Origin of the sequence: Rothia sp. HC945, from assembly GCF_051370785.1 — a bacterium.
Lineage (GTDB): Bacteria > Actinomycetota > Actinomycetes > Actinomycetales > Micrococcaceae > Rothia.
The window spans coordinates 115,344-230,686 of record NZ_JBFCSN010000001.1; the positions used below are offsets into that span (position 1 = coordinate 115,344).

The 115,343-nt window shown below is 64.1% G+C and carries 96 protein-coding genes, 5 tRNA genes and 1 riboswitch (2 of these 102 cut by a window edge); of the genes, 61 read left to right on the forward strand and 40 right to left on the reverse strand.

Features of this window, described 5'->3' with window-relative positions:
• Window positions 1-504: the 3' portion of a bifunctional [glutamine synthetase] adenylyltransferase/[glutamine synthetase]-adenylyl-L-tyrosine phosphorylase gene (locus AB0Y14_RS00490; RefSeq protein ID WP_436587347.1), read on the forward strand. Its footprint begins 2,583 nt before the window's first position; 504 of the gene's 3,087 nt are visible here — the last part of the coding sequence; the start codon falls outside the window, past its left edge; the stop codon is at window positions 502-504.
• 57 nt (window positions 505-561) lie between these two features.
• Here AB0Y14_RS00490 and AB0Y14_RS00495 read toward each other — a convergent pair whose 3' ends face one another.
• Window positions 562-879: a hypothetical protein gene (locus AB0Y14_RS00495; RefSeq protein WP_436587348.1), complete on the reverse strand. Its 318-nt coding sequence runs from the start codon at window positions 877-879 to the stop codon at window positions 562-564.
• Window positions 880-1,063: 184 nt separating this feature from the next.
• Complete coding sequence (gene glnA, locus AB0Y14_RS00500; protein ID WP_436587349.1) at window positions 1,064-2,488, reverse strand: type I glutamate--ammonia ligase; 1,425 nt, start codon at window positions 2,486-2,488, stop codon at window positions 1,064-1,066.
• Window positions 2,489-2,717: 229 nt separating this feature from the next.
• Here glnA and AB0Y14_RS00505 point away from each other — a divergent pair, with 229 nt between their 5' ends.
• The gene (locus AB0Y14_RS00505; protein ID WP_436587350.1) at window positions 2,718-3,194 is read left to right on the forward strand and encodes an RDD family protein; all 477 of its coding nucleotides are present in this window, start codon (window positions 2,718-2,720) and stop codon (window positions 3,192-3,194) included.
• A gap of 83 nt (window positions 3,195-3,277) precedes the next feature.
• Here the strand turns inward: AB0Y14_RS00505 and AB0Y14_RS00510 are convergent, their stop codons facing one another.
• The 3 genes from AB0Y14_RS00510 to lipB form a co-directional block, all read right to left on the reverse strand.
• On the reverse strand, window positions 3,278-4,024 hold the full coding sequence (locus AB0Y14_RS00510) for a DUF4191 domain-containing protein (protein WP_436588785.1): 747 nt from the start codon (window positions 4,022-4,024) through the stop codon (window positions 3,278-3,280).
• Between the two features lie 164 nt (window positions 4,025-4,188).
• Window positions 4,189-5,196, reverse strand: a complete 1,008-nt coding sequence (gene lipA / locus AB0Y14_RS00515) for a lipoyl synthase (RefSeq protein ID WP_436587351.1) — start codon at window positions 5,194-5,196, stop codon at window positions 4,189-4,191.
• Window positions 5,197-5,249: 53 nt separating this feature from the next.
• Complete coding sequence (gene lipB, locus AB0Y14_RS00520) at window positions 5,250-5,930, reverse strand: lipoyl(octanoyl) transferase LipB (RefSeq protein WP_436587352.1); 681 nt, start codon at window positions 5,928-5,930, stop codon at window positions 5,250-5,252.
• 132 nt (window positions 5,931-6,062) lie between these two features.
• Between lipB and AB0Y14_RS00525 the strand changes: the two genes are divergently transcribed.
• Entirely contained in the window at window positions 6,063-7,667 is a 1,605-nt protein-coding gene (locus tag AB0Y14_RS00525) for a protein kinase domain-containing protein (RefSeq protein WP_436587353.1), read from the forward strand.
• Between the two features lie 3 nt (window positions 7,668-7,670).
• Here the strand turns inward: AB0Y14_RS00525 and AB0Y14_RS00530 are convergent, their stop codons facing one another.
• The 4 genes from AB0Y14_RS00530 to AB0Y14_RS00545 form a co-directional block, all read right to left on the reverse strand.
• On the reverse strand, window positions 7,671-8,021 hold the full coding sequence (locus tag AB0Y14_RS00530; protein WP_436587354.1) for a hypothetical protein: 351 nt from the start codon (window positions 8,019-8,021) through the stop codon (window positions 7,671-7,673).
• A 142-nt stretch (window positions 8,022-8,163) separates the two neighbouring features.
• Window positions 8,164-9,963, reverse strand: a complete 1,800-nt coding sequence (gene sucB, locus AB0Y14_RS00535; RefSeq protein WP_436587355.1) for a 2-oxoglutarate dehydrogenase, E2 component, dihydrolipoamide succinyltransferase — start codon at window positions 9,961-9,963, stop codon at window positions 8,164-8,166.
• A 68-nt stretch (window positions 9,964-10,031) separates the two neighbouring features.
• Window positions 10,032-11,405, reverse strand: a complete 1,374-nt coding sequence (lpdA, locus tag AB0Y14_RS00540; RefSeq protein WP_436587356.1) for a dihydrolipoyl dehydrogenase — start codon at window positions 11,403-11,405, stop codon at window positions 10,032-10,034.
• Window positions 11,406-11,592: 187 nt separating this feature from the next.
• Entirely contained in the window at window positions 11,593-13,113 is a 1,521-nt protein-coding gene (locus tag AB0Y14_RS00545; protein ID WP_436587357.1) for a leucyl aminopeptidase, read from the reverse strand.
• A 255-nt stretch (window positions 13,114-13,368) separates the two neighbouring features.
• Here AB0Y14_RS00545 and AB0Y14_RS00550 point away from each other — a divergent pair, with 255 nt between their 5' ends.
• The 3 genes from AB0Y14_RS00550 to AB0Y14_RS00560 all read left to right on the forward strand — a co-directional run bounded on the left by AB0Y14_RS00550 (window position 13,369) and on the right by AB0Y14_RS00560 (window position 17,431).
• A complete protein-coding gene (locus tag AB0Y14_RS00550; RefSeq protein WP_436587358.1) occupies window positions 13,369-14,298 on the forward strand; it encodes a proteasome assembly chaperone family protein in 930 nt (309 codons plus the stop codon).
• Window positions 14,299-14,438: 140 nt separating this feature from the next.
• A complete protein-coding gene (locus AB0Y14_RS00555; protein WP_436587359.1) occupies window positions 14,439-15,785 on the forward strand; it encodes a hypothetical protein in 1,347 nt (448 codons plus the stop codon).
• A gap of 248 nt (window positions 15,786-16,033) precedes the next feature.
• Window positions 16,034-17,431 (forward strand): RNA polymerase sigma factor, encoded by a 1,398-nt coding sequence (locus AB0Y14_RS00560; protein WP_436587360.1) that lies wholly within the window; start codon window positions 16,034-16,036, stop codon window positions 17,429-17,431.
• Between the two features lie 144 nt (window positions 17,432-17,575).
• On the opposite strand, the gene AB0Y14_RS00565 is transcribed toward AB0Y14_RS00560, so the two are convergent.
• On the reverse strand, window positions 17,576-17,788 hold the full coding sequence (locus tag AB0Y14_RS00565) for a DUF7455 domain-containing protein (RefSeq protein WP_436587361.1): 213 nt from the start codon (window positions 17,786-17,788) through the stop codon (window positions 17,576-17,578).
• A gap of 255 nt (window positions 17,789-18,043) precedes the next feature.
• Here AB0Y14_RS00565 and AB0Y14_RS00570 point away from each other — a divergent pair, with 255 nt between their 5' ends.
• From AB0Y14_RS00570 to AB0Y14_RS00595, 6 genes are all read left to right on the forward strand, one after another.
• Window positions 18,044-20,152 carry a DNA gyrase/topoisomerase IV subunit B gene (locus tag AB0Y14_RS00570; RefSeq protein WP_436587362.1) on the forward strand — a complete coding sequence of 703 codons (2,109 nt, stop codon included), beginning with the start codon at window positions 18,044-18,046 and terminating at the stop codon, window positions 20,150-20,152.
• Between the two features lie 99 nt (window positions 20,153-20,251).
• Window positions 20,252-21,289 carry a malate dehydrogenase gene (locus AB0Y14_RS00575; protein WP_436587363.1) on the forward strand — a complete coding sequence of 346 codons (1,038 nt, stop codon included), beginning with the start codon at window positions 20,252-20,254 and terminating at the stop codon, window positions 21,287-21,289.
• A gap of 173 nt (window positions 21,290-21,462) precedes the next feature.
• Entirely contained in the window at window positions 21,463-23,046 is a 1,584-nt protein-coding gene (locus AB0Y14_RS00580) for a cytochrome ubiquinol oxidase subunit I (RefSeq protein WP_436587364.1), read from the forward strand.
• A 12-nt stretch (window positions 23,047-23,058) separates the two neighbouring features.
• On the forward strand, window positions 23,059-24,123 hold the full coding sequence (gene cydB / locus AB0Y14_RS00585) for a cytochrome d ubiquinol oxidase subunit II (protein WP_436587365.1): 1,065 nt from the start codon (window positions 23,059-23,061) through the stop codon (window positions 24,121-24,123).
• Window positions 24,124-24,132: 9 nt separating this feature from the next.
• Window positions 24,133-27,876, forward strand: coding sequence for a thiol reductant ABC exporter subunit CydC (gene cydC / locus AB0Y14_RS00590; protein WP_436587366.1), 3,744 nt, complete (start codon window positions 24,133-24,135; stop codon window positions 27,874-27,876).
• 66 nt (window positions 27,877-27,942) lie between these two features.
• Window positions 27,943-28,974 carry an endonuclease/exonuclease/phosphatase family protein gene (locus tag AB0Y14_RS00595; RefSeq protein WP_436587367.1) on the forward strand — a complete coding sequence of 344 codons (1,032 nt, stop codon included), beginning with the start codon at window positions 27,943-27,945 and terminating at the stop codon, window positions 28,972-28,974.
• 27 nt (window positions 28,975-29,001) lie between these two features.
• Here the strand turns inward: AB0Y14_RS00595 and AB0Y14_RS00600 are convergent, their stop codons facing one another.
• Window positions 29,002-31,560 carry a DNA gyrase/topoisomerase IV subunit A gene (locus tag AB0Y14_RS00600; protein ID WP_436587368.1) on the reverse strand — a complete coding sequence of 853 codons (2,559 nt, stop codon included), beginning with the start codon at window positions 31,558-31,560 and terminating at the stop codon, window positions 29,002-29,004.
• An 85-nt stretch (window positions 31,561-31,645) separates the two neighbouring features.
• Between AB0Y14_RS00600 and AB0Y14_RS00605 the strand changes: the two genes are divergently transcribed.
• The 3 genes from AB0Y14_RS00605 to AB0Y14_RS00615 all read left to right on the forward strand — a co-directional run bounded on the left by AB0Y14_RS00605 (window position 31,646) and on the right by AB0Y14_RS00615 (window position 36,333).
• Window positions 31,646-34,363 carry a bifunctional acetate--CoA ligase family protein/GNAT family N-acetyltransferase gene (locus AB0Y14_RS00605; RefSeq protein WP_436587369.1) on the forward strand — a complete coding sequence of 906 codons (2,718 nt, stop codon included), beginning with the start codon at window positions 31,646-31,648 and terminating at the stop codon, window positions 34,361-34,363.
• A 129-nt stretch (window positions 34,364-34,492) separates the two neighbouring features.
• Window positions 34,493-35,092 (forward strand): DUF5998 family protein, encoded by a 600-nt coding sequence (locus AB0Y14_RS00610; RefSeq protein ID WP_436587370.1) that lies wholly within the window; start codon window positions 34,493-34,495, stop codon window positions 35,090-35,092.
• Between the two features lie 5 nt (window positions 35,093-35,097).
• Window positions 35,098-36,333, forward strand: a complete 1,236-nt coding sequence (locus AB0Y14_RS00615) for an alkaline phosphatase family protein (RefSeq protein ID WP_436587371.1) — start codon at window positions 35,098-35,100, stop codon at window positions 36,331-36,333.
• A 36-nt stretch (window positions 36,334-36,369) separates the two neighbouring features.
• Here AB0Y14_RS00615 and AB0Y14_RS00620 read toward each other — a convergent pair whose 3' ends face one another.
• Together AB0Y14_RS00620 and sepH are read right to left on the reverse strand one after the other, a co-directional pair.
• Window positions 36,370-37,743: a hypothetical protein gene (locus AB0Y14_RS00620; RefSeq protein ID WP_436587372.1), complete on the reverse strand. Its 1,374-nt coding sequence runs from the start codon at window positions 37,741-37,743 to the stop codon at window positions 36,370-36,372.
• 106 nt (window positions 37,744-37,849) lie between these two features.
• The gene (gene sepH, locus AB0Y14_RS00625; RefSeq protein WP_436587373.1) at window positions 37,850-39,004 is read right to left on the reverse strand and encodes a septation protein SepH; all 1,155 of its coding nucleotides are present in this window, start codon (window positions 39,002-39,004) and stop codon (window positions 37,850-37,852) included.
• Between the two features lie 309 nt (window positions 39,005-39,313).
• Here sepH and AB0Y14_RS00630 point away from each other — a divergent pair, with 309 nt between their 5' ends.
• A complete protein-coding gene (locus tag AB0Y14_RS00630; protein WP_129315806.1) occupies window positions 39,314-39,613 on the forward strand; it encodes a DUF4193 domain-containing protein in 300 nt (99 codons plus the stop codon).
• A gap of 76 nt (window positions 39,614-39,689) precedes the next feature.
• On the opposite strand, the gene AB0Y14_RS00635 is transcribed toward AB0Y14_RS00630, so the two are convergent.
• Entirely contained in the window at window positions 39,690-40,253 is a 564-nt protein-coding gene (locus tag AB0Y14_RS00635) for a DUF3093 domain-containing protein (protein WP_436587374.1), read from the reverse strand.
• Window positions 40,254-40,426: 173 nt separating this feature from the next.
• On the opposite strand from AB0Y14_RS00635, the gene dut reads away from it, so the two are divergent.
• From dut to AB0Y14_RS00655, 4 genes are read left to right on the forward strand one after another with little or no spacing between them, the layout of a single operon-like run.
• Entirely contained in the window at window positions 40,427-40,882 is a 456-nt protein-coding gene (dut, locus tag AB0Y14_RS00640) for a dUTP diphosphatase (protein ID WP_436587375.1), read from the forward strand.
• A gap of 11 nt (window positions 40,883-40,893) precedes the next feature.
• Window positions 40,894-41,739 carry a DUF3710 domain-containing protein gene (locus AB0Y14_RS00645; protein WP_436587376.1) on the forward strand — a complete coding sequence of 282 codons (846 nt, stop codon included), beginning with the start codon at window positions 40,894-40,896 and terminating at the stop codon, window positions 41,737-41,739.
• Window positions 41,732-42,166, forward strand: a complete 435-nt coding sequence (locus AB0Y14_RS00650) for a hypothetical protein (protein WP_436587377.1) — start codon at window positions 41,732-41,734, stop codon at window positions 42,164-42,166. The genes AB0Y14_RS00645 and AB0Y14_RS00650 overlap by 8 nt, the downstream gene beginning before the upstream one ends.
• A 20-nt stretch (window positions 42,167-42,186) precedes the next feature.
• Window positions 42,187-42,924, forward strand: coding sequence for a DUF3159 domain-containing protein (locus tag AB0Y14_RS00655; RefSeq protein WP_436587378.1), 738 nt, complete (start codon window positions 42,187-42,189; stop codon window positions 42,922-42,924).
• A 34-nt stretch (window positions 42,925-42,958) separates the two neighbouring features.
• Here AB0Y14_RS00655 and AB0Y14_RS00660 read toward each other — a convergent pair whose 3' ends face one another.
• Together AB0Y14_RS00660 and AB0Y14_RS00665 are read right to left on the reverse strand one after the other, a co-directional pair.
• Window positions 42,959-43,702 (reverse strand): potassium channel family protein, encoded by a 744-nt coding sequence (locus tag AB0Y14_RS00660; protein WP_436587379.1) that lies wholly within the window; start codon window positions 43,700-43,702, stop codon window positions 42,959-42,961.
• Window position 43,703: 1 nt separating this feature from the next.
• On the reverse strand, window positions 43,704-44,507 hold the full coding sequence (locus AB0Y14_RS00665) for a potassium channel family protein (protein ID WP_436587380.1): 804 nt from the start codon (window positions 44,505-44,507) through the stop codon (window positions 43,704-43,706).
• A 122-nt stretch (window positions 44,508-44,629) separates the two neighbouring features.
• On the opposite strand from AB0Y14_RS00665, the gene AB0Y14_RS00670 reads away from it, so the two are divergent.
• From AB0Y14_RS00670 to AB0Y14_RS00680, 3 genes are all read left to right on the forward strand, one after another.
• A complete protein-coding gene (locus tag AB0Y14_RS00670; RefSeq protein WP_436587381.1) occupies window positions 44,630-46,588 on the forward strand; it encodes an APC family permease in 1,959 nt (652 codons plus the stop codon).
• Window positions 46,585-48,051: a class I SAM-dependent RNA methyltransferase gene (locus AB0Y14_RS00675; protein WP_436587382.1), complete on the forward strand. Its 1,467-nt coding sequence runs from the start codon at window positions 46,585-46,587 to the stop codon at window positions 48,049-48,051. The genes AB0Y14_RS00670 and AB0Y14_RS00675 overlap by 4 nt, the downstream gene beginning before the upstream one ends.
• Before the next feature lie 216 nt (window positions 48,052-48,267).
• Entirely contained in the window at window positions 48,268-51,072 is a 2,805-nt protein-coding gene (locus AB0Y14_RS00680) for an aconitate hydratase (RefSeq protein ID WP_436587383.1), read from the forward strand.
• Between the two features lie 187 nt (window positions 51,073-51,259).
• Here AB0Y14_RS00680 and AB0Y14_RS00685 read toward each other — a convergent pair whose 3' ends face one another.
• The 7 genes from AB0Y14_RS00685 to AB0Y14_RS00715 form a co-directional block, all read right to left on the reverse strand.
• Window positions 51,260-51,610: a DUF488 domain-containing protein gene (locus AB0Y14_RS00685; protein ID WP_436587384.1), complete on the reverse strand. Its 351-nt coding sequence runs from the start codon at window positions 51,608-51,610 to the stop codon at window positions 51,260-51,262.
• A gap of 246 nt (window positions 51,611-51,856) precedes the next feature.
• Window positions 51,857-52,336 carry a Rieske (2Fe-2S) protein gene (locus AB0Y14_RS00690; RefSeq protein WP_436587385.1) on the reverse strand — a complete coding sequence of 160 codons (480 nt, stop codon included), beginning with the start codon at window positions 52,334-52,336 and terminating at the stop codon, window positions 51,857-51,859.
• 94 nt (window positions 52,337-52,430) lie between these two features.
• A complete protein-coding gene (locus AB0Y14_RS00695) occupies window positions 52,431-54,569 on the reverse strand; it encodes a 3-hydroxyacyl-CoA dehydrogenase NAD-binding domain-containing protein (RefSeq protein ID WP_436587386.1) in 2,139 nt (712 codons plus the stop codon).
• Window positions 54,570-54,626: 57 nt separating this feature from the next.
• The gene (locus AB0Y14_RS00700; RefSeq protein WP_436587387.1) at window positions 54,627-56,000 is read right to left on the reverse strand and encodes an HRDC domain-containing protein; all 1,374 of its coding nucleotides are present in this window, start codon (window positions 55,998-56,000) and stop codon (window positions 54,627-54,629) included.
• A 128-nt stretch (window positions 56,001-56,128) separates the two neighbouring features.
• Window positions 56,129-56,713 carry a DUF3000 domain-containing protein gene (locus AB0Y14_RS00705; RefSeq protein ID WP_436587388.1) on the reverse strand — a complete coding sequence of 195 codons (585 nt, stop codon included), beginning with the start codon at window positions 56,711-56,713 and terminating at the stop codon, window positions 56,129-56,131.
• Window positions 56,714-56,793: 80 nt separating this feature from the next.
• A complete protein-coding gene (msrB, locus tag AB0Y14_RS00710) occupies window positions 56,794-57,264 on the reverse strand; it encodes a peptide-methionine (R)-S-oxide reductase MsrB (protein ID WP_436587389.1) in 471 nt (156 codons plus the stop codon).
• Entirely contained in the window at window positions 57,257-57,751 is a 495-nt protein-coding gene (locus tag AB0Y14_RS00715) for a hypothetical protein (RefSeq protein WP_436587390.1), read from the reverse strand. The genes msrB and AB0Y14_RS00715 overlap by 8 nt, the downstream gene beginning before the upstream one ends.
• Window positions 57,752-57,857: 106 nt before the next feature.
• Here AB0Y14_RS00715 and AB0Y14_RS00720 point away from each other — a divergent pair, with 106 nt between their 5' ends.
• Entirely contained in the window at window positions 57,858-59,213 is a 1,356-nt protein-coding gene (locus AB0Y14_RS00720) for an alpha/beta hydrolase family protein (protein WP_436587391.1), read from the forward strand.
• Between the two features lie 3 nt (window positions 59,214-59,216).
• Here the strand turns inward: AB0Y14_RS00720 and ybaK are convergent, their stop codons facing one another.
• Entirely contained in the window at window positions 59,217-59,723 is a 507-nt protein-coding gene (gene ybaK, locus AB0Y14_RS00725) for a Cys-tRNA(Pro) deacylase (RefSeq protein WP_436588786.1), read from the reverse strand.
• Between the two features lie 180 nt (window positions 59,724-59,903).
• Here ybaK and zapE point away from each other — a divergent pair, with 180 nt between their 5' ends.
• Together zapE and AB0Y14_RS00735 are read left to right on the forward strand one after the other, a co-directional pair.
• Complete coding sequence (zapE, locus tag AB0Y14_RS00730) at window positions 59,904-60,971, forward strand: cell division protein ZapE (protein ID WP_436587392.1); 1,068 nt, start codon at window positions 59,904-59,906, stop codon at window positions 60,969-60,971.
• Window positions 60,972-60,999: 28 nt separating this feature from the next.
• On the forward strand, window positions 61,000-61,851 hold the full coding sequence (locus AB0Y14_RS00735) for a TSUP family transporter (RefSeq protein ID WP_436587393.1): 852 nt from the start codon (window positions 61,000-61,002) through the stop codon (window positions 61,849-61,851).
• A 229-nt stretch (window positions 61,852-62,080) separates the two neighbouring features.
• Here AB0Y14_RS00735 and AB0Y14_RS00740 read toward each other — a convergent pair.
• The 3 genes from AB0Y14_RS00740 to AB0Y14_RS00750 form a co-directional block, all read right to left on the reverse strand.
• Window positions 62,081-62,152: transfer RNA gene (locus tag AB0Y14_RS00740), tRNA-Val, on the reverse strand.
• Window positions 62,153-62,179: 27 nt separating this feature from the next.
• A tRNA-Cys gene (locus AB0Y14_RS00745) sits at window positions 62,180-62,250 on the reverse strand.
• A gap of 54 nt (window positions 62,251-62,304) precedes the next feature.
• Window positions 62,305-62,377 (reverse strand) — tRNA-Gly (locus tag AB0Y14_RS00750).
• Between the two features lie 274 nt (window positions 62,378-62,651).
• Here AB0Y14_RS00750 and AB0Y14_RS00755 point away from each other — a divergent pair.
• The 14 genes from AB0Y14_RS00755 to hisF all read left to right on the forward strand — a co-directional run bounded on the left by AB0Y14_RS00755 (window position 62,652) and on the right by hisF (window position 74,509).
• Window positions 62,652-62,723, forward strand: a tRNA-Val gene (locus AB0Y14_RS00755).
• A gap of 380 nt (window positions 62,724-63,103) precedes the next feature.
• Window positions 63,104-63,991, forward strand: a complete 888-nt coding sequence (locus AB0Y14_RS00760; protein ID WP_436588787.1) for a PD-(D/E)XK nuclease family protein — start codon at window positions 63,104-63,106, stop codon at window positions 63,989-63,991.
• A gap of 19 nt (window positions 63,992-64,010) precedes the next feature.
• Window positions 64,011-64,631 (forward strand): peptide deformylase, encoded by a 621-nt coding sequence (def, locus tag AB0Y14_RS00765; RefSeq protein ID WP_436587394.1) that lies wholly within the window; start codon window positions 64,011-64,013, stop codon window positions 64,629-64,631.
• Window positions 64,631-65,566 carry a methionyl-tRNA formyltransferase gene (fmt, locus tag AB0Y14_RS00770; protein WP_436587395.1) on the forward strand — a complete coding sequence of 312 codons (936 nt, stop codon included), beginning with the start codon at window positions 64,631-64,633 and terminating at the stop codon, window positions 65,564-65,566. Before def ends, fmt begins: the two co-directional genes overlap by 1 nt.
• Window positions 65,563-67,188, forward strand: coding sequence for a transcription antitermination factor NusB (locus AB0Y14_RS00775; protein WP_436587396.1), 1,626 nt, complete (start codon window positions 65,563-65,565; stop codon window positions 67,186-67,188). Before fmt ends, AB0Y14_RS00775 begins: the two co-directional genes overlap by 4 nt.
• 87 nt (window positions 67,189-67,275) lie before the next feature.
• The gene (gene rpe, locus AB0Y14_RS00780; protein ID WP_436587397.1) at window positions 67,276-67,968 is read left to right on the forward strand and encodes a ribulose-phosphate 3-epimerase; all 693 of its coding nucleotides are present in this window, start codon (window positions 67,276-67,278) and stop codon (window positions 67,966-67,968) included.
• Window positions 67,969-67,981: 13 nt separating this feature from the next.
• Window positions 67,982-68,121, forward strand: a riboswitch (FMN riboswitch).
• A 110-nt stretch (window positions 68,122-68,231) separates the two neighbouring features.
• On the forward strand, window positions 68,232-68,939 hold the full coding sequence (gene pnuC / locus AB0Y14_RS00785; protein ID WP_436587398.1) for a nicotinamide riboside transporter PnuC: 708 nt from the start codon (window positions 68,232-68,234) through the stop codon (window positions 68,937-68,939).
• Window positions 68,936-70,015 (forward strand): bifunctional diaminohydroxyphosphoribosylaminopyrimidine deaminase/5-amino-6-(5-phosphoribosylamino)uracil reductase RibD, encoded by a 1,080-nt coding sequence (gene ribD / locus AB0Y14_RS00790; RefSeq protein WP_436587399.1) that lies wholly within the window; start codon window positions 68,936-68,938, stop codon window positions 70,013-70,015. Before pnuC ends, ribD begins: the two co-directional genes overlap by 4 nt.
• Before the next feature lie 5 nt (window positions 70,016-70,020).
• On the forward strand, window positions 70,021-71,316 hold the full coding sequence (locus AB0Y14_RS00795) for a riboflavin synthase (protein ID WP_436587400.1): 1,296 nt from the start codon (window positions 70,021-70,023) through the stop codon (window positions 71,314-71,316).
• On the forward strand, window positions 71,313-72,041 hold the full coding sequence (locus AB0Y14_RS00800) for a GTP cyclohydrolase II (protein WP_436587401.1): 729 nt from the start codon (window positions 71,313-71,315) through the stop codon (window positions 72,039-72,041). The genes AB0Y14_RS00795 and AB0Y14_RS00800 overlap by 4 nt, the downstream gene beginning before the upstream one ends.
• Window positions 72,042-72,050: 9 nt before the next feature.
• Window positions 72,051-72,554 (forward strand): 6,7-dimethyl-8-ribityllumazine synthase, encoded by a 504-nt coding sequence (gene ribH, locus AB0Y14_RS00805; protein WP_436587402.1) that lies wholly within the window; start codon window positions 72,051-72,053, stop codon window positions 72,552-72,554.
• A complete protein-coding gene (locus AB0Y14_RS00810; protein ID WP_436587403.1) occupies window positions 72,551-72,814 on the forward strand; it encodes a phosphoribosyl-ATP diphosphatase in 264 nt (87 codons plus the stop codon). The genes ribH and AB0Y14_RS00810 overlap by 4 nt, the downstream gene beginning before the upstream one ends.
• A 53-nt stretch (window positions 72,815-72,867) precedes the next feature.
• Window positions 72,868-73,713, forward strand: coding sequence for an ATP phosphoribosyltransferase (gene hisG, locus AB0Y14_RS00815; protein ID WP_436587404.1), 846 nt, complete (start codon window positions 72,868-72,870; stop codon window positions 73,711-73,713).
• Between the two features lie 31 nt (window positions 73,714-73,744).
• Window positions 73,745-74,509, forward strand: a complete 765-nt coding sequence (gene hisF, locus AB0Y14_RS00820) for an imidazole glycerol phosphate synthase subunit HisF (RefSeq protein ID WP_436587405.1) — start codon at window positions 73,745-73,747, stop codon at window positions 74,507-74,509.
• A 97-nt stretch (window positions 74,510-74,606) separates the two neighbouring features.
• Here hisF and AB0Y14_RS00825 read toward each other — a convergent pair whose 3' ends face one another.
• Window positions 74,607-75,287: a hypothetical protein gene (locus AB0Y14_RS00825; protein ID WP_436587406.1), complete on the reverse strand. Its 681-nt coding sequence runs from the start codon at window positions 75,285-75,287 to the stop codon at window positions 74,607-74,609.
• A gap of 673 nt (window positions 75,288-75,960) precedes the next feature.
• Here AB0Y14_RS00825 and hisI point away from each other — a divergent pair.
• From hisI to AB0Y14_RS00875, 10 genes are all read left to right on the forward strand, one after another.
• The gene (hisI, locus tag AB0Y14_RS00830; protein ID WP_436587407.1) at window positions 75,961-76,347 is read left to right on the forward strand and encodes a phosphoribosyl-AMP cyclohydrolase; all 387 of its coding nucleotides are present in this window, start codon (window positions 75,961-75,963) and stop codon (window positions 76,345-76,347) included.
• A 30-nt stretch (window positions 76,348-76,377) separates the two neighbouring features.
• Window positions 76,378-77,958: an anthranilate synthase component I gene (locus AB0Y14_RS00835; protein WP_436587408.1), complete on the forward strand. Its 1,581-nt coding sequence runs from the start codon at window positions 76,378-76,380 to the stop codon at window positions 77,956-77,958.
• A 2-nt stretch (window positions 77,959-77,960) separates the two neighbouring features.
• On the forward strand, window positions 77,961-78,602 hold the full coding sequence (locus AB0Y14_RS00840) for a Trp biosynthesis-associated membrane protein (protein WP_436587409.1): 642 nt from the start codon (window positions 77,961-77,963) through the stop codon (window positions 78,600-78,602).
• A 98-nt stretch (window positions 78,603-78,700) separates the two neighbouring features.
• Complete coding sequence (locus AB0Y14_RS00845) at window positions 78,701-78,949, forward strand: HGxxPAAW family protein (RefSeq protein WP_436587410.1); 249 nt, start codon at window positions 78,701-78,703, stop codon at window positions 78,947-78,949.
• A gap of 115 nt (window positions 78,950-79,064) precedes the next feature.
• Window positions 79,065-79,904, forward strand: a complete 840-nt coding sequence (gene trpC, locus AB0Y14_RS00850) for an indole-3-glycerol phosphate synthase TrpC (protein ID WP_436587411.1) — start codon at window positions 79,065-79,067, stop codon at window positions 79,902-79,904.
• Entirely contained in the window at window positions 79,894-81,279 is a 1,386-nt protein-coding gene (trpB, locus tag AB0Y14_RS00855) for a tryptophan synthase subunit beta (protein ID WP_436587412.1), read from the forward strand. The genes trpC and trpB overlap by 11 nt, the downstream gene beginning before the upstream one ends.
• Window positions 81,276-82,133: a tryptophan synthase subunit alpha gene (trpA, locus tag AB0Y14_RS00860; protein ID WP_436587413.1), complete on the forward strand. Its 858-nt coding sequence runs from the start codon at window positions 81,276-81,278 to the stop codon at window positions 82,131-82,133. The genes trpB and trpA overlap by 4 nt, the downstream gene beginning before the upstream one ends.
• Before the next feature lie 14 nt (window positions 82,134-82,147).
• On the forward strand, window positions 82,148-82,984 hold the full coding sequence (gene lgt, locus AB0Y14_RS00865) for a prolipoprotein diacylglyceryl transferase (RefSeq protein WP_436587414.1): 837 nt from the start codon (window positions 82,148-82,150) through the stop codon (window positions 82,982-82,984).
• Between the two features lie 419 nt (window positions 82,985-83,403).
• The gene (gene gltB / locus AB0Y14_RS00870; protein ID WP_436587415.1) at window positions 83,404-88,065 is read left to right on the forward strand and encodes a glutamate synthase large subunit; all 4,662 of its coding nucleotides are present in this window, start codon (window positions 83,404-83,406) and stop codon (window positions 88,063-88,065) included.
• Complete coding sequence (locus AB0Y14_RS00875; protein WP_436587416.1) at window positions 88,058-89,518, forward strand: glutamate synthase subunit beta; 1,461 nt, start codon at window positions 88,058-88,060, stop codon at window positions 89,516-89,518. The genes gltB and AB0Y14_RS00875 overlap by 8 nt, the downstream gene beginning before the upstream one ends.
• A gap of 287 nt (window positions 89,519-89,805) precedes the next feature.
• Here AB0Y14_RS00875 and AB0Y14_RS00880 read toward each other — a convergent pair.
• Both AB0Y14_RS00880 and pyk read right to left on the reverse strand, forming a co-directional pair.
• Window positions 89,806-89,890 (reverse strand) — tRNA-Leu (locus AB0Y14_RS00880).
• A gap of 159 nt (window positions 89,891-90,049) precedes the next feature.
• Window positions 90,050-91,519: a pyruvate kinase gene (gene pyk, locus AB0Y14_RS00885; protein WP_436587417.1), complete on the reverse strand. Its 1,470-nt coding sequence runs from the start codon at window positions 91,517-91,519 to the stop codon at window positions 90,050-90,052.
• Window positions 91,520-91,898: 379 nt separating this feature from the next.
• On the opposite strand from pyk, the gene AB0Y14_RS00890 reads away from it, so the two are divergent.
• The gene (locus AB0Y14_RS00890; RefSeq protein ID WP_436587418.1) at window positions 91,899-92,435 is read left to right on the forward strand and encodes a flavodoxin domain-containing protein; all 537 of its coding nucleotides are present in this window, start codon (window positions 91,899-91,901) and stop codon (window positions 92,433-92,435) included.
• A 149-nt stretch (window positions 92,436-92,584) separates the two neighbouring features.
• On the opposite strand, the gene AB0Y14_RS00895 is transcribed toward AB0Y14_RS00890, so the two are convergent.
• The gene (locus tag AB0Y14_RS00895) at window positions 92,585-93,562 is read right to left on the reverse strand and encodes a glycosyltransferase family 2 protein (RefSeq protein WP_436587419.1); all 978 of its coding nucleotides are present in this window, start codon (window positions 93,560-93,562) and stop codon (window positions 92,585-92,587) included.
• Between the two features lie 90 nt (window positions 93,563-93,652).
• Between AB0Y14_RS00895 and AB0Y14_RS00900 the strand changes: the two genes are divergently transcribed.
• Window positions 93,653-93,958, forward strand: coding sequence for an ASCH domain-containing protein (locus AB0Y14_RS00900; protein WP_436587420.1), 306 nt, complete (start codon window positions 93,653-93,655; stop codon window positions 93,956-93,958).
• 34 nt (window positions 93,959-93,992) lie between these two features.
• Here AB0Y14_RS00900 and AB0Y14_RS00905 read toward each other — a convergent pair whose 3' ends face one another.
• The 4 genes from AB0Y14_RS00905 to AB0Y14_RS00920 form a co-directional block, all read right to left on the reverse strand.
• Window positions 93,993-95,609, reverse strand: coding sequence for an amidohydrolase (locus tag AB0Y14_RS00905; RefSeq protein ID WP_436587421.1), 1,617 nt, complete (start codon window positions 95,607-95,609; stop codon window positions 93,993-93,995).
• Complete coding sequence (locus AB0Y14_RS00910; RefSeq protein ID WP_436587422.1) at window positions 95,610-97,070, reverse strand: sodium:solute symporter family protein; 1,461 nt, start codon at window positions 97,068-97,070, stop codon at window positions 95,610-95,612. It lies immediately after the preceding gene.
• Complete coding sequence (locus tag AB0Y14_RS00915) at window positions 97,067-97,312, reverse strand: hypothetical protein (protein WP_436587423.1); 246 nt, start codon at window positions 97,310-97,312, stop codon at window positions 97,067-97,069. The genes AB0Y14_RS00910 and AB0Y14_RS00915 overlap by 4 nt, the downstream gene beginning before the upstream one ends.
• A 182-nt stretch (window positions 97,313-97,494) precedes the next feature.
• A complete protein-coding gene (locus AB0Y14_RS00920; RefSeq protein WP_436587424.1) occupies window positions 97,495-98,514 on the reverse strand; it encodes an LCP family protein in 1,020 nt (339 codons plus the stop codon).
• Between the two features lie 248 nt (window positions 98,515-98,762).
• Here AB0Y14_RS00920 and AB0Y14_RS00925 point away from each other — a divergent pair, with 248 nt between their 5' ends.
• The 3 genes from AB0Y14_RS00925 (at window position 98,763) to AB0Y14_RS00935 (ending at window position 102,279) form a co-directional block, all read left to right on the forward strand.
• Window positions 98,763-99,500 (forward strand): ZIP family metal transporter, encoded by a 738-nt coding sequence (locus AB0Y14_RS00925; protein ID WP_436587425.1) that lies wholly within the window; start codon window positions 98,763-98,765, stop codon window positions 99,498-99,500.
• Between the two features lie 496 nt (window positions 99,501-99,996).
• Entirely contained in the window at window positions 99,997-101,070 is a 1,074-nt protein-coding gene (locus tag AB0Y14_RS00930) for a DUF418 domain-containing protein (RefSeq protein ID WP_436587426.1), read from the forward strand.
• A gap of 309 nt (window positions 101,071-101,379) precedes the next feature.
• Window positions 101,380-102,279 carry a macrolide 2'-phosphotransferase gene (locus tag AB0Y14_RS00935; protein WP_436587427.1) on the forward strand — a complete coding sequence of 300 codons (900 nt, stop codon included), beginning with the start codon at window positions 101,380-101,382 and terminating at the stop codon, window positions 102,277-102,279.
• Between the two features lie 140 nt (window positions 102,280-102,419).
• Here AB0Y14_RS00935 and AB0Y14_RS00940 read toward each other — a convergent pair whose 3' ends face one another.
• The 4 genes from AB0Y14_RS00940 to AB0Y14_RS00955 all read right to left on the reverse strand — a co-directional run bounded on the left by AB0Y14_RS00940 (window position 102,420) and on the right by AB0Y14_RS00955 (window position 106,589).
• Complete coding sequence (locus AB0Y14_RS00940) at window positions 102,420-103,004, reverse strand: hypothetical protein (RefSeq protein ID WP_436587428.1); 585 nt, start codon at window positions 103,002-103,004, stop codon at window positions 102,420-102,422.
• Between the two features lie 985 nt (window positions 103,005-103,989).
• Window positions 103,990-104,571 (reverse strand): hypothetical protein, encoded by a 582-nt coding sequence (locus AB0Y14_RS00945; protein WP_436587429.1) that lies wholly within the window; start codon window positions 104,569-104,571, stop codon window positions 103,990-103,992.
• Window positions 104,568-105,035 (reverse strand): hypothetical protein, encoded by a 468-nt coding sequence (locus AB0Y14_RS00950; protein ID WP_436587430.1) that lies wholly within the window; start codon window positions 105,033-105,035, stop codon window positions 104,568-104,570. Before AB0Y14_RS00950 ends, AB0Y14_RS00945 begins: the two co-directional genes overlap by 4 nt.
• 519 nt (window positions 105,036-105,554) lie before the next feature.
• Window positions 105,555-106,589, reverse strand: a complete 1,035-nt coding sequence (locus AB0Y14_RS00955) for a GmrSD restriction endonuclease domain-containing protein (protein WP_436587431.1) — start codon at window positions 106,587-106,589, stop codon at window positions 105,555-105,557.
• Window positions 106,590-106,839: 250 nt separating this feature from the next.
• On the opposite strand from AB0Y14_RS00955, the gene AB0Y14_RS00960 reads away from it, so the two are divergent.
• The 6 genes from AB0Y14_RS00960 (at window position 106,840) to rpsA (ending at window position 114,780) form a co-directional block, all read left to right on the forward strand.
• Window positions 106,840-107,304, forward strand: coding sequence for a polyketide cyclase (locus AB0Y14_RS00960; RefSeq protein WP_436587432.1), 465 nt, complete (start codon window positions 106,840-106,842; stop codon window positions 107,302-107,304).
• A 94-nt stretch (window positions 107,305-107,398) separates the two neighbouring features.
• Window positions 107,399-107,614, forward strand: a complete 216-nt coding sequence (locus tag AB0Y14_RS00965) for a hypothetical protein (protein WP_436587433.1) — start codon at window positions 107,399-107,401, stop codon at window positions 107,612-107,614.
• 529 nt (window positions 107,615-108,143) lie between these two features.
• Window positions 108,144-108,785 carry an ANTAR domain-containing response regulator gene (locus AB0Y14_RS00970; RefSeq protein WP_436587434.1) on the forward strand — a complete coding sequence of 214 codons (642 nt, stop codon included), beginning with the start codon at window positions 108,144-108,146 and terminating at the stop codon, window positions 108,783-108,785.
• 101 nt (window positions 108,786-108,886) lie between these two features.
• Window positions 108,887-111,661 (forward strand): DNA polymerase I, encoded by a 2,775-nt coding sequence (gene polA, locus AB0Y14_RS00975; RefSeq protein WP_436587435.1) that lies wholly within the window; start codon window positions 108,887-108,889, stop codon window positions 111,659-111,661.
• Between the two features lie 31 nt (window positions 111,662-111,692).
• On the forward strand, window positions 111,693-113,039 hold the full coding sequence (locus tag AB0Y14_RS00980) for a GNAT family N-acetyltransferase (protein WP_436587436.1): 1,347 nt from the start codon (window positions 111,693-111,695) through the stop codon (window positions 113,037-113,039).
• Between the two features lie 244 nt (window positions 113,040-113,283).
• The gene (rpsA, locus tag AB0Y14_RS00985; RefSeq protein WP_436587437.1) at window positions 113,284-114,780 is read left to right on the forward strand and encodes a 30S ribosomal protein S1; all 1,497 of its coding nucleotides are present in this window, start codon (window positions 113,284-113,286) and stop codon (window positions 114,778-114,780) included.
• Between the two features lie 233 nt (window positions 114,781-115,013).
• Here rpsA and AB0Y14_RS00990 read toward each other — a convergent pair whose 3' ends face one another.
• On the reverse strand, window positions 115,014-115,343 hold the final stretch of the coding sequence (locus tag AB0Y14_RS00990) for an IMPACT family protein (protein ID WP_436587438.1). Its footprint extends 357 nt past the window's final position; 330 of the gene's 687 nt are visible here — the last part of the coding sequence; its start codon lies beyond the right edge, outside the window — the gene reads right to left on this strand; the stop codon is at window positions 115,014-115,016.

Consider the following 115,343-nt stretch of genomic DNA (forward strand, 5'->3'; position numbering starts at 1 on the left):
ATCGATCCGTACAGGTATCCAGCGAACTTTTCCGAGGACCAGCTCCGACAGATCAGGCGCATGAAAGCTCGTGTCGAGGCGGAGCGTATGCCTCGGGGAGCCGATCCCGACCGGCAGGTCAAGCTCGGGCGCGGTGGCCTCAGCGACGTCGAGTGGCTGGTCCAGCTGATTCAACTGGAACACGCCCACGAGCATCCCGACCTCAAGACGACCAGCACGCTCCGTGGGCTCCAGGCCGCGGTGGACATCGGCGTCGTCGACGCCGAGGACGCCGCCATTCTGGAAGCCGCATGGAGACTTGCGACTCGTATTCGCGGGGCCAACGTGCTGCGGCACGGCCGCGCCTCGGATTCGCTTCCGTCTTCCCGCAAGGATTTGGAGGCTACGGCCCGCTGGAGTGGATACGCGTCCGGCAATGCGGCGAATCTTGAGGAGGACTACCTCAGACTCACTCGGCGGGCCCGGTCCGTCTTCGAGAAGCTGTTCTACGGCCACATGGAGTAACGATCGGGGCCCAGAAATCACGTGGCTCCGGCGACGTTCCTCCCGGCGGTAGCCTGCCTATTTGTTGATAGCTCCAAAGATGATGGCCGCAAGCATGATGAGGCCCAGCACGATCCACACTGTCAGGCATGCTCCGTTGAGAATGATGCCCCAGAGTGACCTGCCCCGCGCCAGGGGCTCCCGATGCCGAGATTTCATGCCCAGAACCAGACCGATCAACGGTGCCACCACCAGCCATCCGGCCGCGATCGAGCAGATGCCGAGCACCAGACTTGCCGTGCCGAGGCCGGTGCCTCCGTGGACGGCGACGGGGCGGTGCCCTGCGTCGTCGATGTCGTGAGGGTTGTGGTCCAAGCCTTCGTGGTATGTCGTCATGATGCCCACGATATGGTGCGGCGCGGAGGGAAGGCAGTAAACCATGCTCTACCTTTCGGACTCAGAGCTGGAACCACCCTGATCGGTCTGACCGGACTCGCCCTCTAGGTCAAAGGGCAGAAATCAGGGGCAGAGCGCAAAGCTCTGCCCCTGATGTGTGCGGGCGAATCAGCCCATTTAGGGGTTACACCCCGTAGTACAGCTGGAACTCCAACGGGTGCGGAACCAGCGAGAGGGGCTCGAGCTCGTTGTCACGCTTGTACTCGATCCACGTCTGGATCAGGTCCTCGGTGAAGACATCCCCGGCCAGAAGGAATTCGTGGTCCTCCTCGAGTGCTCGCAGGGCCTCTTCGAGGCTAGCGGGCGCCGTCTTGATGTCCTTGGCCTCCTCCGGCGGGAGCTCGTACAAGTCCTTGTCGATCGGCTCCGGCGGCTCGATGCGGTTGCGGATGCCGTCCAGGCCGGCCATGAGCTGTGCAGAGAAGGCGAGATACGGGTTGCAGGACGGGTCCGGGGCGCGGAACTCGAGGCGCTTTGCCTTCGGGTTGGACCCAGTGATCGGAATACGGATACCCGCCGAGCGATTGCCCTGGGAGTACACCATGTTGACCGGGGCTTCATACCCTTTGACCAGGCGCTTGTAAGAGTTCACGGTCGGGTTGGTGAAGGCAAGAACCGAGGAGGAGTGCTCCAGCAGCCCACCGATGTACCAGCGAGCGAGGTCGGAGAGATTGGCGTAGCCACGCTCGTCGAAGAACAAGGGCTCGCTGCCCTTCCAGAGCGACTGGTGGCAGTGCATGCCCGAGCCGTTGTCACCGAATACGGGTTTCGGCATGAACGTCGCCGATTTCCCGTAGGCATCCGCGACGTTCTTGACGATGTACTTGAACTTCAGCAAGTCATCGGCGGCCAGGGTCATGGTGTTGTACTTGTAATTGATTTCAGCCTGACCGGCGGCCCCGACCTCGTGGTGGGCGCGCTCGACCTCGAGACCAACCTCGTCCAGGGTGACCGAGATGGCGTCTCGCAGATCCGCCTGCTTGTCCTGTGGCGCGACCGGGAAGTAACCACCCTTGACGGGAGTCTTGTTGCCCTGGTTGCCGCCTTCTTCCTTGCGGCCGGAGTTCCACGGGGCCTCATCGGAGTCGACACGGTAGAACGTGTGCTCGGGGGAGACCTGGTAGCGGACGTCCTCAAAGATGAAGAACTCGGCCTCGGACGCGAAATTGGCGATGTCCGCGATGCCCGTGGAGTTCAGGTAGGCCTCGGCTCGTTCTGCCACGCCGCGGGGATCGCGGTGGTACGGGTCCCCGGTTCGGGGATTCACGATCGAACACGTGAGAACAATGGTCTTCTCGAGGCGGAAAGGATCCACGAAGGCCGATTTGGGGTCCGGTATGAGCTGCATATCGGACTCTGCGATTCCCTGGAAGCCCCGGATCGACGACCCGTCGAAGAGCTGCCCGTTGACGAAGAAATCATCGTCGATGGACTTGGCCGGAAGATTGAAGTGCTGCTGGACACCGGGAAGATCGGTGAACCGGATGTCGATGAAGACGACGTCCTCGTTCTCGATGTAGTCCAGCACTTCCTGGGCATTTTCGAACATGGTCGGAGTACTCCTCTAGATTTGCTCAATGCGATCACGCCGGACGCCTCAATGACTGTGACGCCCTCGCGCTTTCTGTTGCTCACGGTAGGTATGCGACATTGCTCGGCTGTATCCGAATTGTTTCGGACGTGTAAATTCGGACGACGTCGTACGGTCCACCGCAACGGCGTGAACGCTGTCTCAACCATAACCCGTGTGGCTGAACCACCTTGGATATCCTGGGTCTATGGCATCTTCCCGACCCCCTTCCGAACCCAGCGGTCCGCAGGGCCAGCAATCATCGAACCAGGCCTCCGGAGAACGCTCGGAGTACCCGGGCCAGCGTTTCGGGAGGCCGGAGCGCGGCCGGGGTTCCTTGGCCACCGTGCCGTGGAGATTTCTTGCACTGGTCATCGATTGGCTGATTTGTCTGGGACTCTCGTCGATCCTCATCGGGTCGGGAGACTCTCTGATCCACTCCTTGGCCACGTCCGGGATCTTCTGGGTGTACCAGGGACTATTGGTCGGTTTCATGGGCCACACGCTCGGTCATTTTGTCTGCGGGATGCAGGTTCAGACCGTTGACGGCAAGCCGGCAGGATTCGGCAAGGGCTTCATCCGTGGCCTCCTGGTCACGGTGATCATCCCGATTTTGGTGGTGGACGAGGACGGTCGTGGGCTGCAGGACCGGTCCATCGGCACGCTCCTCGTACGCATCCGCTGACTGACCCATGGTTCCTCGCGCGTCGACGAAAAAGGGCCCCGACCGTCATCGGTCGGGGCCCTGCCACGGTGAGGAAAGCCGTCTTATCGTCCGCGGAGTCCCTTGCGGTCCGGACGCGCCTTCATGGGATCAACGCCCTTCGGCATCGGCATGCCCTTGTTCAGCGAAGCCAAACGGTTGCTCACCGCGTGGACCTCCTGCTGAGTAAGGTTCTTGGGGTACTTCTTCATGACCTTGGTGATCTTCTTCAGCGGCGTCTGGTCTTCGCCATTGCCCGCCTTGATCACGTGAATCGGGACGTTGGGGGCGACCCGGTTCAACTTCTTCTTTTCCTGCGTAATTAAGGAATTCACCCGTCCCGCAGGCCCCTCCGTGACGAGGACGACGCCCGGTCGGCCCAACGCCCGGAAAATAAGGTCCTGGGTTCGTGGGTTGACCGCCACCGGTTGCTCCTCGACGATCCAGCCACGGCGCAACGTGGACAGTGCAGCGCCGGCCGCGCCCGTTTGGCCTTCGATCTGGCCGAAGGCGGCCTTCTCGGCTCTCCGGGAAAGGATCATCACGCAGACCAGGACGGCGACGGGGACGCCGATGATCAGCCAGGTGATCCAGTTGTGGAACAAGACGCCCACGAGCAAAAACACCAGGAGGGTCACCAGACCGGCGAGAAGAAGGATCCAGGTGATATTCGGATCCGACTTCCGCGTCATGGTGAAGACCTGCTTCATCTGAGCGAAATAGCCCGGCTTGGACCCCTTCTTCTTTCGCTTCTCCTCGCGCTTTTCCTCACGCGTAAGCTTGCCGTTCTTGGCAGACTGGGACGACACGATTTTTCCTCAATGCAGTCGGGTACGGGCGGCGCCGGTGTGCCCGGCATTCGCGACCATTCTACGGGAGTGTCCGAGACTCGCGAACTCGATCCAACGACGACGCGGCCCCGGGCGGAAGAGCCCGGGGCCGCGTCGTCGTCTTCATGATGTGGGACGACCGAAGGTCAGAGTCCGGCCGCCACCAGGGAGGAAGCTTCCTGGCGAGCCGAGCCGGTGTCCTGAATGTGCTCCAGGTGCTCGGGGATCGGCCGTCCCATCTTGTCCATGGCACGGGCCCAGAGGCGACCGGCCCGGTAGGACGAACGAACCATCGGGCCCGCCATGACCCCGAGGAAACCGATCTCCTCTGCGGCTTCGGACAGCGCCACGAATTCCTCGGGCTTGACCCACCGGTCGATCGGGTGGAAGAGCGGGGAGGGGCGCAGGTATTGGGTCAGCGTGATGATGTCGGTCCCGGCATCGTGCAGGTCGCAGAGGGCCTCGTAGACCTCCTCGTTGGTCTCGCCCATGCCCAGAATCAGGTTCGACTTGGTGATCATCCCGCGATCCTTGCCGTGAGAGATGGTGTCCAACGACCGCTCATACGTAAATGCCGGGCGGATCTTTTTGAAGATGCGCGGAACGGTTTCGACGTTGTGCGCGTAGACCTCCGGTCCGGCATCCACGATCATGTCCAGGCGATCCGGCTTGCCCTGGAAATCCGGAATCAGAATCTCGACACCGGTATTGGGGTTCTGCTCGTGGATCGCTTCGATGGTCTTCGCATAGTGCATGGCCGAGCCGTCCGGAAGATCGTCGCGGGCGACGCCCGTGACGGTCGCGTACCGCAGGTCCATCTGCTGAATGGAGCGGGCGACCTTGACGGGTTCCAGGGGATCCAGGGGAGCGGGACGCCCCGTCGCGATGTCGCAGAAGTCGCACCGGCGCGTGCAGGTGTCTCCGGCAATCAGGAACGTGGCTTCCCGGTCCTCCCAGCACTCATAAATATTGGGACAGCCGGCTTCTTCGCACACGGTGTGCAGCCCTTGGCTCCGGGCCATCTTTTTGAGCTCTTGGTACTCGGGCCCCATCTTGGCGGTGTTCTTGAGCCACGAAGGCTTCTTCTCGATGGGAACCTCGGCATTCCGCGCTTCCACGCGGAGGAGCTTGCGTCCTTCTGGGGCGATGGTCATGGTCTCTCCTTCGATGTCCACGGCTCGCCGCAAAGCGGCTGGCGAATCATTGATCAGGCCGTAGCCTCTTCGCCACGCTGAACGAATTGCGCTGCCAAGCGGTCTGCATTGGCCAATAATTCCTGTTCAACTCGGTCAACAACGTCGCTCGGCGATATGTTCCGCTGGAGCTGCTCGCTGATGGTGGTGACCGAAGCGTCGGTGATCCCGCACGGGATGAAATTGGAGAACGACCCGAGGTCGTTGTTGCAGTTCAGCGCGAACCCGTGCATGGTCGTGTTGCGCGACACCCGGATCCCGATCGCCGCGATCTTCTTGTCTGGCTCGATGCCTTCTCCAAGGACCCAGACGCCGGAACGTCCCTCGACGCGTTGTCCGTCGATGCCGAGATCACGAACGACTTTCATGAGAATTTCTTCCAGGATCCGGACGTAACGAACGACGTCGATCGGCTCGGGAAGCTTGAGGATAGGGTAGCCCACCAGCATCCCAGGCCCGTGCCAGGTGAGTTTCCCGCCCCGGTCGATGGGGACCACATCTGTGCCGTCGTTCGGATATTCGTGCTTCTCCGTGCGTTTCCCCGCCGTGTAGACCGGCTGGTGCTCGAGGAGCAGGACGGTATTGTCCTGTTCCTCATTGCTGACGCGGTGGTGGATCTCCTCCTGGAGTGCGAGGGCCTCACGATAGTCCACGTACTCGGGTGCGAGACCGACCCGATTCATGACCAATGACATGTGACCAGCCTACAACTGGGGTTCGGGCGCTCTAAATCGCATGTCGACGAAATGCGCGAAGATGCGGGATGCCTGTGGATAACGTGATCATTCTCATGATCGAGGGTGTATTTCTGAAGCATGGATCGAATCATGGTGGAAACGCCCGAGGCCGCTGACCTCGCGGCAGCGGATCTGGACAGGTACCGACTCATCAAAAAGGTGGGAGAGTGCTCAGGGTCGTCCCTCTGGTACGCACGGCTTCGGGAGGCAGAAGCGGACGGCACCCTCCTCACCGCCGGAATCACGTCTCGGCACGAATTCGAGCGTGCGGCCCGGCACCGAGCCAGTACCGAACGGTTGATCACGATCCATCCGCGCCCCGGCGGAAAAGCAGCAGCCTTCGAGAATGCACCCACGGTGTGGGCCTCTGAAGTCAATACGCACCGGAGTTCGATGCGGCACCCGCATATCCTGCACACCTACGAAGCCTCCGCGAGCGATCCGATCTTGCCCTTCCTCGTCCTGGAATTCCCGGAAGGCGGTTGCCTCGACAAAGTGCTGCGGAGTCGCCGGGGACTCGAGCCGGAAGAATGCGCCGGAGTGGTGGCGCACGTCGGTCGGGCCCTGTCCTGGTTGCACAGTCAGGGCTTGGTCCACGGAGGAGTGGATGCTTCCAACATCTTTCTGACCAGGGGAGCGGCATCCGTGGTGATGCCTCCGTGGCCCGAACCGTGGTCGGGCAGAGGCGGCGCCCCGGGAGTCGAGGGAACGCCTGCTGATGACGTCCTCCGTTTCGCGGAGCTCACCTGGACGATGCTGACCGGCCGAAGCCCAGGTCCTTGGGAACATCGGATTCCGTTGCCGATGAGCTGTCCCAGCGCGACCAAGAACGTGGTTCAGGTCTTGGAAGCGGCGTTGGATCCCCATTCGTCGGCCCGCCCCGATGCACAGGAGCTTGCGCTGGTGGTGCGAGGAGCATGGGACGCCGTTCCCATCGACCTGCACTCCACGGCCGACGCCGACTTCGCCTCCCGCCTCCCAGCGAGGCCGGATCCGTCCAAGGGTCGTTTTGCGAGGCGCGGCGGGGTGCAGGTCAGGAAACCGGATGTGGCCCCAACGGCGTCCCGAGGCCGGGCTCAGGTCGCCGTGAGGTTTCGCGCGCTGTCCAACGTCCGGCGTCTCGCGGCCTTGGCGCACCCAGCCCGACGGCGGTGGAAGGCCACGGTGATGGGGCTCTTACTGGTCGCCGCGGTGGTTCACGCTGCTTCTCGCCCTCTCCTCACCTCGGACAAGGCGCCTCCCACGAGCGATGTCCAGGAGGTCTCGCCGATATTCGCGGCTTCGACCGTCAATGGTGGTGTTCCAACCGACACGCCGGAGCCGACCGGAGCCGTCGAGGCAGTCGAGCACCTGGTTGCGGCCAGGGGCAGGGCACTCAGGGAAAGGGACCCCTCTTTGATCGGAGCATATGCCGCGGCGGACAGCGAGGTTGAGAAGGCGGACGGGGCGTGCATCGATGCCCTTCGCTCCAGATCGGTGGTCTGGGGCGACCTCAGGACCAGGGTTGAGGACATCGTGGTTGAGGAGGAAAACGACAGCCTGGCTCGGGTCAGGGCCAAACTGTTCGTATCCGGGTGGAAAAAGACCACCCCCGGCACGCAAGAAGCCGATGACACGATCCAAAGCATTCGTCTGCATCTGGACCGGGCCACCGGCTCCTGGAGAATCAAGGCCGTGGAAGCTGTTCCGGACTGAGCCCTAGTTCCACAGGGTTGCGACCGCGATATTGATCAGGCTCAAACCGCCGACCGTGTGCGCAATTCCGGTGGGAACCTCTTCGCCACGCTTGTACTTGCGCTGACCGATGAAGGCGACCACGGCGATCACAATGCCGATGACCAGCTTGACCCCCAGCTTCGCGTGGTTCACCGCGCCACCTTGCATTTCGAGCATTCCGAACATGATCAGGCCGGTAATTACCTGAAGGAGTGCTGCATAGAACTGTGCCGGCACCACTCGGGGAGGCTTGAAGTAAGCCACCCACAGGCCGAAGACCAAGGCCGCTCCTACGATGTGCAGAAAGAGGAGAACTGACATGAGAAAAGACATGCCTTCATTCTAGTCTCGCAGGACGATTTTGCTGACGCAGTGACACCAAAATGTGCGCGGGGTCGCACCAGGGGCCGGGGCAGACGAAAGCGGCCGCTCCCAGGAAGGGAGCGGCCGCTCAGGGGTTCTGCCGATGCGACGTCTAGAGTCCGACCTCGGACTCGAAGTTGCCGTCCTCCAGACGCTTCTTGAGGGTCTGGAGGAAACGGCCGGCGTCTGCACCGTCCACCAGTCGGTGATCATAGGTCAGCGACAGGTAGCACATCTGGCGGACAGCGATCGTGTCATTGCCCTCGGCGTCGGTGACGACGACGGGCCGCTTGACGATCGAACCGGTCCCGAGGATGCCGACCTGGGGCTGATTGATGATCGGGGTGTCGAACAGGGCACCGAAGGAGCCGATATTCGTGATGGTGAAGGTACCTCCGGAGAGCTCGTCCGGACCGATCTGCCCCGACTTGGTCCGCTCTCCGACATCTGCCAGCTTCTTGGCCAGACCGGCCAAGTTCAGGTCTCCCGCATTGGAGACCACGGGGACCAGCAGACCGCGCTCCGTGTCCACCGCGATCGCGATGTCCTCGGAATCGTGGTAGGTGATTTCCTTGGCCTCGGCGTCGTAGGAGGCATTCAGCTTCGGGTGCTGCTGGAGCGCCTCGGCCACAGCCTTGGCGAAGAACGGGAGGAACGTCAGCTTGGCGCCCTCGCGACTCTGGAAGGATTTCTTCGCACGATCGCGCAACTTGGACACGCGGGTCATGTCGACCTCGGTGACCTGCGTCAGCTGGGCCGAAACGTCGAGGGATTCCTTCATCCTCTTGGCGATCGTCTGCCGGATGCGCGGGGCCTTTTCCTTTTTGCCTCGCTTCTCCGTGTCCACGGCGGGTGCCGGAGCCGGAGCGGAGGACTGGGAGGATGCGGCGGGTGCCTCGGAAGCCGGTGCCGGCTTCTCCGAGGGCGCGGCCGCCTTCTTGGCGTCGATCGCGGCCTGAACATCCTGCTTGCGAATGCGTCCGCCGACACCGGAGCCCTCGATGGTCGAGAGATCGATGTCTTCCTGCTTGGCCAGTTTCCGAACCAGCGGGGTCACGTAGATCTCGCCCGAGTTCTTGGAGGAGTCCGAACCCTGGGATGCCTGGTCCGACGCATTGTCCTCGGCCTTGGGCGTCGCGGTCGGCTGTTCTTCCTTGGCCTTTTCCTGGGCGGGTTCCGGGGTCTCCTGCTTGGGCTCCGGCTCAGCCTGCGGAGCGGATTCCTGCTGGGGCGCCTCGTCCTGACCGGAGGAGTCGGAGGAGCCCGAGGACGTCGACGCTCCCTGGTCGCCGACGATGGCCAGGACCTGACCGACCTCGGCCTCTTCGTCTTCGTCGACCTTGACCTCGAGCAAGGTGCCGGCCACGGGGGAGGGAATCTCGGTGTCGACCTTGTCGGTCGAGACCTCGACCAGCGGCTCGTCGACCTCGACGGTGTCGCCCACGGACTTGAGCCAACGGGTCACGGTTCCTTCCGTGACGGACTCTCCGAGGGCAGGCAGGGTCACCTCCTGGCCTTCCCCGCCGGCGGAACCGGAGGATTCCTGAGTGTCCTCAGCCGGTGCCGAAGGCGTCTCTGCGGCGGCCTCTTCCTGCTCTGGCTGCTCGGCCGGTGCTTCTTCGGGCTGTTCCTCGGCCGCCGGTTCTGATGAATCGGAGGACCCGGAGGCTCCCGATCCGTCGCCGATACGCACCAGAGGGGCGCCGACCTCGACCTCTTCGTCCTCGTCGACGAGGATCTCTTCGATCGTGCCCGCGACCGGGGACGGGATCTCGGTGTCGACCTTGTCGGTCGAGACCTCGACCAGCGGCTCATCGACCTCGACGGTGTCGCCGACGGACTTCAGCCAGCGGGTAACGGTTCCTTCGGTTACGGATTCGCCCAGTGCGGGCAGTTCTACGGTTTCAGACATCGTCTCTTCCCGTTCTCCTTGTGAATAGTGCCTGTGTAAGTTCTGGCGATCTGCGGACGAGCCCGGTGCTAACCGTGCAGGGGGTGACCGGCCAGGGCCATGGCCGCTTCACCCAATGCCTCGTTCTGGGTCGGGTGCGCGTGGATGAGCTTGGCGACGTCCTCCGGATATGCCTCCCAGTTGACGATCAACTGGGCCTCGCCGATCTGCTCGCCGATGCGCTTGCCGATGGCATGGACACCCACTATGGGGCCTTCCTTCTCGCGCACGAACTTGATGATGCCGCTGGTTCCGAGGATCGAGCTCTTGCCGTTTCCTGCCAAGTTATATTCTGCGACCTCGATGTTGTCGTCGCCGAACTTCTCCTTGGCCTTGGGCTCGGTGTAGCCCACGGAGGCGATCTCGGGGTCCGAGAACGTCACCTTGGGAATGTTGATGTCCTCGACGATCACGGGATTCAGGCCCGCGATCTCCTCGGCGATGAAGATGCCCTGCTGGAAACCGCGGTGGGCCAGCTGCAGGCCAGGGACGATGTCACCGGCCGCGTAGACATTGCCGACGCCGGTGTGGAGGCGCTCGTCGGTGATGACGAATCCTCGGTCCATGGTCACTCCGGCTTCCTCGAAGCCGAGCCCTTCGGTGTTCGGACCGCGTCCGACGGCGACGAGAACGATGTCGGCCTCGAACTCCTTGCCGTCGGTCAGGGTGACCTTGGCGCCGTCGTCGTCCTGTTCGACCTTCTCGAAGAAGGTCCCCAAATTGGACTTGATCCCGCGCTTCTTGAAGCTGCGCTCGAGAACCTTGATGATCGAGGGGTCCTCGTTGGGGACCAAGTGGGGCAATCCCTCAATGATGGTGACGTCCACGCCCATCGACTTCCACATCGAGGCGAATTCGGAGCCGATCACGCCGCCGCCCAGGATGATGGCGGACTTCGGCAGGTAATCCATCTCGAGGGCCTGAGTGGAGGTCAGGATCCGGCCGCCGATGTCCAGGCCGAAGGTCTTCGAGACGGAGCCGGAAGCCAGAACGATGTTCTTGCCGGTGTACTCGGTCCCGTTCACCTCAACGGTGTTTTCCCCGGTCATCTTACCGGCCCCGTCGATCACGGTAACGCCGCGCATCTTCAGCAGGCCCTGGAGACCCTTGAACTTGCCGGCAATGATGCCGTCCTTGTAATTGCGGATGGCACCCATGTCGATGCCCTCGTACTTGACCTTGACGCCGTACTTCTCGGACTCACGGGCCTCTTCCGCGACTTCAGCAGAGTGAAGGTACGCCTTCGTGGGGATGCAGCCCCAGTGGAGGCATGTCCCGCCGACTTTTTCCTTCTCGATCAGCCCGACGCTGAAACCGAGCTGAACCGATCGAAGAGCGGCGGCATAACCGGCGCTGCCGCCGCCAAGAATGAGAATGTCGAAAGCATTTGCCGAATCGGCCACGTGAAACGCTCCCTCGCGCGTTGGGTACGGGCTGCTTCACTGCCCGTCGCTGATGATGAATCGATCCCACCTTATAACTCAGGTCGGCTCCGACTCCACTTATTGACACCTTGACACAAAGGGCGCCCTGGAGAGGCTACTCACATCCCCAGAGCGCCCCCGATGTGCCGTCCGGCGTGAATAGCTTCTAGTCAGCCAGATCTTCGATGAGACTGACCAGCGTGCTCACGGAAGCGCCCGTGCCGTTCTTGGGCACGAAACCATAGGGCGAGCCCTCGTTGTAGGCGGGCCCGGCGATGTCCAGGTGGGCCCAGGGAATCTTCTTCCCCCTGGATTCACCGACGAATTCCTGGAGGAACAGGCCGGCGATGAGCATTCCACCGTTGCGACCCGCGCCGATGTTCTTCAGGTCGGCCGCCTCGGTATTCAGCTCGCCCCTCATGTGCGCGGGCAGCGGCATCGGCCAGAACTGTTCGCCCGCCCGTTCGGAGGCTTCGATGACCCGGCCCCTGAGTTCTTCTTCACCCATGACGGCCGAGTGGCGCGTGCCCAGGGCGACCATCTGGGCGCCGGTGAGCGTCGCAACGTCGAGCAGGTAGTCCGGATCCGATTCGGACGCGTAGGCGAGCCCGTCGGCCATGACCAGTCGACCTTCCGCATCGGTGTTGAGCACCTCGACCGTTTTCCCACCGCGCATGCTCAGCACGTCGTTCGGCTTGGTCGCGGTCCCGGAGGGCATGTTCTCCGCGATGCACAGGTATCCGGTGACGCGGACGGGCAACTCGAGTTCCCCGGCGGCGGCGACCGCGTTGAGCACGGCGGCCGCTCCGCCCATGTCGCACTTCATGGTCATCATGGACGCGCCGGGCTTCAACGAGATGCCGCCCGAATCGAAAGTAATGCCCTTGCCGACCAGCGCGACGCTCTTGCGTGCATTGTCGGGGTTGTAGTCGACCTTGACGAGTCTCGGCGTCCGGGCCGATCCTCGCCCGACGCCCAAAATGCCTCCGAACCCGCCGTCTTCCAGGTCTTTCTCATCGAGGATCTCGCAGGTCACGTGGTCGATTCCGCTGACCCTCTCGACCGCGCGATCGGCGAAAGTCTCCGGGTACAGGTCATTGGGAGCCTGGTTGACGAGGCGGCGAGCGTTGTCCACCGCTTCGCCCAGGACCAGAGCGCGGGCCAGGGCCTCATCGGCGGCTTCCCGGTCGATGCCGCTGACGATGGCGACGTCGGATACCGGGCGCCGAGACCGGATTTCCTCGTCGGTGCGCTGTCCCGGGTCGAAGAAAGCCCCGTAGGCGGCGCCTTCGGCGAGTGCCGCGACTTCCGAGAGGCTCTCTGCCGGAAGGTTCAGCGCGACCGAGTCCAGCCCGATGAGCTGTCGGACGGCGCTTCCCGCGGCCGAACGCAGGGCATCCAGCCGTTCGGGTCCGGTCCGGGGCAAAGAGCCCAGCCCGGTGAGGACGATCAGGCCAGGGCCTTCGTCTCCGTACCCCGGCAGGCGCTGGAGGCTGTCTTCGGCCCCGGTGACGCCCAAGTCCTCCAGGCTGGCTTCGATGGCGTCCGCGCTGTCTGCGTCGAGGACGGAAGGGGTCAGCTCGGGCCCGTTGTCGCCCTTGACGACGCCGATGACGAGGGCTTGTGCCTCGATGACGTCGGCCTCCGGGCTGATGACGGAAAATGCGAGATCGGTGGACTCAGTCAAACCATGCTCCTTGCTGTGAACGGTGGATACGAAAGCGATTCCGCTGTGGGCGAGTCAATGCGCCCTGCCTCACAGCGCCGCGGGAAATACTCAGCTCATTGAATTGGTTGTAGTCGTACAAGGATTTCTGCTGGTTCCCATGCTCCAGCCTAGGCGTTGCGCTTGGTGGATGGAGAGCAAGGCGGGGATAATTTGCCAGAAGCAGCCGGACCGTCGTCAGGACGGCCGACTCGAGACGAGGTGAGGGGTAAGCCGATGCAAGATCCACAGAAGCTGTATTTGGGTCACCAGGGTCTGCTGAACGACCCGCGGCTCAAGGGACTCGACCTCGTGGTCTCCCTCACGGGTTTCGCCGAGGCCGGATTCACCGCACAACAGGTTTCTGAAGCGATCCTGGCTGAATTGGATGCCGAAGAGGTTGTCGAGTTCGACGTCGATCAGCTCTATGACTACCGGTCGCGCCGGCCACGAGTCCGCTTCATCGAGGACCACTTCGAGGACGTCAGCATGCCGGAGCTGAAGCTGTACGCGGTGACAGACGGACTGGGCCAGCCGTTCTTGCTGCTCGCCGGCCCGGAGCCCGACCTGCAGTGGCAGCGGTTCAGCGAAGCGGTGACAGAGCTGGCTGAGAAGCTTCGGGTGCGTCTTGTTGCCTCGGTCGCTTCCATGCCGATGCCGGTTCCACACACGCGTCCCTTGCCTGTCACGGCGCACGGCAACCGACACGATTTGATTCAGGGAATCTCACCGTGGAAACCCCTGGCCGAACTGGGGGCATCCGCCGGGCATCTGCTCGAGGTCGAATTCGGGCGTCGTGGCTTCGACACCGTCGGCTACACCGTCAACGTGCCGCAGTATCTGTCTGAGGCCGAGTTGCCGCAGGCCGCCGTGACGGCCTTGGAACATCTCAGCGCGGCGACGAAACTGAACCTGCCCACGGATCACCTCCGGGAGGCGGGACGAGACGTCGAGCAACAGATCAACGAACAGGTCGGAGGCTCGGCAGAAGTACAGGGCGTCGTGAGCCATTTGGAAAAGCGATACGACGAGACCATCACCGAGTCCGGTCCTCGGTCCCTGTTGGCGCGGGACGAATCCGAAATTCCCGACGCAGACGAACTCGGGGAGACCATCGAGCGTTTCCTTGCGGAGCACGAGGACAATGACAGCGAACCCGGTTCCTGACCGTCCACTCAACCGTGAGAACGTGAAGCCGCCTCCACAGGGAGGTGGCTTCACGTGTTTAACGGGAGGTTGTCCACTTCCTAGGACCCGTAACGAGATCTCGGGTCTGCCTGCCACAGGGGCCGAGGCATGGTGAGGGCATGAACCGACCAATCACACCGGGTACCTATACCGCGGCAGACGAAACACCGGCCAGAGAACCAGAGGACATCCTGGCCTACATGGTCTATGCCCTGGGGTACTGGCCCGAAGAGTCTCTGATGCTCGTCTCGGCGACGGACACCGAATTGCGTGGTTGCGCCCGTATCGATCTGCCCTCCCGCTCTGTACGGTTGCAGGAATGGGCTGACGGGTTGCACCGGATCATCGAGACCCTGGCTGTGCCGCCAGCCACCACCCGGATGTTTGCGGCCGTGTTCACGAGCGGGTCCGGCCTCGAACCTTTCGCTACCGAGGAAACGGATACAACAAGTCCAACGCGACCGGGCTGTTCCCGCGAAGCCGAAGGGGTCTCGGCCATGATGGTCGCGCTCCGGAGGTGCGCGGATATCGGCCTCACGAGAGAAGGGCTGTGGGTCGTCGATCGGGGCCGCGGGTCCTGGGGGAGCGTTGTGGACGAGTTCGGTTTGTTCCCTGTGGCCCCGGGCGATGGCCGCACGCGGTCAGAGGCGCGCGCGGCCGGAGCCGCGGGCCAGTGGTGGCCGATCGTGTACGGCGGGGAGACGAGCGCAATCCTCGAAAGTCCGCTCGGCACCGCCCTGGCCTTTCGGGGGCTTGTCGTGCGGGAGCAGGAGATGGCCGTGATGGACGACAGGCGCCTGCCTGGCCGATGGGATCTCGCTTCGGCCATCGGGGACAAGGCAGCGGGGTCTCTGAAGATCCGGTACCGGGGCGCTCGCGATCGTAGCCGGCGGGCGGACGACGTCGACCAGGTTGTCCGCCATGCGGTGGACAGGCTCGCTCCGTTCTTCGATGCACCACAGGATGTTCGAAGCGCAGCGTACTCGGCCACCGCACACCTGAGGGTCGAGGATTGCGCTTCGGTCGCGAGGTGCTTGGAGCATTCGGCCGGGCTGTCGGATCTCTTGTCCGCTGTTTTGCTGGACGCAGGAAGGGCCGACCAGAACGCCGAGCCCCGTGGCACCTCGGCTTCGCGCCATGGTCCGCTCGTGGCGACGTCGCAGGACGAGGTTGCGCTCATGCGTGGAGAGCGTGACGCGCCTCTGCCTGTCGAACGGATTCGATCCCTCAGGGTGGTTCTCAACGCGGTGGAACACCTGGAGGTCGGACCCGTTGTTGACGACGTTCATGTGGCGAACGCCTATCTGAGCTGGTTCATGGGCCTGAGCAGCCAGGCCGGAAGATATCTGGACGCGGTGCGCACGCAGCGGGCCAGGTCCGCAGCCACCAGGTTGCGTGTGTCGATGAATGAGCGGCCGTTGCCCCTGTGGTTGGCCGGCTACAGGAACGCAGCAGGCCAGAAATAGGCTCCGAGGGAAAAATCTGACACAATGACTGACCGAAGACCCCGTCTTGCCTATGGTGCACCGCACCTCACGTGGCTCGGCGAATTGACGTTCCGATCAGGGAATAAATGCGGCGCATGCCAAGTTGTCCTGTGTGTACGGCCTTGCAAGTCCACGTGAAATTCCCGCGTATGCGGGATCCCGGGCTTGACAGGGTCATAGGTGTTTCAACCACCTGCGCACACAGGACAGGGAAGAAAGGTTTTTGAGTGTCACCAGTTGCACACAAGAAGTCGGAATCCGGCGAGACCCAGGTCAAGGAAAAGACCGCGGTGTCCGCCGGGGCGAAGAAGAGCGCCGACTCGGCGTCGTCGTCAAAAACCTCTACGGCTTCCAAGAGCACGGCTCAGACCAAGACCACGGCCAAGAAGGCCACTTCTAAGTCGACTGCCACGAAGTCCGCGCCGAAGAAGACGGCTGCGAAGACTTCGGACAAGAAGCGGGTGGACGCCGACTCTACGGAGGAGACGACGGACACTTCGGTAGCGACGGCCGACGCCGCCCCGGAGGAGACCGAGGAGGTCGCCGAAGGCGAGGTGGAGACCGAGACCGTCGACGCGCTGGCCACGGAGAAACAGGGCGACGAGGATCAGGATACCGAGGAGAAGAAGACGGTTGCCGCACGCGGCAACGGCTTCGTGATCTCCACGACCGACGACGATGACGAACCCGCCCAACGGGTCATCGCCCCCGGGGCAACCGCGGATCCGGTCAAGGACTACCTGAAGCAAATCGGCAAGGTCTCCCTGCTGAACGCCGAGCAGGAAGTCGACCTCGCGATGCGCATCGAGGCCGGTCTGTACGCCGAGCACAAGCTCAAGGACAACAAGGACTCGCTGAGCCGCGAAGAGCGCAAGGAACTGCGTTGGGTCATCCACGACGGCAAGCGCGCCAAGAACCACCTGCTGGAGGCCAACCTCCGCCTCGTGGTCTCTTTGGCCAAGCGGTACACCGGACGAGGCATGCTGTTCCTTGATCTGATCCAGGAGGGCAACCTCGGCCTCATTCGTGCGGTTGAGAAGTTCGATTACTCCAAGGGGTTCAAGTTCTCCACGTACGCGACGTGGTGGATCCGCCAGGCCATTACCCGCGCCATGGCCGACCAGGCTCGCACCATCCGCATCCCGGTGCACATGGTCGAGGTCATCAACAAGCTTGCGCGCGTCCAGCGTCAGATGCTTCAGGACTTGGGGCGTGAGCCGGCGCCGGAGGAACTCGCCAAGGAACTGGATATGACTCCGGAGAAGGTTGTCGAGGTCCAGAAGTACGGTCGCGAGCCCATTTCGCTCCACACGCCTCTCGGCGAAGACGGGGACTCCGAATTCGGCGACCTGATCGAGGACTCCGAGGCAGTCGTTCCGGCGGACGCCGTCTCCTTCACTCTGTTGCAGGAGCAGTTGCACTCCGTCCTGGACACCCTGTCCGAACGGGAAGCCGGCGTCGTCGCGATGAGGTTCGGTATGACCGACGGGCAGCCCAAGACCCTCGACGAGATCGGGAAGGTCTATGGCGTCACCCGCGAGCGTATAAGACAGATAGAGTCCAAGACGATGTCGAAGCTCCGGCATCCCTCGCGCTCGCAGGTGTTGCGCGACTACTTGGACTGATAGACAAAGCTCCGGCAGGTTCCCGGGTTCACGGAAGCCGGGAACCTGCCGGAGGAAAAAGAACAAGGCCCCGGACCGCTCGAGCGGTCCGGGGCCTTGTTCGTGTCCCGGGGGGTCACTCCCCGGGGCGAGGATACTGCGGAATCAGACGGACGGAGTCGTGGTCAGACGATCACGTTCGTCCTGCCACAAGCCAGCTATGGGGCGAAGCTTTTCCTCATTGGTGGTCGCGTGGTGAGCGCAGAACAGCAACTCGCCGCCGGTGTTCTCGAGGACCACGCGAACGTAGGCCTGGGCCCCGCAGGAATCGCAACGGTCGGTTGCGTTGAGCTCTCGAGCTTCCAATGTCGCCGTCATGATTTTCCTCCTGACGTCTACGGCCGATCAGTGCCTTCGGGTTCCACCGTTCCCGTCCGGAAGTGGCGGGCCGACTGCGGAATCGCTGACCGGTTTGAGTGTTCATCCATGCAAACACGCGGAGCCGTTGATTTCATCCCCATCCGGCGTCGTTCGCTGTGGGCGTTGACCCGCAGAGATGCCGGATGCGCTTAGACTGGAGGTCGCGCCTTTGCGGCCTACCACCACATCGAGTTTGTCAGGAGCCCCGTCTCAGTGTCGCCGAAGAAGTCCGAGTACACCGCCCACCAGCTCTCCGTACTGGAAGGGCTGGAAGCCGTCCGGAAACGACCCGGTATGTACATCGGGTCCACCGACTCGCGCGGTGTCATGCACTGTCTCTGGGAGATCATCGACAATTCGGTCGACGAGGCTCTTGCCGGATACGGCCAGAACATCGAGATCGTGCTCAATCGGGACGGGTCCGTCGAGGTCGCCGACGACGGCCGAGGCATCCCCATCGACATCGAACCCCGAACCGGTTTGTCCGGCGTCGAGGTGGTCTTCACCAAACTGCATGCGGGCGGAAAATTCGGTGGCGGTACCTACAACGCGGTCGGTGGCCTGCACGGCGTCGGCGCGTCCGTGGTCAACGCGTTGTCGTCCCGACTCGACGTCCAGGTGGACCGGGGATCGAAAACTTACCAAATGTCCTTCCAACGAGGGATTCCCGGGACTTTCGACGACGAGGGAGCTCCTCAACCTGACGTGCCGTTCACACCGGCCGAAGGCAAAGCCGCACTCGAAGTGATCGGCAAGGCTCGTCGAGGAGCGACTGGAACGCGAGTCCGTTACTGGGCGGACCGACAGATCTTCACCCCGGACGCGAAATTCGACTACGACCGACTCCTCGAGCGGGCACGTCAGACAAGTTTCCTTGTTCCCGGCCTGCGTCTGGCTATCCGCGACGAACGCCGACTGCCGGGCACACCGGGGGCAGACGGGCCGCACGAGGAGGTCTTCCAGCACGATGGCGGAATCTCCGAATACGTGGAGTTCCTCGCCCCGGACTCCGCACTGACCGACGTCTGGAGATTCCAGGGTTCGGACAGTTTCAAGGAGACAGTCCCGGTCCTGGACTCGAACGGCCACAGCCAACTCACCGAAGTCGAGCGCGAGTGCGAAGTCGATATCGCCATGCGATGGGGAACCGGGTACGAAACCAACCTGCGCTCCTACGTGAACATCATCGCCACACCCAAGGGCGGAACACACGTCACGGGCTTCGAACAAGGCCTGTTGCGAACCCTGCGCAAGGAAGTGACCGCGAACGCCCGAAAGCTCAAGGCCGGCTCCGACAAGATCGAGAAGGACGACGCCCTCGCCGGGCTCACCGCGGTGCTCAATGTGCGCCTCGTCGAGCCCCAGTTCGAGGGACAGACCAAGGAAGTCTTGGGAACCCCGGCGGTTCGCTCGATCGTGACCAAGGTGCTGTCGCGTGAACTCGACAAGATGCTCAATTCGCGGAACCGGTCGGAGAAGCAACAGAGTTCGGCCGTTCTGGAAAAGGTCGTCGCCGAGATGAAATCCCGCATCTCGGCTCGGGTCCACAAGGAAACCCAGCGCCGCAAGAACGCGCTGGAAACCTCCACGATGCCGTCCAAGCTCGTGGACTGCCGCTCCAACGAGGTCGACCATTCCGAGTTGTTCATCGTGGAGGGCGACTCCGCTCTCGGCACCGCCCGATTGGCGCGGTCCTCCCAGTACCAGGCCCTTCTGCCGATTCGCGGCAAAATCCTGAACGTCCAAAAAGCATCGATCACAGACATGTTGGCCAACGCCGAGTGCGCGGCACTCATCCAGGTGATCGGGGCAGGATCCGGACGGAGCTTCGACCTCGACGCTGCTCGGTACGGCAAGGTGGTCATGATGACCGACGCCGACGTCGACGGTGCACACATCAGAACCCTTCTTCTCACGCTGTTCTATCGCTACATGCGCCCCCTGGTCGATGCGGGACGGGTCTACGCCGCGGTGCCCCCACTGCATCGTGTCGAGGTCATCACGGGCGGGGGGAAGCCCAACGAGATGCTCTACACCTACTCCGAGCGAGAGCTCCACCAGGTCCTGACGCGTCTCGAGGCCGAAGGGAAGCGGTACAAGGAACCCATTCAGCGGTACAAGGGGTTGGGCGAAATGGACGCCGACCAACTCGCGGAAACCACGATGGATCCGCGGCATCGTCTGTTGCGTCGTGTCCGGATCGAGGACGCCGAGGCCGCCGAACGCGCCTTTTCGCTGTTGATGGGCGCGGAGGTGGCCCCGCGCAAGGAGTTCTTGATCAGCAACGCCGACCAGCTGGACCTCGAGCAGATCGACGCCTGAGCGAAGCGACCTCACCCGACCCGCGGCCAGGAACACGTGCCGCGAGCCCGGATACGCCGCTCGGCGGGTCCCAGATCACACGGCACTATACTGTGCCGCATGAGTACCTCTGCTGACACCATGCTTCCACCCGTCACCGTGACCGTGACCGGCGCGGCCGGCCAGATCGGTTACGCGAGTCTGTTCCGCATCGCCAACGGCGACATGCTCGGCAAAAACCAACCCGTACGACTGCGTCTCCTCGAAATTCCGCAGGCCAGGCAGGCCGCCGAAGGTACCGCCATGGAGCTGGCCGACGGCGCCTTCCCGCTCCTCGAATCCGTTGATGTCTTCGACGACGCGGCCCAGGCATTCGACGGGACCGGCTTCGGTCTCCTCATCGGATCGAAACCCCGCCAAAAGGGCATGGAACGCGGAGATCTCCTCGAGGCCAACGCCGGAATCTTCTCCGTCCAGGGCGCCGCGCTCAACGAAGTGGCAGCGGACGACGTCCGGATCGTGGTGGTCGGCAACCCCGCGAATACCAACGCGCTCATCGCCTCCTCCCATGCCCCGGATATCCCTTCCGAGCGATTCACCGCCATGACCAGACTCGACCACAACCGAGCTCTGGCCCAGATCGCGCACGCCACCGGATCGCCCGTCCGCGACGTCGAGCGCATGACGATCTGGGGAAACCACTCGGCCACGCAGGTGCCGGACCTGGACCAGGCCACCATTGCGGGACGACCTGTGCGTGATGTCCTCACCGAACAGGGGCTGGGGGAGGAATGGGTCCGCACGACCTTCATCCCGACCGTGGCCCAACGGGGAGCAGAAATCATTGCCGTGCGGGGCGGTTCCTCGGTGGCCTCGGCCGCTCACGCGGCGCTCGCCCATGTCCACGACTGGGTCATGGGCACTCCTGATGGGGATTGGACGTCCATGGCCGTGGTCTCCGACGGCTCCTACGGCGTGGACGAAGGCCTGATCAGCTCGTTCCCGGTGACCTGCAGGTCGGGGGAGTATGAGATTAATCACAGTATCGATGTGTCTGAGGATGCCCGACGCCGGCTCGAATCGAGCGTTTCCGAGCTTCGGGAAGAACGCGACACGGTCCGCGCGAAAGGGTTGTTGGGACCCAAAGCGGGACACTAGGTGATTCGCTCTTTGGGGCCTCGCTACGGGCCCCAAAGGGTGAAAATTACCCTTTCGGAGCTGTCAAGACGTCGTCTCGGTAGGATCATCGGACGCCCAGAACCGGTTGCTACCTTGTAGGTATCCGGCCCGCTCGGACCGGTCGAGTGCTTTTCAGTAGCGCGAGGAGAACCGTGGATACTGTAGAAATCGCCCGCTGGCAATTCGGGACCACCACCGTCTACCACTTCATGATGGTTCCACTGACCCTGGGACTAGGGATGGTCGTGGTGATCCTGAACCTCATGTGGGTCAGGACCGGAAAAGAGCAGTACCTCAGGATGACGAAATTCTGGGGAAAGCTGTACCTGATCAACTTCATCATGGGCGTGGCCACCGGCCTCGTCCAGGAATTCCAGTTCGGAATGGCATGGAGCGAGTACTCCCGATTCGTGGGGGACGTCTTCGGTGCTCCGTTGGCCATGGAAGGTCTGTTGGCCTTCTTCATCGAGTCGACGTTCCTCGGGCTGTGGATCTTCGGGTGGAAGAAACTCAAGCCCTCCATCCATGCCCTCTGCCTCCTCGCGGCGGTGGCGGCCTCGTGGCTGTCCGCGTTCTTCATTGTGATCGCCAACTCGTGGATGCAGCATCCGGTCGGATACGAAATCGTGGACGGTCGACCCATCCTGAACGACGTGATGGCCGTACTGACGAACAACACAGCGATCGTGGCCATCATCCACACGCTCTTCGGCTCGGTGGCCGTCGCCGGATCGTTCCTGCTGGGCATCGCTTGGTACAAGCTGTGGAAGCGGCGCAGCCAGGGAATCGACACGGTCGATGACAACGGCGTCGTGGTCGTCGGAGACTCCGGCAAGGGCGCCCAGGACAAGAAGGACTACGCGGTCTGGTTCCGTTCCCTTCGCATCGGCATCCTCATTGGAATCATCGGCTTCCTCGGGACTGCATTCAGCGGCCACGCCCAGGCCCAGCTGATGATCCACCAGCAGCCCCTCAAGATGGCGGCCGCGGAGGCCGCATGCCACGACGGCACCGCATTCTCCGTGCTGACTCTGTCCGACCCCAGCGCACGCAACTGCTCGAATGTGAACACCATTTTCGAGATTCCGGGTCTGTTGTCCTTCTTGGCCCATGACAACTTCCACACGGACGTCAAGGGCCTCAACACCTTGCAGCCCGAGTACGAGCACATGTACGGAACCAATTTGGGAGACGAACCCCAGTACGGGGACCGTGCCGGTGAAGACATTCACTATGTGCCGCTGATGATCGTCACCTACTGGGGATTCCGGCTCATGATCACCTTCGGAGGCCTGGCCGCCCTCGCGTGCGCTCTGGCGTGGTGGCTGACCAGAAAGGGGACCGTCCCACAGTCCAAGTGGCTCATGCGCCTGGCCGTATTCGGCATCCTCGCGCCCTTCGGCGCCAACGTCACCGGTTGGGTGTTCACCGAGATGGGACGGCAGCCATTCGTCGTCGCCCCCAACCCGGATCTGCCCCTCGGACAACGGATCTACATGTTTACCGAGGCGGCGGTTTCGCCGAATGTGTCCGCGGGCGAGTTGCTGTTCTCGCTCATTTCCCTGGTCCTCATTTATGCCGTCCTGATGGTCGTGGAGGTCTTCCTGATCGCCAGGTACGTCCGGACAGGAGTCGTCGCCTCCATGCCGGAGTTGGTCACGTCCGATCAGGACGACGACGACCCGAATGACCCCGACAGCCACAAGAACGACGACGTCCTGGCCTTCGCCTACTAGGAGCAACCCATCATGTTCGAAGAATTTGCTGGACAACCCGGATTGCCGACCCTGTGGTTCCTCGTGGTCGGAGTGCTTCTCATCGGATACATCGTTCTCGACGGATTCGACCTAGGCGTCGGCATGCTGATGGGGCGCATCTTCTCCCGCAATGAGAAGGAACGCCGTCTGTTGCTGAACACGATCGGTCCTGTATGGGACGGCAACGAGGTATGGCTGGTGACCGGGGGTGCGGCCATCTTTGCCGCATTTCCGATGTGGTATGCCGCGCTGTTCTCGGCGCTGTACATTCCGCTGACCCTCATCCTCCTGGCCCTGATCCTGAGAGCAGTGTCGATCGAATACCGAGGCAAGTTGACCGGCCCGAGGTGGGAGCCCCGGTGGAACGCGATCATGTCCGTGGCGTCGTTCTTCATCGCGTTCCTCATCGGAGCCGCCCTCGCCATCACGACGACCGGGCTTCCGCTGAACGACAACGCGGACCGCGTCGGTGGTCCCTTCGCGTGGCTGACCGTGCCGGCCGTGATCGGCGGTTTGGGAATGGTCGGCTTCAGCCTGGTCCATGGGCTGGCCTTCCTGGCGCTCAAGACAGACGGCGAGGTGCGTCACCGGGCGCGAACAATGATGGTCCGGATCCTCCCCGTGGCCCTGCTGCCGATGGTTGCGTGGGCCGTGTGGCTCCAAGTGATCGGTGCGACTCCGCTGTCGTTGATCCTACTGGTCGTCGCGGCGGTGGCGGCCCTCGCGTCCTGGATATTCGCGACCAGGGGACGGGAAGGTATCGCCTTCACGGCAATCGCGGGATTCGCGGTCTTCGGGGCACTGTCGATCTTCATGGCCGCCTACCCGAATGTCTTGCCGAGCACCATGGCGGACGGGACCACGTTGACCGTCGCGAATGCTTCGTCCTCGCCGTACACGCTGAAGATCATGACCATTGTGGCCGCCATAGGGCTCCCCGTGCTGTTTCTCTATCAGGGGTGGACCTACTGGGTGTTCCGCAAGCGGCTCTCGGCGGAGCACATTCCGGAGGCGCACCGAGTCACGGAACTCTCCGAGCGCCCCAACGCGGGCTGACCGATCGTTGTGAGCGTCGCCGACAACGACCAACAGGACCGGCGGCGGGCGAACCGACGTCCGCCGCTGGGCCCGCATGCACGACGGGTCCTCCCGGTTCTGGGCGTCCTCAGCGCGCTGAGAGCCCTCGGACTCGTTGGGTTCTCCGCGGCCGTGGGGTCGTTGGTGACCGCTCTCGCGCAGGCGGCCTTCGCCGCGGCCTCCCACGGGGTTGGCGGGACGGCTTCCACCGGCTGGACCGAATTCATCGGGTCCCACTCCGCCGGGGCCGACGGTATCCTCCCTCACTGGCTCGTCGGGGCCGATCCCGGCGTCTGGTCCTGGGGCGCCGTGGTTCTAGGCGTGGCGAGCCTGGCACTCCGGGCGCTGGCGGACTGGGGGCTCTCGGTTGCCGCGCAGCGCGCAGCGACCGAAACGAAGTCCACGATCCGCCAGGGCGTGCTGCGACGAGTACTCTCGGCACCGCGTTCCCAGACCACCGGCGGAACGGCCGCGTCCGACGGTGCCGTGGCGGTCCTGGTCTCCCGCGGACTGGACGCCCTGGACGACTATTACGTCAAAACGATCACGGCACTGGTCTCCACGGGAGTCATCCCGGCGATCCTGCTGGTGGTGGTGCTGTTGGCGGATCCCATCAGCGCCTTGGTGCTGGTGCTGACCCTGCCGCTTGTTCCCGTTTTCATGGTCCTCATCGGCAAGACGACCCAGAACGACACGCGCGAGGCCCAGTCCCAACTGCTGAGGCTGTCCCAGCACATCGTCGAGCTCTCTCGCGGCCTGCCGGTCCTGGTCGGTTTGAAGAGGGAGAAGGCGCAGTCCCGGGCCCTGAACGACTTGGGGGAGTCGTACCGGAAGCGAACCATGACGACCCTGCGTTCGGCGTTCCAGTCCTCTCTCGCCCTCGAGCTGATTACCACGATCTCGGTGGCTCTCGTGGCCGTGTTCATCGGGTTGAGGCTCGTCTCGGGCCAGATCGGTCTCGACACCGCGTTGCTGGTTCTGCTGCTGGCCCCGGAATGCTTCCAGCCCCTGCGGGATGTCGGGACGGCGTTCCACCAATCCCAGGACGGCGTGGATGCGCTGCGCCGCTCGGAAGAGATCCTCGAGGAACCCACCGGTACATCGGTGATTTCGCTCTCTTCGGACCCCGAGATCTCGGTATCGGGGCTCACGGTCGAGTACGCCGGCCGAGGACGAGCCCTCGACGATCTTTCCTTCGTCCTGGAGCCGGGGACCACAACCCTCCTCACTGGGCCCTCCGGATGTGGGAAGACCACCTTGCTCAAGACCATGGCCGATATGGTGCGCGACGGGAACGACGTCGGGGCCGGCGACGGGACTACCGTTGCCGGCTCGGTCTCCGTACCCGATTCGGTCGCCTGGATCGGCCAGTCGCCCGGTTTTATTGCGGCGACTGTCGTGGAGGAGGTGGGCCTTTACGCGAATCCGGAGAACGCTTCCACGTGGCTGCGCGACGTGATGGGACACGACGGGGAATCCCAGGAGGAGGCGTCTCGGATTCGGGAACTGTGGAATCCGGTGATCGAGGCCTCGCTCAAGTCGGTCGGCCTGGAAGACCTCGGTTCCGTGGCGCCCGCGGCGTTGTCCGCGGGCCAGGCGCGTCGTCTCGCGATTGCCCGCGTTCTCGCCGCGGTGCGCCCCACCACAGGAGAACTGCGAGGTCGTTCTTCGGGGCCGAGCCAGTGGCTGGTGCTCGTCGACGAGCCGACGGCGCATCTTGACCGCCGAGCCGCGGGCATGGTCAGCGACGCACTTCGGGAGCTGACCGAATCGGGGGCGACGATTCTGTGGGTCACACACGATCCGGCTGCCGCCCCGACCTCCGCGGGACGCATCGAACTCGACTCAACGGGCCGCCTCGTCCGGCACCTTCCGGCCACCCGGTGTGAGCCGTTCACGAGCACTCCGGAGAAGGGAAACAAGACTGCAACGGACGTTGCGGGATTCCAGTGCGGTCACCGTGAGCGACGTGCCACCCCGCAGCACGACTCGCGGAGTGCAGGCGGAGGGAGCAACCGTTCCGAGAAGCCCGGTGTCCGGGAGACACTGCGAACCCTGTTCCGGGTTTCGGGCCTCCGGGCGTCCCAAGTGTGCGGGTCCGTCCTCCTGTCCTTCCTCACAGTCGCATTTGGCGCGTCCCTGACGGCGCTGTCCGGCTGGCTCATCGTCAGGGCCTCACAGCAACCCGGAATGATGTACCTGATGGTCGCGATCGTCGGGGTGAGGTTCTTCGGCCTGGGGCGGGCGGTCTTCCGCTATCTCGAACGTCTCCTCACCCACGATGTCGTCCTCAAGGCGGCCAACAGACTTCGGTCGAACGCGTGGGAGTCCATGGGGGAGACCGCGCTGAGTCTCAGATCATTGCTGCGGGGTGGAACCTTCTTGGACAGACTCGTCGGGGACGTGGACGAAGTCCGGGATTCGCTTCCCCGCGTTCTCCTCCCGATGGCGACCAACATTCCCACCATGATCGCGGCCATCATCGCCACGTACCTGACCGTGCCACCCGCAACATGGGTGGTCGCCGCGGCGGCACTCGTCACGAGCCTGCTGGCACCGTGGCTGGTACTGATCGCGGACCAACGGGCCGAAACGGTGAGTCGCGATGCCGTCCAACGAACCCTGAGGGGCGCGCTGGGTGTGATGGAAAGCGCCGAAGACCTGAAGGGCAACCGTCTCAGCGACGCCGTCCTGGGGGTGCTTGCCGGCCAGGATCGCCTCGCCCTCGCGGCCGCCCGGCGCTCCGCGACCGCGTCGGGGCTGGGTAATGCGCTGTCCTTGGCGACCTGGTGGGCGGCGGCATTGGCCATTGCGGTCATTGCCTGGGATCCGGTGTCGACGGGCGGCATTGCGGCACCTGTTGCCGCGATACCCGTTCTCCTGTGCACAGCCCTCGTGGAACCCTCCTCCCAGACCATTGATTCTGTGCGTGCCTGGCCCGCATTCGCCCGGCTGGTCGCCAAGATCAGCCCCGCCTCGGAAGCCCTCGAGTCGCACGCGCACCCCGTAGGAATTCCCGAGCGGAAAGAAGAACGGGAACCAACGGAGCCTTCGGACGCCCAGGAGTTGCACCTTGCCGATGTTTCGGCCCGCTGGCCCGGCATGGAGGAACCTGCGATTCGGGGCGTGACCGGCCGGGTCGGACGCGGCCAGGCGCTCGGGATCACCGGACCGTCCGGGGCGGGCAAGACGACCACGCTCGCTGTCCTCCTGGGGTTTCTGCGCCCGGAGCGAGGCGCAATCCGCGTCGACGGCAACACCATGGCCCCCGAGCAACTGCGCGGCGCCTCCGCCTGGTGCCCGCAGGATGCCTACATCTTCGATTCAACGGTGCGCGGAAACCTGCTGCTGGCCAGACCGAGAGAATCGGCTCCGTCGGACCAGGAACTCGACACCATGGTGCGCCGGGTCGGTCTGGGAAGCCTCCTGGACACCATGGAGCACGGTTTGGACACCCGGGTCGGTGCAGGCGGATCGCGATTGTCCGGAGGGCAGCGTCAACGGCTCGCGATGGCTCGAGCGCTTTTGACCAATGCGCCTTTCCTCCTGGTCGACGAACCGACGGCACATCTTGACGAGCCTTCGGCCGCGGCCCTGGTGGAGGAGCTCGACAGGGCAACCCGAGGCTCCTCCGATCAAGCGGGTCCGGGTACTATAGTCATTTCACATCGCCCCACCGATCTCGGCCACTGCCGGTCCGTCGTCACTCTGGGACATGGTGCAGGCCGGTAGTTGGGTCGCGTGCGGCAGGGCCTAACCCCGAGCGCGCCTGCGGGCGTTCAAGGAGCATCACAGCACATGCGCCGCACACTGAAGGTCCTCTCGATCGTTGCCCTGATCCCCGCCTTCTACCTGCTGTTCGTGTTGCTGACCCCGTGGCTCCAGCGTCAGGGAACGGGTCTTGCCGCCCCATGGACCACGAGCCTCATCGTGGGGCAGGTCCTTGCATTTCCGCAGATCATCGGCGGAATCATGGCGATATTTTTCCCCGTCTGGATCATCGCCGGGTGGCTCGTGCGACGCGTATCCGGACGGCGTGGGCGCCCCAACGGGACACCTCTGGTGGGCTTCATCGTCTCTGCGATGTGCCTGGTTCTGGCTCTCAACCCCGCCTCGGCTCCCCAGGAAGGGCCGACCGAGGGCCAGACGATGTCCGTGGTCAGCTGGAATGTCCACGACGAACTCACCCGAGCTGACCTCGACCGTGTGGTCCGAGGCAACCCTGAAGTCGTCGTGCTCCCCGAGGCCAGCACCGGTCCGCTCCAGAAGTACCTCTCCGAGCTGGGCAAGGACTCGGACTACCAGGTCTTCGCTACGAGCACCGGCTCCGGCCTCTCACCGACCAGCGTGCTGATTTCCAAGAGTCTCGGTACGTACCAGGTCGCCGAGGGCGAGGAACCAACAGTGGGGACTCTCGCCCTCCGCCCAGCCGATCCCGCGTCATCGAATCCCGTGATTCTGGGCGTCCACACGGCGAGTCCGGTTCCGCGATGGATGGACCAGTGGGACAGCGATGTCGGGTCGGTCCTGGACGACGTGTGCACCCCGCGCAACGAGGGTTCGCCGCGCCCGGTCATCGCTGCGGGCGACTACAACGCCAACCCGTGGCACGGACACATGGCCACGATTCCGGGGCGTGACGGGTGCACGGATGCGCTCCCCGCATCAGGCGTCTCCCGGGGTACGTGGCCCAGCTCCTTGGCCGCGTGGACCAGAACCCAGATCGATCACGTCGTCGTCAACGGCGACATGCGGGTCAACGACGCCGACGTGATGCCCATCGAAGGACCCTCAGATCACGTTCCGGTCCGGGCGACCCTCCGATTCTGAGGAAGGACCAGAACCCAGAGCGCGCCCTCAGGCATCGACGGTGTCGTCGGCATCGTCCCGGACCGATCCGTCCTCAGCACCGGATCCGAGCGCAGGTCCGATCGCGTCGATCGATTGGGACAACGGCACGCCGGAACCGTCCCGGGCGCCGAACTCGGTCGGGAGGGACCGGGCAACGCCCGCGGCCGAGACAGCCTTCGCCGGGCCCCTGCCCGCCCACGCGAGCTTCAGCCCGGATTCGCCCTTCAGGAAACGATGCGCCCGGACGCCGCCCGTCGCACGGCCCTTGGCCGGGTACTCCCCGAATTCGGTGATCTTGGCCGATCCCGCTTCCGTGCCCGGCAATGATTCTTCGGCTTCGGAGACCGTCACGACCACGGCCGACTCGGTGGGAGACAACGCGCCGAAGTAGATGACCCTGTCGCTTTCGGCGACCTTGATGCCCGCCACGCCACCGGCGCTCTTGCCTTGCGGACGCACCTTGGCGGCGTCGAAGGTCAGCAGCTTGGCCTCCCGGGTGATGAACACCAGGTTGTCGTCATTCGATGCGTGGCAGGCGCCCACCACCTCGTCTCCGGCCTTGAGGGAGATGATTGGCCAGTCGTCCCTGTTCAACGGGTAGTCCGGGTTGACCCGCTTGACCACGCCATGGGCCGTGCCCAGGGCGATGACCTGATTCAGGGGAACCAACGCAATCAGCGACTCATTCTTTTCCAGCGTCAGGAATTCCTTGACCTTGACCCCGGTTCCAAGGTTCGGTGCGCTGCCGGACAACTCCATCTGAGGAATGTCCATCACATTGATCCGCACCATGCGCCCGGACGAGACAACCGCACCGATTTCCCCGCGCGCCGTAGCCGGAACCAGCGAGCGCAGCGCATCGTGCTTGATCCTCTTCCCCGGATCCTCGAAGGACTCCCGGCCGCGTGGGCTCCCAGGGGTGCGGCCGAGTTGACCCGAGGTCGACAGGGCGATCCAACACGGGTCGTCCGCGATTTCCAGAGCCAGACCCAGTCCCTTCTTCGCGGAGGCCGCGCCGCTGTCCGTGGCGGCCGAGGCGAGCGCGGCCAGATCGTCCGAATCGGCGAGCTCGGTCCGGCGGTCGGTCCCGTACCGCTCGGCGACCTCGCTCAGCTCGTCCGAGACGACGCCGCGCAACTTCTGGTCCGAGGCCAGGATCGACTCGAGCTCGGCGATGGTGGCTCGAAGCTCGTCCCTCTCGGCCTCCAGTTCGATGCGGGAGAACTTGGTCAGCTGTCGCAGACGCAGTTCCAGGATGTGGTTCGCCTGGGCTTCACTCAGGTCGAAGACCATCATGAGTCGTTCCCGGGCCTGGGCCGTCTGGTCGGAGGAGCGAATGATCTCGATGACTTCGTCGATATCGAGGATGGCAACGAGCAGGCCCTCGACCAGGTGCAACCTGTCCTTGGACTTGCCGAGTCGGTAGGTGGTGCGTCGGCGAACGACGTCGATGCGGTGCTCCACGTAGACCCTGAGCAAATCCAGAAGCCCCAAGGTCCGTGGCTGCCCGTCCACGAGGGCGACATTGTTGATACCGAAGGAATCCTCGAGTGGGGTGTGCTTGAACAAGGATTGCATGACGGCGTGCGGGTTGAACCCGTTCTTGAGTTCGACCACGAGCCGCGTGCCATTCTTGCGGTCGGTCAGATCGACGACGTCGGAGATTCCGGACAGCTTCTTCGACTGGACGCCGTCCTTGATCTTCTCGATGACTTTTTCGGTCCCCACCAGGTACGGCAATTCGGTGATGACCAGCCCCTGCTTGCGCGCGGTGACCTGTTCGACCGTGATCTTGGCACGGGACTTGAAGGACCCGCGGCCGGACGCGTAGGCGTCCCTGATGCCTGTCAGGCCGACGATCTTTCCTCCGGTCGGCAGGTCCGGCCCAGGAATGAACCGCATGATGTCTTCGAGACTGGCGTCCGGGTTGTCGATCATGTGCCGCGCGCCGGCGATGACCTCGCGGAGGTTGTGGGGAGCCATGTTCGTGGCCATGCCGACGGCGATGCCGGAGGAACCGTTGACCAGAAGGTTGGGGAATGCGGCCGGGAGGACCCCGGGCTGCGTGAACTGGTTGTCGTAGTTCGGGACGAAATCGACGACGTCCTCGTCCAGGTCACCGGTCAGCGCGAGGGCCGCGGGAGCCATGCGGGCTTCGGTGTACCGCGCCGCTGCGGGGCCGTCGTCGACCGAGCCGAAGTTGCCGTGTCCGTCCACGAGCGGCAGCCGCATCGCGAAATGCTGGGCGAGTCGGACCATCGCGTCGTAGATCGCCCCGTCCCCATGGGGGTGGAGCTTGCCCATGACCTCACCGACCACGCGTGCCGACTTCACATGCCCTCGGTCTGGTCGCAGGCCCATCTGCGTCATCATGTAGAGGATTCGTCTCTGGACCGGCTTGAGGCCGTCCCGCGCATCCGGAAGTGCCCGCGAATAGATCACCGAGTACGAGTACTCGAGGAAGCTCGTCTCCATTTCGGAGGACACATCGATATCGACGATGTTCTCGACGATGTCGATCGGGAAATCCTCGGGAGTGTGCGACGACTTGCGGCGGGGGGCCATCTGTGAATCCTCACGGTCTGACGGTTCTGGGCCTCACCAGTGTAGAACAATAGGAACCTGTGACTTGCGATACTAGACTGGGAGCATGCCCGAAGAGAATGCGTATCCCTCCCACTGGGAAGCCGATGTCGTGTTGCGCGATGGCGCGACCGCTCACTTGCGACCCGTGCTTCCGAGCGACCAGGACGCACTGGCCGCGATGTACTCCAGGCAGTCCGAACGCACCATCTACTTGCGGTTTTTCACCTACAAGTCCTCACTGAGCGCGAAGGAGCTCGCGCGCTTCACCACGGTCGACCACAACGATCGCGTCGCCTTCGTGCTCATGCTCGGCGCGGAAATGATCGGTATTGGACGCTTCGACAGGACCAATGACCCCCATGAGGCGGAGGTCGCATTCTTCATTTCCGACGCCCACCACGGTCGGGGTATCGGTTCCATCTTGCTCGAACACCTCGCCGCGGCCGGACTCGAGCGTGGCATCACCAAATTCTCCGCCGAAGTCCTTCCGGAGAACCGGAAGATGCTCAATGTCTTTTCGGAAGCGGGCTTCGAGGTTGCGCGTGTCTTCGACGACGGCGTCGTCATGGTCAATTTCGACATCGACCCCACGGAAAAGTCGCGCGAAGTCATGGCCTCCCGAGAGCACCGTGCCGAGGCGAAATCAGTCTCCGCGCTGATCGCACCGAGGTCGATCGCGGTGATCGGTGCCTCCCGGGATTGGAGTCAGGTCGGCCACGAGATCCTGGTCAATGTTGTCGAGGGCGGTTTCGCGGGACCCATTTACGGGATCAACCCGGAAGCCTTCGAACTTGCGGGCATGAAAGCGTACCCGAGCATCGATCAGGTTCCGGAGCCCGTGGACCTCGCGATCATCACGGTCCCTATTTCCGAAGTAGCGGGCGTGGTCGAGGAATGCGGGCGCGCGGGGGTGCGCGGTGTCTGCATCGTCACGGGAGGGTATGCCGACGACGGCGCCCGGGGCCGCACCCGGCAGCAATCCCTGGTCCGTACCGCGCGCAGCTACGGTATGCGAGTCATCGGTCCCGCGTCCTTGGGTCTGATCAACACCGACCAGGCCGTCGCGCTGAATGCGTCGTTGAGCCCTTCGCCCCCGACACCGGGAGGGCTGGGGCTCTTCAGCCAGTCCGCAGCCATCGGGGTATTGCTGTACACCTCGGCCCGCCGGCGGGACCTGGGATTCTCCACGATTCTCTCCGGCGGGAACCGTGCGGACGTTTCCGGGAACGACATGATGCAGTACTGGGAGGATGACGGCCGGACCACCGCGTGCTGCATGTACCTCGAGTCGATCGGGAACCCGCGCAAATTCTCGCGCATCGCCCGGCGCCTGGCCAGGACCAAGCCGGTCATTGTGGCCAAATCGGATGTCACCGGGGTTCAGTTGCCGCCCGGGCACACGGGGCGCACCAGCTCGGCCCCGCCGGAGGCCCTCAACGCGATGTTCCGCCAGTCCGGTGTGATTCGGGCCGAGACCTCGGAGCACCTGATGGACATCGCACAGCTCGTGGTCTCCCAACCCCTGCCACGGGGCAGGAGGGTCGCCGTCTTCTCGAACGCCTTCGCCCTGGGCAGAGTCATTGCGGACGCGTGCACGAGCTACGGCGTCGAGGCAACGCACACCGACCACGTCTTGGACACGGCGAGCCCGGACATCGACATCCTCGACATGATTCGGGATTCCGTTCTGACCGCGTTGCGCTCCTCCGACGTCGATGCCGCAGTGGCCTCCTTCCTGCCGTCTCCTTTTGTGGGACAGGACGAAATCACCGAGGTTCTTGCCGATTGCGGCGTCGAGACCGGCAAGCCCGTTCTCGCTGCCTACACCGGCGTCGTCGAGCCCACGGACTATCAGCGCGGGATCTATCCCTGCCCGCGGACGTGGACGGGAGCGGACGGGGAAGAGACCCGGACCTATCCGGGCGTTCCCTGCTATGAGAGCCCGGGCGCGGCCATCGGGGCGTTGGCCGCGGTCATGGACTACATGGCATGGAGGGCACAGGAAGACGTCTTCGTTGCCGAGATCGAGGGCACGAACGCGAAGGAAGTCGAACGGCAGATCCAGCGGCTCGGCCCGCGGATTCCCGGTGAGGGGCTTCTGAAGCTCTCCGCGCCCGATGCCACGGAGATGCTCTCCGCATACGGTATCTCCGTCCTGGAATCCGTCCCTTTCGAAACCAAGGAGCAAGCGGTGGAAGCCGCCGACAGGTTGGGGTACCCGGTGGCCCTCAAAGCGATCGACCCCACCATGCGGCATCGCCTCGATCTTGGGGGAGTGAGACTCGGCATCGAGGACCAAGAATCCCTCGTCAGAGACATCGACCTGATGCACCGGACGCTGGCCACCTACGGCAATTTCGATCTCGAGGTCCAGAGCATGGCCCCCACCGGTCAGAACTGCGTGATCCGGGCCATGGAAGATCCTCTGCTCGGACCGGTTCTTTCCTTCGGAATCGCAGGAGACACCGTCAACCTGCTGGACGACTGGGCGCACCGCGTGCCGCCGCTGACTCAGCGCGACGTCGAGAAGCTGGTCAGGTCCCCCAAGGCGGCACGGAAGCTCTTCGGGTACGACGGTCTTCCACCGGTCGCCGTGGAACTTCTCGAGGACCTGATCCGGCGCGTGGCGGAGCTCAAGGACCGGCACCCCGAGATCGCCCTCCTGGAACTGAATCCCGTGATGATTTCGGAGGATGCCCTGACCGTCCTGGACTGCACGGTCGAACTGGGGAATCCGGAGCAGCGGACGGACAGCGCGCGCAGGACCATGTCGCGGTCGTGACGACCTCGGTCTGACGGCGCCCGAGTGGGGTCGTAGAATGGGGCGGAAGCGCCCCTGTCCGAGGGCGAAGAATTCCCCGGCCAGGGGAGAGGCGGCCCCGCGTCGTCGTCGAACATCGAGAGCGAGTGCATGGCTGAGTCAGGAAATATGGGCAAGTATCTGGACCGCGACATCGTCAATGCGGGGTTCTACCCCCAATTGGTCAGTGACGTGGTGCGGGATGCCCTGGACGGGCAGATCCCGTCCTCGCACCTGGTCCACTTGGAGACGCACTTCGACCAGACCGAGGTCCACCGCCACGTGACCGTGCTGGCCCTCGCCGGCGAAATCGTCCAGATCACCCACGTGGACGACCAGTCCCTGGACGAGGACGGAAACCAGGTCGTGGCTCACGTCTCGACCGAAACGGTCCCGGTCCGCAACCTGACCTCGGTGACGCTGTCCTACGCTTATCGCCAGCCGCAGAACTACACGCCTGATTCCCTGGCCGCGGAGGTGACGCTGATGATGTCCTGGACGGGCAGCCATCGGCTGGACCTCCAGCCCGCGGGCTGCTCCGATCCCCAGTGCGAGGCCGACCACGGATACACGGGAGTCGCCGCACGGGAAGACGTCGTCCTCCGGATCTCTGCGGAGGCTGATGGCCAACAGGCCGTGCAGGACGCCAAAGAATTCGCTCGAGCCCTCCGTCGGGCCAATACCGCCCTCTCGGGGACCTCGCACTCCTGATGCCGATGCAACACCCGAGCTCGGAACCCACGGCACACGACCTGACCGGCCGGTCATTCCCGACTCCGCCGCGGTACGGCCTGAACTCGATCGGGGACGTGCTGTCCTCGGCCGCGTCGATGTACCGGCCAGTCGCTGATTCTTCCCGACGGGCGGAGTTCCCCGATGCTCTCGGACTGGGCGCCGGGTTGGCGGACCGGGGCCGCAAGGGTCCTTTCCGGAACGTGTGCGTTGTCCTCGTCGACGGCCTGGGGAGCGCGCTCCTGTCGCGCAACGCCGGGCATGCCCCGAACCTCCGGAAGTCCCTGGACCTCGGTGATCTGGACGCTGCCCTGCCCTCGACCACGGCGGCCTCCTTGGCCGTGCTGGGCACCGGGTTGCCTCCTGGCCGGACCGGAATGGTCGGGTACGACGTCGTCGACCCCGATCGCGACGTCGTGGTCAATCAACTGTCGGGATGGGATCCCGCGGTCGACCCTCGGCAATGGCAACCCCACGCCACGGTCTTCGAACGGCTGGAAGGCATGGGAGATGTGGTGACCGTGTCGATGCCCGCGTACGAAGGCAGCGCCCTGACCCAGGCAGCTTTGCGCGGAGGTCGATTCGTCGGCGCAGGATCGACTCTGGCGCGTATCAGCCAGGCGTCCGAGATCTTGGGCCATCGCTCGCCGACCTTCATGTACCTGTACTGGGGAGAGCTGGATCAGACGGGGCACAAACACGGGTGCACGTCGGAGCGCTGGCTCGAGTCCCTCGAGGAGCTCGACCACGGCCTCAAGCGGCTCACCTCCCGTCTCGGTCCGGAAACCCTGGTGTTGCTCACCGCGGACCACGGCATGGTCGACATACCCGCCGAGGACCGGGTGGACTACTCACAATTCCCGGACCTCATCGACGGGGTCAGGCTCACCGCGGGGGAGCCCAGGATGGTGCAGTTGCATCTCGAGGACCCCGGAGACTCCGACGTCCGAGCGAGACTCTCAGCCGCCTGGGCGAATCGCTTCGGTGACCGCGCGTGGGTTCTGGACAGAGACCACCTGATCTCGGCGGGGTACTTCGGTAAGCACGTCCGTCCTGAAGTGCGCGACCGGATCGGGGATCTCATCATTGCCGCCCACGGCTCGCTGGCCCTCTTCGACCTGCGTCGCACCAACCCGGGGGCACTGTCCATGGTCGGGCAACACGGCTCATGGACGGACGACGAAAGATTTGTGCCCCTGAGGGCGTGGGCGGGGACCTGATTCCCGCGGAGACGGGCTCCTACCGGGCCCGTCGGTTCACCGGTTCGGCGCAGATGCCCCGCCATTGCCCTGACCGTTACCGGAACCACCGCCGGGCTGGCCAGGATTCGAAGGCTGAGGCGGCTGCGTGGGGGCCTGGGTCGGTTCTTGAGTGGGTGGCTGCGTGGGGGCCTGGGTCGGTTCCTGCGTGGGCTCCTGAGTAGGTTCTTGCGTCGGTTCCTGCGTGGGTTCCTGGGTCGGTTCCTGCGTGGGCTGTTGCGTCGGCTCCTGGGTCGGAGCCGGCGGCGCTTGCGTCGGAGCAACCGTCGGTGGTTCCTGGGGCACCTGACCGTACGGATCGGTCGGTTCCGGCTGCTGCTCGATCACGGTGGGTGTCGGAGCCGGGGCGGGACTCGACCACGCAGGCTTTGACGAGGAGCTCGAGGGAGTCGAGGACGTCGACGTGGGCGACGCGGTCGTGGCGGTCCCCTTGGGGTTGTCGCCACCGGAGTTGAGCACGGCGATCGTGGCCCCGCCGCCGATCACGGCGATGCCCAGGACGGCCGCCCCGGCCCACAGCAGAGGACCCTTCCGCGAAGGTTGGTCGTCCTCCGGGCCGGGAGCATCGGGGGTCGCGGCCGACGCGCCGGCTCCACCGGCACCTGCCGCGGCGGTTGCCCCGATGGAATCATCGCCCTCAGATGTCTCGTGGTGGATCCAACCGGTGGGCTCACCGGGACTGACCGGGACGATGGGACCCGTGGGGGTAGCATCCGTCGGTTCGTTCCCCTCCGTGTGCCCGCCCGACGACGCAGCACTCGCGGCGCCGGCACCGGCGGCACCGCTGGCACCGGCCGCTGCCGCTCCGGCCCCGGCACCCGGGGCTGCGCTGGAACCGACCGAGCTCGCGCCGCCGTCGGAGGCGGCAGCATCCTGTGAGGAGCGTCGAGGGGCTTGGCCCTCGGTCAGGGCAGCCAGTCTGCGACGTCGCTGCTCCTCGGCGGTCGCGGCCTCGCGCCGGCGTTCCTGTTCGATCCGTTCCTGTCGCCGACGCTCGCGCTTGGACTGGGGCAACGCGGCATCGGAGAAGAGCTCGTCATTGAGGCTCTGCATGGGTTCGGTCTCGAGGGCATTGTGAGCCTGGGTCTGACCGACGTACTCGTACCCCGGGGCCAGCTCCTGGGTTGCCCCCGTGGCCGGCGTATTCGAGGATTCGTCCGAAGGAGACGCGGTGACGCGTGATTCGGAAGACGACGTCTCGGCCGACTCCGTCGAAGCCGCGTCGCGTTCAGGGTCGTTGCCGGACGCATCGGACGGGGGATTCGAATGATCGGTGCCCTTGGCCGCCTGATCTTTCGATCCCTGTACATTCTGGGGGAGCGATGAGTCTGTGCCGCTCCCCGGACGTGCCTTGCGGCGCTTCTTCCCCATGAAAACCTTTGTGCGTTGCGTGCCGTAACAAGTCCATGACTACCTGTAACACACAAAATACCGTGCGCCGGTCGCTATGGCGAGCCCGGTGACGTTTTCTGCGTCATCAGTCCTTGGGGCGCTGTTGCCCGAAGAGAATGTCGTCCCAGCTCGGCACCGAGGGGCGGCCGGAGCGCGACTTGCCCGAACGCTGCCCCTCGGCCCCTGGCCCGTCGGCTCCCTGCCCGTCGGAACCGCCAGATTGCTCGGAGCCCGCACCTTCGTCGGTCAAAGTGCCCTGCCCCGGAAGTTCCTGGGTCAGTCCCGAGACTCGACGGTCGCTGGCTGGGTCGCTGCCGGCGGGGGTTCCTCGGCGCGATTCGAGCTCGTCCAGGAGAGTCTCGGTGGGGCTCGGTTCGTCCGCGCCCACGGCCCGCAGGTGATTGCGCGGTCCCTGGGCTTCGTCGTGCTCATCGGACGAGGAATCCTCGTCGGCCGAACCTGCGTCGGAGGCGTCGTCATCGCCCTCCGTCAAGGAGCGAGGCGCGGCGTCGGCCGATTCGAGGGTGTCCTCGGCGGCAGGTGACCCGATGGTCTCTTGGTCGCGGCCCTGGTCCGGCTCGGTCTCGACTGCGGGTTCGTCGAGCTCTTCGAGGGCCTCGTCCTCTGCGGCACCGTGAGGGCGCCCCATCAGGAACTCGGCCACGGCGTTGCCGGCGACGACCGTCTGATTCGCGGGGTTGTACACAAAGCGCGCGGGAAAATCTGCTCCGGAGGGAATCTGGGAGAGCGCGGTCTGGGAGTAATCGACCGAAACAGTCACATTCCACTGGCCGTCTTCGCGCTGCCATGCATTCCACTGGGCATCGCCTTCCGCGAAGTTCCAGTCCTCACGCACACCGACGACTTGGTCATTGAGTGATTTTCGGCCCCTGGAGGCCGGGTCGAGGGGACGGACGACGACGTTGCGTGCGGCGGTCACGATATGGGCGCGTTCGGCCAGGATCGGCCACTCGTAGCGGCGCACACGCTCGGGCTTCCACCCTGACTCTGCGACGATCTCATCGACGCTCGCGCCCTGCCTGAAGCGGGTCTGTATATCGCGGGGGCCGTAGTCGCCCCGGCCGCTGAGTCCGCGAGGGGTCTGTGCTCTCTTGGCCTTGACCACCGCATTGCGCAGACTGTTGTCGATGACGACACGGTATCGGTGCTCACCGTCCGGAGACTCGAGAACGAGGTGCTCGCCGTCGTCTTGGACTCCCACGAAAGTCAGCCGATCCATCAGTTCTCCTTAGTGATACCGCTCCGACGCGTGCACGACCAGGCCATTCGCGCCCATTGCTCCTGACAGAATACCGCCTCGCGGTCGTGTGGCCAGACACCCCGCGACCCGAAGAATCCGCTCACAGTAAAATCGGCTGGACATCCCGGGGCCCGATAGTGAACAATCATCGCGATACCGGCACGCATCGAGTTCTGTTTATGTCTCATGAGCTGGCCAACAGGTGCCCACACCGGTACAAGAACCACACGATGATCGGCACGGCCATGTGGGCGTGCTGAGAGCTACCGACGAAAGCGTGACAGGAACATGGCTACCGATTACGACGCCCCGCGCAAGCAAGACGAAGAAAGCAGCTCGGACTCCATCGAGGAGCTGAAGTCGCACCGAAGCGACCAGCAGTCCAACGTTGTGGACGAGGACGAGAACGCTGCCGCTGAGAGCTTCGAGCTTCCGGGAGCGGACCTCTCGCACGAAGAACTCTCCGTGGTCGTTCTTCCGGCCCAACAGGACGAGTTCACCTGCGCATCCTGCTTCCTTGTGCGGCACCGTTCGCAGATTGCCCGCGAAGAAGGCGGCCTCTACTACTGCATCGAGTGCGAGGCGTAGATCACGGCTAATGGCGCGGAGCGCGTGACAAGGTGAAAAGGGGAGGAACGCGAGGTTCCTCCCCTTTGTGTATCCGCTACCGGCTCTCGTCCTCGTCGGGGTCGACGACGCTCTGGTCCACCTCAGGCGTCCGCACCGCCTGGTGTTCCGGGTCCGACCCCAGAACGAGGGCCAATTCCTCCGGACGTCGAGAGTTCGTGAGCCAGTACGGCGTCGGGTCTGCCGGGTCAACCAGGTGAATCCTGGCCACAGGGGATACCCACGGACGGAAATTCATGTAGGCCCGACCATCGGCCCCGGGTCCGCACGCGATGCGGGCGTTCTCGCCACGGAACACCTCAACGGTGCCCACGTAATCGCGTTCGATGTGCGCCCGACCGACCTGAAGGGAATCCTCGGTGACCTCGAGGACCGGCGAGGACGAATAGAGAATCAGTCCGAGGGTAGCCGCCAGGACGATGGCCACCAGGATCGATACAGGCACATTGATCGGCGCGCCGACGGCGAAACACGCGAAGCCGAAGACGACCACGCAGATCCACACACCGATCGACGGGTAGAGCTTTTCGTGGAATTCGACGGCGGGAGGAGCTCCGAAGCCGGCGGGATCGTCGGAATTCGGGGAGACGGAGTCAGACATGTCCACCAGAATACGCGTCGGAGCTGGGCCCCGGTACTCGAGAGTGGGCGAGGACTCAGCCAGTGCCGGGCCGCAGCCGTTACAGTGGCCTAGGGCGAACCGGTCCCACCGGTACGGACGTGCGTCCGGTACGGGCGACCGCCGTACGCCGAACAACTGCCACCGACCCAGGAATGACGAGCATGCTGCCGACCGTTGACGTCAAGATCACGCTGCTGGACCCGGAGTTGCCGGCTCCCTCGTATGCCCAGGACGGCGACGCCGGAGCCGACCTGAGGTCTCGGGAGGATCTGACCTTGCGGCCCGGCGAGAGAGCCCTGGTGCGAACCGGGGTGGCCATAGCTCTGCCCGACGGATACGTGGGATTGGTTCACCCGCGATCCGGGCTTGCCGCGAAGTCAGGCATTACGATCGTGAACGCCCCTGGCACCGTCGATTCGGGGTACCGCGGCGAACTGATGGTGACTTTGCTCAACACGGACCAGAATGAGCCCTATGACATTCATCGCGGCGACCGGATCGCGCAGCTCGTGATCCAGAAGTACGAGCATGCGGCCTTCGAGGTCGTGGAAGAGTTGCCGAGCTCCGAACGGGGAACCGCGGGGTTCGGCTCGACAGGAAGCCTCTAGAAAGGACAATCGTGCTGGGATTCGGAAAGAAGAAACAGAACACCGAAGCCACCGAGGACAAGGACAACCCGTCCGAGGACGTCGGTGGGTCCACGACCGAGCAGGCGCCCGCGCCGGCCGTCGAGGACGAGAAGCGCCCCGACCGTGACTTGATCAATGCCAAGGCCGACAAGGACATCGATCGGGCGGAGGCCGCTGCTGCGGCGGCCGAAGTGGACAACGCCGAGGACACATCACGATCGGTCACCGGTCCCTTCGACGTCTCAGAGATCGAAACCGACGAGTCCTACATCGATCTCGGCGGATTGCGCATCAAGCCGGACGAGTCCGTGAGCATGCGCATCGACGTGGATCAGAAGAACCAGTCAGTCGTTTCCGTGACGTTCCAGAAAGATGGGGCGATTCTGCAGGTCCAACCGTTCGCTGCTCCCAAGAGCCGGGGCCTCTGGTCGGAGATCCGGACCGAACTCGCGAAGTCCGTTCGCGATCAGAACGGCGTCGTCGACATTCTCGACGGCACACTCGGCCGACAGGTCATCGCGAAACTGCCTGCGTCCCTGCCCAATGGGGACCGTGGCTACCGCGTGGCCCGATTCGTGGGCGTCGACGGGCCCCGCTGGTTCCTGCGCGGAGTATTCTCCGGCGACGCAGCGGTCAAGCGCAGCGCCGCTCGAGACATGGAACGCGTCTTCCGCAGCCTGGTCGTGGTCCGTGGGAACAACCCCATGGCGCCCCGTGATCTCCTGCGGCTCCGGATTCCCGACAACGCCGTTCCGCGCGACCAGGCCGCAGAAACCCCGGAGAAACCGGGCATCGAGGTTCCGGAACGAGGCCCGGAGATCACTCAGATTGGCTGAATCGCCCTCGGTCCGCTGGCCCGCGGACCGCGACGGCCGGGAACGGGCCAGGATCCGGGTTCTCGTGGAAGGGCGCGTCGGTGAAGTTCGCATCCGGCCGCGGAACGAACTGCCCAGGTACGAGGCCGAGGTGGACATTACCGCGAGCTACCGGGCCGTCTCCTCGGACCTGCGCGGCCGATTGCCACGTGGCTCGGTGACCGCACCGACGTCGGCCATCGCGATGGACATGCCGCACCTGGAAGACGACGATGCCCCACTCGGTCCCGGGACGCACGTCCGACTCGTGTGGCACGGCCAGCGAACGGTTCCCGGGATCGGCGCGGGCACACGATTGCGGTGCTCCGGCCTGCTGGCCTCCGTATCGGGAGTGCCGGTCATCTATAATCCTCGGTACGAAATCGTGTCCCGCCATCAAGAACTGTAGAGAGCGGAGAGCATCACCACATGCAGAACAATATCGGCGAGCCTTCACGCCGACCGGAGGACTCCGAGCGACCCGGCGGCTCGCCGTCCTTCGGGCAGCAGATGGCTGCCGCGTACGGCAAATCCGGGGCCTTCCGACGGGATGAGCACGGGCAGATCGACGTCATGCACGCGATCGGTGGAATCCGCGGTCTTCTCGAGGCGGTTCTGCCCTCGATCGCCTATCTGATCAGCTTTGTGATCACGTCGTCGCTGGGCCTTTCCCTCGCGATCGCGATCGGCCTGGCCGTGGTCATATCGATCATCCGATTCATCACCGGCGGCCAGAAGATCCAGGCCTTTTCGGGGGCCGTGGGCGTGCTGATCTGTGCGTTCTTCGCACACGCCGGCGGCAAGCCGATCGATTACTACGTCGTCGGGTTCTGGACCAACGGTGCGTACGCCGTGGGTCTGGCCTTGTCGATGCTCTTCCGTTGGCCCCTGCTCGGCGTCGTCTACGGAATGCTTCGCGGTGAGGACACGGGGTGGCGCAAGAACCGGGACCGGATGAGGGTCTACCAGCTGGCGACCGGGGTTCTGGCCGCGATGTTCGCGCTGCGCCTGGTCGTGCAGTTGCCACTCTTCTTCGCCGAGAATCTTCCCGCACTGGGAATCACACGACTCGTCATGGGCATCCCTCTCTACGCGTTCTGCCTCTGGCTCACGTGGATGATGACCAGGACCAAGGAATCCGTGGCCCGGAGCGAAGAACCGGCCTAGCTGTACGGCGCTCGCCGACGGCCTGACGGGCCCATCAGAGTTCCTGACCGTGGGCCGTCTCGTCCAGACCGGGCTCTTCCGCAACGAGGTCTTGGTCCTGCTCGACGGGTTCCTGAGCCTGCTCGGCGTTGAACAGAGAACGCAGATCCTGTTCTCCGGCAGGCGTGGTGATCAGGAAGAGTTCGTCTTCGCCTTCCAGAACGTCGTCGCCCGTGGGAGTCACGGGGATCCCGTCGCGGAGAATCGCCACGAGCGTGGTCTCGGCCGGCCACTCGACGGACTCGACGGTCGAGCCGATGAACGCGTGATCGGTGGGCACGGTGTATTCGATCAGCGTCGCTCCACCCGCTTGGAGATCCAGCAGACGCACGACGTCCCCGACCTCAACGGCTTCCTCGACCAACGCGGTCATGAGTCGCGGCGTCGACACGGCGACGTCGACGCCCCAGGCGTCGTCGAAGAGCCACTCGTTCTTCGGGTTGTTGACTCGCCCCACGGTTCGCGGCACTCCGAATTCGGAACGGGCCAGGAGTGAGACGACCAGGTTGGTCTTGTCGTCCCCGGTTGCGGCCACGATCACGTCGGCCGTTTCGGGCTCGGCCTGGCGAAGCACGGACAGCTCGCACGCGTCGCCGATCAACCAGGTGGCACCCCGGAGATCGGAGCGGCCAATGGCCTCCGGCTTTTCGTCGAGAATCGTCACCCGATGGCCGTGGCCCAGAAGCTCGAAAGCAATGGACGATCCCACGGAACCCGCGCCCACGATGAGAACCTGCACGTCATTCCTCCTCTTCGCCGCGCTGCAACCCGGACTCGGGGGAGTCGTCGCGGCGGATCGCTTCTTCGGTTCGCTCGACGGTCGACGCCGGCTTGCCCCAGGACCGCTGGCTGAGGCGCGGTTCGAAGGGCTCGTCCTCGAGATCTCCCGGCGGGGAGGACAGGACCCGGGCCACGCCGTTCATTTCCTGGGTGCGGATCATCGCGTGCACGACGTCGCCCTGCTGATAACTGGTGTCCGGGCCGGGCAGCATTCCCTCGCCGAAACGGGTGATGAACGCGATGCGGACATCCGCGGCCTCCTCGATGTCGGTCAGGGAATGACCGGTCCAGTCCTCGTGCAATTGCAACTCGGCAAGAACCAGGCGACCGGAGGCCTCTCGATAGTCACCGGTCATGGACTGTTCGGGCAGAATCCGGCGCAGAACCTGGTCGGTGCTCCACCGAACGGCAGCGACCGTGGGTATCCCGAGGCGCTGAAAGAACTCGGCCCGATTGGGGTCGTTGATGCGCGCGACCACGTGGGCGACCTTGAACGTCTCCCGTGCCACGCGGGAAGCGAGGATATTCGAATTGTCCCCGTTCGATACGGCCGCGAAGGCGTAGGCGTGCTCGATGTCGGCCCGCTTGAGCGTCTCCCGATCGAAACCGACGCCCTTGACCTTCTTTCCGTCGAAATCCTTCCGGAGCCTGCGGAACGCGCGTTCGTCCTGATCAATCACGGCCACGGTGTGTCCCGCGGCCTCGAGGGAATGGGCGAGCATGACTCCGACCCGTCCGGCGCCCATAATCACGAAGTGAGGCACGGTGCATTGGCTCCTGAAAGTCGCGGGGGCTGGGAAAGCGTTCGCTTCTCGACCCAGTCGTTCTCTTCACCAGGGTAATGCACCCGCTTCCGCCAGGTCGCGGTGGGGTAGCGTATGGCATTGTGCAATCACTACCAACGCGCACTCGGCGGGCCCTCTTCGGGGCGCCCAAGGAGACGGAGCAGATCCGGGGCCTGACGTTGCCCAAACGCGCGGCACTCCCGATCTTCGGCGCCGACGGTTTCTCCGCGATCGCCTACGCGCCCGACGAGATCATGATGGTCCTGGCTCTTGCGGGGTCGGCGGGACTCGTCATGTCCCCGTGGGTCGGCGTGGGCGTTGCCGTGACCCTTCTGCTGGTGATCGGCACCTACCGCTACAACATTCGCGACGTCGCCACTTCGGGCGGTGACTACCACGTGGTCAGCGACCGCCTCGGTCCGAGGACGGGCGCGGCGGCCGGGTCCAGCCTGCTCTTCGACTTCGTCCTGACGGTCGCCGTGTCCGTCTCATCGGCGTCTTCCTACGTCACCACTCTGATCCCGGTTCTCGCGGGACACCGGGTTCTCGTTGCCGTGCTCTTGGTCGTCGCTCTGACCTTGATCTACGTTCGGGGACTGCATTTCATGGGGCGGATCGCCCTTCTTCCGGCGCTGCTCTTCGTGCTCTGCCTCGTGGCGGTATTGGGGATTGGGATCATCGAGTCCTGGTTCGGCGCCCTGGACGAGGCTCCCAGCGCCGGGTTCCACATCAGGCCGGAGACCGCCGAATCGAATTCTCTCACCGGTTTCGGCCTGCTCCTTCTAGTGGCACGATCCTTCTCATCGGGTGCCGTGACCCTGACCGGTGTCGAGTCAGTCAGCAATTCGGTCAGGTTCTTCCGCGCCCCGAAGGCCCGCAACGCGGCCTACAGTCTGGTGGCGATGGGGCTTTCTACTGCTGTAGCCCTGGTGGGCATCCTCTACCTCGCGGATGCGAGCGGCGCCGTCGTGACGCTCGATTCCTCACAACTGGTGATCAACGGTCACTCGATGGGCGAGGACTACCAGCAGATCCCGGTCCTGGCCCAGGTAGCCCAAGCGGTCACGGGACACAACATCCTGCTCGGCGTTTTCCTGGCCAGCACGGTGCTGTTCCTCCTGCTTGCCCCGGCCGCCGCCTACGCGGGGTTCCCGATTCTGGCCTCGACCATGGCCGAGAAGGGCTACCTGCCGGTGCACTTCCGGGCCAGGAGCAACAGGTCGCTGTACGCCAACGGTGAGCTCGTGCTGGGGGCCGCCACCGTGGTGGTGGTCATCGCCTTCCGGGCGGATGTCAACGACCTGATCCAGCTGTATGTGGTCGGCGTCTTGTTCTCGATGTCTCTGACCCAGGCGGCCGTCTTCCTGAGCAGGCACCAAGAAATCCGAGTGGTTCTCGCGAGGCTGCCGCGGCGTCGTCTCCTGCGGGACCAGGTCGTGACCATGATCGGGCTGGTGGCCACGGTTCTCGCGACCGTCGTCGTCCTGGTGACCAAATTGGCGCAAGGAGCCTGGGTCACGGTACTGGTTGTCGGGTTTCTCACCCTGGCAACTCTGGCCATCAAGAAGCACTACACCACCATCGACCAGGAGCTTGCCGTGAAGCAGAAGAATCCGCTCAAGGCCCTTCCCTCGCGGGTCCACGCCATGGTCGTCGTGCCACGACTGCGGAAGCCTGCGCTCAGGGCGTTGGCCTATGCTCGGGCCACCCGCCCGTCGACGATCGAGGGACTCGTGCTCAACGTGGACGAGGCTGAGACTCGGAAGATCCGGCAACTGTGGGACAAGTATGAGGTGCCCGTCCCTCTCACGATCCTCGCCTCACCCTTCCGCGACCCGGTCACTCCGGTCGTCGAGCACGTCCGCGAGGTCCGGAAGGCCTCGCCGCGCGACGTCGTGATCGTCTATGTGCCCGAGTACGTTCTGGAACACTGGTGGGACAAGTTCTTGCACCACCGTTCGGGAAGCAAGATCGCAGCGGCGCTGAGAAGAGAACCCGGGGTCGTCACGGCCATGGTTCCGTGGCGCCTAGGACACGAGGACGAGGAGAAACTATCGTGATCGCACCAGGAGACGACATCGAGATCGTGACGGACACCATCGCCCACGGCGGGGCATGCGTCGGACGGCACGAGGGACAGGTCGTTTTCGTCCGCGACGCCGTCCCAGGGGAGCGCCTCCTGGTGCACATCGACTCGATGGGCAAAGGCCATCGGTTTGCTCACGCGCACGTGATCGAGGTTCTCGAACCCTCTCCGTCCAGGCGGACTCACCCGTGGCCCGAGGCCGACGGGCTCCTCACAGCGCACCCTGTGGGCGGGGCCGATTACGGCCACATTCGGCCGGACACGCAGACCCAGCTGAAGAAACAGGTCATCGCGGAACAGCTCACCCGGTTGGGCGGAATGGATCCGGAATCCGACCTCCTCCGGGGACTGACCGTCGAGGCCTTGGACCTGACACCGGACGGAGGGTGGCGCACCCGCGTGCACTGGGCCGTCGACGATACCGGGCGGCTGGGCATGCACCCCTACCACGGGGCGGACATCCTCCCTGTCCAGGAGCTTCCGTTCGCGGTCGAGGCGATCAATGCCTTGCATCTGTGGGAAGGGGAGTGGCGCAACATCCAGCGGGTCGACGTCGCAGCACCGTCATCAGGTGAACCCGCGCTGGTGGTCTTCACCGCCGCCGAGGGCATCATTCCGGAGGAAATCGTCGACGACGTCGACGTCGAGTTGGCCACCTGCCTCCCGGCCGGCCAGGAGGTTTCGGCAGTCATCGTGCCCTCTCCCGTGTCGGGAAGGCAACGAGGCGAGAAACCGGATCCCCAGCTCGTGCGCGGGACATCGGAGGTCCGCGAGGCCGTCACGGCTCCCGGCGGGGAGAAGCTGATGTTCCGTGTCGGTGCCGGCGGGTTCTGGCAGAACCATGCGAAGGCCCCAGACTGGCTGATGAATACGGTGGCCGAGGCCAGCGGGCTCGAGCCCGGCCAGACGGCCTGGGACCTCTACGGTGGGGCGGGGCTCCTCGCCGCCGGATTGGCCGATCGCGTCGGCGAACACGGAACGGTCTGGACGGTCGAAGGATCGCCCGTGACCGCGGACGACGCCGCGAACAACTTCTCCCCGGAAGGGCAAGCACGCACGAGTGGCGCTCGCGATACTGAGGTAGTCGTCACACGATCGGGCGTCGAGCAGGCGCTGAGGCGGTGGGCCACGGCGAACAACGCGGGCGCGCGTCACGGCAGGTCGCGAAGGGGCAAGCCCCGCACCGACGTGCCCCAGGGAAGCCCGGACGTCGTCGTGCTCGATCCGCCGCGCCAAGGAGCGGGCCGCCGGGTCATGGAAGCGATCACGGGTGCAGAGCCCTCGCGGATCGTGTACGTCGCCTGCGATCCGGCAGCGCTGGGGCGTGACGCAGGTTTCCTCCGAGAACACGGGTGGGAACCGACGTGGCTTCGCGGGGTCGACATGTACCCGGACACCCATCACGTGGAGACGATCGTCGTCTTCGAAAAGAGCTGACGGGACGAGGTTCGTCCAGGGCAAAAGGTGTCGTCACATGAGAACACCTCCGAGCCCAGAAGGTAGACTGCTCAACTGAAGGCTTAGTGTCACTGTGTCTCCAAAGGTTTGCATCACACCTAACAACGGCGCTCGGGAAGAGCGCGTCACCGCTAGGACTCACCTGGGGACCTGAACTACGCCTGGAAATGACAGTGGCGAGAGGAGTCCCAAGCAATGAGCACTGTGGACAGCTTCGGGTCCAAGGGCGCGTTGGACGTCAACGGAACCGAATACGAAATTTTCCGACTCAGCAAGGTCGAAGGCGCCGAAAAGCTGCCGTTCAGCCTCAAGGTTCTGCTCGAGAACCTGCTGCGCACCGAAGACGGCGCGAACATCACCGACGAGCACATCAAGGCCCTGGCCAACTGGGATCCCACCGCGGAACCCGACACGGAGATCCAGTTCACCCCGGCGCGCGTGATCATGCAGGACTTCACCGGCGTTCCTTGCGTCGTGGACCTCGCAACCATGCGCGAGGCCGTCAAGTCGCTGGGCGGTGACCCCACCAAGATCAACCCGCTGGCACCGGCCGAGCTCGTGATCGACCACTCGGTCCAGATCGACTCGTTCGGCAACAAGGACGCCATCGAGCGGAACATGGACATCGAGTACGAGCGCAACGGTGAGCGCTACCAGTTCCTCCGCTGGGGACAGACCGCATTCGAGGACTTCAAGGTCGTTCCTCCGGGCATGGGCATCGTGCACCAGGTCAACATCGAGTACCTGGCTCGCACCGTCATGTCCCGCGAGGTCGACGGCGTACTCCGCGCATACCCGGACACCCTGGTCGGTACGGACTCCCACACGACCATGGTCAACGGCCTGGGCGTGCTCGGTTGGGGCGTGGGCGGCATCGAGGCCGAGGCCGCGATGCTCGGCCAGCCCGTATCGATGCTGATCCCGAAGGTCGTCGGATTCAAGCTGACCGGTAAGATTCCGGCCGGTTCGACCGCGACCGACGTCGTGCTGACCATCACCCAGATGCTTCGTGAGCAGGGCGTGGTCGGCAAGTTCGTCGAGTTCTACGGCGAGGGCGTGACAGAGGTCCCGCTCGCCAACCGCGCGACGATCGGCAACATGAGCCCCGAGTTCGGTTCGACCGCGGCGATCTTCCCGATCGATGAGGTGACCCTCGATTACCTGCGCCTGACCGGCCGCAGCGAGGACCAGGTCGCCTTGGTCGAGAAGTACACCAAGGAACAGGGTCTGTGGCACGATCCCAGCGACGAGGCAGCGTACTCCGAGTACCTCGAGCTGGACCTCTCGACGGTTGTTCCCTCGATCGCCGGCCCGAAGCGTCCGCAGGACCGTATCGCACTGACCAACGCCAAGAATCAGTTCCGCACTGACCTCGACAACTACGTCGATGAGGAGGAGCCCGAGTCGGGCGAAGAGTCTTTCCCGGCTTCTGACGCTCCCGCCGTGGATGATTCGCCCGAGGTGACCGAGGAACAGCGCCCGCGCCGCGTGTCGGCAGCTTCTTCTGCTCAGGGTCGTCACTCCCACCCCGTTGAGGTCGACATGCCGGACGGCCGCGAATTCGAACTGGATCACGGTGCGGTTGCCATCGCGTCCATCACGTCATGCACCAACACCTCCAACCCCTCCGTCATGATGGCCGCGGGCGTGCTCGCACGTAACGCCGCAGCCAAGGGGCTCAAGGCGAAGCCGTGGGTCAAGACCTCGATCGCTCCGGGCTCCAAGGTCGTGACCGACTACTACGAGAAGGCCGGCCTGATGTCGGAACTCGAGAGCGTCGGGTTCTACATTGTCGGTTACGGTTGCACCACGTGCATCGGCAACTCGGGCCCGCTCGAGGACGAGGTCTCCAAGGCGGTCAGCGACAATGATCTGTCGGTGACCTCGGTCCTTTCGGGAAACCGGAACTTTGAGGGCCGCATCAACCCGGACGTCAAGATGAACTACTTGGCCTCTCCGCCGCTCGTCATCGCCTACTCGCTGGCCGGGTCGATGGACTTCGACTTCGAGAACGACCCGCTGGGTCAGGACGATGACGGCAATGATGTCTACCTCAGGGACATCTGGCCGGACCCGACCGAGGTGCAGCAGATCATTGACGCCTCGGTGTCCACGGACCAGTACAGCAATGAGTACGGAACCATCTTCGACGGTGACGATCGCTGGAAGAACCTGGACACCCCGACCGGCGACACCTTCGAGTGGGACGAGGCTTCGACCTACGTCCGCAAGCCACCGTACTTCGAGGGCATGACCATGGATCCGGACCCGGTCGAGGACGTCGAGAACGCTCGAGTTCTGCTCAAGCTGGGCGATTCGGTCACGACCGACCACATCTCGCCGGCCGGTTCCTTCAAGTCGGACACACCTGCGGGCAAGTACCTCATCGAGAACGGCGTGGAGCGCAAGGACTTCAATTCCTACGGTTCCCGCCGTGGTAACCACGAGGTCATGATCCGCGGTACGTTCGCGAACATCCGCATCAAGAATGAGCTGTTGGACGGCGTCGAGGGCGGATTCACTCGTGACTTCACCCAGGGCGGCGAGCAGAGCACGGTGTACGACGCCGCGCAGAACTACGCCGCCGAGGGCACCCCGCTGGTGGTCCTGGGTGGCAAGGAGTACGGAACCGGTTCTTCTCGTGACTGGGCGGCCAAGGGTACCCGCTTGCTGGGCGTCAAGGCCGTTATCGCCGAGTCCTTCGAGCGTATTCACCGCTCGAACCTGATTGGTATGGGCGTTCTGCCGTTGCAGTTCCCTGAGGGCGAGTCGCACTCGTCGTTGGGTCTCGACGGCACCGAGTCCTTCACCATCACTGGGGTCACGGAGATCAACGAGGGCAAGACGCCCAAGACGGTACACGTGGCGGCCACGGCGCAAGACGGCACGACGACCGAGTTCGACGCCGACGTCCGCATCGACACCCCAGGTGAGCGGGAGTACTTCCGCAATGGCGGAATTCTCCAGTACGTTCTGCGGAACCTGGTGCGCAACAACTAGGAGCAGAGCCCAGAGGCCCTGAGCTTCTGGACTGTCAGAATGGCCTCCGGCATGGTGGTGGGTTTCCGGACCCGCCGCTGTGCCGGAGGTCTTTTGCGTTGACGGCCCGGACAGGCGCGACGGCCGCGGACCGGCAAGGGGCCCGTCCGGTCCAGGCCAGGCGGTGCCGGCGGGAGCGATTCCCGGGTCAGTCCGACAGGAGATCCGCGAGGACTGTGGCCTGGCTGTGGTCGGCGTCCTTGGCGGCGGTCAGGAGGGTGAGGCGCTTTCCCCTGACCGTGTCGCGAAGTGTCCTGATGGCCTCGCGGCCCGCATCGGAGTCGAGCTCCTCGCGGTATCGTCGCGCGAATTCGTCGAATTTCTCGGGATCGTGCCCGTACCACTGACGCAATTGGGTGGAAGGCGCGACGTCCTTGTTCCACGCGTCGAGATCTGCGTCCGCCTTGCGGACCCCGCGAGGCCAGATGCGGTCGACCAGAACACGGGTCCCGTCGTTGTGGCTTGCCTCTTCGTAGATGCGCTTGACGACGATGTTCATGCTTCCACGTATACACCCAGGCGGCAGACCGAGAACAGAGCCGCGAGGCGGCAGTGTTGTGCGCATCCGGGGCTGCCCCGACGCCGAGACGGCACTTTGGTGCATACTTGGGCCCATTGAGCGCACGTGCACGCCACCTCGCGGATGCGAAGCGCACGAAATTGCCGCCTCGGCCACGAAAGGCTCGCGGTTCGTGCTCTCACGTCCAGAGGTTTCGCGCGCTATGTCGCCGAGCTATCGCTCCGATCAGCTCAGTCTGATCCGGCCGCCGTCGACCGTGACTTTGTACTCGGGCAACGGCTTGGGCGCCGGCCCACCTTGCACGGAACCATCCTGGATGGAGAACGTGGAGGAGTGGCACGGGCAGGTGATGGACTCGTCCCGCACATTGACCGAACAGCCCTGGTGAGTGCACGAAGAGCTGAAGGCCTTGTACTCGCCCTGGGTGGGCTGAGTGACGACAGCCGTCATGCCGTCGGAAGAGACCTTGATGGCCCCACCTTCGGGGACGTCCGAGGCCGCCGCAATGTCGACCGGATGATTCGGATCGATGTCCGACTTGTCCGACGAGGAATCGCCGTCCGCCCCGCACGCACTCACTGCAACCGACGTACCGGCCAGGAGGCCGACCCCGGCCAGAGTGCGACGCCGGGTGGGCCCCTCCGTACTATGGCGGGCGGCCGACTGCGACGCGGATTCGTGGGTGGTGTGGGACTGGTGGCTCATAGGAAGGACCTCGTGGGTGAGTCGGATCGTGGACGGGGCGGGCCCGGCCGTGTCACGTCGCCCGGCCGTCTCACAACGGCCGGGCGTCACCGGCTCAGCGAATGCGCTCGAAGGCCCCCACACGATCAAGGTAACGGGTGATGCCGCCGTTGAAGAAGGGCCACCCGGCACCGAGAATCATGGCGAGGTCGATGTCCTGGCGGTCCGGGACCACGCCCTCATCCAGCATACGAGAAATCTCGGAAGCCAGCGCATTCTCGACGTCCGTCCGGATCTCCTCGACCGACCTGCCTTCGCCGGTCGCGGAAATGAGCTCCTGGGCCTCCGGGCTCAACCCGCCCTTCTGATTGGAGATGGGGGAGACCTTCGAATCGTTGAGTCTCTTGAAGTTCTCGGAGACATGGAAGCGATCGCCTTGGTAGGTGTTGAGCGACTCCAGGAGGTGAACACCAATCGGAAGACCAACGAGGTCGATGAGCGTAAACGAGTCCATCGGGAACCCCAAGGGCTGATAGGCCTCGACGACGCGCTCGGCCGGGGCGCCATCGTCGAGGGCCCTGCCCGCTTCGGAGAGGACAACGCCCAGGACCCTGTTGACGATGAAACCGGAGGAATCGCGGGCACCCACCGCGATCTTGCCGAGCTTCTTGGCCAGGGCGAATGCGGTCGCGATCGCAGCGTCCGTGGTGGAGTCGGTGCGAACGATCTCGACCAGGGGAAGCACGGCCACGGGGTTGAAGAAGTGGAACCCGACCACGCGCTCCGGATGCTCCAGATGCTCGATCATCTCGCTGACCAGGAGCGAAGAAGTATTGGTGGCCAGGATGCAGTCAGGCTTGACGGATTTCTCCAGGTCCGCGAAGACCTCCTGCTTGACCTTGGTCTCCTCGAACACGGCCTCGATCACGAAATCGCAGTCGGAGTATTCCGAGGTGTCGGTGGTTCCCGAAACGAGCGAGCCGAGCCGCTCCGCCTGCTCCTGAGTGAGGCGGCCCTTGGAAACGTTCTTGTCGAGTTCCTTGGAGATCCAGTCGAGGCCCTTGTCGACGCGGGACTGCTCGACATCGCTGATCAGCACCGGAACCTGAAGTCGGGTCAGGAAAAGCAGAGCCAGCTGGGATGCCATCAGGCCGGCCCCGACGACGCCGACCTTCTCGATCTCGGCCGGAGTCACTTCGGGCGGAACCATGGAAGGATGCTTCGATCGCCGCTGCACGAGCTCGAGCATCGAGTACACGCTCGAGGAGAACTGGTCCCCGCGGGCCAGGCCCTCCAGCACATCGAGCTGCCGCTCCCGGGACTCGGCCCTGCTTTCGAGGGGGCCCTTGCGGAAGATATCGAGCGCAACCCAGCACGCTTCGCTGGCGCCCGACGTCTTGCGTCGAATGAGGGTGTCGGTCGCGTCGGCGACCTCCTCGAACCGGGTGCGCAGCTCCCCGCCGTCCTGCCCGTCCGAGGACCACAGCGGGGATTCCTGATCCGATTCCTGCGGACGTTCGGGGCGGATCTCACCGCGGATCACCCTCCCGAACCACTCGATCGCTTCGGTCCGTGCCTCGTCGGACTTCACGTCACTGCTGGTGAGCGCGTCCAGGATACCGATCTCGTTCGCCTGGGCAGACGTAAGCATCTTCCCGTTGTTGAGCGGGTTCTGGAAGATGACGCGCGCGGCGTTTTCCGGGCCGATGAGGCGCGGAAGCGCGAAGATCCCGGTCCAGCCGGGGATCAGGCCCAGACGGATTTCGGGGAGCCCGATGTTCTTGGTCCCCGGATGACCCACGCGGTAGTCGGCCGACAGAGCGAGTTCGAGTCCTCCACCGAGGGCCGTCCCGTTCACCCGGGCACAGGTCGGAACGGGCAGGGCACGGATGGACTCGACGAAATCGTGCCCCATGCGTCCGACCAGGTCCAGCGGAGTCTCCGGATCTTCGGCCAGGGTGCTGACGAGCGTCAGATCGAGTCCGGCGGCGAAGGTTGGCGCGGTACCTTCGAGCATGATGCCTTCGACGTCGCCATTCTCGGCCAGCGTCCGGGCCCCCGCAACGGCGTCGAGCAACGCCTGGATGGACCGCGGACCCAAAGTTTCTGGGCGCCGGTCAGCATCATTGTGCAGTGTCAGAACCGCGATCCTGGTGCCCTGGTCGAGCTCGAGGATCTCCTGGGAGACCTGGGTGACCACTTCGTCGGGGCACCGTTCGGTCAACGGTGAGTAATCGGGGCGGGTTTCGGACATGGTGTTCCTCTCAACGAACGTGTTTTGCACCACGTTACCGAGACCGCCGTCCGCAATCTACTCGATACTCCGAGTACCGGAAGAATTCGTCGGATTGCGCGCATCTTCCGCAAACACCGGGGTCAGAACCGGGGTGACCAGGCCAATCTGCCATCCTCGGGCCCCGTACTCGGTCAAGTAGTCGGCAATGTCCTCGGGCGAGGCCACAGGATGCTCCCAGGCCAGGCGCCGGAGATGCTCCGGGGTGAGGAGGTTCTCCTGGGGAACCTCGTGGAATTCCGCAAGCTCGGCCACGGCGTCTTTCGCCTCTCTCAGGACTTCGGCCGCTTCCGGGCGTTTGGAAGCCCACGCCTTGACCGGCGGGGGCGAATCACTGGGCACCGTGAACGGCACCTCGTCCTGCCCAGAGGCGGCGTCGCGGATCGCGCGGACCCAGCGTACCGACTCACGCCGAATGAGTTTGGAATGGAACCCGGGAATCTTCTGGAGCTCCGGCACGGACCTGGGCATGGTCTTCGCGGCACCGATCAGTGCGGAGTCGGGCAGCAACTTCTTGGGCGCAAGGTCCTTGCGTTGCGCCAGCCGGTCGCGTTCGTACCAGAGATTTCGCAGGGCCGTGAGCTGTTTGACCGACCGGACCTGTCGAATCCCCTTGGTTTTCCGCCAGGGGTCGGGCTTGGGTTCGGGCTCGGGTGCTCGGCAGATGGCCTCGAACTCTTCCTGGGCCCACGCCATTTTGCCCTGGGCATGCAGGAGGTCGATGACGGCCTCGCGGAGGTCGACCAGGAGCTCGACGTCGAGGGCGGCGTAGACGAGCCAGGGCTCGGGCAGCGGCCTGGTCGACCAGTCGGCTGCGGAATGCTCCTTGGCCAGCGAGTACCCGAGCAGTTCCTCGGTCATCGCGCCCAGGCTCACTCGGTCGAGTCCCGCGAGGCGACCGGCAAGTTCCGTGTCGAACAGAGAATCCGGGTTCATGCCGACCATGCGCAGACTCGGCAGGTCCTGGGTGCAGGCGTGGATGATCCACTCGGAGCCTCGGAGGGCATCGTTGATGATGCTCAGGTCTCCGAAGGCCTCCGGATCAATGAGCGCGATGGGGGAGTTGCCTCGCTTGATCTGGACCAGAAAAGGACGCTGACCATATCGGATCCCGGAAGCCCGCTCGGTGTCGATGGCCACCGGCCCCGTGTGGGATTGCAACATCTTCGCGACCCGAGTGAGCCCGGCGGAGGTATCGGTCACGGGAGGGACGCCGCTGGCGGGCGCGTTCAGCGGCATGATGGGAGGGATCACCAGGTCGGAGGCGAGCCCGAGATCGGCCGCTACGAGGCCGTCCGGTTCGACCGCCTGGTCCTCCAACTCGTTCGCGCTGAGTCCTTCCCCGCTTCGAAACCGTCCATCGTCGTGGTTGTTCGCCGAAGTCTCTGTCATGGCGCAATCACGGGTCGGAAATCCATTCTTCGTCTCGGGGGAGCGGGTCGATTGTTTCCCGCTGGGTCAAGGGTGCCAGGTGGCACGTTGTCACAGTCTACTGGCTCGCCGACTAGGGGAAGTGGCGCCTAAATGCCTCGGCCGGGGAACCGGGCGACGTCGGTCGGCAGTGGTGGGAGCCCTGCGTAGGTGCAGACCATGTCTGCCCACGCCTCGAGATGCTGCTGCATCTCCGGTCCCTTCGGCGTCCAGGACGCCCGCAATTCGATTTCGATGCGCTCGTTGTCCTCGGCGAGGATCCCGAAACCTTGCGAGAAGGCGCGGGTTGCGGTTCCACCCGCCCGCTTGTGGCTCGCCCCCTTGCGGTCGAGGGCCTCGATGAGCCAGTCCCAGGCGACGGACGCGAGCATCTGCTCGGCCGCGACGTCGGGCTCGATGCTCGCGCGGATGTAACTCACGACGCGAAAGTCCCCACCCCACGTTTCGGGGAACCGCGGATCGTAGAGGAGCATGAACCGGCCCAGGGCCAGTTGCCGCTCCTCATTGGACGGGTCGACGACGTCGGCCCCCAAACCGACGCCGTAGGGCGCCAAATGCGTCGGAGCGTCGATGCTGGAAAGCGATAATTCGGGCTGGAAACGGGCACGACGCAACGAGCTCAGGGCCTCCCTGAACTGGCTGGGTGCGCTTTTCTGGTCCTGACTAGCCGTCACGTATGTCAGGCTACGGTGGTGGCACGAACCGTTGAGCAAGGCGCGCCGGTCGCGCTCACTCTTCCGTCCAGGTTACGTACTCAGTCCTCCGGGGTGAATGCCAGGGAGACCGAGTTCATGCAATAGCGCAGGTCGGTCGGTGTGCCGAGGCCCTCGCCCTCGAAGACGTGGCCGAGGTGCGAATGGCACTGGGCGCACTGGACCTCAATACGCTCCATACCCAGGCTTGAGTCCTTGATGTAACGGACCCGGTCCTCGGCCAGGGGTGCGAAGAAAGACGGCCAACCGCACCGCGCATCGAATTTCGTGTCGGCCGTGAACAATTCGGCGCCGCAGGCCCGGCACGAGTAGGTCCCAGAGGAGAACTCGTCCCAGTATTCGCCGCTGAAGGGCCGTTCCGTGCCCGCTTCGCGCAACACGGAGTACTCCTCGGGGGAGAGGATTTCCCGCCACTCGACTTCGGAACGGTTCGCGGCAGAAGTGCCTGCGCTGCCGTTCTCGGTCGCGGCATCGGTGTGGAGCGCTGAGCGCTTGAATGGATTGTTAGTCATCGACATGTCCTGTGCCCCAGTACAGGTGCAGTACCGGCACCCCTAGGGTCTTTTCCGCTGTATTGGACCAATGGATATTCAGCGTGTCCTCGACCGGATGCGGCTCGGTGATGATGAGTACCTGGTCGATACCGTCGTCGACCTCTTCCCGCATAGCACGGAGCGGCTCGCCTTCAACGACCCTGCCCCGGCCCGGAAGTCCCGCGTCACTGAGCGTCTGCAGGGATCCTTCGAGGATCTTCTCGGCATCCGCTCGCAACGTTGCGGGTCCTTTCTCGGCGTGCGAGACCACGCGAAATGCTTCCTCAAAGTCCAACAACGCGAGCTGGTCGAGAAATTCCAACCAGAGGCGCTTGTTCATCTCCGTGGGGACGATGACGCGAATATCGTCACGGGCATCGGGATCCTCGCCGGACCTCACGATATTGATGTTCTCGATCTCGGCCTCGCCGAGAATTGCGTCGGTCACCACCAGCAAATTGCTCATGTCCCGATACTACTCGTCAGGACACGACCGAATCATCAGTTGTTCTGCGGCTGGACCCCAAGGATGATGGTGTCGGGGAACACCGGGGAAAGGTCGGTAATCGAACGTGTCTTGGATCGACTTTCGGAAAGCATCGACCACGAAGGCTTTGGGGTCGGGGGCTCAGTCCGGTACGGGACGAATGTCCGCGGTCAGGCCATGGCTCTCGGGCCTGCGCACCGGCATGGTCGCTGGAGCCGGGGCCGCAAGCCTCGCCGTCGGCACCGTGGCCGCCGCTGCGGGGTTTTACGCACGGACGATCGTGACCCCACCGAAGCCGGGCAACGAGACGATGCGGATTCTCGGCGTGGGGTATGAGACGCCCGAGCCCGTCGAAGGGCAGATCCCGGCCACGGTCAGTCTTCCCGCGGACGCCGAAACGCTGGTTCCGGGGCGATACATGCTCTTTTTCGACGCCGGCCGGGGGAGGGCCCTGATCGGGGACGTGGTTTCGTATTCCCCGCGGCTCGAGACGGTGACCCGGCGAGTTCTCGAGGTCCGACAGGGAGATCTCACCGTGGCCAAGCGTTGCCGTTGGTCGGGGGCCGTCTATGACACGCCAGCCGATGCGGGGTTCGAATTCATGGACGTGACCTTGGAGCTTCCCGTGGGTGAGGCGCCGGCCTGGGTGGTTCCGGCACCGGAGTCCTCGACGTGTCGGACGTGGGCCGTGATGATCCATGGACGAGGAGCGTCCCGGCAGGAGACCCTTCGATCGCTCGCCGCAACCCAGAAGCTGGGCATGCCCAGCATCCACGTCTCCTACCGGAACGACAGGGACGCTCCGCCCTCGGAAGACGGGCGGTACGGACTGGGTTTCACCGAATGGCAGGACATCGACGTCGCGATCCGATACGCGCTGGATCACGGAGCGGACGACGTCGTCCTGTTCGGCTGGTCCATGGGAGGGGCGATCGCGCTGCAAACGGCGGACAAATCGGCGTTCCAACACTTGATCCGTGCCATGGTGCTGGACGGGCCCGTGGTCGACTGGTTCGAACTGATCCGGTACCACTCGAAGATGCAGCGCTTGCCCTTGCGTGCGGGCCAACTGGTTGCCGACCTGTTGTCCGAACCTCGCGCGGCCATGATGACGGGACTGCGTTCTCCCATCGTGCTCTCCGACCTCGATTGGCTGTCCAGGAGCGACGAGCTCATGACGCCGACCCTCATCATCCATTCGACGGACGACGAGTTCGTCCCCTCGTTCGCTTCGAAGAAACTTGCCTCGCGCAATGAGTTCGTAACCATGGTCCCCTTCCGCAAGGCCCGACACACCAAGGAATGGAACGTGGACCCCGAGCGATGGACCGCCGCAGTCACCGAGTGGTTGCCAGATCATCTTTCCGACGACAACCCTGCCGTCGAGCCGGAGGAAGGCCGATCTGCGATCGCGATGTCGCGGCGCCAGGTGGACTACTGACTGCTAATCCGCCTTGATCTGGGCGTAGCGTCCCTTCGTGACCGTGAGAAGGTCATCAGGAGACAGCTCGACGTCGAGGCCTCGTTTGCCGCCGGAGACCAGAACGGTCGGGTATTCCGCCGCGCTGCTGTCGAGAAGGACCGTCACGGGGGTTTTGTGACCCAACGGGGAAATCCCGCCGACGACGAAGCCGCTTCTCTTCTCTGCGATGGCCGGGTCCGCCATGGACGCGGACTTCCAGCCCATGGCCGCCGCCGCACGCTTGGTGTTCAGCGAGCTCGAGACCGGAACCACGGCCACGGCGAATTCCTTGTCGTGGGTGATCATGAGTGTCTTGAACACTTGGTCGGTGTCCCGGCCCAGTTTCTCGGCCGCCTCGCTCCCGAAGGAACGGGCATCGTCGTCGTGATCGTAGGGTCGCAGGCCGAATTCGACACCCGCGTTCTGCAGAACAGCGATCGCCGACGTCGGGGCCGACCCTTCCGCAGCCGGTTTCTTCTTCTTGGACACCATCTGGCCTTTCTGACGAAATATTGTGTGCCTCCAGGGTACGGACGCCGCCCTCACGGTCGGAAGACGGCAACCCGGCTTGCGGAGGACTACACTCTCAGGGGGAACCGGCCAAGGAGGCCGGTGCCGCGGAAAGGTGCGGTGGCACGCTTTCCGCACCACAAGCAGAGCAAAGAGCGAATGAGGAGCAAGGTGTCCGAAGCCGCCATCCGTCTGGTCGATCGTCGCCCGAGCGTGTCCGCCGAGGAACTGCTCAAGGGGTTCACCCCCTCCGAGCGTTTCGGCGAAGTCTCCTTCGACACCTACATCCCGGACCCCAACCAGCCGTCCCAGGCGCACGCCGTGGAGGCCCTCCAGGAATTCGGGCGATCCGTCGGCGGGTCCAAGGGCTCCGGCGGACTGTTCTCCAAATTATTCGGCAAGGGCTCGACCAAGGATTCGAAAGCGGGCATCTACCTCGACGGCGGGTTCGGCGTGGGCAAGACCCACTTGTTGGCCTCGCTGTACCACCAGGTTCCGGGTCCCAAGGCCTTCGGCACATTCGTCGAATACACGAACCTGGTCGGCGCACTGACCTTCCGCAAGACGGTGGACGCCCTCTCCGGCTACAACCTGGTGTGCATCGACGAATTCGAACTCGATGATCCTGGGGACACCGTGCTGATGTCCCGGCTCATGAGGGAGCTCGCCGACGCCGGGGTCAAACTGGCCGCGACCTCGAACACCTTGCCCGGTTCGCTGGGCGAAGGACGATTCGCGGCGGCCGACTTCAAGCGCGAGATCCAGGTCCTCTCGGACCAGTTCGACGTGATCCGCGTCGACGGCGAGGACTACCGGCACCGTGGACTGCCTGAAGCACCCCGCCCGGTGGCTTCCGAAGACTTCGACGACGCGGTGGCGGGGTTCGGCGATGACAAAACCGTGGCCATCGACGACTTCGACCAGCTCATCGAACATCTCTCTCGCGTCCACCCCAGCCGGTACCGGCAGCTCGTGGAAGGCCTGGACGGCATCGCCTGGCGAAACGTCACCCCGATTACCGCGCAGGCGGTGGCACTGCGATTCGTGGTCCTGGCGGACCGCCTGTACGACAGGGACCTGCCGATCGTCTCCTCCGGCGTGCCGTTCGACCAAGTCTTCACGGAGGAAATGATGGCCGGCGGATACCAGAAGAAGTATTTCCGTGCCGTGTCCCGCCTGACCGCCCTGGCGAGAGAAGGATTGCTCGAGGAGACCGTCGAGAAGTAAACGACGACGTCGTGCGGATGACGACGTCGTGCGCGAGATCCGCGCGACAATCATAGAGGGCGGCGACACGATGCTGGCCGCTCCTGCCGAGGAGCGCGGTCCGGCCGGGCGGGAAGGACAGAAGACGATGCTCTGGGTGGTTCTTCCGGCCGTTCTCGTGGGGACGATTCTGCAACGTATCTCAGGCACGGGTGTCGGTCTGGTCGTGGCCCCGGCCTTCGCGATTTCGTTGGGTGGCTCGAACGGAGTCTTTCTGACCAATGTCACGACGGCCGTATCGGGCTTCCTCCTCACCTGCGCCCTGTGGCGGACAGTCAACTGGAGCCAGTGGGCCAAGCTCTGTTCGAGCGCGTTGATCGGGACCGTGATCGGTGCCGTCGTCGTGCGGGTGACGCCTGGTTCGGTTCTGCAACTCGTGGTGGGCAGCGTGGTGCTCCTCGGAATGGTGGTGCTCCTGTCCGGAGGAGGGGCACGCCAACCAGCCGACCCGGAGCGGTCCAGCGCGGGTACGACGACGTACGGAGCCGCGGGAGGCCTGCTCAACGTGACGGCCGGTGTTGCCGCCCCGGCCATGGTCATCTATTCGCGGGTCACTGGGTGGAGACAGACCGAGTATGCCGCCACGATGCAACCCGTTTTCATGACCCTCGGGGTCACGTCCCTGGCCGCAAAATTTGCGATGGGAGCCGTGGAACACGCGACGATGCCCACCCCCTGGCTTTTTGTCGGAGTCGCCGGCATGGTCCTGCTCGGCCTGGCCGCCGGAACGCCGTTGGCGCGCCGTATCCCAGCGTCCACGGCTCGGACCATGGCGTTGGTCCTGGCCGGGGCGGGAGCCGTCGTCGCCATTCTCAAGGGGCTTTTCGGGCTGCTCGGGTAATTTTTGGGCCGCCGCGTGGTGCGGAGCGCCGGGGCCGCCGAGGTGGCAGTCTCGTGCGATTCTTCGCCCGAGGTGGCAATTTTGGGACGCTGCGGGGCCGATTCCCGCACGGGAGTGCCGTCTCGCGGCGCGCGGTCTCCCTGACGCTTGACGCCCGGCACGTCTGACGCCGGTGAGTCTGCTCCGCGCGCACAAAGGCCCCGGTTCCGAAGAACCGGGGCCTTGTCTGTGCGCGATACTGGGATCGAACCAGTGACCTCTTCCGTGTCAGGGAAGCGCGCTACCGCTGCGCCAATCGCGCTGGATACATATTTGATTATGTACTGCGAGGTGAGGACGGGATTCGAACCCGCGTACACGGCTTTGCAGGCCGCTGCCTAACCACTCGACCACCTCACCATGTCCTGATCGAAGGACTCAGGGCCTATGCCCCACTGCGTGAAGCAATCTGCGAGCGGTTGACGGGATTCGAACCCGCGACATCCACCTTGGCAAGGTGGTGCTCTACCAGCTGAGCTACAACCGCATGTCCAGCATTCTCGGAATCCATGCCCGAGTCCCGGCGAACCTGCATCAGTTCGTCGCGCCGACAGATGAATACTCTACACACCCTGGCGAGCGATGCAAAATCACGCCACCCCACGTCGATTGCCCCGAGATTCCGCGGAATGACGGGGGATCGGGCGACATGAATCGGCGAATCCCGGAAATTTGCACCGTGTGTCGTGTGTCACCAACGGCAGAACCTGGTGCCGCTTTGACTCTCCCGGAGAGCGTCTCTAAGATGGTGCGAGTGCTGAGCGCGATTGGCGCAGTGGTAGCGCGCTTCGTTCACACCGAAGAGGTCACTGGTTCGAACCCAGTATCGCGCACGATATTTCGCTCTGGACAGCGTGGATTAGGCCCCCGATCGGAAGCTTCCGGTTGGGGGCCTTTTTCATGGGGCCCGCCATGGAGCCCGAGCCGCAATGGAGCCCCGGATGCACCCGCCCACTCGTGCGAATTCCTCCGATGACAGGTGAGGCACGGGGGTCGGTGAGCCCCGACACCGCGTTGGGGCACCTGCACCGACGGACTGGGGACGACGGACTGGGACGGCCGGACCGGCACGGGCGGACCGTGTGACATGCGCGGTGGCGTCAATGCACGGGTGCGAGGTCGTCGGACGGCAGACTGGCTGAAGGCGGCGCCCACGCCCCAGGCCGCGATCCGCGGCGAGCACATCGCAATGCAGAAGGACGATTTCGAGGACATGACCCAGCCGAGGCTTGCAACCCAGACCGAGCACGGGCGCATGTACGCGCGTTCGGTCGGCGGAGAGCTCGAGGTTCCTTCCATCACTACCGTCATTGGACAGTACGCTCAGGACCTCGGAGGCTGGCACGGATACATGGCGGCCAAAGCCGCCCTCGAAGACGACCGAGCCATGCGCGCGTCCCGGTCGGTCGGGCTCAAGCACGCGGTCATCAGGGACGCGGCGGCCGCGGCGGAACGCTACCGGGATCAGGCGGCCGCCCGCGGCGACCGGGTCCACAATTACTGCGAAAACGTTGCCCTGCGAGCGATGGACATGGATCACGCCGTCGACGACGCCCGGGAAGAGCTGAGGCAGTACGGCGAGTCCGCATGGGCCGACCGGTTCGACGAATGGTGGGAGCTGTATACGCCGGAACCCCTGGCCGCCGAGGTCACCATCTGGAACCGAACGGTGGGCTACGCGGGAACCCTGGACCTGGTGGCCAAGATCGGCGGACGCGTCTGCATCATCGATTACAAGACCAAGGGGACGGACCGCAAGAACCGGGTCAAGCCCCTGGACACGAAGGTCATCATGCAGTTGGTGGCCGGGGTCAAGGCCGAAGAGGCGCTGGCGGACGCGGACACGGGGCGCTGGGTCGACTGGGAATTCGGTGACGCGCCGGTCCTGCTCGGCGTGGCCCTCGGGGAGACCGAGGTCAAACCCCAGCAAGCCAATCCGGATCTCCTCAAACACAACTGGTTCAAGTTCTGCGCTCTCCGTAAGGTATGGGAGTATCACCGATCCGTCGACGCGGCCCTCGAAGAGAGCTCGCTCCAGCCTCTGATGCCCGTGGTCCCGCCGCCGCCCAGGATCCACTTGCCCGAACAAGACGCCAGCTAGTCGCCAGGAGAAAAATTTCATGACCGTTCTGTCCGTGCGCACGATCGGCGACCCCGTTCTCCGCACCGTGTGCGAGCCCGTCACGGAGTTCGACGCCGATCTCTCTCGGCTGATCGACGACATGATTGAGACCATGTTCGACATCGACGGCGTCGGCCTCGCCGGCCCGCAGGTCGGCGTCTCGCTCCGGCTGTTTGCCTACGGCATCGAAGGTCCGGACGGCGAGGTCGGCCACGTGATCAACCCGGTCCTCGAGATCGGCGAGGAGCCGCAGGAAGGCGGCGAGGGGTGTCTGTCCGTGCCCGGGCTGAGCGGCGAAACCCCGCGCAGAAACTGGGCGAGGGTCACTGGAGTGGACAGGAACAATCGGCCGGTCGAGGTTGAGGGCGAAGGCCTCCTGGCCCGGTGTCTGCAACACGAGACGGACCACCTGGACGGCAAACTCTACATCGACCGCATGGTCGGCGAGGAACGGAAGAAGGCCATGCGCGCGATCCGTGCCGCCGACTACAACGACCTCTCCGCCGGGGTGCAGCGTCAACGCGCCGGCAACGTCTCGAGCGGCTTCGGGGCGGGCGCTTCCTTCGGTGCGGCCGCCGGTTCCGCACCGGGGGCGGCATTCGGCGGGGGCGCACGCTGATGCGAGTGCTCTTCGCCGGAACACCGGACACCGCCGTCGGCCCCTTGAACGCCCTGGTGGACGCGGGACTGGACGTCGTCGGCGTCCTGACGAGGCAGGATGCGCCGCTCGGGCGGAAAAGGGTCCTGACACCCTCGCCGGTCGCCCAGCGGGCCGAACCCCTGGGTCTACCGGTCGTCAAGGCGAATACGTACGACGACGTCGCGCACGCCGCCGTCGCCGACCTGGCACCGGACGTCGCGGGGGTCGTGGCCTATGGCGCGATCCTTCCGCGCAAAGCCATCGACCTGCTTCCCTACGGGTGGATCAACCTGCACTTCTCCGTCTTGCCTCAGTGGCGCGGCGCCGCACCGGTGCAGAGGGCGCTCATGGCGGGGGAGCGCGAGCTCGGGGCTTCGACCTTCCTGATCGAGGAAGGTCTCGATACGGGTCCCGTGTACGGAACCATCCTCCAACAGGTAGGGGACGAAGACACCGCAGGAACCATGCTCGGCTCTCTGTCCGCCCGCGGCGGCTCGCTCCTCGCAGAAACTCTTCGCGACATCGAGAACGGCCGCGCGAGGCCCGCAGAGCAGACTGGCGAGCCAACCTTCGCCCCGAAACTTTCCCTCGAGGACGGACGCATCGATTGGGGCCGGCCCGCGGCCGACATCGAGGCCCACGTCCGTGGGACGACCCCGGAGCCAGGGGCCTGGACGCTTCTGGCGGGCCAAAGGGTCAAGATGCAGGGCGTGTACCCGGTCGACTCCCAGGCACCGTCGTGCTCCGCCACCCCGGGGACAGCAAGATCGGAGGGCCGGCGGGTACTGGTGGCCTGCGGCGACGGCGAAGTGGTCGTCGAGCGCATTCAGCCCGCAGGGAAAAAGATGATGAACGCGGCCGACTGGGCTCGTGGAGCAGGACGAATCGATCAGGAGACCGTGATCTTCGAATGAGTGACAACTTCAACCGACGCCAACAGCGGAACGAAAACTCCGGCGGGAGGAATTCGCGGCGTGACGCCCAGGGACGCGAGAGAAACAGGAAGTCCCAGGGCAGACGAGATTTCTCGGCCTCGGCCCCCAGCGCTCGGCGTCGCGTTGCGGACCCGGACCGCCTGGTCGCCTTCGAGGTCATGCAAGCGGTCGACAATCAGGATTCCTACGCGAACCTCGTGCTTCCACAGGCGATCCGGAAGCATCGCCTGGACCGGCGCGACGCCGCATTCGCGACGGAACTGGCCTACGGGACGCTGCGCGAACGCGGGACCTATGATGCGATCCTGTCCCGGTGCCTCGACCGTCCGCTCGAGAAAACTGATCCGAAAATCCTCAACGCGCTGCGTCTCGGAGCCCACCAGATTCTCGGCATGAGGGTCCCGAACCACGCTGCCCTGAACCAGACCGTCGGCCTGGCCCGCGGCGTCATCGGGGCAGGACCATCGACCATGGTCAACGCCGTGCTGCGTCGGGTGAGCGAGAAGAGCCGCGAAGAATGGATGGTCGAGCTCACCGCCGATCTGACCGACGACATCAAGAGGATGTCGATCGAGGAATCCCACCCGGTGTGGATCGTGCGCGCGTTCCGTCAGGCGCTCGCCGCCCACGGGCGCGTACCCACGGAGATCCAGGAGCTGCTCGCCGCGGACAACGAGAGCCCGTCCGTCCATCTGGTGGCCCTGCCCGGCATCGGTGACCTGGGGGAGGCGCTGGACAACGACGCCGTCCCGGGCCAACTCGTCGAAGGTTCCGCGGTCTACAGCCACGGCGACCTGGGGCGCCTCGAGTCCGTGCGATCCGGTCGGATCCGGGCTCAGGACGTCGGGTCGCAACTCGTCGCTCGAGCCCTGGCCGGCGTCCAGATCGAGGGGTCCGACCAAGCATGGCTCGACCTGTGCGCGGGCCCCGGTGGCAAAGCGGCCCTGATGGGTGCGCTCGCGATCGAGCGGAACGCGGAGCTGGTGGCCAACGAGTCGGCCAAGCACAGGGCGGACCTGGTCTCCCACGCCCTGGAGCCTCTCCCGAAGAGCGCCTACAGGGTGATGATCGGGGACGGCAGGAAGATCCGCGAGAACATCATGGACGCCGCCGACCTGCCGGAGAATATCGGGCTCGCGGTCGAGGCCTTCGGCGAAGACGGTGATGTCTTCGACCGTGTCATGGTCGACGCTCCCTGCTCGGGGCTGGGCGCGTTGCGGCGGCGTCCCGAGGCGAGGTGGCGGAAGAAGCCGGGCGACGTCGCCGATCTTCTGCCCCTGCAGCTCGAACTCACCCAGGCCGCCATCTCGGTCACGCGACCCGGCGGCGTCGTCGCCTACGTGACGTGCTCGCCCCACCCGGCAGAAACACAGAACGTTCTCCTCGATGTCCTTGACGGAGGCGAGGTCGAGTTGCTGGACACCGCGGCCGCTGTGCGGTCGGTTGCCCTCCCGGGCGTACTCGAGGGCGACGCCGATCCCGGCACCGCAGTGCCAGGTATTGAACCGGCCGAGGGCCAGGAGGCCGCAACCACGGTTCAACTCTGGCCGCACGTCCACGGGACCGACGCGATGTTCATGGCTCTGTTGCGCAAGAAGTAGAGCGTGGCCGCCCGATAGGCTGGAGTCGTACCGTTCAGCCGTCAAAGGTCGGTCGAGACCCGAAGCGACGCGTCGACAGGAGGACACGTGAGCCATCTCCACATCAACCCCTCGATTCTTTCCGCCGATTTCTCCCGGCTGGGAGAGGAGTTGCGGGCGATCTCGGATGCCGACGCGGCTCACATCGATGTGATGGATAATCACTTCGTGCCGAACCTGACGTGGGGGCCGCCCGTGGTCGAGCGCCTGCACGAGGTCTCTCCCGTCCCTTTCGACGTCCATCTCATGATCGAGGACGCCGATCGCTGGGCCCCACGGTATGCGGAGATCGGGTGCGAATCGGTGACCTTCCACGCCGAGGCCGCCATAGCACCGATCAAACTCGCGAGGGAGCTGAGAGCCCAGGGCTCCAAGGCGGGGATGGCGCTGCGGCCGGCCACACCGGTGGAACCGTATCTGGACATGCTCGAAGAACTCGACTTGCTCCTCATCATGACGGTCGAACCAGGCTTCGGCGGCCAGAAATTCCTGGACCTGACCCTTCCCAAACTTCGCCGTGCGGCCGAAGCCGTCCGGGGGAGCGGAGCCTCGGTTGCCCTGCAGGTCGACGGCGGGGTGTCCGAGGAGACGATCGGTCGGGCAGCGGAAGCTGGAGCCAACGTTTTCGTGGCGGGGTCCTCCGTCTACGGCGCCGATGACCCGGCCGCGGCGATCGAGGGATTGCGTTCCGTTGCGGAACGTGCCGCCGAGAATTCGACGCGAATCACAAATATGCCATAATCGGTGTCACGCAATCGTGCTCCGGGGGTCGGTGAAATTCCGAACCGGCGGTCATAGTCCGCGACCCACAGTGCACTCGAATGATTTCGGGGCCTGCGGCCGAACCGGCGAAAATCCGGTACCGACAGTACAGTCTGGATAAAGGCGCACGAGCAGAACGCGGCACATGCCGTGGGCGGTCGGCCCGAATCGGGGCCGATCTTCCGCAGACGATGTCGTACGTTGTGTTCTCCCCGGAGCCTCCGCAGCTCGGAAGGAGAACAGTGAGTATCCTGCGGTGGCTCTTCGACGCTCAGCTGACCATTGGTGGAGGGTTCATCCTCTGGCGAGAGGTCCTGGGCAATTTCTTCGGACTCGCGTCCGCCCTGGGCGGGATGAGACGCAAGGTCTGGGCGTGGCCGATCGGAATCGTCGGCAACCTGCTCCTCTTCACCGTCTTTCTCGGCGCCGTGTTCGGTTCCCCCAACCCCGTGAACCTCCTTGGCCAAGCCGGCCGGCAGGTCATGTTCATCATTGTCTCCGTGTACGGCTGGTACCAGTGGAAGGCAGCCACCTCGCGTGGCGACGCGGCGGTCTCTCCGCGCTGGGCCACCTGGAAGGAACGGCTGGTCCTCCTCATCGGCCTGTTCGGCGGCACGGCCGCTCTGACCCCCGTGTTCAAGGTCCTCGGATCCTACGAGCCCGTGTGGTCCGATGCCTGGATCTTCGTGGGATCGCTCCTGGCCACTTGGGGCATGGCCCGCGGGTGGGTCGAATTCTGGCTGATCTGGGTCGCCGTCGACGTCGTGGGAGTGCCCCTTCTCTTCTCGGCCGGCTACTACGCCTCAGGCCTCATGTACCTCTTCTACGGCTGCTTCACCCTGACCGGCTTCTTCATCTGGTGGCGCACTCGAAATCGCCAACGTCGAGTCCAGGTCGAGACCCGCTTCCCCGACCCGACGGTCGAAGTCACCGACGGGAAACGGAAATGATGCCCGAATTCGACGCCCGTGACGAGTCCGCCATGGACTCGGCCCTCGACGCGGCCCTCCGTGGGCCCCGAGGCGCCAATCCGCTGGTCGGTGCGGTGCTCACCGACGAGTCGGGACGGATACTGCACACGGGCCGACACATGGGAAGCGGAACCCCTCACGCGGAGGTCGATCTCATCGCGGCGGCCCAAGCTGCCGGAACGGACCTTCGCGGAACCACGCTGTACGTGACCCTCGAACCGTGCAATCACACGGGCCGGACAGGACCCTGCTCGGAAGCGATTCTCGAGGCCGGGATCCGCTCGGTGGTGTGCGCGACCGCGGACACGACCGACACCGCGGCCGGTGGCGCCCGGTTCCTCTCGGCCAACGGCGCGGATGTCCGGTCGGGGTTGCACGCCGACCGTGCCCGCAGGATGAACGCGCGCTGGTGGAAGTGCCAGGAGGAGGGCCGCCCCTTCGTGACCGCCAAGATCGCGGCGACGCAGGACGGCGTCGTCGCCGCCGACGACGGAACGAGCCAGTGGATCACGGGGCCGGAAGCGCGCGCCCACGGTCACAGGCTCCGCGTCAGGGCGGACACGATCATGGTCGGCACGGGAACCGCGCTCACCGACAATCCTCGGCTCACGGCCCGTGGACCCGAGGGAGGGGCCCTGCCCGAACAACCCCGCCGGGCCGTCATGGGTCTGAGGCGACTTCCTGCTGAGACGGCTCTTGATGACGGCGAAGAAGCCCTCCGACTCCCGACCCGTTCACCACGCGAGGCCCTCGATCGTCTCGCCAGGGAAAACTCACGGCACGTGCTGATCGAAGGCGGCCCCGGAATCGTCTCGGCCTTCCTGGCCGAAGGACTCGTCGACGAGCTCTACTGGTACACCGCCCCGAAACTGCTCGGTGCCGGACGACGCGCGATCACGCAGCTGGATGCGACAACCCTCTCCGACGCGCTGCCCCTGAACGTCGACCCCGCCGGGGCGGAAGCAGACGCAACGACCCACGGCATCGGCCTCCTGGGCCAGGACACACTCACCCATCTCGCCGCCGAGCCTGCTCCGGCGACCGAAAGAAAGTAGTAGCCATGTTCACCGGAATCATCGAATCCTTGGGAACGGTCGAAGCCATCGACAGGCAGGCCGATTCTGCCGTGCTCCGCGTCCGGGCCGGTGACCTGGCCTCGGACCTGCCCGCCGGGGGATCCCTCGCCGTCAACGGCGTCTGCCTGACCGCGACAGGAACGCACGAAGGAGACGGACTCTTCGTGGCGGACGTGATCGGGGAGACTCTGGACCGCACCAACTTGGGCGAACTGAGCGAAGGGTCCCGAGTCAACCTGGAAAGGTGCCTGCCCGCCAACGGACGGTTCGACGGTCACATCGTCCAAGGACACGTGGATGCGACCGGCGCCATCCTGTCCGTCGAGGAACACCCCGAGTGGTCCGTGATTCGCGTGGCCGTGCCGGAAGACCTCGCACCCCAGATCGTCGAAAAGGGGTCCATCGCCGTCGACGGGATCTCGCTGACCGTCACCGCGGTCAGCGCACCCGCCGACCCGTTCGGCTGGTTCGAGATCGGCGTCATACCGACCACGCTCCGGGCGACGACGCTCGGAACCGCACAACCGGGGGACACCGTCAATCTCGAAACCGACGCCGTGGCCAAGTACCTCCTCCGCGCCCGCGACTTCGACCTGACACGAGCGCCGAATGACGGATCCGTCCCGGAGGCCTCGGGGCACGTGGACGGCAGCTTCGACTCCATCGACGACGCCATCCGCATCATCGCCGCGGGCGGACTCGCCGTCGTCGTCGACGACGAGGACCGCGAGAACGAGGGAGACCTCATTGGGGCCGCCGCGCTCGCGGACCCCGCGCGTCTGGGATTCATGGTCAGGTACTCCTCCGGGGTGGTGTGCGCACCGATGACGGGTGAACGAGCCGACGCCCTGGACCTACCGCCCATGGTCGCCACCAACGAGGACCCCAAGGCAACCGCATACACGATTACCTGCGATGCCGCCCACGGAATCGATACCGGAATCAGCGCCCAGGACCGCGCCAAAACCTTGAACGTGCTGGCAGGGTCATCATCGACTGCCTCGGATCTCACCCGTCCCGGCCACATCCTTCCGTTGCGTGCCGTCGAGGGTGGTGTTCGGGCACGAGCCGGACACACGGAGGCCGCGGTCGAACTCGTGCGGCTCGCGGGGCTCCCGGAAGTCGGCTACATCGCGGAAATCATCCACGACGACGGAACGCTGATGCGCTTCGACGATCTGCGAGCCTTCGCCGACCTGCATGGCCTGCCCATGATCTCGATCGAAGCACTCGCCGAACGATTGGCCCAGCTCGACGACGAGAGCGCCGACGCCGAATGACCCATACCCACGACGACCCCGACGAACCCGTCGACTCCTCGCAGCCCGTGGTGGTGCCCACCCCGCAGGGCAACTTCAGCATGAGGGCATGGTCCTTTCCCGACGGCCACGAGATCATGAGCGCGACCGCGCTGGACGACGCCGGCCAGGCGATCGACGCCGACAACCCGGCGCCGCTCGTTCGGATCCACTCGGAATGCCTGACCGGAGACGTCTTCGGTTCCCTCAGATGTGACTGCGGACCGCAATTGCACCAGGGCCTCGAGCAGATCTCCGAGCGCGGCGGCACCTTGATCTACGTCAAGGGGCACGAGGGAAGGGGCATCGGGTTGGTCAACAAGCTGAAGGCCTATCGACTCCAGGACGACGGCCTCGACACGGTCGACGCCAACCTCGCCCTCGGCTTCCAGGCCGATGACCGCGCCTACCGCCAGTCCGCGCGCGTCCTGCGCGAGCTGGGCATCACGACCCTGCGGCTGATCACCAACAATCCCGTCAAGGCCGAGGCGCTGACCGAGCTGGGTCTCGTCGTCGGATCCTTGGAACCGGACGAAATTTCCCCGCGCAAAGAAAACGCGCGCTACCTGGCCACCAAGAGGGACCGGATGCATCACCGCCTGGTCCTCGTGCCGGTGGAGACCGACCAGGATGAGTCGACGTCGCGAGGGCCCATGGACCCCGCGTCGTCGGAGGATCCCCACACCAACAGACCAACTACCGACTGAGGAGACATCATGAGTGGATTCGGAGCCCCAGGCACCGAACTGGGACAGCTGCCGACCGACGGACTGAAAGTTGCCGTTGTCGCGGCATCATGGCACGAGCAGGTCATGGACGGCCTGGTCGATGGGGCGCGCAGAGCGCTCGCGGACGCATCGCTCGAGGACGCCGCGACGATCGTTCGCGTTCCGGGCTCCTTCGAACTCCCGGTCGCCGCGAAGCACCTGGCCGAGACCCACGACGCCGTCGTCGCGCTCGGCGTCGTGGTCCGTGGTGGAACCCCGCACTTCGACTACGTCTGCGATGCGGCGACGGCCGGGCTGACCCAGGTCAGCGTCCAGACCGGTACGCCCGTCGGTTTCGGCGTCCTGACCTGCGACGACGACGAGCAGGCGCTAGACCGGGCCGGTTTGGAGGGATCCAGCGAGGACAAAGGCTACGAGGCCACGGTCGCCGCGATCCAGACGGCGGTAACACTCGCTCATATCGGCGGGTCCCGGGGTAACCTGGGCGGGTGAAAACCTTCGAAGACCTGTTCTCTGAACTGACCACCAAAGCCACCGATCGGCCGGCGGGATCCAAGACCGTCGCCGAGCTCGATTCCGGGATCCATGGGATCGGCAAGAAGGTGGTCGAGGAAGCCGCTGAGGTCTGGATGGCCGGCGAATACCAGACCGACGACGAGCTCTCCGAAGAGATCTCGCAGTTGCTCTATCATCTTCAGGTCCTGATGATCGCGCGCGGTCTGACCCCGGAAGACGTCTACAAGTTTCTCTGAACCCGACCTGACCCCGGACTTGTCCGGCCCCTCCCCGGAACCAAAGGATTTTCATGCTGCGAATTGCCGTGCCCAACAAGGGGGCACTCTCTCAGGCCGCCCAGACCATGCTCTCGGAAGCGGGATACCTCCAGCGGCGCGAGAGCCGAGAACTGGCGATCGTCGACGAGGAGAACCAGGTCGAGTTCTTCTATCTCCGGCCGCGTGACATCGCGGTCTACGTGGGACACGGAACCCTGGATGTGGGAATCACGGGCCGAGACCTGCTCCTGGACTCGGAGGCCGACGCCGAGGAGGCGCTCGGGCTGGACTTTGCCCGTTCAACCTTCCACTTCGCCGGCCCGATCGGGCGTTTCACCTCACCCGAGGAGTTGCACGGCAAGCGGGTGGCCACAAGCTACTCGAGCCTGGTGCGCAACTACTTGAAGGAACAGAGGATCGACGCCGAGGTGGTCCGATTGGACGGGGCCATTGAGTCATCCATCCGGCTCGGAGTGGCCGACGCTATCGCCGACGTCGTCGAGACCGGCAACACGATGCGGGCCGCAGGGTTGGAGCCCTTCGGTGACCCGATCATGCGGTCGGAGGCGTTGCTCATCAAGAGGCACGGGCTCGAGGACGGTGCGAGCCTCGAGGTCCTCCGTCGTCGTCTGCGCGGGGTGCTGGTCGCGCGACAGTACGTACTGATGGATTTCGACGTGAGCGAGGAGAACCTCGAGGCGGCGACCGCGATCACGCCGGGCCTCGAGGCGCCGACGGTTTCGCCCCTGCAACGCGAAGGCTGGTACGCGGTGCGATCCATGGTTCCGAAACGTTCGACCAACCAGCTGATGGACAGTCTGTACGAAGCCGGCGCGCGAGCCATCCTGGTGTCGCCGATCGGTGCGGCCCGAATCTGACGCGCGGGACGCCTCTCGAAAGGAAAGCACGATGAGCGTAGCTGTGCGAGTGATTCCCTGCCTGGATGTCGACGCCGGGCGGGTGGTCAAAGGAGTGAACTTCGAGGGTCTGCGCGATGCGGGCGACCCGGTGGAGCTGGCCAAACGATACGACGCCGTCGGTGCCGACGAACTGACTTTTCTCGACGTCACGGCGTCGTCCTCCGACCGAGAGACCACCTACGACATCGTCGCCCGAACCGCCGAGGAAGTCTTCATCCCGTTGACCGTCGGTGGGGGAGTGCGCACCGCTGAGGACGTCGACAGGTTGCTGCGTGCGGGAGCCGACAAGGCCTCGATCAACACCGCAGCCATCAACCGACCCGAGGTCATCAACGACATCACGGAGAGGTTCGGCAACCAGGTCCTCGTCCTGTCGGTCGACGCCAAGCGCACGGACAACACGGCCTCCGGCTTCGAGGTCACGACCCACGGAGGACGCCGCTCGACCGGGATCGACGCGCTCGACTGGGCATCCGAGGCGGCCGAGCGCGGCGTCGGCGAGATCCTTCTCAACTCGATCGACGCCGACGGAACCCGTGACGGTTTCGACCTGGAGATGATTCGGGCGGTGCGCGGCGTCGTCGGCATTCCGCTGATTGCCTCCGGGGGCGCGGGCGAACCGGCTCACTTTCCCGAAGCTGTCAGGGCAGGAGCCGACGCGGTGCTTGCGGCGTCGATCTTCCATTTCGGCCCCGACCATGCAATTCGCGACGTCAAGACCGCGATCCGCGAGGCCGGGTTCCCCGTGCGCTGACCCCGTGGGCTGACCCCGTGTGCGGCTCCGCGCTCAGGCCCGGTGTCTGAGGTCGGTGCGCTGGCTCGGTGTCCGTCCGGCGCGCCCGGGCCGTGCCTCAGTAACTGATCTGGACGTTCGCGGCCTCACGTCGCCCGAAGAGGTACAGGAGAATCTCGAGCGGGGTGCCCGTGATCGTGACGTGCTCACCCGTGCTCGGAGCCTTGACGATTTTCTGGACCAGTCCACTGATTCGCGAGGACGCGGACGGTTCACGCAGCGTCTTCGAGCCGAAAGCGGGTTCGCCGTCATCGTTGGTCCCCATCACGGTCAGGCCGTCGGGGTAGTCCTTCGCGAACATCTTGCCCTGGGAGCCGATGGTCTTCCAGATCCGCTCGTCCTCTCCCTCGATCCGCGATTCCGCACCGTTCATCTCGGTCGAATCGGACGAGCCTCGCAACACGTCCTCGCGGTGGATCACGTATTCGGCGAAGTTCATGCCGTAGTCCACGGTCTCGCTCCTGCGCTGCGGAGCATTGGTCGAACCGAATTTCTCGACCGCCTCCATGTAGGAGCGTCCGTCGGTCAGCTGTCCGGCGAGTTCTTCGGTTTTCCGATCCGTGCGCGAGGCGAGCGGCGGAATCACGACGCCGGCCGCGATGTCCGGGCGGGTTTCGCGCAAAACCAGGTGCGCAACCATGTGCTCCGTGTTCCACCCCTCGCAAAGTGTCGGCTTCCCGGGACCGGTCCTGAGCAGGACGGAGACGAGCTGGTTCCTGAGGTCTGTGATAGCGCTCATGGTGCCAGTCTAAGCGATGCGCAATGAACCACACCGGCCACGACCTGGGGCTTTGCCTGAATCTCTGAGGGCGGGCGCGTGGGCGGGGTGCGCGGGTGGTGGGCAGCGGCCGGCCGCCGAGGTGGCAGTTTCGTGCGGATTTCGACGGCCACATACCGCATACACCGGTCCCACCGTGCTGGAGCGGCGCCCCCATACGCACGAGATTGCCACCGCGACGGATTGGCGACGGCGTCGTGTTGCGTCGCGCGGTGTCGTGTTGCGCCCTGCGACGTCGTGCCGCCGTCGAGTGCCATCGCCGAGTGCGCCCATCGAGCGGAGCGCCGAATGCTGTTGTGTGGTGGTTGTCCGATTGCGAGGGGGTTGCCGGCAGAAAAACAACGTTCCCGGCCGGGTGTGCGGGATGTTTGCGTGGGGGTTACCGGATTGAGAGGCGTTTTCCCGCGTTGGGTGGCGGTTTAGCCCCCACCCAACGCGGGAAAACGGCACCGAATCGGGTAACCGCCTCTTTCGAGCCGGGCGGCAGCCACCGAGACACACCGACCGAGAGATCCACCGCCCGCGAACCCCAAGGCGCCACCCGATCCACACCCCGCCCGTCCCCCCCCCGCCCATTCCACCTTCCGCCCCTCGAGGAATACGTCCCGTTATCAGGCGGTAGAGTTGTTGCTTGATGATGAGCCAGTCGCAATCCCAGGATTCCGCGCTCCCCGCAGAGATCGAGGAGCGCCTCACTTTCGACGCCCAGGGGCTGGTCGCAGCCATCGTGCAGCAGCACGATACGGGTGAAGTCCTCATGCTGGGGTGGATGGATGCTGAAGCACTCCATCGGACCCTCACGAGCGGACGGGTGACCTTCTGGTCACGGTCGCGTCAGGAGTATTGGCGCAAGGGAGACACCTCCGGCCACCGCCAGTACGTCCGGTCCGTGGCCATGGACTGCGACGGCGACGCCCTGCTCGTCCGGGTCGACCAGATCGGTGCGGCGTGCCACACCGGCACGCGCACCTGCTTCGACGGACGCGATCTGCAGGCCGTGGTCGGCCACGAAGAAGACTGAGCCTCGCCCCATCGTTGTAAGGACATTCCCATGACTACTCAGCAGAACGACCTCTCCGGCCAGATCCGGCCCACGCGCGAGGAATTCCGAACCCTGGCCGCCCGGCGCAGGGTGGTACCCGTGAGCATTACGGTGGTTGCGGATTCACTCACGCCCATCGGCATCTACCGCTCGCTCGTGGCACGTGACGGCCACGTTCGTCCCGGTACATTCCTCCTCGAATCCGCGAACGCAGGGGCGCAGTGGGCCAGGTATTCGTTCATCGGCGTCTCTTCGCGCTCGACCCTGACCACCAAGGACGGCAAACCCTTCTGGCAAGGCACCGTTCCGGAGGGAGCGCCGACCACGGGGAGCCCTGTCGACGCGATCCGCGACACTCTCGAGATGCTCCACACCGAACCTTTCGAGGACCTTCCGCCTCTGACCTCGGGGCTGGTCGGCTACCTGGGGTGGGACACCGTGCGCCACTGGGAAAAGCTGCCGCACCCGCCGACCGACGACGTCCACCTCCCGGAGTTCGCCCTCAACCTGGTGTCTGACATGGCCATCCATGACCACAAAGACGGATGCGTGACCCTGGTGGCGAACGCCATCAACTGGGACGGAACCTCCGACCGCGTCGATTGGGCGTACGACGACGCCGTCTCCCGCGTCCGATCGATGATCGATCGCCTGGCCGAGCCCCTGAACCGGACCACCGTGTCCTTCATGGCCGAACCCGAATCGGAGGAGGGGCCTTTCGGGCGGGACGTGACGGAGACCTGGACCCGCCAGCAGTACATGAACTCGATCGTCGAGGGCAAACACGCGATCCACGATGGCGACATCTTCCAGATCGTCATCTCGCGTCGCTTCGAAGCAGAGACAGATGCGCTGCCTTTGGACGTGTACCGGGTGCTGCGACAGACCAACCCGTCGCCCTACATGTATTTGTACGCCTTCGAGGACACGGAGGGGGAGCCCTATTCGATCGTGGGCTCTTCGCCTGAAGCGCTCGTGACCGTGACCGGGGACCGAGCCACGACCCATCCCATTGCCGGTTCCCGTCCGCGAGGCGACACGCACGCGCACGACGTCGCACTCGCCGAGGAACTGTTGGCTGACGAGAAAGAACGCTCAGAGCATCTGATGCTCGTGGACCTGTCCCGCAATGATCTGTCCAAGATCGCGGACCCCGGCACGGTCGAGGTCACCCAGTTCATGGACATCGAGCGATTCAGCCACATCATGCACATCTCCTCCACGGTCGAGGCACGCATCCGGGAAGACGCCAACGCCTACGACGTCCTGAAAGCCACGTTCCCGGCCGGCACGCTCTCCGGGGCCCCGAAACCGAGAGCCATGCAACTGCTCGACGATTACGAGCCTCACCGGCGCGGCGTCTACGCTGGCGTGGTGGGGTATTTCGACTTCGCCGGCAACATGGACATGGCGATCGCTATCCGCACCGCGCTGCTCAGGAACGGGCGGGCGTACATCCAAGCGGGAGCCGGTATCGTGGCAGATTCCGACCCCGAGACCGAAGCCGATGAGACCGTCAGCAAGGCCGCGGCCCCGTTGCGAGCCGTGCTCCGTGCCCAGTACCTGACGAGCCTCGCCGAGGAGGATTAACCATGAGCGAGGATCCCGCCGAAGGATCTGCCCCCGTCGCACAGGTGGACGGAAACACGGACGACAAGACCAAGAAGGCGGGGTCCGGACGAGTCATTCTCACGAGCCTTCTGGTCCCGATCCTCGCGTTCGTCACGACCCTGTTTCCGTGGATCCACGCGAACGTCTCGAGCGTGATGTCGCAGGTCGACGTCGACGTCAAAGGGACCGACGCTGCGCCTGCCGTTTCCGCACTGGGCCTGGTCGCGCTCGCCGGGGTGGTCGCCGTCCGGATCGCGGGCAAGGTTCTGCGTGCTGTGATCTGCGCGGTCATCGCATTGGCCGGCGCGGGCACCGCAATTTCTGCTCTGACCGCGGCCCTCAACCCGCAGGATGCGGCGATGACCAAAGTGGGCGAGGCCACCGGGACCAACGGGCCGGGAGGAAGTTACGTCGTGACCGTGTGGCCGTGGCTGACCTTCGTCCTGGGACTGGCCACGATCGTGGTGGCCCTGTGGTTGTGGTGGTCGAGCCGCCAGTGGAAGACCACTTCGAGGCGTTACGAACGCGAGTCGCAACATTCGGCGCAAAAAGGTGACAACCCTCACGCCGATGACATCGACACCTGGGATTCACTCACGGAAGGGGAAGACCCCACTCGTTAGCGAACGCGAAACATCACTCGCCGTCGTCATCGATGGCATAGAATGTCACGGTAGTGCGCGCTGGAAATCGCGCTGATCGCTTCATCGAAGGAGGGCCAGTGAGCTCTGAACAACAACTCGAACTCACGCCGGTCGCCGTGGAAGGCCACGGCAATACCGTCTCCGCATGGACTCTCGTCATGTTGGTCATGTTGGGTTCGATTGTGGGATGCGTGGCGTTCTGCCTGGGCAATATCCCGTGGCTGATCGTCGGATTGGCGATCATCGTCGGCGGGTGCGTGGCCGGAGGAATCCTCAAGGCCCTCGGGTTCGGCAAACTCGGATCCCGCACGAAGTCCCACAGTTGAGCATTGGGCTTCTGGCAGCGCTCCCTGATCGGCACGGTCGTCAGCGGGGCGCTGTTCTCTATGACCAGAGTGGCCCCGGGCCACGAAGAGCAGTAGACCGGAGATCACCGCTTTCATGACAGTTTTGGACGACATCATTGCCGGAGTCCGCGAGGACCTCGAGGAGCGGCGTCGCGCCGTGAGCCTCGACGAGCTCAAGGACCGCGTCTCGTCGGTCTCACCGGCCCGAGACGCCGTTTCGGCCCTGCGCGGTCCGGACCGGGAAACCGTGGAGATCATCGCGGAGGTCAAACGAGCGAGCCCGTCCGCAGGGGATCTGAACGACATCCCCGAGCCGGCGACGCTGGCTCACGAATACGAGGCCGGGGGAGCAGCCGCGATTTCCGTGCTCACGGAGTCCCGCCGCTTCAAGGGATCGCTCGAAGACCTCGACGCCGTGAGGTCGGAAGTCTCGATCCCGATCCTGCGCAAGGATTTCACGATCGATCCGTACATGATCTGGGAGGCCCGGGCTCACGGCGCGGACCTGGTGCTGCTGATCGTTGCGGCCCTGAGCGACCAGGAACTTCACGAATATCTCGAACTGACCCATCGCCTCGGGATGAACGCGATCGTCGAGGCCCACACGGCCGACGAGATCGAGCGTGCCGTCGACGCCGGTGCCAACATCGTGGGTGTGAACGTCCGCAACCTCAAAACGCTCGAAACCGACACATCCCACTTCGCGTCCCTCGCATCCCACCTTCCGGATGGGCCCGTGATCGTCGCGGAGTCCGGCGTGACCGGGCCGAGCGACGTCGGCGACTACGGACGCCAGGGAGCCGAAGTGGTCCTCGTGGGTGAGGCGCTGGTCAGGCACTCCGATCCGCGCGACGCCGTGGGCGAATTCAAGAACCAAGGCCGCAAGGCACGCGCGGCGTACTGGGAAGAGAAGGGTGCACGAGATGGCCGATAATTCGACGCCGCAGCAGGACACCGAACTCGCGGAGCCCTTTCTGGGCGCCCCGCACGGTTCACTGAAAAACGCGACCGGTCCGTACTTCGGGGACTTCGGCGGACAGTGGATGCCCGAATCGTTGATCCGGGCCATGGACGAGCTCGAGGACACCTTCGAAAAGGCCAAGGCGGACCCGGAGTTCCTGGAGGAATTCCAGCGGCTGTCCCGCGAATACTCCAATCGGCCGTCGCTGCTCACCGAGGCAGAACGGCTGAGTGAGAAAGCCGGCGTTCGTATCTTCCTCAAGCGCGAGGACCTGAACCACACCGGATCCCACAAGATCAACAACGTTCTGGGCCAAGCACTGTTGGCCAAGAAAATGGGCAAGACACGGTTGATCGCCGAAACCGGGGCGGGCCAACACGGCGTGGCAACAGCCACTGCCGCGGCGTACTTCGGCATGGACTGCGTGGTCTACATGGGCGAGGTGGACACCAACCGGCAGGCGCTCAACGTGGCCCGGATGCAGTTGCTGGGCGCGAAGGTCATCGCGGTGCAGAACGGATCGCGCACCCTCAAGGACGCGATCAACGAGGCGCTGCGGGACTGGGTCGCCAACGTCGAGGACACCCACTACCTTCTCGGCACGGCCGCGGGAGCACACCCCTTCCCGGCCATGGTCCGGTACTTCCACGATGCGATCGGTACCGAGGCGCGTCAGCAACTCCTGGACAGGACCGGGCGGTTGCCGGATGCGGTCGCGGCCTGCGTAGGCGGTGGATCCAACGCGATCGGCATGTTCCACGCATTCCTGGATGACGAGTCGGTCGAGCTCTATGGCTTGGAGCCCGGTGGCGAGGGAATCGACACCGACCGCCACGCGGCCACGATCAATCTCGGCAGGCCCGGAGTGCTCCACGGGGCACGCACTTACCTGATGCAGGACGACGACGGCCAGACCATCGAGTCGCATTCGATTTCGGCCGGACTCGACTACCCGGGCGTGGGTCCCGAACATGCATACCTGTCCGACATCGGGCGAGTGTCCTATCAGGCTGTAACCGATACCGAGGCCATGGACGCCCTCCGCGCCCTGTGCGAATCCGAGGGCATCATCCCCGCCATCGAATCGGCACACGCCCTGGCCGGTGCGTTGCGCCTGGCAGAGCAGTGGAAGGCCGAGGACCCGGAGACGGCACGGCACAAGATCATTGCGGTGTGCCTCTCCGGACGAGGGGACAAGGACATGAGCACGGCCGTCGAGTGGTTCGGCCTGGGCAAGGCAATCCCGAGTTCCGAGGTCAACGCAGCCAACCTGCGCAGCCAGGAATCCGGGAGCGCGGACGCACAAGCATCGGGGACCAGCACCGTCGATTCGGAGGAGCAGAAATGACGACACCGCCTCAGGACGCCGGCCGCTACAGCGCCACCACAAAACGTTTTCCGGAGCCGAACCCCGATTCGAAGGTTTCTGCCCGGATCCGGGCCTGCCGCGAACAGGGGCGACCCGCGCTGATTGGTTACCTGCCCGTGGGCTACCCGACCGTGGACGAGTCCATCCGCGCCGGCATCGAGCTGGGGCGGAACGGGGCCGATATCATCGAGCTGGGCATTCCGTATTCGGACCCCGTGATGGACGGACCCGTGATCCAGGACGCCACCACGGTCGCGTTGCGCAACGGTTTCAAGGTCGACGACGTCTTCCGCGCCGCCCGCGAGATCACCAAACAGACGGACGCGGTTGTCGTCGTGATGACCTACTGGAATCCCGTGCTGCGCAAGGGAGTGGACGAATTCGCCCGTCAGCTCGCCGAAGCCGGCGGGGCCGGTATCATCACACCCGATCTCGTCCCTGACGAGGCGGGCGAGTGGTTCGAGGCGAGCCGGGCGCATGGGCTGGACCGTATCTTCCTCGCAGCTCCTTCCTCATCGGTCGAACGCCTCGACATGATCGCCCACGCCTCGAGCGGGTTCGTGTACGCGGTGTCCGTGATGGGCGTGACGGGTGCGAGGTCGTCGGTCTCCGACGTCGCCGAGCGCCTGGTCACGGACATACGGACCGCCGGTGCGGAGAACGTGTGCGTGGGCCTCGGCGTCTCGCGTCGCGAGCACGTGGACGAGATCGGCGCATACGCCGACGGCGTCATCGTGGGAACCGCCCTGGTCAAAGCGTTGGGCGAAGGCGGACCGGAGGCTGTTGGACGTCTCGCGCGCGAATTGGCCGGTCGTCCCGAACAGTCGGCGTGAACCCGTTGATCCCCATGGCAGCCATTCCCTCTCCGACCTGGTCGGCGTTCCGCCTGGGGCCACTGACCATTCATGCGTACGCCCTGTGCATCCTGCTCGGGATCGTCATCTGCATCTGGTTGACCTCCAGACGTTGGCGAGCCAAGGGCGAGGACCCGGAGAGGATTTGGGACATCGCCCTCTGGGCGATCCCTTTCGGGCTCGTGGGGGCCAGAATGTACCACGTCTTCGTGACCGCTCCGGGAGACTACTTCGGGCCCGGCAGGAATCCCGTGGACGCCCTCAAGATCTGGGAGGGCGGTATCGGCATCATGGGTGCCGTAACCCTGGGCGGTCTCGGCGCGTGGATTGCGTGTCGGAAAATGGGCCTTTCTCTGGTGAAATTCGCCGACGCCGCGGCGCCGGGGATCATCATCGCCCAGGGCATCGGGCGCTGGGGCAACTGGTTCAACCAGGAATTGTTCGGGAAACCCACGAGCCTCCCCTGGGGGCTCGAGATCGACCCCATGTCGCACAACTTCCCGACCCAGTATCCGCCAGGCACGCTGTTCCATCCCACCTTCCTGTACGAATCCCTCTGGGACGTGCTGGGCGGCCTGCTTCTGCTGTGGCTCTCGCGCCGGATCCTGGTGAAGAGCGGTCAGGTCTTCTGGACGTACGTCATGTACTACGGAATCGGCCGTTTCCTGATCGAGTTGTTCCTCCGCATCGACGAATCCGACGTCATCCTGGGTCTGCGCATCCACGTCTGGACCTCGGGAATACTGGTCCTGTTGGCCCTGGTGATGCTCGCTGTCGTCTCGCGCCGTCGGCCGCGTGAACCTCAGGATCACGGAGAGCTCACCGCGTAACACAACCGGGACTGTGGATGCGTATGACGCCGCACACCACGGTCCGTGGTAGTTTTGCTCCACAACACATAGGCAAGTCGTGCTCTCCGCTCACGCATCATATGAGGGGAGCCACCATCGATTCGGCGTCAACACCTAGGTACGCCGACACTTTGTCTCGTGATTGCTGCAATGAAGCGGCCACCGTCGAATCGCAGGGCACTGCCCGGGTGAAGCGCTCGTTGCGGACACGATGAGCGCCCATTTCTTCCCGTACGGTGCCGGAGCTTTATCCAAATGCCCGGCCACCTGTCCCGGGGGACTTTTCGTCTGGCCGCCGAACGTGGTTTCGCGCAGTCCGTTGCGCGGGCCCAGGAGCTTGGTCAGGGCATCACTCGAAACCGAGCTCACGGACTCACACGAGGAAGAGAGGCTTCACTGTGACTGGCTTCGAAACGCCCCGTTCCACCACGGAACCAGGTGAGGTGCGCTCACCGTTCACCGCATTCGCGGACATCCCCGAGAAGGACGGTCTCTACGACCCGGATTTCGAGAAAGATGCCTGCGGTCTGGCCATGATCGCGAACTTGACCGGCGAGGCGACGCACGACGTCGTGGACAAGGCGCTGACGGCTCTTCGCTCGCTCGAACACCGCGGGGCGGTAGGTGCCGACGAGGGCACGGGCGATGGTGCGGGCCTCCTGACCCAGGTGCCCGACGAATTCTTCCGGAAGAGCGTGGAGTTCTCCCTGCCGGAACCCGGCAAATACGCGGTCGGCACGGCATACCTGCCCACGCACGGCGAGAACGCGGAGGAACTTCAGGATTCCCTGACCGAGATGGCCGAGGCCGAAGGTCTTCAGGTTCTCGGATGGCGCGAGGTCCCGGTCGATGAAACCGTGGTCGGCGCCTCTGCCCGGGCGGTCATGCCGTACTTCGTGCAGATGTTCGTCTCGGAGGCGGTCAACGAGGTCACCGAAGAAGCTTTCACCGGGCACATTCCCGTGGTCGATCTGGACCCTGACCAAGAACGTCGTCAGTTGGACCAGAAGGCATTCCGCATCCGGAAGCGGTCCCAGCACAAGCTCGGCATCTACTTCCCGTCCTTTTCGACCCGGACCATCACCTACAAGGGGATGCTCACCACGGCTCAGCTCGAGCCGTTCTACCCCGATCTGTCCGACCCGCTGTTCTCCACGCGTCTGGCGATCGTGCACTCGAGGTTCTCCACGAACACGTTCCCTTCCTGGCCCCTCGCGCAACCTTTCCGGACCATCGCCCACAACGGCGAAATCAATACGGTCAAGGGAAACCGGAACTGGATGAGGGCACGCCAGTCGCAGTTGAAGTCACCGCTGCTCGGGCGGCACCCGGAGGAGCTGTTCCCGATTTGCTCGGTGGGGGCTTCCGACTCGCAGTCACTCGACGAGGTGGCCGAGTTGCTGATGCTCTCGGGTCGCTCGATGCCCGAGGCGATCATGATGATGATCCCGGAGGCCTGGGAGAACCACGAGACGATGGACGAGAACCGTCGCGCGTTCTACCGGTACCACGCGAGCCTCATGGAACCATGGGACGGCCCGGCCGCGGTCACCTTCACCGACGGCGACATGGTCGGATCGGTGCTCGACCGGAACGGATTGCGCCCCGGTCGCTACTGGCAGACCGATGACGGCCTGGTTGTCTTCGCCTCGGAGGTCGGCGTCGTCGATCTGGGGGATACCAAGATCGTCGCCAAGGGCCGAGTGTCCCCGGGCACGATGTTCCTGGTCGACACGAAGGAAGGGCGCATTGTGCCCGACCAAGAAATCAAGGACCAGGTGGCGGCCCGTAACCCGTGGAAGGAATGGGCCGATCAGAACATCTTCACGCTCGACGACCTTCCGGAGCGTGAGCACCGCAATCCGCCGGCCCAGTCGATCCTGGTGCGCCAGCAGATCTTCGGGTACACCCACGAAGAGCTCACATCGATCCTGGGTCCCATGGCCGCCAAGGGCGCCGAACCGATTTACGCGATGGGCACGGATACCCCCATTGCGGTGCTCGCGAAGCGGCCGCGGCTCCTGTTCGACTACTTCATCCAGTCCTTTGCGCAGGTCACGAACCCGCCCCTGGACTCGATCCGTGAAGAACTCGTGACCTCGTTGCGCAGTTCCCTCGGACCGAACGGCAACCTGTTGCGCAACGGCTTTGTCACGTCCCGCCAGCTCGAACTCGACTTCCCGGTGATCGACAACGACCAGCTCGACAAGATCATGCACATCGAGGACGAGGACGGTATGGCCACCGCCCTGAAGGTTCGGGGCCTCTACGAGCCGGCCGGCGGTGCCGCGTCCCTGCGGTCTCGGCTGTCCGAAATCTGTGAGAAAGTATCGGCCGCCGTGAACCGTGGCGTGGAGTACGTGGTTCTCTCGGATCGCAACGCGAACGCCAACTGGGCTCCGATTCCCTCCCTGCTGCTGACTGCCGCGGTGCATCACCATTTGCTGCGGTCCGCCACCCGGACCAAGGTCGGTCTGGTCGTGGAGGCCGGTGACGTCCGCGAGGTCCACCACGTCGCCGCACTCGTCGGTTTCGGGGCCTCCGCGGTCAACCCCTACTTGGCCATGGAATCGGTCGAGCAACTGGTTCGTACCGGTGCCCTGGAAGGTGTCACGGCCGAGCAGGCGACGCGCAACCTGATCAAGGCCCTGGGCAAGGGGCTGCAGAAGATCATGTCCAAGATGGGCATTTCGACCGTGAGCTCCTACTGCGGGGCCCAGACCTTTGAGGCACTCGGCCTGTCCCAGGCATTCGTGGACGAATACTTCACGGGCACGCACTCGCAGATGGGCGGCGTCGGCCTGAGCGTGATTTCGGACGAGGTCAAAGCGCGGCATGATCGCGCGTACCCGCAGGACGGGGTCAAGGTTCCGTATCGTGACCTGGAATCCGGGGGCGAATACGACTGGCGCAGGGACGGTGCCCCGCACCTGTTCAACCCGCACACGATCTTCCGGCTCCAGCACTCGACCAAGACCCGCAGATACGACATCTTCAAGTCCTACACGAAGCTCGTGGACGACCAGTCCAAGGACCTCATGACCCTCCGTGGTCTCCTCGATTTCGCGCCCCGGCGACAGTCGGTGCCCCTCGAGGAGGTCGAGTCGGTGAGTTCGATCGTCAAGAGGTTTTCGACCGGCGCGATGTCCTACGGCTCGATCTCGCAGGAGGCGCACGAGACGCTCGCGATCGCGATGAACCGATTGGGCGCCAAGTCCAACACGGGTGAGGGCGGCGAGGATCTGGAACGCCTTCTCGACCCCGAGCGGCGTTCGGCCATCAAGCAAGTGGCCTCGGGCAGGTTCGGCGTGACCAGCCTGTACCTGACCAATGCCACGGATATTCAGATCAAGATGGCGCAGGGGGCCAAGCCGGGCGAGGGCGGCCAGCTCATGTCCGCCAAGGTCTACCCTTGGGTCGCTCGCACGCGTCACGCGACTCCTGGGGTCTCCCTGATCTCGCCGCCTCCTCACCACGACATCTACTCGATCGAGGACCTTGCGCAGCTGATCTACGATCTCAAACGGGCGAACCCTGAGGCCCGGGTGCACGTGAAGCTGGTTTCCGAAATCGGGATCGGCACGGTCGCGAGCGGTGTGACGAAGGCGAAGGCCGACGTCGTCCTCGTGTCGGGGCACGACGGCGGGACCGGCGCCGCGCCCATGAATTCCCTCAAGCATGCGGGTGCGCCCTGGGAGCTCGGCCTCGCCGAGACCCAGCAGACCCTACTGCTCAATGGGCTTCGCGACCGCGTCGTCGTGCAGGCGGACGGGCAGATGAAGACGGGACGCGACGTCGTCGTGGCCGCACTGCTCGGCGCGGAGGAGTACGGTTTCGCAACGGCGCCCCTGGTGGTCGAAGGGTGCATCATGATGCGCAAGTGCCACCTGGATACGTGCCCGGTCGGTGTCGCGACCCAGAATCCGAAGCTGCGCGAGCGGTTCACCGGCAAGGCCGACCACGTGGTCAACTTCTTCGAATTCATTGCGGAAGAGGTTCGTGAATACCTGGCCGAGCTGGGTTTCCGGAGCCTGGACGAGGCCATTGGCCACGCCGAGGTGCTGGATACCCGCAAGGCGGTCGCACATTGGAAGGCCGAGGGGCTCGACCTGCGCCATATTCTCCGGTCCACCGCCGACGAATACGGCAACCAGGGGACCAGGAACACTCGGCCGCAGGATCACGAGCTCGATAAGCACATGGACAACGAGCTGATTCGGCTGTCCAAGCCGGCCTTGACGCACCGCACACCGGTCTCGATGGATCACCCCATCATCAACACGGATCGAGCGGTCGGAACGATGCTCGGCCACCGGGTGACCAAGACCTTCGGAGCGGAGTTCCTGGACCATGACACGATCACGGTCAATCTCCACGGTCAGGCAGGGCAGTCCCTGGGCGCATTCCTGCCCCAGGGAATCACGTTGAGGCTCACGGGTGACTCGAACGACTACACGGGCAAGGGGCTCTCCGGCGGACGCATTATCATCCGACCCGAGGCCGACGCCCTGTTCGAGGCCCAGGACAACGTGATCGCGGGAAACGTGATCGGGTACGGGGCAACCAGTGGCGAACTGTTCCTGAGGGGACAGGTGGGGGAGCGATTCCTCGTGCGCAATTCAGGTGCCACCGCCGTGGTCGAAGGCATTGGCGACCACGGGTGCGAGTACATGACGGGCGGTGTTGCGCTCATCATCGGTCAGACCGGTCGCAACTTCGGCGCCGGGATGTCCGGTGGCGTGGCCTACGTCCTGGATCTGGACCTGGCCGACGTGAACAAGGCCGCGCGTGAATCGGGTGAGCTGACGTTCTCCGGTCTGGACGAGGACGACGAAAAACTCGTGAGGAGCTTGTTGGAGAAGCACTTCGCGGAAACCGGTTCCACGGTTGCCCAGACGATGCTGGCAGATCCTGCTGGGTCCATGGCGCGGCTGACCCGGGTTCTTCCCCGCGATTTCGCGGCAGTCCAAGGAATTCGGACCCGGGCCGAGGCCGAAGGAAATGATCCGGACAGCGATCCGGTGTGGCAGGAGATTTTGGAGGTGACCGCGCGTGGCTGATCCCCGTGGCTTTCTGACGTACGAACATCGCGCTGACCGGCCCAAGCGGCCGGTCCCGGTGCGAATCCTGGACTGGAAGGAAGTCCAGGTCGAGCAGGACTCGGCGACACTCAAGCAGCAGGCGTCCCGTTGCATGGACTGCGGCGTCCCCTTCTGCCACCAGGGCTGTCCCCTGGGGAATCTGATTCCCGAGTGGAACGACTTGATGTGGCAGGGAAGAACGGACGAGGCCGTGCAGAGAATGCACGCGACCAACAATTTTCCGGAGTTCACGGGCCGTGTGTGCCCCGCACCGTGCGAGTCCTCGTGCGTGCTGGGGATCAACCAGCCTGCGGTCACGATCAAGCAGATCGAATACACGATCGGCGAGAAGGCCTTCGACGAGGGCCTGATCGAGCCTCACTTGCCGGAACGCCTGGTGGACAAGACGGTGGCCGTGGTCGGCTCTGGGCCGGCGGGGCTTGCCGCCGCCCAGCAATTGACGCAAGCGGGTTACACGGTCGCGGTGTACGAGCGCGATGACCGCATCGGAGGCCTGCTCAGGTACGGGATCCCGGACTTCAAGATGGAGAAGTCCGTTCTCGACCGTCGCCTCGACGTCATGCGCGCCGAAGGCACGAGGTTCCGCGCCGGGGTGGAGATCGGCAAGGACATCCCGTGGGACCAGTTGCGTCGGAGGTACGACGCCGTGGTGGTTGCGACGGGTGCGACCAAACCGCGTGATCTGCCGATCCCGGGGCGCGACCTGTCAGGGGTCCATTTCGCCATGGAGTACCTGGTGCAATCCAACCGTGTCGGAGCCGGCGACGAGGTTCCCGAACAGATCAATGCCGAGGGCAAGCACGTGGTGATTCTCGGTGGCGGCGATACGGGTGCCGACTGCATCGGAACCGCGAACCGCCAGAAGGCGGCATCGGTCACGACTCTTGCGATCGGCAAGAGGCCGCCCGAGGACCGCGCCGAGCACGAGCCGTGGCCGATGTTCCCTCATCTCTTCGAGGTCGCGAGTGCGCACGAAGAAGGCGGGGAACGCAATTACCTCGCCTCGACCGTGGAGTTCGTGGGGGAGAACGGTCAGGTCACGGGCATCAAGATCGCCGAGACGGAATATCGCGAGGACGGGACCCGAGGCCCGAAGGAAGGCTCCGAGAGAATCATCCCGGCGGACCTGGTGTTCCTGGCCCTGGGCTTCACGGGACAGGATTCCGAGGCCATCGCGGAGCAGGCCGGTGCCGAGTTGGACCGGCGCTCCAATGTCTCCCGGGGAGAGGACTACATGACCAACGTTCCGGGCATCTTCTCCTGCGGCGACGCCGGCCGTGGACAGTCGCTGGTCGTGTGGGCCATCGCTGAGGGGCGTGCCTGCGCGGCCGCCGTCGAACGCCACCTGGTCGGCAGCACGCTGCTCCCTGAGCCCGTCGCGCCCTCGGATCGACCGATCGACCTTCTGTAGAGGGCGGCTCGGGCGTCGGCTCGGGGACGGACTCCGCGGAGAACCCGGCGAACCCAGCCTGCGCGCCTCGAGGACTCCAACGCAGTCTGACAGGACCCCCACTCACCGTCGGGTGGGTGGGGGTCTTTTCTGTTTGTGCTGAGGACCCTTCACCGGCCCCGACCTCCGAGTCGTCGATCTGTGGACAACCGCGTCGGTGGGGGTGCCGTACGCACTACCGTACGAATGAAAAATGCGGGCCTTGTGTACCACTTTAAGTAGTACATAAGGCCCGCTGTTTTATTGGCTGGTGCCCAAGGTGGGACTCGAACCCACACTCCGTGAAGAACCGCATTTTGAGTGCGGCGCGTCTGCCAATTCCGCCACTTGGGCAAGTTGGATAGTGACCCTCGGGCCACGTCCGAACCACGATTACTTTACACAATCGCTCACACAACACGAAATCCCTCATGGAGCCGGGTGTCCATGAGACGGCGGGGCGGGGCGTGAGCCCCGTCCCGCCAACGCGCGGTCAGGTTGTGCGAGGTGGTCCTAGTGCTGGTACGGCCCCAGCTTCTCGCGGCTCTCCGGAGTCCGGGCGCCGTGGTCGTCCAAGTCGCCGACCCTGTGCACCTTGACCATGTTGGTGGATCCGGCCACGCCGAGGGGCGAACCAGCGGTCAGGACCAACAGTTCGTCCTTCTGCACCAGGTTGTGCTTGAGCAGGTAGCGGTCCACGGCCTCCGTCATGCTGTCGGTGTCCGAGTGCTCCTCCTGCAACGCGGCGTCGACACCCCAGAACAGGGCCATGAACGCCTTGACCTTGGGCTCCGGTGTGAAGGCCAGGACCGGCTTGGTCGGGCGGAGGCGGCACAGACGGCGCGCCGAGTCGCCCGACTGGGTGAAGGTGCAGATGTAGTTGACGTTCAGCTGGTCGGCAATGTTCACCGCTGCCAGCGTGACGGCCCCTCCACGGGTCCGCGGGCTCGATCCCAGCTCCGGCATGCGGTCCATGCCGTGCTGCTCGGTGGACTCCACAATGCGTGCCATGGTCTGGATCGTGATGATCGGGTACTTGCCGACCGAGGTCTCGCCCGAAAGCATCACGGCGTCGGCACCGTCGAGAATCGCGTTGGCGCAGTCCGAAGCCTCGGCGCGCGTCGGCATGGGGTTGTTGATCATCGACTCAAGGACCTGGGTCGCCACGATGACCGGCTTCGCCCACCGGCGTGCGAGCGTGATTGCGCGCTTCTGCACCAGCGGAACGTCCTCGAGCGGGTATTCAACACCCAGGTCGCCACGGGCCACCATGATGCCGTCGAACTTGTCCACGATGTCCTGCAGGTTCTCCACTGCTTGCGGCTTCTCGATCTTGGCGATCACCGGGAGGCGCAGGTCTTCCTCGTCCATGATCTCGTGGACGCGGGTGATGTCGTCACCCGAACGGACGAAGGACAGGGCAATGATGTCGACGCCGGTTCGCAGCGCCCAGCGCAGGTCGCCCTCGTCCTTTTCGGTCAGGGCGGGCACCGAGACGGCCACGCCGGGAAGGTTGATTCCCTTGTGGTCCGATACCGTGCCGCCGACGACGACGCGAGTCGTCACCGTGGTTTCATCCACGTGGGTCGCTTCGAGGCGGACCTTGCCGTCGTCGATCAGGAGGGCATCGCCCGGGTGGACGTCGCCAGGAAGGCCCTTGTAGGTGGTCCCACAGATCTCCTGGTTGCCAGGAATGTCTTCGACGGTGATCTTGAAGGTGTCGCCCGGTGCGAGGTCGACCGGGCCGTCGGCGAAGGTCTCCAGGCGAATCTTGGGGCCCTGGATGTCGGCGAGGATGGCGACGTTCTTGTCGAGGTCTGCGGCGGCACGCCGCACGTTGTCATAGTTCTGGATGTGGACGTCATGGTCGCCATGGCTCATGTTCAGGCGGGCGACGTTGAGTCCTGCGGAGATGGCCTCCGAGACTTTCTCGTAGCTGGAAAGGGCGGGTCCTAGGGTACTTACGATTTTTGCGCGTCTCATATCTTCAACTCTAGTTCGACAAAAGCCACATGAACAGTCAGGCGCGCACCCGTATCGCTGACTCGCAGTCGCCAGCCCGCCGTGGCAGACGGGTTGATCCATCTCACTATCGATCCCGTCAACACCGCATTTTCAAGGGGAAGTGTGTGAAATATCCGTGTACATCCGGGGCGGCCGCCGGCCCAAGCCGTCTGCAAAGGAATCCAAAAAACCCACATTTCCCCACACGCGAGCGGTGTCTCGTCGGGAACGGCCGCCAACGAATCGATAGGGTTGGGGGAGAATCCCCGGGCTCGGGAGCTGGTCGGGTTCCGTATGCATCACCGGAATCTTCAGGCCTTGTCTCCGTCCCGGACTACTGCCTGACACAGGAGAGTCCATGACCAGCACCCTCGTCATCTACGGTTCGAACTACGGCTACACACGCACTTACGCGGAATGGATCGCCGAGGACACCAATGGCCGCGCCGTCTCCGCAGACCAGGTCGGTGCCGCTGAGATAGACGCCGCCGACGTCGTCGTCATCGGAGCCAGCGACTACGCGGGAAAGCTGACAGCGGCGGACCGGATCCGTGATCTGGCCGCAGACCTGCGCGAGAAGAAGGTCGCCTACTTCACCGTCTCCTTCTCGGGGGACGTCTCACAGCCGCGGGAAAAGCTCGACGGGGTTCTGGCGAAGAATCTGGGCGAGGCCTATCACGAGGGCGCCCCGACCGGTCACTTCCGTGGCGGGATGGACTATTCGCAGCTGTCCCGCGCGCACAAGACCGCGATGATGGGTGTGCGCACTTTCCTCAAGTCCAAGCCCAATAAGTCAGAAACGGATCTCCAAATGATCGAGTGCTATGGCGGCTCGGCGGACTATCGCGACCGTGCCTCGATCGCTCCGTTGGTCTCCGCCGTCAAGGCCCTCTGACCGGGTCAGGCAACCGCGGGTGGGTGCCTGCATACCGGCGAAGCTCGGTGATCCATCAACCTCTCGAAGAACCTGAGGCGTTGCACATCGCCCATACACCAGCTGGGTTGCCAGCCCGTTGAAGTCCTTGTGCAGGATCCTTTGGAGGCTCAGGGCCGTCGGGACCGCTTGAGGTAGGTGCCGTACAGCGTGCGATAGGCCGAGGGGGACAAGCGCAAGAGCATGCCGGCGGCACCGAAGAACGGGGCCGTCTTCAGCGTCCTCAGCACCAGAGGCAGTCGCAAGGCCGCCTGGCAGCCCTTCAAGTAGTCCCGCAGACTTTCCGGTTGTAGCCTCAGGGCGCTTTGTGCAGCGTTCAAGAAGCACAGAACCCACGCGACCGCGAGAGCGTTCTTCTCCGCCTCGGTGCCCAGGTGCGCATTCGTTGCACTCTTGAGGTGCTCCACATGGCGCCAGCAGTCCTCCAGGGACGGACAGGCGGACCATGTGACGGGCGATTCGTCGACCGAATACCAGTAGAGGGCATCGCGCAAAATCTTGACCCTGCGTGCCCGCTTGAACGCTTGGACCGTGAACGCTTCGTCCTTGATGTTGCTGATCGGAGGAAAACGGACGCCGCGGATGCGGTTGGCCCGATAGATCTTGTCCCAGGCGTAGGGAGTGATTTCGTCCCTGAGGGCTTGCAACATCGCATCGTGGCCGGTGCAGGTCCCCGGTTCGCCCTGACGTCGGTACGTGGTTTCGCCTGATTCGTGGTGCAGGCTATGAGCGCACACCATCACATCGCTCGTCGGAGTCACCGCGTTGTGCATGGTTTCAAGGAACGTCGGCGTGTACTGGTCGTCGGAATCGAGGAAAGCAATCCATCGCCCCTCTGCCTCCTTGAGCCCGTGGTTCCGGGTCTCCGCCAGACCGAGGTGTTCCTGATTTTCCAGGTAGCGGATTCGGGGGTCCGGATGGTTCCCGAGGTATTCGGCGACCACCAATTTCACGTCATCGGGTGATGCGTCATTGACGATCAGCAGTTCGAAGTCCGGGTCAGTTTGGCCCGTGACACTTGTGATGGCGCGTTCGATCGTGTCCGCCGTGTTGAAGGCGGGCATGATCACACTCGTTCGAGGTGACATGGTGTGTGGTTCTCCCGTGGAACTTGAAAGTGTTTCGACTATACGTGGGCGCAGACCACGTCCGGTCGATTGTGACGCCGATCCCTGGTCATGCGCGACCGGCTACACTGTGGGCATGTCCAAGGAGCCACGGGATCCCCAGCTTGCGCCGTTCTGGACGGTTCGGGCACAGCTCGCGCGGTGCTGAGAACCACCCGGGTCGACGTCGTGCCGTTCGAACGGGTCGGCGAAGATCATGCCCTCGCCGAGGGAGAGGGGGACCGCACGCTGGCCTTCTGGCGCGGTGTGCACCGCGATTTCTTCGAACGGTTCGCCAGTCATGACCGAGGATTTCGTCAGGACATGCCGGTGGTCTGCGAACGCTTCCGTATGGTGTATCCGGAGGTTCGTGCCTGACGGAACGGCCTCGTACGGTGCATCCAACGGCCCCTCAGAACCCGCCGTCGTTGTAAACGAATTCCCCTCCGACCACCGTGGCCACCGCCGAAACGTCTCCAGTGTGTTCCGCGGCAGATCTCACGATGTCGCGATCGAGGACGGTGAGGTCGGCGTCCATGCCGGCCCTGAGCGTTCCCAGGTGGTCCTCGTCGTGGGTCAAGTAGGCGCTGTCCGAGGTCAACGCGTGCAAAGCCGCACGCTGATCGATGCGCTGGTCCTCGCCCAAGGTGGAACCGCCACTGGTCCTTCGCGTGACCGCGGTGTGGAATGTCGACAAGGCATCCATGGGCGTGATCGGGCAGTCCGAATGCATCCCGAAATGCAGCCCGCCCTTCTGCGCATCCCGAGTTGGGTCGATTCTGGAGGCCCGATCGGCGCCGATGAATTGATCGCGATGACGGTCTCCCCAGTAATAGATATGATTCGCAAAAATTGATGCCGTGGATCCCGATGCGACCAGGGAAGCAATATCTTCGGTCGAGGCCATTTGAAGATGTTCGAGCCGGTGCCTGGGATCTTTTTGCCCCGACGTCTCGCGCAGTGCAGCGAATGCGCGGGCCACTGTCGATATGGCGAGATCGCCGTTGGCATGGACGGCGCATTGGCCCCCGGCGTCGTCGATGTGCCGCAGAATGTCCACGAGTTCTTCGGGGGAATAGAGAAGCTCACCGCATTCGGTGTCGAGACAGGAATACGGTTCTTTGAGCGCTCCGGAGAGACCCTGAATCGAGCCATCGGACCAGAACTTGGCGCCCGCGATCCGGTAATTTCCGGATGCGGGCCTTGCGAAGAGGTCAGGCGAATCGTTCAAGTACTCCTGGGCGAGATCTGCCCTGATATATCCCGTGACCCTCAACGGCATATTGCCCTGGGCGGCCAGTGCCTGCCATGTCCGGAGCTCTTGGTCCCCAGCCATGATGCCGACGGCGAGATCGTGGATCGAGGTCATGCCGCGTCGGACGGCGACGTCGGCCGTGTCGCGTGCTGCCTGTTCTATATCGGCGTCCGAGGGTTGCGGCATCGCGTCCAACGCCGCGTGCACGGCCCCCATTTCCCACATCAGACCCGTCAGTCTGCCTGATTCGTCGCGGATGAAGTGGCCGTTCGCCGGGTCCGGTCGGTCCTCATGGATGCCGGCCAGGTCGAGGGCCTTCGAATTGGCCACGACGAAGTGGGCCGAGATGTGCGAAATGACCACGGGCACGTCCCGACTCACGGCGTCCAGATCATCCCGCGTTGGGTGACGCCCTTCCGTGAGCAGCGTGTTGTCGTAGCCCCATCCCCGCAACCACTGCCCGTCTGTGACGGACGGCAGGTTGGCGCGGAGAGCATCCTGGATATCCGCAATGGAGTATTCTCCCGTGCTGCGGCAGTCGGTCCAGTTCTGGGTCAGACCGAAGAAAATGGGGTGGACATGGGACTCGATGAGACCCGGGACGATGACGGCGCCGTCGAGGTCCACCTGCCTGGCTCCGGATCCGCCCGCGGCCCGGACCTCGTCCAGCGTTCCGGCCGACAGCACGCGACCCTGGTCCACTGCCAAGGCTTCGACCGGCTCGCTCCAGGCGTCCGTGCGGATGGTTCCGTTGAAGAACATGGTGGCTGACATTCAGGAGGACCTCACTTTTTCGTTTGTCGGGCGCTCATCCGGGGAGCTGGTACCTCCCCGCAGTGCGATGGACCGTAGAGCTCTGGGGGCGGGGGCCACGAACCTGCCGATGAGGATCACCAGCAGGTTGGCGGCCAGCGCGGGAACTCCGATATTGACCCCGCCGAACGTGGCACCAGAGACGTAGAAACCGATCGACGCGACGGAGCCAACCGCGAGCCCGAGCGCAATAAAACTCGGCCTGACTCGGGCGGGAAAAATCATGAGTGCCACGGGGACGATGAACTGGGTGATTCCGTAATAGGAGGTGTTGATCAGCGTGCCCATGATCGAGGGTGCAGAGAGGGTCAGCACGATGGAGATGGCCAGGTACACGAAAATGACCGCCTGCGTGAGTGGCTTCTGCCTGGCCTCACTGACGTGGGGGACGATGTTCCTCGACACCAGCGTGCCGATGACAAGCGCTGATGCCGAAAGCACGACGATCGCGCACAACGCGGCGCCTCCGGCAACCAGGCCCAGAAGCCAGTCGGGTAGCAACTGGCGGGCGACCTCGATGAAAGCCAGGTTGGTGTCCGCCCCGCTCAGCCCGGGGACCGCGGAGATCGCGAAGAAGGACGTCAACAGCAGGAACGGGTACATGAGCATGTACAGCGGCATGGCGATCTGGCTGCGCCTGATTCCTACGGGAGATTTTCCGCTGACCACGGCCTGAACCACGAAGGGGAACATGTAGAACCCCAGCGTCTGGAACAGCAGCGTCGAGATCGTATTGATCATGGGCGGCCCGGAGGGGATTGTGCTGTGGGATGACCCCAGGTCCGCTTCGGCGACGATGGTAGCGACGTTCGGTCCCTTGCTCAGGACGAAGACGGCGACCAGGACGATCACGAAGACCAGCGCGAAGTCTTTCAAGAAACTCACAAAGGCTGGGGCCCTGATTCCGGACAGCAACACGAATACCAGGGATATACCGACGCCGATCAGGACTGTCACCAGGGGGCTCAGCCCCAGCCCCAGGCCGCTGAGGGCTACCTCGAGGCCGGTCAATTGCAACTGGGCCCAGGGAACCATGAACACGACCCCGAGCACGGCGGCGGTCAGCTCCAGGGCCCGCGAGTTGAAGTGACCCCTCAAAATATCCGGGAGGTTGACGGCATCGTATTTGCGGCCGGCTTTCCACAGCAGGGGGAGGAGGAAATAGCCAATGGGGTATCCCAACAGGATGTATCCCATGAACCAGACGGAGTACATCACACCGTCTGCGTACACGCCTCCGGGAAAACCGATAATGGTGCCGATCGAATAGACCTCGCCCACGACCATAATGAAGATGACAATGGACCCGAAGCTTCGGCCGCCGACCATGAAGTCCGAGGTCGAGGAGCCGGCGCCGACTCGTGAATACAGGCCGAGTCCGACGGCAATCAGCAGGACCAGGACAAACATCGCAATGGTCATGAATGCATCTCTCCGGGCTGCTCTTCGACGTCGTCGAGCTGGTAGTCGGCGTCCTTGTCGAAGAACCGCCAGCTGATCCACATGGCCAGGCTCATGAACGGAAACATCGCAAACATGAATGCCAGAACCGCGGGTATTCCGAAGAACTTCGCGGGTGAACTGCCGAGAAGCAGAATCCCTGTGATCAGAAGGACTCCTGGCACGATGAGCGCGATCGTCACGCTCGCCATTCGGGGAATCATTGTCCCTCCTTCAGTGTAGGCCTGATCACAGTTCTATGCCCTGTCGCACTCCCACACAAGGCGGGATGCTTTGTCGTTTTCCATGCCAGCGAAATGTGCGCGGAACCCGGCAACCCGTGATAGCGAGGTCGGATGGCTGGGGAGGGACGCGCGGGAGGACCGTCCGAGTCGTTCGTGGCCGATCAGCTGTTCTGTAGGGTTTTCAGCAGTGCTGCGCCTTCGTCGGACAGCTCGACCCTGTTGGTATCCCACGGATAGGGGACAACGGGCAGCTGCTCGAAGTCGACGTGGTCGCGTCCCACGTTCGCGAAGGCGCGGAGGAGCGCCGTCAGGTCGGAAGGATTCTTGAGGCCGTCGTCGACCGTCACCGCGGAAGACGCCTTGTCCAGGACGTCGAACATCTTCAGCGGATCGCTCAGGACCGATTCCTTGTCAGCCTTTTTCAGAATCGCTTTCATGACGCTCTGTTGATGTCCGATGCGGGCGAGGTCGCTTCCGTCGCCGATGGCGTGCCGGGTACGGGCCATGGCCAGGGCGTCTTTCCCATGCAGGGTGTGGCAACCGGCCTGCAGCTTGAGATTGGCATCGGGGTCGTCAATCGCCTCCGGCAGGCACATGTCGATGCCACCGAGGGAGTCCACGATCGACACGAATCCTCCGAAACTGACGTCCACGTAATGGTCGAGTTTCATGCCTGTCAGGTCGCTGACGGCCGCGACCAACTGGGAATCGCCTTCGTCGAGCAGCGAATTGATCTGAATGGGCTGGCTGGGGTTCGACGAATGCTCTGCAGACCCCTTGGGCGGGGTGACCATCGTGTCCCGGGGGATCTGAATGCCCGTGGCCTTGTCGTGGGCCGCATTGAGATGGACCACCATCATCGAGTCGCTGCGGCGTCCCTCGGCGTCGCCCGCCTCGATCGATCCGTCTCTCTCATCCGATCCCACGACCAGGATGTTCAGTGGACCGTCCATATCCGGTGAGGAATTCAGCCCATTCACGGCGGTCGACCGGACGTTGTTGGAGAGGTGGTGGACGACGCCGATACCGGCAATCGTCGCGGCCGTCACCGTGATCGCCGTGGTTGCGGCCGCGATCCGGAACCCTTTTCTGGCGTGCCATGGGCGCCGCGCGGGCGGGGGAGCCGTCGGGAGGCTCTCGGTCGGGAATTCGTGCTGGCTGTTCTGGTGGCCGTAGGACATAGGGGACCCTTGCGGTGAGGAGGAAAGAAAGCGGGACAACGGCGCGAGCGGGGGAAGCGTCGTCGTGCATATCAAATTCAAACCAATGCAGCTGGGGAACGCATGGAAAAAGATCTGAAGTTTCCCCGAAGGTCGGAAGGAATATCCCCGGTTCAGCAGATCATGCTCGGTGAGAAAAACGAGGCGTCGAGTTGCTCACCGAGTGGAGGGAGGTGTTGCATGGGTCGAGTCGCGAATGGAGGACAAGAATGGCGATCGCACTCTTGCTGGGCGCCAGCGCAGCCGCAGCTACTCTCATCGGCGGGCTGGTGGCCATGCGGGTTCAGGACAGGAAGCATCTGGTTCTGGGCGCCGCAGGAGGCGTGATCCTGGGGGTGGTGGCCTTCGATCTCCTGCCGGAGGCGTTCGAGGGGAACACCCAAGAGCTTTTCGGAATCCCATGGGTCATGATGCTCTTTCTCGCCGGATTCATGGCCATTCACGTGGTGGAAAAATCCCTCGAAATGCACAGCGCCAATGAGGAGCATTACGCCCGGCACAGTCACTCCTTGAAACCGTTGGGATTGCTCGCGGGCGGGGCGCTCGTTGCCCACAGTTTCATGGACGGCCTCAGCCTCGGCGTCAGCCTGACGGCGGGGGCGGGTCTGGCCCTCACGGTCGGGATCGCGGTCCTGGCTCACGATTTCGCGGATGGGTTCAACACCTTCACGCTCACGGCCATGTTCGGCAACGGTCGACGGCGCGCCGTCGTCGTGCTGGTCCTCGACGCGCTGGCCCCGATCATCGGCGCCGTGGTCGGGTCGGCGCTGCATCTCAGCCCCTCTGCTATCGCCTTGTACCTCGCCTATTTCGCCGGGTTCCTGCTCCACATCGCCACGAGTCACATCCTGCCCGAAGCCCACGCCGATCACCCTGCGTGGGGGACGCTGGGGGCCACCCTCGCCGGCGTCGTCTTCATGGGTGCCATCATGACGGTGGCCCACTAGACCGGGGGACGGGCCTCAATGTTTGGTCAGGGCCGATGGCCAGGAGCAGCTCGGCATGGGGGACCCGTGGTTCGTGAGGGGTACGCGTCCGTCTGGAGGCTGTGTGCCTCAGCGTAGAAGCGGTGCCCCCCCATTCGGAGGCGGTTGCCGGATTGAGCGGCGCTTTCCGCCGTTAGGTGTGGGTCTAACCGCCTCCGAACTCCGGAAAACGCCGCCGAATGGGGAAACCACCACCAAACCGTGAAGGGTTGCCGGCCCTTGACCTCCGCCTGCCGTATGGAAACCGGGGCACCTTGACCTTGTCGTTGCGGTGCACGCCCAAAACTTCGGCTTCGGGCCGGGACGTGACGGGAACGAACCCGGATGCATTGCCCAGATCTACACCGGCGCCGGGGAAGCATGCTTGCAGGCACCCCGTGAGTCACAAGTCCTTCGACGACTGGTCATCACGTGATTCATATTCTTCTTGAATTCCGCTCTGTTACCGTGGGCCGGCGTGACACGCGTAGAGACTCCCCAGAGAACCACGACGAGGACGGACGGCTCACAGCCATCATCCCCGTCGGACCGCATTGTATCGATTGACGTTATTCGCGGAATCGCCATTGCGGGCATCTTGCTCATCAATATCGACTATTTCCTGGAACAGGCGGGTCAGACTGGAAACCCCTCCGAATCGGACACCGTCATATGGCAGGTTGTCGACGACGTCGCGCTGGGCAAATTCCATTTCGTCTTCGCGTTTCTCTTCGGCGTCGGAATCTACATATTCCTCACACGTTTACGGGCCAAGGGACTCTCGACGTGGGTCTATATTCGCCGGATGATCATTCTGGTGGCCGCTGGACTCCTCAACTCAGTACTCGGCGGAATCGACGTGCTCATGTCCTACGGCGTACTCGCCCTTCTGCTTCTGCCGTTGACCCTGTTGCCGCGGTGGATTTTCGCAGTCTTCGGCATCGCGGCGGCCGTGATCCCCGATGTGATGCAACTGCTGACTGATCTGAACGCCGTGGACTTCCACCTTCCGTCCATCGTGTTGCCGTTGCTGTCCTTTGCACGCACGATCGGGCACATGACGCTCGGGTTCTGGCTGGCAGGTCACGGCCTGTTCTCGAGGAGTACCCGGATCCCTGTCGTCTCCATTTTCGTGCTCAGCCTCATTGGGTCGGTGCCGGTGTGGATCTGGACCACGGCTGCCGGCGCTCGGACGAGCGATGCGCACGACATCGCGTTCCGCACGGCACTAGTTCCTGGTTTCATGTACGTCGCCGGTCTAATACTCCTGTTGAGAACACGTCCTGGGTGGAAGAGTCTGTCCTTCTTGCGCTTTTACGGCCGTATGGCGTTCTCGAACTATCTCGGCCAGACCGTGCTTTGCGTGGTCATCCTTCCTTTGTTCACGGCCCACGGATACATTTCCGCTCCGGCCGGGCTGGGGATCTGGGCCGCAATCATCGTGGGTCAGTGCGTTTTCTCGATGCTGTGGCTTCGATACTTTCGCTATGGCCCGCTGGAATGGATTTGGCGGTGCGGAACGTACATGAAGTTCGCGCCGTTGCGAGCTTGAAGCGAGCTTGTGTAGCCGGACCTGCTACGGCGGGAATAGCCCCAGACTCGATCAGACGAGGGCCGAGGCCTCCCTGGTTGCGGCTTCCGATGATTCTGTAGGGTTCGGGGTCCCGTGTGGGGGATGCGGGTTGAACCGGTCCGGGGAGGAGAAAAATCATGGGGAGTGTTCGCCTCGGTGGACCCACCGCCAAGGCGGGTGCTCGGAGGGTACCGGTGTCGGGCGGGCCCGAGTGTGCCATGGTTCTGGACGAATCGTTGAGGGTGTCGGACTGTGTTCTGTGGGACCTGAGGGTGACATCCTGGACTCATGTCGATTATCGATGAAGTGCTGGACCTGGCCCGTTTCCATGGTTTGGCCGTGTCTTCCGAAGACGCGACTCTGATAGAGGCCGGTCTGGATTACCGTGTGGTCATCGCCGACGACGTTGACGGCCAGCCTTGGATTTTGCGTCAGCCTCGGCGCGACGATGTTGCCGAGAAGATCGCTAGTGAGGCGAGCGTCCTCGATTTGGTCGGACCGGTGTTGGCGAAGGATGAGGTCGCTGTGCCGGATTGGCAGGTTCACGGGGCGGATTTGATCGCGTACCCGGCTTTGCCTGGTTCTCCCGGCCTGACTTTGTCGTCTTCGGGGGAGCCGATCTGGCATATGGATCCGGCCAGCCCGGACTATGCGGCACGCTTGGGTCGTATGCTGGCCAGTTTGCACGGTATTACCGCGGCGCAGGGGTCTGTCGCCGGGGTGGAGACGCGGAGCCCTGAGCAGGTTCGTCAGGCGTGGAAGGACGACATCGACACGGTCCGTGACGGATTTTCGGTGTCTCCTGCGTTTGTTGAGTCTTGGGAGGCGTGGCTGGCCGACGACACTTGTTGGCCGGCAGAGACTGTCATGACCCATGGGGAGATCTACCCGGCCCATGTGCTGATGTCGGCCGACGGCGTCATTACTGGGGTTCTCGACTGGACGACGGCGCGTGTGGACGACCCAGCTCGCGACTTCGCCGCACAATACGGCGCGGCCGGTCAGGACATGCTGGAAGCTGCGCTTGACGCTTACGCGGAGGCCGGTGGACCCGTCTATTCAGGCATGGCTGCCCAAGCTCGCCACTTGTGGGACGCCGCCCCTATCGGCCGCGGCCTCTATGCTTTGACGACACGCGAGGAGCAAGACATGGTAGCGGCGGCCGCCATGCTGGGTGGGGACAGCTGACGAAACTCTGACGTGGCATCTCGCGCTATTGACAACGTTGGGTCCTAGAAAATTGTTTTCAGTCAACCGGTTTTCGTAGAGCACGTTCCGCAATTGAATTGTCCTGCATAGATACTTAACTAAGCATTCCGACCTCGAATTTACAGCTGATTCGGGCCTCGTTCCTCGGTAATAGTTATACCGTCGGCTGTAACCGTACGTAGGGCGTATGTTGTGATGGAGCTTGGGCAAATAGGGCTAGTGAATGTTCCCCAGAAACTTGGTCCGGTTATAGCTCGCAGGACTGCTTCTTCGTCGTGATAGTCCCACTCTCCGTAGTATGTGGTCGAAAATGCGATGAAGTTTTCCTTCGGGGGAGCGGTGACGTCGATTTGGGGTGTGGTCCATTCACCGTTGTTTTTCTGTGCTGTCCAATTGACCTGTTTGATGGAATTCGGAAAGTAGTAAGTGAGTTTCGCATTCACGGCTACAGTTGATGGCTCCGCCTCCATGATCCAGAAACCGCGTATTGGGTACATCCCAGTGCCATCCAATGTGAGGACGCTTGGCCGGCCAGTGTTGCATTCCTTGGAAAGCCGAACGAAGCCGGACACCTCCATGGGGGCATGCTCATCTGATACGGCGTAGCTGGGAACTGTCGACGAGGCGGCAAGCACTGGCGCGGACCACAGGGCGCCTTTTGTCAAGGTTCGACGTGACAACGTGTTTTTGTTGACCGTTTCCATAGCTTCCTCAGTGACTGTGGGTGTGTGACGTAATGAATTCTAGTTTTGGATGCCAAGCGTCACAAGAAAATAGTAAAGCCATGGGAGTTTGTGTATTTCAAAATTAAGGAAACGTGACAATCAGTTTCGCGCCATAGGCGGCGAGTGTATCTTTGCAGATCATCGCGGAGTTGGCATGAAAGCAATGGCTAGACTGTCATCCTTGCGGATAACAAGTGACGCTATAAATTGCCTTGAACCCAGGCGAGGTGTGACATAAAACACACAAAGTCCAGCGAGTATTGGCCCCAAAGGAGCAGTTTGGCGGCGTCCGTTGCGGCAAACTCGACACATTGTATTTGAAAAATGGAATAAGCTGCAATCCCATCGAGAAACTAGGACCTCGTGTCGCGGTGGGAGAGGGGTGGGGGTGTCCGAACATGCCGTAGTCAGGCGATGATCCCGTTAAGTGCGACAGCCGTTTGGTGGACGATGGACTTCCTGGTCCGATGGTTCGGAAAGCATCGTCTCGATCCTTCGCGAACGCCGCAGTGCCCGATTCACTTTCGATGAGTAGGCTTTGTCGCCAAGGAGAGTGTCCGGCGGTGCAGGTCCACGCCCCATGCGGTCCACGTTGTCTCCGAGTCTTGCAAGACACCCCAGGAGGCCCGTTGGGGCGATCGCTTGTCCGCAGGGCAATCATGCGTCGCCGGATTTGCCCGCAATCCGCGATATCAGGATGGCGATCCCACGAATGCCGATGGGGGGTGGACCAAAATGTTCCCGTGCCTTGGAGAGAAGCGATGCCACCACCCGGATCGCCGTTAACATGGCCGAGAAACTGAGTCAGGCGCTCATTTCCTTTTTCAGTTGTTGCCATCGGTTTCCCTCCTGGGGTTGTGGACTTGGTCAGTCATTGACCGGCCCATTGTCCACGTTCATTTCGTGGCTTGGTAGACGTGAACGTCAGCGCGGAATCGCCGAGGGCTCACAGCGGAGCAGAGCCTTAACCTTTGCTCATCTCGTCCCTAGCGCGGTCGAGAGCAGGGTCGCCGCTCCCTGCGAAAGCGGGTCCGGCCAAGAACCAGATGCCGGTAACGACGCCGATGGTGTGAAGAATTCCCCAATACGGGTGCTTGCTGATGCTGTCGATGCTGTGGGGTATGGTGCCACCGTCAATGATGATCATGATGAACAGGCACACTGCTGCTATGACGGCGGCAAGCAGGACGCGCAACCATTCGCCCCAGATGGCCTTAACCTCTGAAGTAGATCCTTTGGGCGGCTTCAGGGGCTTCGGCCCGTTGGCGAACCGATAGCGGAACCATGCGTCGACTCGTCCAATAATCTGATGGCCGAATGCTACGGTCACGCCGAGATAGACTGCCGCCAAAGCGTGGGCATGTGTGGGTTGGGCTCCCCGTAGCAAATCTGTGGTGACCAGGATGACCAGGGCGAGATCGACTAAGGGGACGGACGCCAGGATGACCGAACTGGCGCGTCTGGCGTTGAGCAGATAGCGCACCGCCAGGCCTCCGAGCAGGAGCACCCAAAATGCGATTTCAGCCCCCACGATGGCAATGATCATGAGTCTTTCTCCCGTTCCGGGTTCAAGAGGTGGTCGTCGAGACTAGAGACCATTTCGTCTACGCTGACCAATTCCGGGGCAGTCAATGGTCGAGGCAGAAGGGCGTCGATGACGACGGCGAGCTCCTGAGCGGCCTTATGTCGATCGACGTCCTTCGCGGCCGCCCCGGAGCGTGCCAACCGCTCGGTGCAGTCTTCCTGGAACTCCTTCAGGCGTCGATAGTTGTCCCGAGCCGCGGGCTTCAGGGGCTGAGGCAGATCTGCCCGTACCTGGTTGAGGTTTCTCTCAGCCGGCTGAGTCCTCGAATATTTCGGGTCGACTTCTCGCATCGCCGTCTCAGCCTTTTCGGCGCTCCGCCGCACAAGTTCGTCCATGGCAATGACGTGGCGTTCAACCTGTGTCGAGAAGAAGCGTTTTGCCGCCCCTGTGGGCAGCTGTGCTTCTTTGGTCGGTGCTTGCGTCATGGCGGCTCCGAGACCTCTCGTGCCCAAAAGTCCCCACACGGTATCGTCCGGCAGCTGTCGTCGTGCGTCTGCGCCAATTGTTCGTACCACGCAAGTTAAACTAGCACGGCTGTACTAGAAAAACACTAGGGCATCGCCCCTGCACGCCTATGGGCGTCAGCGGCCCCCTCGAGGGCACGCAGATCATCGGGCCGGGGTGCCTGCCGTCTCATGAGGACGAGCAACGCGAACAAGGCGATCGCGGCCCACGACGCGGCAACCCCTGTGAGGGCGAGATCTGCCTGGATCGATGGCAGTGCGACGGGTATTTCGCCAGGACGACTCTCCGAAACCGCTGCCCAGTCGCCGATTGAGAACTACCTCGAACGGCTCGGGCCATACCTGTCTCCTCGTGACCCCGGAGGTCCTTTGCGGCCGTTATGAACCTCTTGTCCTACAACAGCCGGGTGGCGACGTGGGAATACACGGGTGACGGTGTTTTTCCGCGTCCACCGCATCCACGGGGTTGAGAGGGCGGCTCTATTCGCAGGCCACGCCGTCGCCGTCGCGGTCCAGCTTGCTGCTGTAACCGGGGGAGCCGGCGTGCAACGGTGCCGCGCCTGCGGCCTTGGCCGCGGAGCAGTTCGGGTAGGAGGAGTCGCCCTGGGCAGGTGCTACTGGCTCCGCCGGTGCGGGGGCGACAGGTTCCGCGGGCGCCGGCTCGACAGGGGCCGGTTGCTCAGGAACCTGTGTGTCCTCCGGGACGGAATCCGTCGTGTTCCCGACCTCCGGGGCGTCATCCCCGGACGGCAAAACCTCCCCGGGGCACCCTTCAAGAACACCGGCGATGGCGTTCTTCTCCGCCTGGGTCACCCACAGGCGATAGTTGGTCTTCACGGCGACCTGACGGGACACGTAGTCACAGCGGAACTGCTTGTTGGAAGGCAACCAGGTGGCGGCGTTTCCGTCGCTCTTGCCCTGGTTGGTCGGGCCGTCAACGGCGAGGAGGTTCAGTGGGTCGTTGGCCAGCTCCTTCTTCTCGTCATCGGAGAGCTGCTGGGCTCCCGTCTGCCAGGCATTGGAGAGGCTGACCACGTGGTCGATCTGCACCGCGCTACTCGTGGTTTTTCCGGCAGTGAAGGAAATGTCCTTGCCGGTGTAGGGGTCGACGAGGTTGCCCGTCTTCACCTTGCAATCGTGGGTGCCGGGTTTGTGGGACACCGAGGACAGATCGCGGTTCAGAACATCGTTCCGGGTGTCGCACCCATTCCTATCCGTATCGGCCCAAGCGGGTCCGAAGTTCTTGCGCTTGTACCCCGTCTTGGGCGCCTTCCCCTTGACGGGCAAGGCCTCGAGAGCAGTGAGGGTGTCGTCAGAATCAGCGCCCTGAATATCGGACACCTGTGTGACGTGAGTCGGGGAGGCAGAGCCCGACGACGCAGCGGCGCCATCCGACGACGCGTTGGTTGCGCAACCGGCGAGGGCAAAAACAAGGGCGACGCCGGCGCCAGCGACTCGCACGCCGCGACCGCGTCGGGAAGCGAATTCGGGCAGGGGGAATCTGAGAAAAGACATGGGTGGCTCCAAGTGAAGTGAAGGACAGTCGAAGTGTATGGGCAGGACGCCTCGAAATCGGCATCTGACACGACGTAATTCGCGTCGTGTCCTGCGGCGATGCGGAGCGGCCGGCTCCGGGGCTCTCGGGAATCAGCTCTTGGCTGATCGTCAACTGTGGGGACGGCCACTAGGCTTGATGGTGTCCTGGTTTCCACGGGAACCTGAAGTTGCCGCGGAGACCGCTGCAGTCAAAGCAGAGGAGCACCATATGACTGAGACGACAGCGATCACAGTCACCCGATCCATCGACGAGCCGTCCGACAAGATCTTCGACCTCCTGAGCAACCCGGAACGCCACCACGAGTTCGACGGGTCCGGCTACGTGGTCTCCGACGACAAGACCGACCGCATTCAGAAGTCCGGCCAGGTATTTCGGATGAACATGAACGGGCCGCACATGGGCGGGGATTACAAGACGGACAATTACGTGACCGGCTTCGACCCGAACAAGCTCGTCGCCTGGCAGACGGCGCCGGCCGGCGAGCAGCCTCCCGGTTGGGAGTGGACGTGGGAATTGCAGTCGCAGAGCTCGAACCAGACCGAGGTGTCCCTGACCTACGACTGGTCCAAGATGGACCCGCAGGCCGCTCAGGACCTTGGCATGCCGCTGGTCTCCCAGGAGGAGCTCGAAGAGTCACTCGAGCAACTGGCCAACGCGGTTTCCGGCGAGTAGTCGCCCGAAACCCGTAACCACGCACAACCCGAGGGCCCGGCGTCGTCTCACTCGAGACGACGCCGGGCCCTCGTGGTTTCGAGACGAGTCGGATTTGTCGGAGCGGCCGTTCGCCCGCGCGGTTGCCGCCGTCGCCGCCATAGTCGCTGCCTCCGCCGCTGAATCGAGCACGTCGACCATCCGTCATGTCCTGAGCTTCCGTATCAGCGCCATCACCGACCGGAGCTTCACGCAGGGGAACTCCCGCGTGACGTGGGGGTTGCCCGATTGGTTGCTGGTTCCCGGCCCCCAGGCCAGGGTGTGCGTGTGAGGTTCTGCGGGGGATACCCGATTCGGCGGCGGTCTCCGTCGTGAGGTGGCGGTTTAGCCGGCACCTAACGACGGAAAACGCCTCTCATTCGGGAAAGCGCCACCCAATGCGGACCACCAGTTCCCCGGGCTCCGCCGTGGCAGGGGGCATCGTCTCGACGTCGCGGGCAACGGTCGCCGAAGATCTCCCCAGCCCGTCGCCGACGATGGCCGGGCCGTGCCGCGAGATGGCACGTTTGTGCACATTTCGTCGTGCAACATGCACGAAATTGCCACTTCGCGGGCAGGACCTGGGCGAATCTGCCGCCTCCCTGCCGCGTTGGCCCGTGACTGACGCGCGCGGGAAATCGCCCCAGTGCGGTCGAAGGACGAAGATCGCACCATCCCCGCCACGAAGGGGATCGACGCGAGCCAGGACACATGGGAGGCGCGTCGACGCGGGATTGGACGTAAACTGGCCTCTCAACCTTGAATGACGTCCGAGCTGGAAGGCCAGACCGGGCGAAGACACCACGTCAGAGGAGTACACCGTGACCGAGCCGACCTCTGAACAAGAGAAGCTTGACGTCGAAGAAGCAGCACCCGTCGAAGAGGGCCAGGCCGAGAAGCGCCGCGTCGTCGTCGCGGAAGACGAGGCTCTGATCCGTCTCGATATCGTCGAGATCCTCAAAGGGCAGGGGTTCGACGTCGTCGCCGAGGCCGGCAACGGCGAAGAAGCCGTGGAGCTGACGCGGGAGCACGACCCGGACGTCGTCCTCATGGACGTCAAGATGCCGAAGATGGACGGCATCAGTGCCGCCGAAGCCATCGCCAAGGACCGCATCGCCCCCGTCGTGCTGCTGACCGCGTTCAGCCAGAAAGAACTCGTGGACAGGGCCACGGAAGCGGGCGCGATGGCGTACGTGGTCAAGCCCTTCACGGAAAACGACCTGATTCCCGCGATCGAGGTCGCCGTCAGTCGTTACGAGCAGATCAAAGCCCTCGAAGGAGAGGTCAGCGATCTCAAGGAGCAGTTCGAGACCCGCAAGCTCGTGGAGCGTGCGAAGTCCCTGCTCATCACCAAGATGGGATTGACGGAACCGGAAGCATTCCGTTGGATCCAGAAGACGTCGATGGACCGTCGCCTCTCGATGCGCGAGGTCGCCGAAACCATCGTTTCCCAGGTGTCCTGAACCGGTCCGTGGGAGCTTCTTGAGGCGACATCCGGGTCGGGGTTTCCCGGTCGGAAAGAGGCTCCGTACCAACCCCTGCCGCCTGTGATTAGTATTGGTAGGTGACTTCCGCCCCCGAGACAACGCCCGACGAGGAGGCCACCGTGGCCGATCACACCCCCGAACCCGCCGATCCCGCCGAGAACGCGGGGGAGCGCAAGCGACTCCTGCTGATCGACGGTCACTCGATGGCCTTCCGGGCGTTCTTTGCGGTGCCCGCAGACCGCTTCACGAATTCCGAGGGTCAGCACACCAACGCGATCCACGGATTCACGTCCATGCTGCTGACGATGGTCCGCCAGCTGCAGCCGACGCATATTGCCGTGGCCTTCGACCTGAGCGGGCCCACCTTCCGCTCGGAGGAGTACACCGAATACAAGGGTGGCCGTGCGGAGACTCCCGAGGAGTTCTCCGGGCAGATCGAATACATCCAGAAGGTCCTCGATACCCTGAATATCCCGTGGATCACGGTCGAGGGATTCGAGGCGGACGACATCATCGCCACCGGGTCCACGTTGGCCGAACAGGCAGGGGCCGACACGGTGGTCGTCTCGGGGGACAGGGACGCGTTCCAGCTGATCTCGGAAAACACCCACGTGCTGTACCCGACCAAGGGCATCTCCGACATTCCGCCCAGAACGGCCTCGGACATCGAGGAAAAGTACGGCGTCGGTCCCGACCGGTATCGCCACGTGGCCGCTCTGGTCGGGGAATCCGCGGACAACTTGCCGGGCGTTCCCAAGGTCGGGCCCAAGACGGCCGCGAAATGGATCAACCAGTACGGCGACCTCCAAGGCGTCATCGACCACGCGGACGAGATCGGCGGCAAGGTCGGCGAGAACCTGCGGGCCCATCTCGACGACGTCCGCCGCAACTTCCGTCTCAACGAACTCAAACGCGACATCGAGTTGCCGCTGAGCTTCGCGCAGATGGAGCGAAACGAACCCGACCTCGAGGCGATGGACAAGCTCTTCGACGAACTCGAGTTCAACCGCATTCGGGAGCGAGTTCGGGCGGACCTCCTCGAAACCGAGCCTGAGCCCGACATCGAGATTCCCGAGCGCCGCGACGTCGTCACCCCGGATGACCTCAAGAACCTGCTGGGAAACAAAGGGACCGCAGTCTCCCTCACGCTGGAGACGGACTACCGGGCGGGCGACGTCGTTTTCCTCGCGACGCGTGAGGCCGTCGGGTCGGTACGTCTCGAACAGGCCGACTCTGACCTGTCCGGCGCCCTCGCGGACGCACTGAAAGAACGCGGCGACGACCTGCTGGTCTCCCACCTGAAGGAGCTCGTTCGTTCCCTGCGCGAGGTCGGCTACGAGCTCCCCGATACAGGACGCGATCTGGCCCTCGAGGCTTTCGTCCTGCGTCCCGGAGCGCGCGGGTACAGCCCTCAGGAACTCGCGGCGGAATTCACTACCTACGACTTCAGTGCCAAGCCAAAGAAGCCGACCGCCGCAGCTCTCAAGAAGGAATCGGATGAGGTGCGGGAGAAGAACACCGCGGCCGACCTGGACAGGTTTGCGGCTTCGGCATGGCTCATGCACGACGTCGCCGAGGCCGTCTCGGCCCGGCTGGGCGAGCACGAATGGGCCACCAAGATTCTCAAGGACATCGAAGTTCCCCTCACGCACGTGCTCCTGGCGATGGAGACCAACGGCATCGCGATGGACGTCCAGGAACTCGACACTCTTCAGGGCGCTTTCCAGGCCGAAATCGATACGGCGCAGCGTAACGCGGACCAGGTGGTCGGCGAGGCCGTGAAGCTGTCCTCCCCGAAGCAACTGCAGACCGTTCTGTTCGAGACGTTGGATCTGCCCAAGACCCGCAAGATTTCCTCGGGCTACACCACGGACGCCTCGTCCCTCCAGGAGCTCATGACCAAGCTCGAGCCCGGGACCAAGGGGCACGACTTCATGGGTTACCTGCTGCGGTACCGGGAGTTCAGCAAGCTTCAGCAATTCGTGACAGGCCTGAAGGACGCGACGACGGCGTCCAACCGGGTACACACGACCTTCGGGCAGACGACGGCGGCCACGGGCCGGCTCTCGTCCATCAACCCGAACCTTCAGAACATTCCGGTTCGGACGTCCGAGGGCAAACGGATCCGCAATTCCTTCGTCTGCGGACCGGGCTACCAGACGCTCCTGACCGCGGACTACTCGCAGATCGAGATGCGGATCATGGCACACCTCTCTCAGGACGAGGGCCTGATCGAGGCCTACGAATCGGGGGAGGACCTCCACCGCTTCGTGGGCTCGCAGGTCTTCGGCGTGGAACCGGAGGACGTGACCTCCGAAATGCGTGCCAAGGTCAAGGCCATGAGTTACGGGCTCGCCTACGGACTGTCCAGCTACGGCCTGTCCAAGCAGCTGAATATCTCGGTCGATGAAGCCCGTGGCCTGATGAGCAACTACTTCAAACGCTTCGGTGCCGTGCGCACGTATCTGCGGGAAGTTGTGGACGAGGCGAAGAAGGTCGGTTACACCGAGACGATGTTCGGTCGGCGTCGTTACCTCCCGGACCTTGACTCCTCGAACCGACAGGTCCGCGACAACGCCGAACGGGCCGCTCTGAACGCGCCCATCCAGGGTTCGGCCGCCGACATCATCAAGATTGCGATGCTCGGCGTGCATCGTCGGTTGCAGGAGGAGAAGCTCGAAACCCGCATGGTCCTCCAGATCCACGACGAACTGATCCTGGAAGTCGCCGAGGGGGAGTACGACGCCGCCGAAGCCATCCTGCGCGAAGAGATGTCCACCGCCGTCACACTTCGGGTCCCGCTCGAAGTCCAGGTCGGTCACGGCCGCTCCTGGAACGACGCCGCCCACTGACCGCTACGAGACAGGAATCAGAAGGAACCACATGTCCCTGGAACCGTTTGAACTGAGGACCATCGTCGATGGCAATGGGAAAGCCACCGACGAGTACCGACGTTTCCACGCTCGCGTCGAACGCGGATTCCACGAAGACCCCGGAACGCCTGAGGTGCAGGACTTCCTGGCCCGGGAATACCAGGAGGCCGGGTTCGTGCACCGCGGGTACGCGGAGACCGAGGGCGTTCCCGCATGGGCCAGCGAATCACCGCAACCGGTGGCCACGATCGTGGGATTCCCCCGCAGCATGGAGGTCGGCGAGAAAGCGTTGGACCTCTGGGCGATCTCGGGCGTCGGCGTGGCGTCCTCACACCGGCGTCGTGGGCTGTTGCGCACCATGATGACCACCGAACTGGCCGGAGCGCAGCGTGATGGCTACGGGCTCGCGGGACTCACCGTCTCCGAGGGCGGAATCTACGGTCGGTTCGGATTCGGCGTCGCGACGCGAGTGGGTACCTATGAACTCGATCTCCGGCGTCGCCCGCGCATCCTGCCCGGCGTCATGGAATCGACGGGCGCGGCCTGCGGCCGGGTCGTTGAGGGCGACCCGCAGAGGTTGCTGGATGTGGCTGAGCGCATCTGCGAGCAGTCCGACGCCGGCCGTGCGGGCAAGATCGACCGCCTCAGAGGGTACGTGAAGAACGTGCTGGGACAGGTGAATCTGGAGGAGACATCCCTCGAGCCGGTCCGCGGCCGCGAGGCGCTGGTCTACATCGGGTCGTCGGGTCCGGAAGGATACGTGACCTATGACCATTCAGGACTCGACTCGGACCCCCTGAAAGCCAAGATCATCGACTTCCAAGCCGTCACGGCGGCCGCGTGGGTCGGATTGTGGAACCACCTGTTCAGTGTGGACCTGCTGGAGACGGTGGACTTCAAGGATGCCCCGGGCATGGCACTGTCCTCGATTCTCGAGAACCCCCGTGCGGTGACGGCCGCCCGGGAATCCGACCTGGTCTGGACCCGGATCCTCGATGTCGCGTCCGTGCTCGAATCACGGCGGTACCCGCGCGACGGAGAGATCGTCCTCCTGGTCGACGATCCAATGGGTCTGGTGACTGGGGCCTACGCGATGCACATCGAACAGGGCAAGGCGACCGTCACGCCGTCCGCCGACGTGTCCGGAACGCAGGACCGTGGGGATCGGGCCAGGGACGACGTCGCCCTCGCACCCCATGCGCCGCGTGTGCGCTTCCCGGTCGACCGATTGGCCACCGCCGTGTTCCGTGGGTGCGAGATCGAGGCGAGGCTCGGCGTCGTGGTCGGCGACGGGGCCGAGAGGGCCGCCGAAATTTTTGCGGTGGACCGGGAACCGTACTGCGATTTCGAGTTCTGACCGCGAGTCCTTCGTCCAGCACATTGCGCGAAGGACGTGAGGTGTGACGAATTACCCTTTTGCAGGGGATGAAACCGCGCATGACGGGCATCTGTGCGTTGACCGGACTTGCATCAGCCCATAGACTGAGTGGGCGCATCATGTGCGCACAGTCCAATAAATGTTCGGCTTCGCGAAGCAACCGTCACAGGATGCGATGGAGCCGACCGAGTAAGCAAACTATCCACATCGGAGCCCCTACTACATGACCACCAACACCCCGCAGGTCGCGATCAACGACATCGGAACCGAAGACGAGTTCCTCAAGGCCGTTGACGAGACCATCAAATACTTCAACGACGGCGACCTTGTTTCTGGCGAAGTTGTCAAGGTTGACCGCGACGAAGTTCTGCTGGATATCGGGTACAAGACCGAAGGCGTCATCCCGTCCCGCGAACTTTCCATCAAGCACGACGTCGATCCCGGTGAAGTTGTTGCCGTTGGTGATGAGGTTGAGGCTCTCGTCCTGACCAAGGAGGACAAGGAAGGCCGCCTGATCCTGTCCAAGAAGCGCGCCCAGTACGAGCGCGCCTGGGGCGACATCGAGAAGGTCAAGGAAGAAGACGGCGTCGTCACCGGTACCGTCATCGAGGTCGTCAAGGGCGGTCTCATCCTGGACATCGGTCTCCGCGGCTTCCTGCCCGCATCCCTCGTCGAAATGCGCCGTGTGCGCGACCTGGCTCCGTACATCGGCCAGGAGATCGAGGCCAAAATCATCGAGCTGGACAAGAACCGCAACAACGTGGTGCTGTCCCGCCGTGCGTGGCTCGAGCAGACCCAGTCCGAGGTTCGCTCCTCCTTCCTCAACAAGCTGGAGAAGGGACAGGTCCGCACGGGCGTTGTCTCCTCCATCGTCAACTTCGGTGCCTTCGTGGACCTGGGCGGCGTGGACGGACTGGTTCACGTTTCCGAGCTGTCCTGGAAGCACATCGACCACCCGTCCGAGGTCGTCGAGGTCGGCCAGGAAGTCACCGTCGAGGTTCTCGAGGTGGACCTGGACCGCGAGCGTGTTTCGCTGTCCCTCAAGGCGACTCAGGAAGATCCGTGGCAGACCTTCGCGCGCACTCACGCGCTGGGTCAGGTTGTTCCCGGCAAGGTCACCAAGCTGGTTCCGTTCGGTGCGTTCGTGCGCGTCGAGGACGGCATCGAGGGCCTCGTCCACATCTCCGAGCTGGCCGTTCGCCACGTTGACCTGGCCGAGCAGGTCGTCTCCGTGGGTGACGAGCTCTTCGTCAAGGTCATCGACATCGACCTGGACCGCCGCCGCATCTCGCTGTCCCTCAAGCAGGCCAACGAGGGCGTGGACCCGGACGGTTCTGAGTTCGACCCGGCCATGTACGGCATGGCCGCCGAGTACGACGAGCAGGGCAACTACAAGTACCCCGAGGGCTTCGACCCCGAGACCAACGAATGGCTCGAGGGCTACGAGACCCAGCGCGCCGCCTGGGAGCAGCAGTACGCCGACGCCCAGGCTCGCTGGGAGGCCCACAAGGAGCAGGTCCGCAAGGCCCTGGCCGAGGATGCCGACGCCGCCGCTACCGCAGCGACCGGTTCGTCCTCCTCTTCTTCCTCCTCTGCTCCGTCCAACGCGGCCCCCGCGCCGTCGAGCTACTCCTCCGAGGTCCCGGCGTCCGATTCCGGCACGCTGGCTTCCGACGAGGCCCTGGCTGCCCTGCGCGAGAAGCTCACCGGCAACAACTGATCGGTTGCCAGAGTTGCCCGCGACGTGACCGAGTCGCACCGCGGGTGAACGCTTGAACGGAAGGCCCCTCATCGTTGAACGATGGGGGGCCTTTCGCGTGCCCGGAGGTCCGTCGGGGATTCTCGGGATTGCGGCGGGTCGGTGGTTTGTGGTGGCTGGGATGGGTGGTGGCTGGATGGATCTCGCGGCCGCCCGGCCCCGCCCCACACCGCTCACAACATCTTGGCCGTCGGTTATCGGTCGACCCACTCGGTCTCGCCCCAGGCCACGTCAAGCTGTCCGGAGGACGACGACGCCAGATGCGCCTCGGCGCCTTCCCGGGCCTCCTCCGAATCCGTGACGGCGATGTTCAGACTTGCGTGCGATGAGCCGTAGTCGGTGCCCAACACGGCAACGCCGGAGGCCCGGAGCTCGTTCTCGAGGCGGCCGGCGTCGGCGTGGGGCACCTCGATCCGTCCCAAACGCAGGCGTTCCCGGGCGGTGAGCTGGGCGGCGTCGAGAGCCTGGACGGTCGCATCCGTGTAGGCGCGAACCAGCCCTCCGGCACCGAGCTTGATGCCGCC

Excerpts from the sequence above, each read along its gene's own strand:
- AB0Y14_RS00495 (WP_436587348.1), bottom strand. The coding sequence starts at position 879 with ATGACGACATACCACGAAGGCTTGGACCACAACCCTCACGACATCGAC.
- glnA (WP_436587349.1), bottom strand. The coding sequence starts at position 2,488 with ATGTTCGAAAATGCCCAGGAAGTGCTGGACTACATCGAGAACGAGGAC.
- AB0Y14_RS00505 (WP_436587350.1), top strand. The coding sequence starts at position 2,718 with ATGGCATCTTCCCGACCCCCTTCCGAACCCAGCGGTCCGCAGGGCCAG.
- lipA (WP_436587351.1), bottom strand. The coding sequence starts at position 5,196 with ATGACCATCGCCCCAGAAGGACGCAAGCTCCTCCGCGTGGAAGCGCGG.
- lipB (WP_436587352.1), bottom strand. The coding sequence starts at position 5,930 with ATGTCATTGGTCATGAATCGGGTCGGTCTCGCACCCGAGTACGTGGAC.
- AB0Y14_RS00525 (WP_436587353.1), top strand. The coding sequence starts at position 6,063 with ATGGTGGAAACGCCCGAGGCCGCTGACCTCGCGGCAGCGGATCTGGAC.
- AB0Y14_RS00530 (WP_436587354.1), bottom strand. The coding sequence starts at position 8,021 with ATGTCTTTTCTCATGTCAGTTCTCCTCTTTCTGCACATCGTAGGAGCG.
- sucB (WP_436587355.1), bottom strand. The coding sequence starts at position 9,963 with ATGTCTGAAACCGTAGAACTGCCCGCACTGGGCGAATCCGTAACCGAA.
- AB0Y14_RS00550 (WP_436587358.1), top strand. The coding sequence starts at position 13,369 with ATGCAAGATCCACAGAAGCTGTATTTGGGTCACCAGGGTCTGCTGAAC.
- AB0Y14_RS00555 (WP_436587359.1), top strand. The coding sequence starts at position 14,439 with ATGAACCGACCAATCACACCGGGTACCTATACCGCGGCAGACGAAACA.
- AB0Y14_RS00565 (WP_436587361.1), bottom strand. The coding sequence starts at position 17,788 with ATGACGGCGACATTGGAAGCTCGAGAGCTCAACGCAACCGACCGTTGC.
- AB0Y14_RS00575 (WP_436587363.1), top strand. The coding sequence starts at position 20,252 with ATGAGTACCTCTGCTGACACCATGCTTCCACCCGTCACCGTGACCGTG.
- cydB (WP_436587365.1), top strand. The coding sequence starts at position 23,059 with ATGTTCGAAGAATTTGCTGGACAACCCGGATTGCCGACCCTGTGGTTC.
- AB0Y14_RS00595 (WP_436587367.1), top strand. The coding sequence starts at position 27,943 with ATGCGCCGCACACTGAAGGTCCTCTCGATCGTTGCCCTGATCCCCGCC.
- AB0Y14_RS00600 (WP_436587368.1), bottom strand. The coding sequence starts at position 31,560 with ATGGCCCCCCGCCGCAAGTCGTCGCACACTCCCGAGGATTTCCCGATC.
- AB0Y14_RS00605 (WP_436587369.1), top strand. The coding sequence starts at position 31,646 with ATGCCCGAAGAGAATGCGTATCCCTCCCACTGGGAAGCCGATGTCGTG.
- AB0Y14_RS00610 (WP_436587370.1), top strand. The coding sequence starts at position 34,493 with ATGGCTGAGTCAGGAAATATGGGCAAGTATCTGGACCGCGACATCGTC.
- AB0Y14_RS00615 (WP_436587371.1), top strand. The coding sequence starts at position 35,098 with ATGCAACACCCGAGCTCGGAACCCACGGCACACGACCTGACCGGCCGG.
- AB0Y14_RS00620 (WP_436587372.1), bottom strand. The coding sequence starts at position 37,743 with ATGGGGAAGAAGCGCCGCAAGGCACGTCCGGGGAGCGGCACAGACTCA.
- sepH (WP_436587373.1), bottom strand. The coding sequence starts at position 39,004 with ATGGATCGGCTGACTTTCGTGGGAGTCCAAGACGACGGCGAGCACCTC.
- AB0Y14_RS00630 (WP_129315806.1), top strand. The coding sequence starts at position 39,314 with ATGGCTACCGATTACGACGCCCCGCGCAAGCAAGACGAAGAAAGCAGC.
- AB0Y14_RS00635 (WP_436587374.1), bottom strand. The coding sequence starts at position 40,253 with ATGTCTGACTCCGTCTCCCCGAATTCCGACGATCCCGCCGGCTTCGGA.
- dut (WP_436587375.1), top strand. The coding sequence starts at position 40,427 with ATGACGAGCATGCTGCCGACCGTTGACGTCAAGATCACGCTGCTGGAC.
- AB0Y14_RS00655 (WP_436587378.1), top strand. The coding sequence starts at position 42,187 with ATGCAGAACAATATCGGCGAGCCTTCACGCCGACCGGAGGACTCCGAG.
- AB0Y14_RS00680 (WP_436587383.1), top strand. The coding sequence starts at position 48,268 with ATGAGCACTGTGGACAGCTTCGGGTCCAAGGGCGCGTTGGACGTCAAC.
- AB0Y14_RS00685 (WP_436587384.1), bottom strand. The coding sequence starts at position 51,610 with ATGAACATCGTCGTCAAGCGCATCTACGAAGAGGCAAGCCACAACGAC.
- AB0Y14_RS00690 (WP_436587385.1), bottom strand. The coding sequence starts at position 52,336 with ATGAGCCACCAGTCCCACACCACCCACGAATCCGCGTCGCAGTCGGCC.
- AB0Y14_RS00695 (WP_436587386.1), bottom strand. The coding sequence starts at position 54,569 with ATGTCCGAAACCCGCCCCGATTACTCACCGTTGACCGAACGGTGCCCC.
- AB0Y14_RS00700 (WP_436587387.1), bottom strand. The coding sequence starts at position 56,000 with ATGACAGAGACTTCGGCGAACAACCACGACGATGGACGGTTTCGAAGC.
- msrB (WP_436587389.1), bottom strand. The coding sequence starts at position 57,264 with ATGACTAACAATCCATTCAAGCGCTCAGCGCTCCACACCGATGCCGCG.
- AB0Y14_RS00715 (WP_436587390.1), bottom strand. The coding sequence starts at position 57,751 with ATGAGCAATTTGCTGGTGGTGACCGACGCAATTCTCGGCGAGGCCGAG.
- zapE (WP_436587392.1), top strand. The coding sequence starts at position 59,904 with ATGAGGAGCAAGGTGTCCGAAGCCGCCATCCGTCTGGTCGATCGTCGC.
- AB0Y14_RS00760 (WP_436588787.1), top strand. The coding sequence starts at position 63,104 with ATGACCCAGCCGAGGCTTGCAACCCAGACCGAGCACGGGCGCATGTAC.
- def (WP_436587394.1), top strand. The coding sequence starts at position 64,011 with ATGACCGTTCTGTCCGTGCGCACGATCGGCGACCCCGTTCTCCGCACC.
- fmt (WP_436587395.1), top strand. The coding sequence starts at position 64,631 with ATGCGAGTGCTCTTCGCCGGAACACCGGACACCGCCGTCGGCCCCTTG.
- AB0Y14_RS00775 (WP_436587396.1), top strand. The coding sequence starts at position 65,563 with ATGAGTGACAACTTCAACCGACGCCAACAGCGGAACGAAAACTCCGGC.
- ribD (WP_436587399.1), top strand. The coding sequence starts at position 68,936 with ATGATGCCCGAATTCGACGCCCGTGACGAGTCCGCCATGGACTCGGCC.
- AB0Y14_RS00795 (WP_436587400.1), top strand. The coding sequence starts at position 70,021 with ATGTTCACCGGAATCATCGAATCCTTGGGAACGGTCGAAGCCATCGAC.
- AB0Y14_RS00800 (WP_436587401.1), top strand. The coding sequence starts at position 71,313 with ATGACCCATACCCACGACGACCCCGACGAACCCGTCGACTCCTCGCAG.
- ribH (WP_436587402.1), top strand. The coding sequence starts at position 72,051 with ATGAGTGGATTCGGAGCCCCAGGCACCGAACTGGGACAGCTGCCGACC.
- hisG (WP_436587404.1), top strand. The coding sequence starts at position 72,868 with ATGCTGCGAATTGCCGTGCCCAACAAGGGGGCACTCTCTCAGGCCGCC.
- hisF (WP_436587405.1), top strand. The coding sequence starts at position 73,745 with ATGAGCGTAGCTGTGCGAGTGATTCCCTGCCTGGATGTCGACGCCGGG.
- AB0Y14_RS00825 (WP_436587406.1), bottom strand. The coding sequence starts at position 75,287 with ATGAGCGCTATCACAGACCTCAGGAACCAGCTCGTCTCCGTCCTGCTC.
- hisI (WP_436587407.1), top strand. The coding sequence starts at position 75,961 with ATGATGAGCCAGTCGCAATCCCAGGATTCCGCGCTCCCCGCAGAGATC.
- AB0Y14_RS00835 (WP_436587408.1), top strand. The coding sequence starts at position 76,378 with ATGACTACTCAGCAGAACGACCTCTCCGGCCAGATCCGGCCCACGCGC.
- AB0Y14_RS00840 (WP_436587409.1), top strand. The coding sequence starts at position 77,961 with ATGAGCGAGGATCCCGCCGAAGGATCTGCCCCCGTCGCACAGGTGGAC.
- trpC (WP_436587411.1), top strand. The coding sequence starts at position 79,065 with ATGACAGTTTTGGACGACATCATTGCCGGAGTCCGCGAGGACCTCGAG.
- trpB (WP_436587412.1), top strand. The coding sequence starts at position 79,894 with ATGGCCGATAATTCGACGCCGCAGCAGGACACCGAACTCGCGGAGCCC.
- trpA (WP_436587413.1), top strand. The coding sequence starts at position 81,276 with ATGACGACACCGCCTCAGGACGCCGGCCGCTACAGCGCCACCACAAAA.
- lgt (WP_436587414.1), top strand. The coding sequence starts at position 82,148 with ATGGCAGCCATTCCCTCTCCGACCTGGTCGGCGTTCCGCCTGGGGCCA.
- pyk (WP_436587417.1), bottom strand. The coding sequence starts at position 91,519 with ATGAGACGCGCAAAAATCGTAAGTACCCTAGGACCCGCCCTTTCCAGC.
- AB0Y14_RS00890 (WP_436587418.1), top strand. The coding sequence starts at position 91,899 with ATGACCAGCACCCTCGTCATCTACGGTTCGAACTACGGCTACACACGC.
- AB0Y14_RS00895 (WP_436587419.1), bottom strand. The coding sequence starts at position 93,562 with ATGTCACCTCGAACGAGTGTGATCATGCCCGCCTTCAACACGGCGGAC.
- AB0Y14_RS00900 (WP_436587420.1), top strand. The coding sequence starts at position 93,653 with ATGCGCGACCGGCTACACTGTGGGCATGTCCAAGGAGCCACGGGATCC.
- AB0Y14_RS00905 (WP_436587421.1), bottom strand. The coding sequence starts at position 95,609 with ATGTCAGCCACCATGTTCTTCAACGGAACCATCCGCACGGACGCCTGG.
- AB0Y14_RS00910 (WP_436587422.1), bottom strand. The coding sequence starts at position 97,070 with ATGACCATTGCGATGTTTGTCCTGGTCCTGCTGATTGCCGTCGGACTC.
- AB0Y14_RS00915 (WP_436587423.1), bottom strand. The coding sequence starts at position 97,312 with ATGATTCCCCGAATGGCGAGCGTGACGATCGCGCTCATCGTGCCAGGA.
- AB0Y14_RS00920 (WP_436587424.1), bottom strand. The coding sequence starts at position 98,514 with ATGTCCTACGGCCACCAGAACAGCCAGCACGAATTCCCGACCGAGAGC.
- AB0Y14_RS00925 (WP_436587425.1), top strand. The coding sequence starts at position 98,763 with ATGGCGATCGCACTCTTGCTGGGCGCCAGCGCAGCCGCAGCTACTCTC.
- AB0Y14_RS00935 (WP_436587427.1), top strand. The coding sequence starts at position 101,380 with ATGTCGATTATCGATGAAGTGCTGGACCTGGCCCGTTTCCATGGTTTG.
- AB0Y14_RS00940 (WP_436587428.1), bottom strand. The coding sequence starts at position 103,004 with ATGGAAACGGTCAACAAAAACACGTTGTCACGTCGAACCTTGACAAAA.
- AB0Y14_RS00945 (WP_436587429.1), bottom strand. The coding sequence starts at position 104,571 with ATGATCATTGCCATCGTGGGGGCTGAAATCGCATTTTGGGTGCTCCTG.
- AB0Y14_RS00950 (WP_436587430.1), bottom strand. The coding sequence starts at position 105,035 with ATGACGCAAGCACCGACCAAAGAAGCACAGCTGCCCACAGGGGCGGCA.
- AB0Y14_RS00955 (WP_436587431.1), bottom strand. The coding sequence starts at position 106,589 with ATGTCTTTTCTCAGATTCCCCCTGCCCGAATTCGCTTCCCGACGCGGT.
- AB0Y14_RS00960 (WP_436587432.1), top strand. The coding sequence starts at position 106,840 with ATGACTGAGACGACAGCGATCACAGTCACCCGATCCATCGACGAGCCG.
- AB0Y14_RS00980 (WP_436587436.1), top strand. The coding sequence starts at position 111,693 with ATGTCCCTGGAACCGTTTGAACTGAGGACCATCGTCGATGGCAATGGG.
- rpsA (WP_436587437.1), top strand. The coding sequence starts at position 113,284 with ATGACCACCAACACCCCGCAGGTCGCGATCAACGACATCGGAACCGAA.